We start from the raw sequence: 115,343 nt of genomic DNA, 5'->3' as shown, positions 1-115,343 counted from the left end.
ATACCGAGATTATTGCCGCCAGTGTCAGGAATCCACTTCATGTGACCGACTGTGCACTGGCCGGAGCCGATATTGCCACAGTTCCGTACAGTGTACTGGAGCAGATGACGAAACATCCTCTGACAGATGCCGGAATTGAAAAGTTTCAGGCTGATTACAGGGCTGTTTTTGGAGATTCTCTTTAATGCATCCCGGATACCGTAGCCGGAATCTGAAAAATAGAACAGTATGATCTTTAACGTACGCCCGTGGAGGACTTTCCCAGTTCCAGACGGGCGTGTTTTGATGTTTTTTCAGGATTGTGAAGGTGCATTTCTTCCTGTATAATAGAAGACAGGATCTGAATGGTTGAGCATTGGCAAAAGAGGTGGGACGTGAAAAAAACAGACACATCGGAGATGTTTTCAAGTGTGGAGGAGGCCAATGAATGGCTGGACGCTATTATCGAGCATTCCTTTGACGGTATCTACATAACAGACGGCAATGCAAATACAATAAAAGCAAACAGAGCGTATGAGACGATCACAGGCCTTAAGAAATCCGAGGTGATCGGCTGCAATATGGAGGAGCTGGTGCAGAAAGGGATTGTATCAGCCAGCGGCTCCCTGATCGCCATCAGGGAAAAGCGCCCCGTCACAATTCGCCAGGAATTTAAAACGGGTAAGAAGGCGCTGATTACAAGTTCCCCGATTTACAATGAAAAAGATGAAATTGTCATGGTGGTCACCAATGTCCGGGATCTGACCGAGCTGTACAGTCTGCGGGAAGAGGTGGAGAAGACAAAGCAGGAAGGACTGCGCCTGAAAAGGGAGCTGAGCCACGTCTATGAGCGGTTCAGCGTGGGCGATCAGATTGTTGCGGTGGACCGGAATTCTCTTCAGGCTTTTGTCCTGGCCGACAAGGTGGCTCCCCTGGACACGACGGTGATGCTTCTTGGGGAAACGGGAGTCGGGAAGGAAGTATTTGCAAAATATATCTATTCTGGCAGCGGGAGGAAGGAACAGAGCTTTATCAAGGTCAACTGCGGGGCAATCCCGGAAAACCTGATTGAGAGCGAACTGTTCGGATATGAAAAAGGCGCTTTTACCGGGGCGGAGCGGAATGGAAAGATAGGCCTTTTTGAGGCAGCCAATCATGGGACCATTTTCCTTGACGAGATAGGGGAGCTTCCAATGAAGATGCAGGTAAAACTACTGCGTGTCCTGCAGGAGAAGGAGACAACCAGGATTGGAAGTTCGAAGCCGGTGAAGGTAAACGTCCGGGTGATTGCGGCGACGAACCGGAACCTGGAGGAGATGGTGGAAAAAAAGATGTTCCGCGAGGATTTATACTACCGGCTGATGGTCTTTCCGATTACGATACCTCCGCTGCGTGAGCGCCGCGAGGATATTGTCCCATTGTCCACCCGCTTTCTGGAGGAGTTGAACGGAAAATATGGATTTAACAGGAGGTTCACCCGGGAGGCCTGCCGGCTCATGATCGAATATCACTGGCCCGGCAATATCAGGGAGCTCAGGAATATCGTTGAGAGGGCGGTAATTATAAGCGCCGGGGATGAGATTACTCCGGAGTGCCTGCCTATTTTCCCCCATGGACATCCGGTGCGGGAAGATGCAAGACAGAAGCCGGTTATGATTGGGCCGGTGGAAGATTTGAAAACGGCGATGGAAGAGCTGGAGCTTGAATACATCAATCATGCATATGAGAAATACGGCAACGTCAGGGACGCCGCCCGAAGCCTGGGGATGACGGCTTCCACGTTTGTCCGAAAAAGAAAGAAATATATGACAGGAGGATGAGAAATGGAACAATATCTGGGAAAAGAGATTCCAAAACTGGGGTTTGGCCTTATGAGGCTCCCGAAAAATGGAGACGCAATCGATGTGGAACAGACGAAAGAGATGGTTGATCTGTTTTTAGAGGCCGGATTTAATTATTTTGATACTTCCTGGGGCTATATCGGCTCCGAGGATGCGGCCAGAGAGGCTCTGGTAAAACGCCATCCGCGCGACAGCTATCTGCTGGCGACGAAATGTCCCGCCTGGGCGGCAAAATCCGAGGAGAAGGCAAAAAAGATGTTCTCCATGTCGCTGGAACGGACCGGAGCCGGATATTTTGATTTTTATCTGCTTCATAATCTGGGAGAGGGCCGGAGCCATTTTTTTGATGACTATGGAATCTGGGATTTCCTGGCGGAAAAGAAGGCGGAGGGCCTGATCCGGCATCTCGGTTTTTCGTTCCACGACAAGGCGGAGAAACTGGATCAGATTCTGACTGCGCATCCCGAGATGGAATTTGTACAGCTTCAGATTAATTATGCGGATTGGGAAGATCCGTATGTGGAGTCGGGCAAATGCTATGAGATAGCCAGAAAGCATGGAAAACCTGTTATTATTATGGAACCGGTAAAAGGCGGAACGCTGGCAGCCCTCCCGGAGGAGGCCGAGGCCATTTTAAAGGAGGCGGATCCCGAATCGTCACCTTCCTCTTGGGCCATCCGTTATGCCGCCTCCCTTGACGGCGTGATTACCGTCCTCTCGGGAATGTCGGACACGGCGCAGATGAAGGATAATATTTCTTTTATGAAAGATTTCAGACCGCTTACGGAAAAAGACTATGAAACCATTGCCCAGGTAAAAAAAGTTCTCGGTTCCAGCCATACGGTTCCCTGTACGGCCTGCGGTTACTGTATGGAGGGATGTCCGAAATCCATAGCCATCTACGGCACATTCCAGGCGGTCAATATTTATAACAGGTATCAGGATCTGAAGGGAGCCAGAGGCAAATACGTCTGGAACACCAACGGCCACGGATGGGCAAAGGCATCCGAATGTATCGGCTGCGGAGCCTGCGAGGAAGTATGTCCACAGCATATTTCCATCCGGGCTGAATTGTCGAAAGCGGCTGAGATCCTGGAGGAGTAGGGAAACAGGAGTACGAAAGAACAGGTTACGGGGAGATAATAGTATGGAAGAGACTGAAAACAGAGAAATCGATACGGATCCGGTGACGGGGGAGGAGCTTTACACGGTGAGGCCGGAATTTGTCATACCGAAGGAAGAACTCTGCCGCAAGTGCGGACAGCGGAGAATTGACAGGAGTAAAAGCCGTAACTCAATCCTCTGCCGTCAGTGCAGGGAAGAACAGATCCGGTATCCGTTTCCAAAGCTGATGATACCGATCGTGCTTGTGGCTCTTGCCGTGATTGCACTGGCTATGGCCCGGACGCCCAAAGTTATAAAATACTACAAGATTTACAGCCAGGCGGAACGCCAGGCCGCGGAGGGGGAAATTTATCCGGTTCTTCAGAATCTTATGGAGGTGATGGAGGCCTATCCAGGTTCGGTTCCGGTTGCCGAAGAAATGATTGATCTGGCCATGGAGTACGGCTACTACGATGCGGCGGCCTATTTTCTGAATGAATATCTGGTGGGGAAAGAGGTCAGCGACAATACGTATTCGAAAATCATGGGATATACGTACAAGCTGGAGCGTTTTTATAATACTTCGGATCAAATGGAGGTAATCGCAACGGAAGTCCTTTCTGAAAATCCGGACGCCCCTCCCTATGACGTGCTTAAAGAACGTTTATTTGAACTTTTAGAGGAAGACGACTATGATAAGACGCTGCTCTATTACTATCTGGCCAGTTTCACGGAGGATCAGAAGGAGGCCAGGGGATACCTGGAAGAGAGCGTCAAGGCAGACAGCCGTTTTAATGAGCCTCTCATTCTTCTGGGAACCAATATGAGAAGGAGCGGCGATTTTAGTGGCGCAAAGGAATGTTATGAGAAAGTTTATTCCAGGGATCACCACGATGCCGGTGCACTCCGTGCCCTGGGGATTCTCTGCCTGCTGGAGGGAGAGAAGGAGAGAGGGCTTGAACTGGTGAACCAGGCCTACGAGGAGAACCCGGAGCTGGCGTATGTGAAAGAAACACTGATCATCGCCTGCCTGGAAAATGGAGATAATTCCAAAGCGGAAGAGTATCAAGCTCAATTCGAGAATGAGGGGACGGAGTTTGACGAGGACTTCGACGACTATCTGAGCGGCAGAGTCAGTCTCCATGATTACTATGTAGATGCAGGGGAGGGAGAGCTATGATCATTATTCCAGGATTTTTGATTTCAATGCTGACATTTCCGGGCGTGATGGTCCATGAATTTGCGCATCAGCTATTTTGCCGCCTGTTCGGAGTGCCTGTCTATGATGTCGTCTATTTTCAGTTGAAAAACCCGAGCGGCTATGTGGCCCACGAACCCGCGGAGAATCCTCTGGCATCGTTCATGATTTCAGTAGGACCGTTCATCGTCAATACGATTGTGGGAATGCTGGTAGTCTTTCCGGCGGCGATTGAACTGTTTCAGTTTAAGGTATATCACAATCCGCTGGCGCTGTTCCTCGGCTGGCTGGGAATTTCCATTCTGATGCACTCTTTCCCAAGTACGGGAGATGCCAAGGTGATGGTGCACAACATATTAAAGAATCCGGATGTAAATCCGGCGGTCAAAATCATAACTGCACCCGTGATTGGTCTGATTTATCTGGGCGCGATAGGCTCCATGATGTGGCTGGATTTGATTTATGCTGTTTTTATGGCCATGGTCTTACCGAATCTGATAGTCTGGTAAATGAAAAAAAGCTTGACTTTGAGTTAACTCCAAGGTGTATGCTTTTAAAGGCAAAGGAAACGGACGACCAAAGGAGGTTTAAAATGGTATATAAAGATTTTCAGGGTTTGAAATTATCGGCTCTTGGATTTGGGGCGATGCGTCTGCCTGTCGCCGGGGATACGCCGGATTCACCGATTGATGAAGTGCGGACGGCGGAGATGGTGGACTATGCTGTCCGGCATGGCGTGAATTATTTTGATACCGCGTATGGCTACCATGACGGAAAGTCTGAGATTGTCATGGGTAAGGTGCTGAGCGCTTATCCCAGAGACAGTTATTATCTGGCTACAAAATTTCCAGGATATGATTTATCGAATATGGGAAAAGCCGAGGCGATATTTGAGGAGCAGCTTAAAAAATGCGGTGTGGATTATTTTGATTTTTATCTGTTCCACAATGTATATGAGAAAAATATCGACCCATACCTGGATCCCCAATACGGCATTATGGAATATCTGATGAAACAGAAGGAAAACGGGCGTATCCGGCATCTTGGTTTTTCCGCGCACGGCCGTTATGATACAATGAAACGTTTTCTGGATGCCTATGGTGACAGGATGGAATTCTGCCAGATCCAGCTTAATTATCTGGACTGGAAACTGCAGGATGCCGGGGCAAAGGCAGAGCTTCTGAATCAACATAACATTCCCATCTGGGTGATGGAGCCTCTGCGCGGCGGCAAACTGGCAGAGCTTTCTGAGGAGAATGAGGCAAAGCTGAAGGCTCTCCGGCCGGAAGAAGAGATACCTGCCTGGGCATTCCGGTTTCTTCAGACGGTACCGGGAGTAACGGTGACGCTCTCCGGCATGTCTACGATGGAGCAGCTTGAAAAAAATATTGAGACATATACCCAGGATAAACCGCTGAGCGAAGGGGAGATGGAGGCACTTTTTGAAATTGCCGGCAGTATGCTGGATATTCTTCCGTGTACCGCCTGCCGCTATTGTGTAACACACTGCCCGAAGGGGCTGGATATTCCGGTATTGTTATCCCTGTATAACGAAGCACGCTATGTAAACGGACTAATCACCCACATGGCCGTGGATGCCCTGCAGGAAGACAAACGGCCCGATGCATGTATCGGCTGTCGGAGCTGTGAGGCCGTCTGTCCGCAGCAGCTTGGAATAGCAGGGGCAATGAAAGATTTTGTAGTGAAATTAAACCAGCCTGCCGGATTGTAACTGTCAATAAATGAAACGCCACAAATATGCTTCGTATGAAGAGGAAGAAAAAGAGCGGATTGACGGGGAATCGGGTACCGCTTATACTTAAGGCAAACAGGCAGAACAGCTTTTACGGCAGCTCACAGGAAATGAGCGGACGGTGGATGGAGGGGATGGCAGATGATAGAAAAGTTTAAGAAAATGTTATTTTCAGAGAATGGAATGAGAATTGTAAACGTGCTGTTTTTTCTGTCTCTGTGCTTAAGAAGCAGGATTGTTGTCATATGTACATTCAGCATCTGGACGGCCTTTTTGCTGTATTCGAGAAAGAGGACGGAGTCGGGAATGATGAAAATATTTTATTTATTATTAATCATCCTGGCACTTGCCGTTGTAGCGGCAAATCTTTATTCTTTCATTCATTGAGTTCCTGAGTCTGTATCCAATATCGTGAAGAGCGGGATGGAAAATTCAACAAAAAAGCAGGGAATGTGAGAATCCTGCTTTTTTTGTTGAGTAGCAATAAATTTTTAATTGTAATAATGTACCAGTTGAAACACAATTATTAATCACAGTGAAACCGTTCTTCATACACCTTTCTTAAACCTTCCCTGAAATCAGGATGAGCCACCTCAATCAGGGCCAGGGCCCTCTGCCTCAGGGTTTTTCCCTTCAGCTTCGCAACCCCGTATTCCGTCACCACATAGTCGATATCATTTCTGGAAGTAGTGACGGCGGCGCCTTCGTCGAGCAGGGGAACAATCTTGGAGATTTTTCCTTTTGCTGCGGTGGAGGGGAAGGCGAGGATAGAACGGCCGTTTGCCGCCATGGCCGCGCCTCGTACAAAGTCGACCTGTCCGCCGACACCGCTGATCTGGGTGAGTCCAACGGACTCGGATGCGGCCTGGCCCATGAGATCGACCTGGACACAGGAGTTGATGGAAACGATATTATCTTCCTTCATGATTTCCACTGGATTATTGACGTAGTCGACCGGCAGCATGATGACATCGGGATTTTTGTCTACAAAATCGTAGAGCTTTTTGGTGCCCATCAGAAAGCTGGCCACATATTTGCCGGGATTCGTCTTTTTCAGGCGGTTTGTAATGACTCCCGCTTCGGCCAGTTCCACAACCCCGTCGGAAAACATCTCCGAGTGGATGCCCAAATCTTTTTTATCCCCCAGAAAACGGAGTACGGCGTCGGGAATGGCTCCGATTCCAAGCTGCAATGTGTCTCCATCCTGGATAAGCCCTGCACAGTTGGCGCCAATAGCAAGCTCCACATCTCCGATGACAGGGGGAGCCAGTGTGAGGAGAGGGGCGTCATGCTCGACAATGGCGGTAACTTCCGACAGATTGATTGTTGCGCCAAAGGTTGCAGGCATCTGCGGGTTTACCTGGACAATCAGGGCTTTTGCCGATTTTGCAGCCTGAAGCGTGTAATCGACGGAGACTCCCAGGCTCAAATTACCGTTCTCATCGGGAGGGGCGGCCTGAATCAGGGCGGCATCCACCGGAAGGCTGCCGTTTCTGAACAGACGCGGTATTTCAGAGAAAAAACAGGGGGTGAAATCGCCCCGTCCTTCCGCCACCGCTTTTCTGGTGGAGCCTCCGACAAACAGGGAATTGTGGCGGAAATGTTTTTCCATTCCGGGAGCGCAGTATCCGGCTCTTCCCATGGCTACCATGTGGACAATCTCCACATTTTCATACTGCCCGGCTTTTTTAACTAAAACATCTAAAAGATAGGACGGTTCTCCGCAGGCGTGTCCGACAACGACGCGATCTCCGGAGCAAATCAGGTTAAGTGCCTGATCCGCGTCCATTTTTTTACTCTGGTAAAGCTCTTCAAAAGACATAATCGGTAATTCCTCCTGTCTGATATTGTGCCGGATATTGGCTCAGAATCAATCCTGGCTGATTCCGGCGATCTCTTTAGCCAGCTTTTTCTTCATTCCGAGATTGCCCTGGCGCGCAATCATGATTCTCTGTGCCTGAGGGGAACCGGCTCCGTGCATGGATTCGGTACGGTAGCCGACCGCGGCCGAGCCGAGGGTCAGGTTTTCGATGAGGCGCATGATCCGCATTCTGTCTTCCGTCGGCACATCGTTCACACCGCGGAAATATTTGTCTATGTATTTTCCAAGTTTCGGGTCTCTTAAATCCTTCTCGGACGGGGCCGTAACCATCAGGCCGCCGGCAATATCCTCGGCCAGTCTTGCGATCTCATACGGAAATCTCGTAACGTTCTGTTTGCACACGTTGGCAAGGAGAAGATCGATGAGGTAGTTGCCCGATTTTGTCGGTGTGCCCTCGGCTGAACATGCGATGCCGCAGCAGTAGAGCGTTTCGTTTAAGTGCGTCATCTCGATCAGTTTATCTTTTACATGGGACGCCCTGGCTGCGCCGTTGTAATCGGCTGCGGTTGCGGCGGCCCCGATCAGGACGTCGCCGACGCCTACCTTACATCCGCCGTAGGACTGCCTGTGATAACCGGCAAAACGCTCCACTAATACGCCGGCAAACTCGGCCTCCCCATTGAGGAAAATGCGGTCATTGGGAATAAATACGTCGTCGAAAATGACAAGCGCTTCCATTCCGCCGAACCGGCTGTTGCCGACATCGATCTCGGAGTCCTCCAGTTTTCTTGTATCGCAGGACTGACGGCCTACAATCATGAAAATGCCTTCCGCGTCCGTAGGACATGCGAAGGATACGGCATAATCCCTGTCATCCGGTCCCATGGACTGTGTGGGCATAACAATTACTTCGTGGGAGTTTACAAAGCCGGTCTGGTGAGCCTTGGCGCCCCGCACTACAATGCCGTCGGGCCGTCTTTCCACAACGCGGAGGAAAAGGTCGGGATCCTTCTGGGCGTGCGGAGCCAGGGAGCGGTCACCCTTTGGATCCGTCATGGCTCCGTCCACGGTGAGATCATTTTCCTGTGTATAAAGAAGGAATTTCTTAAAATTTTCAAAATAATCCGTGCCATACTTTTCGTCGATTTCATAGGCGGTGCTGTAGACTGCGTTGAAGGCATCCATACCGACACAGCGCTGGAAACAGGCTGCCGTTTTTTGTCCGCAGAGGCGCTGCATTTTAACTTTTTTAATGAGATCCTGCGCGCTCAGATGAATATTTGTAAAGCGGTTAATCTTTTCCCCCGTCAGATTGGAGATGGCAGTCATTAAATCCTCATATTCCGGCATCTGAGCCAAATCATATGTCATTTTTACCGAGTTCAAAGACGGACGCAGAATCGGATCATCAACCGGATTCTCGATTTTCTCCCCAAACATGTAAACCTGAAGGTTTAATTTCCTCATACTTTCAACGTACTGTTCCCCTGTCATTAAAGCCATAATGATTCATCCTTTCCTGAAAAAAGTTAATAGTGTTTTATCTGACCAGATTAAGAGCAATTACCGTGCCAAAAAAATAATCGGCCACTCGCAAAATTGGAAAAAGCATCAAAGTTCGGATAAGAATCAGCGCCGGGGCAATCTGTATTCTCTGTAGGAGAAAAAAGATTCTTTTAAAGCGGCTGGAAAAATTTTGAAGGGATAAGAAAGTGTTGCGGAAATGCAACATCTGGATGAATGTTGCATTTCTGCAACACCAAATCTGCAACAAAGAGAGTGTATAAAACTTTCACAGAGGGAAAGAGAGGCGAAATGATGCGGATTATGTCTGGCATGGAAATTGCTTATTATACAGTCAGAATTAATGAAGATAAAGACAGGAGGCAGCAAAAAATGGCTGAGAAGATGATTGAACAAATAGAAAAAGTGCTGGAACAGGATATAAGACCCATACTGCTTTCGCATGAAGGAAATGTGCAGATTGTATCTTTCGATGAGGAAACCAGGACGCTCCGTGTCCGCCTGACAGGGCAGTGCTCGGGATGTCCATCGGCGCAGCTCACGACAGAGGAAGTAATTGAGAAAAAGATAAAAGAAAAACTTCCCCTGGTGGAGCAGGTTTTGCTGGTGAACGAGGTGAGCGGTGAACTGCTGGATTTGGCCCGTAAAATACTGAACCATGAATTGGGAGACGGCAGGGGCAAATCCGGCTTGAACCGGTAGGGAGGCATTTATGGTAATCGGAATCAAGTACTGCGGCGGCTGTAATCCGCGGTATCAGAGGGAGGCGCTCGTAAAAAAGCTCAAAGCCCGTTTTCCATCCCATACATACGTGACATTAAAGGAGCAAAAGAAATGCGATATCTGGCTTCTCGTCTGCGGCTGTCCGGCTGCCTGCGTTTCCGACGAGGGACTGATCGCGGTAAAACAGCGCTTCCTGTTGACAAGCATGAAGGAATTTGTAGGTGTAGAAGCTTATCTGGAAAAAGAGGAGCAGGAAGAGAAGGAGCAAAAACAGGAAAAGGACAGGAAGGAAGAGCTCCGGCGAGAAGAAAGCCGACGGAAAGATACCAGACAAGAAAAAAAGCAATATGAGGAAAACGGCATCCGGTACCTTCACTTAGGCGAAAGCGCATCCTTTACAAAGACCTTTTATAAAGAAGACGCAGACAAATTTGCCCTACTGACCGGGGACAGAAACCGCCTCCACACGGACAGGGAATTTGCCGGGAGACAGTGGTTTGCCCGCCCAGTGGTCCATGGCGTTCTGACGGCCAGTCTGATTTCCACGGTGATGGGGATGATACTGCCGGGGCATGGCACGATCCTGATGAGTGAGAATCTGGAATTTATAAATCCCGTCTATTTTGGAGATACCGTCGAGGCCACGGTGACTTTCACTTCCTTCCGGGAAACGAAAAAGTTTTACGTTGGTGAATTTTACGGCGAATGCAAAAACCAGAGGGGGGAGACGGTGGTCACCGGGACGGCAAGACAGATGATGATGAAAACACTATTCTGCGTGGAGAGAGAAGCGGAGGAAAAGCGCAGCGGAGCAGAAACTATATAAGTACGCAACGGATGCCAACTAAAAATAAGAAATGGAAAAGGAGATCGCAATGACCAATCTTGAGAGATACAACAAAATTTTTATGGATGTTTTCAGGAAAAAGGAGGAGGAGTTAAAGGGACTTAAATACAGAGGCTTTGATCTCTGGGATTCCATCGGCCATATGGATCTTGTGGCCGAGCTGGAAGAGGCGTTTGAAATCAGACTGGAGACGTCGGATATGCTGGATTTGACATCTTACGAAAAAGGTATGGAGGTACTGGCAGGATACGGCGTTGTTTTTGAGGGGGCCGAAAAAGCATGAATTATCAGGCAGTGCTCGACATGCCGCCGTTCGGGGTGGCACAGGCCGAAAAAGAGCGTAGGCTTCTGCCTTATTTGAGCCTTCTGACGGAGCGGCACAGGGAAAAGTGCCGGGAGTATGCAGGGATTCTGAACGTACTGGGATATGGCAGGGAAAAGGCCGGGGAGATTAAAAAACTGGAAGATCTTCCAATGATACCTGTCTCTGTATTCAAGGAAAGCGGGCTCAGAAGTATCTCCGACAGTGAGGTTTTCAGTACGCTCCGGTCCTCAGGAACTACAGGACAGCGGCCTTCCGTGATTTCGTTGGATCGCATGACCGCGTCGGATCAACAGAGAACTCTTTCGGCTGTTGTGGGAGACTTTGTGGGCAGCAGGCGGATGCCGATGCTGATCATTGATTCACCCGACGTACTGAAGGACAGGAATCTGTACTCGGCCAGAGGAGCTGGAATTGCGGGCTTTTCCGTTTTCGGGCTCGGGAGAAAGTATGCCCTGAACAGTGATATGAGCCTGAATCTGGAGACCATTGAAGCGTTTTTAGAGCAAAACAGGGGCGAAAGAATTCTTCTATTCGGATTTACCTATCTTGTATGGACCTGCTTCTGTCTGGCCCTGAGGGAAAGGGGGATCCGCCTCGACCTTAATAACGGCTGCCTGATCCATGGAGGCGGCTGGAAGAAGATGAAGGACAAAGCGGTGACGGAGCAGGAATTTCGGGAAACGCTGAGGCGGCAGACCGGTATCCGGCAGGTACACGATTACTATGGGATGGCGGAACAGACGGGGAGTATTTATATGGAGTGCAGGTGCGGCCATCTTCATGCCAGCAGTTACTCGGAGGTTATTACCCGCAGAAGTTATGATTTCTCACCCTGTGAGATTGGTGAGAAGGGAATTCTTCAGGTGATTTCCGCGGCAGCCCAGTCGTATCCGGGCCATTCTCTTCTGACGGAGGATGAGGGAATCATCCTGGGGATTGACGATTGTCCCTGCGGCAGGAAAGGAAAATATTTTAAGGTGACCGGCCGGATAGCCGAGTCGGAAATCAGGGGGTGCAGCGATACATATGAAGGATGAGAGGGAGGAAGGGATCATCAGTGGGAAAGCCGGAGAACAGGTGGAAATTCCATTTTCCAATCAGATCCTGGATTTCCTGGCCGGGCTGTCACGCCGTATCCGGGACGACCGGGAACTGGGAAAGGATGAGGAAATCCGGGCCTTCGGCTTCTGGTGCCGCAGAGCCAATCTGGAACGCTTAAAGGAAACGTACTCAGGAAATGGAGTCCGCCTGGGCAGAGGCCTGGTCTTTCATATCACACCGTCCAACATCCAGACGATGTTTGCCTGGTCCATGGCAATCGGGCTGCTGGCGGGCAATTCCAATATAATCCGTATATCTTCAAGGCTCTCCGGAAACGGGCTGAAGCTGAAGGCGCTGATAGAGGATGCACTGGCATCGTCCGCAGGGAGGGGGACGGTCGGCAATATGGTCCGCTTTGTATCTTACGACAGCCGGGACGGGGAGCAGACGTCATATTTTTCTTCCCGGTGTGATATGAGAATCATCTGGGGCGGGGACAGAACCGTGGAAGAGATACGGAAGTTTCCTCTGAAGGCCGGAGCCGGTGAAATCGCGTTTCCCGACCGTACCTCCATTCTTCTTCTGAATACCATCGAGATTTCGAAACTGGGAGAGGGAGAACTTGAAAACCTGGCCCACAGATTCTGCATGGACACCTATAACATGGATCAGAACGCCTGTTCCAGCCCATCCCTGGTCTTCTGGGAAGACGGGACACAGAAAAACGGCAGGGCGGAGCAGGTGAGGAAACGCTGGTGGCCGGCGGTGGAAAAGGCGGCGGCTGATTACGAGCTTACGGCACATAAAGTGGCCGGGAAGTTTGGCGCCTTATGCACGGCGGCCATGGCGCACAACAATCTGGGGGAGATGTCCCGGTATGGAAATCTCATCTGGGTGGTGCCGGTGAAAAGCATCACGGAAGAAGCATCAGGGCTGAAGGGGAAATTTGGCCTCTTCTATGAATATAGGATTGAAACGCTGGAGGAACTGATTCCTGCAATGACGGAAAAGATCCAGACCATGACTTTTTACGGATATCAGAAAGAGAGACTGCAACGTTTTATCCGGGATAAGCGGCTTCGGGGAATCGACCGCGTGGTTCCGGCAGGACAGGCGCTGGCCATGGATTTGATCTGGGACGGAATGAACCTGATAGAGAGGCTGTCCAGGGAAATCACATAGCCGGGCAGGGAAGGACAGGATGGTATAGTATGTTAGGCACATTTTATGAAGAAAGACAGGAATTAAAAGACAGGCCGATGCTGATGGACGATGAGGGAGGACGGGCATCGTACGGCGATTTAGATGATTTTTGCCGCAGGACGGCAGGCAGGATGAAACGCAGGAGCCTCCTCTTTATCTTATGCGAAAACAGCATTGGCTCCGTATTTTCTTATTTCGCCGCTCTGAGAAACAGCATCGTCCCTTTACTTTTAAACGGCCGTATCATGGATGATGAATCCCAGAGGGAGCTGCTTGAGGGGCTGCTAAAAGAGTACAGGCCGGAGTATTTTGCGCTATCAGATAAGGTTCTTAACAATAATAAAGACTTTTTTAAAGAGGCACAGCCGGTGTGGAGGGAGAGAGGGTATGTCTGCCTGAGCCTGCCGGTCAACAGGGAGCGGCAGGCCGGGGAGCCTCTGCATGAGGAACTGGCCCTGCTTCTGACCACGTCAGGCAGCACGGGGAGTCCGAAACTTGTCAGGCTGAGCTATAAGAATCTGAGTTCCAATGCGGCGTCCATCGCCAGTTATCTGGAACTGAGCCGGTCGGAGCGTCCCATTACCACGCTCCCGATGAATTATACCTATGGCCTGTCCGTAATCAACAGCCATGCATTGGCGGGCGCAACGGTGCTTTTGACGGATAAAACGCTGTTTGACAGGGAATTCTGGGAGTTTGCCGACCGGGAAAAGGCCACCTCGCTTTCCGGGGTTCCTTATACTTATGAGATACTGAAAAAACTCCATTTTACGGACAGTCCCCATCCCTATCTGAAGACAATGACGCAGGCGGGAGGAAAACTGCCGTATGAACTCCACCGCGAATTTGCAGAGTATGCGGCGGAAAACGGAAAAAAATTTATCGTAATGTACGGCCAGACGGAAGCCACGGCAAGAATGGGTTACCTTCCCTGGCAGGATGCGCTTAGCCGCTGCGGCAGTATGGGAATCGCCATTCCGGGCGGTAAATTCAGGCTGCTCGGGGCCGGTGGAAGGGAGATAGAAGAGGCCGGAGTGACGGGAGAGCTGGTTTACGAGGGGAAAAATGTCATGATGGGATATGCAAAGGACAGAAAAGACCTCTCGGAAGGAGATGACTGCGGCGGAATTCTGTTTACCGGCGATATGGCGAAGCGCGATGAAGAGGGATTTTACTATATTGAGGGGAGAAAAAAGCGGTTTTTAAAACTGTTCGGCAACCGGATCAGCCTGGACGGCACGGAACGTCTTTTAAAACAGAACTTCGGAGACTGCGGATTTGCCTGTACCGGGAATGATGAGGGCATGAACATTTTTATGGCTCCGGCCGGGGAAGAAAAACCAGAGAAAGAAGAAATCATTCTTTTTCTGGAGGGTAAAACAAAACTGCCCGGCAGATTATTCCGTGTGGTTATGGTGGAGGAAATACCCAAGAACGAGGCAGGGAAGGTACAGTATAAAAAGCTGGAAGAATTCCTTTAAATCAGGTATGATAGACAGTATAAACAGGCAGTACGGGATTCGGCCTCCACAGTTGTATTCCGGGGCTGGGTCCTGAAACGATGTACCGGAAAAGGAGTGATAAGAATGGATTACGCAGAACAGTTAAGAAAGACCAATGAGACCAATCATTTTATGATTCACAACAACATCACCGCCACCATGCTGACCGGGCAGGAGGCCCAGGTCACCGCGGCCATTACGCCGGTTTCCCTGAATGCGATGGAGAGCGTCCACGGCGGACTCATGTTTATTATGGCCGAGACAGCCGCCGGCCTGTTGACGAGAAACGACGGCCGCCGCCATGTCACGGTGAACAGCTCGTTCCAGTTCCTTAAGGGAACAAACCAGGCTGAAAAATTGATTGCGAAAGCAGTTGTAATGAACCGGGGGAGAAAGATCTGCGTCTGCCGTTCCAGTGTCATGGAACCCGGGCGCGATGTGGTTCTGGCGGAAGGGGAGTTTACGTTTTACTGCCTGGATAATAATTAGTCCGCTTTTGGTGAAAGATTTAAACCGTTGTTGGCAAATTACTGTTTTGAACCGTAGATTACTGTTCCGTTTTACACGATTATTCAGGAAAGTGGTAGAATTAGGGTATAGGAAAATGAGATCACCGTTCTGCCGGCAGAGCAGAGCCAAATTCATGAATGAAAGGTTGAGGGGGAGTTGTAATGAAGTACAGAAAATGGAAACTGTTATTGTCTACGGGGATTTTGTCGCTGTCATTAAACCAGGCGGCCCTCGCCGCGTATTACTGTACGCAGCCGGGGGATGAGTCAAACAGCCAATTGACCGGAGGTACGTTTACGGATACGGAACAGGGCCGCATGTTTACGGGCAGTGACGGACAGGTATACGTGAATCACTGGCTGTACTACGAAAAGACGCGCACCTGGTATTATTTTGACGGCAACGGCATTGCAGTTACCGGTTTTCAGACCGTGGATGGAAAACTCCGCTATTTTAACAAGTTCGGACAGCTCATCAAGAGCCGCATTATCGTCGACGGTAATGTCTATTTTGGGGACTCCAAGACGGGCGAGATCCTGACCAGCTTAAATGGAGGAAATGAGAAAAAGCGCAGTTACAATGGGAAGAAATATGTGTTTGATGAGCATGGTATTGCCCACGGGGAAGACGGCAATTATGATCATGATACGATGCGGAAACTGAATCCGGCGTGGAAGAAAGAGGATAAGAAATGGACCTATGTAGAAAACGGGCAGAAACTCCGTAACGCCTGGCATCAGGATAACGGCATGACGTTTTATTTTGATGAAAATGGGTATATGGTCTATAACACGGTAAAGCAGATCGATGGGAAAGAATACAAATTTACATCCGACGGCGCGCTTTTAACCGCAGGAAAACTGGATCATATAACCATAGACGGCGCCAGATACAGCCTGGGAAGCGACGGCGCCCTGACGCAGACGGAGGCGGCTCCGGTGAAGAGTGACTACGCACTAACCGAGGAACAGCAGACTGCGAACAACAGGACGAATCCCTATAATAATAACCAGACCGTGCAGTGGATCAATGCTACTTATGCAATTATGACCAAGAGCAACGGGGAAAATATCAGGATGTTCGGCGGCCGCGTCAAGCTCGGCGGAATCAAGGAATCGTACCGGGAGATAGACGACTACGACCGGGATAAGATGAGGGAAGGCCTGGTAACCTCCTGGGGCGTCACCGACCGTACGACAGCGGATTCGACGCTTTCCGCCCTGATAGAAAGCGGCAATGCATCCGGATCGGCCTGGGACTACAGCCGGGCGATGTCCAACATAGGCTTTTACTACCGGGCGGAATATTATACCGAAGCTGAGGCTCTCGATAAGTCTCTGGAGCTTGCAAAGGTGATCCAGACAAGATTTTCCTCCTGGGATCAGTTTGTTAACAGTTATCTGGAGGGATACGCAGCCTGGGCCGGGGCAAAGGAAGACAGACGCGCCATTTACGAAGGGTTGAAGTCAAGCGCATTTAATCCGTTTGCAATCGACTGGAACCTGAAACTGGAGAAATCCTGGTAAGAAAAACCCGGTAAGAGTGAGCACAACAAGGACAATCAGGGCATTGGCCGCCCGGTTTGCCGGGAGCGATAACAAAACAGGCGGATAGAAAAAGGGGTGTAAAGTCGGGAATGACAATACACCCTTTTTGTGGGGGCAAAAATAGAACAGACAGCCGGAACGGTGTAGTTACATCATTTCCCCGCGGTAAGCTTCTCTATGGCTTTTTCAAGCCGCCCGCAGCCCTCCACGATATTTTCATAGCTGTTTGCAAAGGACATACGGAGGTATCCTTCCCCTTCCGGTCCGAAGACATCTCCGGGGACAAATGCCAGTTTGGCCTCATTTAACAGATATTCGGCAATTTCGGCGGAGGATTTTCCAAGTTTCTTTATGTTGATAAAGATATAGAAAGCTCCCTTAGGGCGGCGGCAGCTGATCCCCTCGATTTTATTAATGGCATCCACGGCGTAGTCGCGGCGTCTCTGATACTCGCGGACCATCCCGCTCACCTCATCCTTCTCCCCGCGTAGAGCGGCGACGGCCGCCTTTTGTACAAAGGAAGTGGCGCAGGTGGTATTGTGCTGGTGAATCTTATTGAGGACGGCGATCAGGCTTTCCGGGGCGGCGGCATAACCCAGCCTCCAGCCTGTCATGGAATATGCCTTTGAAAAGCCGTTGAGGGTGATAGTGCGCTCCTTCATACCGGGCAGGGACGCGATGCTTATATGTTTTTCGTCATCAAAGATCAGGCGTTCGTAAACTTCATCGGCCAGAACGAGAAGATTGTTGCAGGACGCAATTTCGGCCAGCTCCTTTAACACCTTTTCGGAGAGGACACCGCCGGTGGGATTGTTGGGGCTGATGATGACCAGGGCCTTTGTTTTGGGCGTGATTGCGCCCCGGATTTCGTCCAGATCGATCTGATAGTCATTTTCTTCCCGCAGGTGATAAGACACGGGGACGGCGCCCAGAAGCTTTGGTACATTCATATAGTTGATCCAGACGGGATCCGGAATAAGAATTTCATCCCCCTCATTCAAAATGCTGCAGAGTACGTCGTAGACGGCCTCGGTCAGACCGACGCTCACAAGGATTTCCGAAGCGCTGCAGTCAATCCCGTTTTGGGTGCGGAGCTTTTCCGCGATGGCCTCCCTCAGTTCCGCGATGCCGAAGTTGGAGGTATAGAATACGTCACCTGCATTGATGCTGTCGATACAGGCCTTTTTAATATACTCCGGTGTGTCGAAGTCGGGCCGTCCAATCTCAAAATGGATTACCGGTTCGCCGGCCCGCTCCATGGCGAGCGCCTTTTCATTCATTTTACGGATGCCCGAGGGAGCCAGCCGGTTCATTCGTTCTGCAATCATTTCATTCATATCCATAATCAAATACCCCTTTCCTTTATAAGCGATTTCTGCAATGCCCGCCATACGGCAGGCCACCTGTTCTTCCTTTATTATACCGACAGTAACTCGGACAAATCCAATACAAAAATTTATATGGGTGCATAAGTAAACGGGTATAAAAACGTTTCAAAAAAGACTATGGACAGAAAAAACTATAAGAAAGACAATAAAAGAACGGCTATAAGAGAATGCTTATACATTTATACAAATTCAAGTCTTAGACAGGGATGCGCTCCCGGTGTTATGGTTAAAACAGAGAACGGAAAGAGAGAAAATACCACATCATAAGGAAATCAATTCATATCAGGAGGTAATGTTATGAGGCTTGTAACGATTAAAAAAGACGGCGCGGAAATGGCCGGGATTGTCACGGAACAGGGCGTATATCCAATCATGGAGCTCAATGCCATTCAGGGGACCGCGTGGGAATGCAAAATGTTCGATCTGATTCGGGAGCAGCAGATCCCTCTCCTGACCGCCTGGTACAACCGGGGAGGAAAGGAGAAACTTGAGAGCATGCCGGGCCTGGTTCCGTCCAAAGAGGTTGAATATGGCCCTCTGTACCGCAATCCCCAGCGCATATTCGGAATCGGGTTAAACTATGCGGAGCATGCCGGAGATTTGGGGGAGAATGCGCCGAAGGGGTTCCCGGGCAGCTTCTACAAACCGGCCTCCACAATCATCGGGCCGTATGACAATATCGAGATTCCGGCGCTCCCGGAAGCGGAGAAGACAACGGCGGAAGCCGAGCTGGGCATCATTCTTGGAAAAGACTGCAAATTTATCGAGGAGAGCGACTGGGAAAATTATATTGCCGGTTATACAACGGTTCTCGATATGACGGAGGAGTCCATCATCCGCCAGAATCCCCGGTTTCTCACGATATCCAAAGGATTTGACACCTTTTTCAGCTTTGGTCCCCAGCTCGTGACGCCCGACGAGGTGCCGGACGTGCTGAAACTGAGGGTGCAGACCGTACATAACGGCAGAGTCCACGCTGAAAATGTGGTAAACAACATGACCCACAAACCGTCCCGCCTCGTCTCACTGGTTTCCCATCTTCAGGGATGGAAGGCGGGAGACGTCCTTTCCACGGGAACCCCAAGGGCGGTCCAGATAGAAGACGGAGATGTGGCGGAATGCCGGATTGACGGTCCGGACGGCTTTGCCATGGAGCCGCTTAAAAATCCCGTAGTGGATTTAAAGAAAAAAACAGGAAGATAAACAGCACAGGATAAATGGAAAGGAGATAATATTATGGACTTGGGATTAAAAGATAAGGTGGCCATTGTCTGTGCATCCAGTTCGGGGCTGGGCAAGGCGATCGCCACGGAACTTTGCCATGAGGGCGCCAGAGTTATGCTGTTTTCCCCATTCGAGGAGCAGCTTAAAGAAGCTCAGGCGGAGATAGAAGAGAAGACCGGCAACAGGCCGGAGTATTTTACCGGAGATATTACAAAGGCGGAGGATATCAGGAAACTGGTGGAGACCACAACCGTAAAACTCGGCCCGGTTTACGCCCTGATGAACAACACCGGAGGCCCGGCCCCGGGGCCGTTTGACAAGTTCGGCGATGAAGACTGGCAGTATGCATTTGAACTGTGCCTTCTTTCCTATGTCCGTCTTGTGCGGGAGTGCCTGCCGATTATGAGGGCCAACGGCGGAGGAAGAATATTAAATTCCACTTCATCCTCCGTAAAAGCTGTGCTCGACAATCTGATTCTTTCCAACACCTTCCGGATGGGGGTAGTGGGGCTTGCAAAGACCCTGTCCCAGGAACTGGGAGGGGACGGCATCCTGGTCAATGTGATTGGGCCGGGAAGAATTGGTACGGCAAGGATTGATCAACTGGATCGGGTCCGGGCCGAAAAAGCCGGGAAGACCGTGAAAGAGATACAGGAGTCCGCATTTGCCAATATTCCCCTGAGCCGCTATGGGAAGCCGGAGGAATACGGCAAGCTGGCCGCTTTCCTTCTGGCGCCCTCCAATACTTACATTACAGGCCAGACTGTGCTTGTAGATGGCGGTCTTGTCAAGGCAATCTAAAATAAGAAACACGAAGCGCGTTACCATTCACAGTCCTGCTTAAAACGCAGTTCTATGAACAGTAGCACGCTGCGCGATGCACAGAAACGGCAAAAATCACCGTTTCGCGCTGCTATCCTCGGGTTTGACCCAAGGAGCCCACTGTCTGTGACTTCCGCGACGCTTCACTCACAAAAAACACCTCGCGGGATATCGGCTGTAAATAGTAACTGAAGCGCTTCTAATACTGGGCCGCCCGTCTCCGGGACAGCACCGTTCTTGTTCACGGTAACCTGTCGCGGGGACGGGCGGCTCAGCCAATTATAATTATTCCCTATCCTGCCTGCCGGTCTTACAGCGGCGTTCTCACGGATTCACCCCTTCCAGCATCACGAATTTCATAAAATCTTCCGTCAGCACGGACGGAGCGGGCAGTTTCTTAAACGACAGCCAGATTTCACGTTCCGCCATCTCGTCTCCCAGCTTATAATAGTTCAGCTTTCCACTCTCCTCCGTATAATCGAGAAGCGTATTCCGGAAAAATGTAATCCCCTGTCCGTTGTTTGCAATATTGTAGGCCGTCAGCATCTGGTCGAGGAAGAGGCTGGCCTTTGGCTCAAAACCGGCATGGCGGCACAGTTCCATGGCTCTCCTGTACATATCATGCTGCTTTTTCAGAAGGAGGAACGGTTCGTCCTTCAGCAGAGACAGGTCGGCGGCAGGAATGCTTTTATCTAGAAAACTCAGATCCCGTATCTGGGAACTGGTGATCCGGTACGGTTCCAGCTTTTTATTTACCTCAAAGAGGGCGGGTACGGCGAGAAGGATATATTCTTTGCCGAGGGAGACGGACTCAAAGGTCTGCTGATCCAGGGATTCCACATCCACAATCAGATCCAGTTCCCCCGATTTCAGCCTTTCCTCCATCTCCGTGATGCCTGTTTCAATCAGATTGATGGTACAGTCGGGATTGTGCCGCTGATAGCGTTTGATTATGCCGGGGAGGACATAGGTGCAGAAATAAGCGGAGCTTCCGAGATTCAGCGTGCCGCTCCTGATTCCCGCCTCTGAGGCGAAATACAGTTCAATCCGTTCTTCAATAGCTGCGATTTCTCCGGCGGCCGCGATATAAAATTCTCCGGCCGGAGTGAGGGTGACGGGAGTGACGCTTCGGTTAAACAGGGGAACGCCGTAAAGCTCGGACTCCAGTTTTTTAATCGAGGCGCTCAGGGCAGGCTGGGAAATAAAGAGCTTCTGGGCGGCCTTTGAAAAGCTGCCTTCCTGCCAGACCGTATAGACATATTCGTAGTTGCGGTTTTTCATGGGGCTACCTCCTGCCAGCTCGATTTCAAATCTGAGTTTTATTATAAAGTGAAATCGTCAAAAATGCAATCGGACAGAGGCAAAGGGAGGCCGGGACACGGTGTTTTTGTTACGGTCACAGGCAGAGAGACAGGCAAATCATAAGTGTCCGCTATTGGGGAGAAATCACAGTATCACAATCCCTTTATGCCATGATTTGCCTGGCTTCGGCCAGAGATTTTCCAAGGCGTATCATCTCCGTCATTTTCGCTTCCTTTGCTGCGATTTTTTTTGCGGCCTCAAGGACGGGCTTTAATTGTTCCGCCGGAACTGCAACGGCGCCGGTCCGATCGATCAGGATTAGGTCGCCAGGCATGATCTGTACATTCCCGATCGAGACAGGGACATTGACGCCGTCTGTCTCGATATCGTAAGCGCTTTTGACGGGAGAGGTTCCGCCGCAGAGAACGGGGAAGTTCAGTCCGGCGATCTCCTCGGCATCTCTCAGACAGCCGTTTGTAATCTCGCCGGTCACTCCGCGCATCTGTGCCCGCAGGGCCAGAATAGCCCCTCCGGTGCAAACGTCCGTGATATCTCCCATATCGATGACAAGCAGATCACCTGCCTGTGTCTGAGTGTCGATGACCGCTCCCTGGCGGGCCAGATTTTTACCGTCCCAGGGAGTGCGCCTGCGTATCTGCCGGATGGTAAAGGCAAAGCCCGCTGCCGGGGGCTGATTTGCATTCAAAGCGGAGAGTCCCAGAATGGCGCCTCTGGCGAGCCCGAGGCTGTCCATTGCATCGGAAATATTGCCGGTGGGAAATTGAATATAAGAGTCAATCCAGTATTTTTTTTCTTCTAATGTCATATAAAAGGTTCCTCCTTAAAGCAGGCTGCAAAGCACGTCCAGCCGGCCTGCCTTGTCAAGGTTCATGATTTCGCGGTGAATGGCCTCTGTCTTTTCGGAACCAAGTCTCGGATTCAGGATTTCTCCGTATTTTTCAAAGACCTCTTTTTCGGATTCGTCCAGATTCAGCTCATGGCCCAGCAGATAGGTGGAATTCGAGAATTTCCGCCCGTCCTTTAAAAGGATCGTGGCCCTGCCTCCCCGTGACGGTGTGAATTCATCATTGGGGATCATCTCCATCCGGTCGAGCAGATGCAAAACATCGGGATTTTGGACCGCCTCGTCGGTGAAGGTCTCCATCGTCACCCGGCCGAATACAATCTGGGCGGCTGCCGTGAACGGAATACTGAATTTGCCCTCCAAACCCGTCTTCGGATGGGTGATACCCACCAGGCGGATGGCGCGGGGGTACGGTTCAAAGATTATTTTCTCGATTTCTTCCGGTTTGCTCTGATGTTCCGCGACTATTTTTTTACAGTTGATAATGCCGCTGTGGGTTGGGGCTCCGCAGGGGTACCGTTTAAAGCGCAGCTCATGGATTCCCAAAGGCCCGGACAGCCGTTCCATCATTTTTTCCGCGGATGCATTGGCAGACAGACTGATTAAAAAATCGGTGTCGAAAAGGTCGGCCCTGCCGGTAAATCCCTTCTTTGCAAGCAGAGCCGCCATAAGGCCGTTCTTAGCCGCCATTCCGGCCGCCATCGGCTTTGCCATGGTGCCGAAGTTAAGCTGGATGCCGCTCATGAGGCCTGCCGAGATTCCGAAGGCATTGCACATCTGTTCCGGCGTCAGTTTAAGGATTGCGCCCGCGGCAGCGGCTGCGCCGAAGATTCCGATCGTGCCCGTGGCATGAAAACGTCCGATATTATAATGTTCCGGCATGATGGCGGCGGAGACAGCCACCATCATCTGCATCCCGTTTATGGAACCGTTTATCAGTTCCATCCCGGTGGCTCCGGTTATTTGTGCGGCCGCCAGAGCCGCAGGAAATACGGGGGATGACAAGTGGAGGGAAAGGAAATCATGGATATCGTCAAAGTCGATGGCATGGGACAGAGTTCCGTTGATCAGGGCGGCGTAAAGCGGGGAAGTCCGTTTATTCTGTCCAATCAGGATACAGTCTCCCGAGGCACGTTCCTCACCAGCCATATCCATCAGAAGACCGGCGGATTTTTCTTTGCAGCCGGAGACGGCGGCGGCCAGCCAGTCTAAGAAGGAGAGCTTTGTCATACGGACGTCCTTTTCAGTCAGCTGCGCGGTATGATCGCAGACGGCATATTCCGCCATCCGCAGAGTACAGAACTTGTCTTTTTCTATTTTTTCTTCCATTAAAAGACTCCTTTTATGGTAATGATGACGGTACTCCATGCAAAGGAAGGCACCGAATCGTTCAGTTACATTTATGAATACAGTCCCCGGTATATTTGAAGGACATGTCCATAATCAAGCGGCACAAAATTATTGTTCATCAGCCTGGTCTGTCCGGTGATTACCTCATCCGCCCAGCGTGCAAGCATATCGTGATCCGCTCCATATTCTTTCAGTGTTTTACAGCTTAAGATTCTGGAAAGCAGTTCGAACATTCTGTCAAATGCCTCCGAAGCCGGACAGTCGAGGATACGGCCGATTTCCTCCTCGAGAAGACGGATAGCCCCGTCGCGGCGGATGCTTAAGTATTCGCGGATAACCCCGGCAAAGACCGCATAATTGGCCTCGCCGTGGGGGACGTGGAAGGTGCCGCTTAATGGATAGCTCATGGCATGCACGGCGCCGCATCCGGCGGTTCCAAAGGCAAGCCCGGCAAAGCCCGAGGCGGTGAGAAAATCACCCAGCAGCGGAAGTCTTGCATCGGGACCCTCCTCTGCGATTTTCAGATATCCGTTCAGAATCATTTGAACCGCCCGGTATCCGAACAGTCTGGTGTAGTCCGTAGCCTTCGGGGACAGGCTGGATTCCACCGCATGGATCAGCGCGTCGACGGAACTGGTAGCAAAAACCTGATAGGGCAGTTTTTCCAGCAGTTCCGGAACCATTACCGCCTTGTCGGCATACAGCGCGTCGCCTGCAAGTCCGATTTTCGTATTTTTTTCCGGAAAGGCAAGAATGGAGATATTCGTCATTTCGGATCCGGTTCCACAGGTGGTGGGAACGAGGATCAGTTCCTTGTCCCTGACGACGGGCAGCTCCCCGGCGTAGAGTTTTTCGATGGGAGAGGTATGTTTGAGAGCCAGTATTTTGGAGATGTCGAGGACGGTGCCTCCGCCGATTCCAATTATTCGGCGTGGAGGCGTCATTTTCCGGATATCGGAGATCATGGCCTCCACCATCCCGTCGCTCGGCTCGCCGAAGCCGTATTTTTCCTGATAGATGACGTTACAGGGGAGCGCCAGCGCCCCCAAAAAAGGCTGATAGATAAATTCATTGGTGATAACCAGATCGCCCTCGCCAAGAGAAAATGTCTCCGCAAAAGAACGGACATTTTCAAAACGGTGAAGTTCCGGCTTAAAAATGATCTGCAGCATTGGTAAGGCTCCTTTCGTCAGATGATGTATCGCTGCCGTTTACACTGTGTGCAGCATTATTCCGTGTCTTTTTCCTGGAAAAATTCATCCAGCGTCAGCATGGCCATGCGGAATGACGGAAATCCGCCCATTGTGAGGACCTGCTCCACCGTAGCCAGGATTTCGCGTTTTGTCGCGCCGAACTGATGGGCCAGTCTGGCATGGGCCAGAATGACCGGCTCCTGTTTCAGGATGCATGCCATAGCCACGTTGATCAGTTCACGGTATTTGCGTTCCAGGGAAGCGTTGTCGTTTACGAGATAGGTGCGCCATTCCGTAATGCGGTTGTTGAGTTCAGGGTCCAGTTCCCCGAGGATGGTCCAGTGATTGCGGTTTGCCATGATAAAAACCTCCTTTAAATTCAGTATTTCTATTTTCTGATTGATGGTTCACCCGGGAAACCGGCGCTGTGACTGTCTGACGGTGAAACAGGCTCTCCGGAAAAAATCCAGGGAGCCTGTTTCACCGCGACTGTCCGCCCGTCTCTCCGTCTAAGGCCATTTTAAAGGAGTATACCGTGGTTGTAAAATATGGAATATTGATAAAACCATAGGAAATGCCTATATGAAATCAAATTGCCGAGCGTCATGCAGGCAAATTATCATCTTGTGGACTGGGCAAGGATTTCCTTAATCAGGGCATCCACGGCAATATCCGGCTTTCTCTTTCTGTTTGTCAGGACGCCGAAGTGGATTTCCGATGCATCTGTTATTTCCAGAGGGAAAATGGCTCCCGTTTTGACATAGATATCGCCCAGCAGCGAGATGTCGGGACCGAATCCCACCGCTTCCGTCTGCATGACAAAATGTTTGATGGATTCCGGATTGTGGGTGGTTGAAAGGATATTGGGGGCGCCGTACTGGCTGATCTGTTCCAGACAGTAGCGGTGCAGGGCAAAATCATTCCCATACAGGAACAACTGGAACGGCAGCAGCTCCTTGAATGTGATTTTCTTACGGCCGGCCAGCATGGACTGGGCGCCGACGTAGGCCATCAGCTTTCCGTCGAACAGGGACTGGAAAAGCAGCTGGTTTTCCTTTTCGAGATGTTTCTTTCCATGGAGAGCGATCAGACCCAGGTTTACTTCGCCTTTGAGGCAGTCTTTCACTGTCTTTTCCGTGCCCTGCTCACAGATGCGGATGGAGACATTGGGGAAGATACGGCGGTAGTCTGAAATGACCCGGGGCAGCAGGACCGAACTTAAGCTGGGAATCACGCCGATGGTGACCGTGGTGGTGAGCTGGCTGTAATCGCTGGCGGAAAGTTTTTCTATCTCACCGACTTCTTTAAGAACCTCCCTGGCATGGGCAATGACCTGAAGGCCGATCTGGGTCGGCACCGCCCCTGTCCTGTAACGGTTGAAAAGGGTGAGGTTCAGCTCCTTTTCCAGGGCGGTGACCGCCTGGCTGATGCTGGGCTGGGCGATAAAAAGACGCTCGCTGGCCAGCGTAAACGAACCCGTGTCCGCAATCTCTATAATGTACCTTAACTGTTCCAAACGCATTGTTGTTTTCCTCCTGAAGCAGGGAAAAAGTGGAAGAATTATCCACCATACCCCTCCTAAACCTGATCTATAATGTATCTGCAACGTAAAAACGTATTTCTAACATAAAACATATCCGTAACGTAAGAATGCATCTATCACGTAATAACCTAACTATAACGTATTGTGAAAGGAAAATGCAAGGAAAATTTAACTTTAAGATAGGCATTGCCTATATCTGTATATAAATTAGGTATTTTACACAATTAGGGTTAAGAGATATACTATAGTCAGTCAATGAGACGGTATTACCGAATATCCGGAGATTCGCATACCGCATTGGTAGGTATAAACTGAAAACGAGAGAAAGAAAAAAAGAATAACATCACGAAGGAGAAAACACTATGACTTCCCTTATCACAGCACCATCACTATGGGCACTTGTGCCTATGATACTTTTCCTGGTTCTGACACTGCGGGGTAAAAACTATACGCTCAGTGTCGGGATCGCAGCCATACTCGGCTGTATCCTGATGGGACAGGGGCCCGCGGAATTTGCAGGCATTCTGGTAGACAACCTGGGCGGGACCCTTGGCCAGGTCGGCCTCATCATCATGTTCGGCAGCGGTCTCGGCCTTGTCATGGATGCCGCCGGAATCAACGAGGTAATTGTAAACTTTGTAGTAAAGAAAATCGGTGTCAACAGCGAGCGAAAAGGAATGTTTGCCTGCTACCTGGTTTCTCTTATTATGGTGGTCCTGATTGGAACGCTGAACGGCGGGAATGCCGTGGTGGCGCCAATCATTCTTCCCATCGTGGCAGCAGCGGGGCTGACGCCGACAACCGTCTGCTTCCTGATGTTTAATGCCGGGCTTGTGGGGGTTACAATCGGACCGTTCTGTTCCGCAGTGGCGGCGGCGCTGGGCGTCAGCGGCCTGAGCTACCAGGACTACATGCTTTACTCGGCAATCCCCTATTCACTTGTATGGAGTCTCGTCAGCTTTGTCATTGCCATCAGAATCCAGAAGAAGACAAAGACGCAGGGAGAAAAATATGAGGCGGTGGAGATTCCGGCACAGTTCCACGCAACCGCCCGCCAGCGCAATGCCTGTATCGGTTTCCTCACCGCCTTCATTGTCTGCCTTATTTACGGATTGATTGCCGGCAGCACAATGAAATATGTCATGTTTGTCATTCTGTTCCTCAGCGCTGTCGTGGGCTGCTTTATTAAACAGCCGTATGATAAAACGATTGCACTGTTCGGCAGGGGCATGGGAAAGATGGGCGGCATGTTCCTTTCCTTCCTCCTGACCGGCGTCATGATTGATACAATCAGCCTGGGAGGAGGCTGGGAGGCGCTGTCCGGCCTGATTCTCCACATCATAGGCTCCAATGGCAAATACCTGTTGATGGTGATTGCATCCTTTGTAGGAGGATTCGGCGTGGAGGGCGCTGTGGTGACACAGATGCAGATTATCCAGAGCGCGTTCTGGGATATCGCTTCCAATATGGGTATTCCGATGACCGCATGGTCCATCGTACTGATTGCAGCCGTGCGCATTACCTCCATCGTTTATCCGTCGGCCAACTATGCGGCACATCTCGGCTTTGCCAGAAGTGAGAACATGAAAACCCTGCTGGTGGCGGGATGGATTACGGCGGCCATCATGATGGCATTCGTGCCTGTCTGGGGATTCGTAGTGATGAATTTCCTCTCATAACGGATATTACATAAGTCCCCTATTATTTTCTTAAAACAACGAAAAGCACGCTTCACGAACTTTTCATTGCCGCTCAATTAAAGAAGAGGCGGTGCATCTTTCCGGTGCACGGCCTCTTCCGGTATGTGTGGAAGTGGAATGAGACGGCCGGTATCGGGTTAACGGCCTGAAGCTGCGGCACCCAAAGCCAACTGGGATTTAAAAACGAGTCCGGCGATGACAGCGGCGAGGATATGGCTGATTAAAACGGCGGCCCATATTCCGGGAAGCCCGAACCCCGCATAGGAGAAAAACCATGACATCGGCATACGGACAATCATGTAATATAAGACCATGCATATCATGCTTTTTAAGGGTTTTCCCATTCCGTTGACGGCGCCTAAAAAGCAGTTTGTAACGGTATTTAAAACATAGCCAATCCCGACAATCATAAAATAGCCTCCGACGATCTCCGAAACGGAGGGGCTGTTGACAAACAGGGCCGACAGACTGCGTGAGAAACAGACAATAATCATGGATAGGACAACCAACAGCCCGCCGCCGAAGAAAAGTGCGGTTTTCAGATAATCTATTGCGCGGTCAGTGCGCCTGCCGCCGGTACATTGGCCGACAATCGTTGTTAAAACCATGTTGAGCGCCATAGCGGGATAGAAGAGAATCGTCTCCAGTTTGCCGGTAATGCCATAAGCTGCCAGCGCGGTGATGCCGTATCCGCTGACAAGCGTGGTTAAAAAGCCGGTGCTGAAGGCCGGGATGCTCTGTTGAAAAGCAGCCGGAATCCCTTTTGAAAAGTAGGGGGCAATATACTCTTTCCGAAACGCGGACAGGCGGAAGGCAAACAGCTTTTTGCGGAACAGGTAAACGAGCATTGCCAGCAGGCAGACGCTCTGCGACAGTATCGTCGCAATAGCTGCGCCTGAGAATCCCAGAAAATGGATGAAGATCGGATCGAGTATGGCATTCAGCACGGTGCAGAGCAGCATGGCCGCTGCCTGAAAAACTGAATTGCCGAAGCTCCTGAGTACGGCGGTGAAATAGCAGTACAGATAAACCGCCAGATAGCCCAGGAGATAGATTGCCAGATAATCATAGGCCATCTGAAACGTTTCCGCCGGAGTTTTTAAGAAGAGTAAGAGCGGTTTCAGGGACAGTTCGAGTCCGGCTGTGATAAACAGTGAAAGAAACACGGAGATAATGAGCGATGTGGCAATCATATTTTCCGTCTGTTCCTGTTCTTTGGCGCCGATTGAATGGGAGAGCAGAATCGCGGTTCCGTTTGTAATGCCCATTGCAAATGAATTTAAAATCAGGATAATGGGAGTTGAGTTGGTCAGCGCTGCATATGCCGTTTCTCCGAGAAGGTTTCCAATCCACAGGCTGTCGACCAGATTGTATGCCATGTTCAGAAACATTGCAGCCAGCATGGGAAGAGCCATTGCCAGTAAGCAGCGCCGTGTGCTGCCGCTAATAAAATCGATTTGTGTCTTCATATAGTGACTCCTTTCTTGGTAATGAATGAATATTATTCATTTAAACTGCTTTTTATATCCCCGCATCATGGCGGGGATATAAAAAGCAGTTTAAATGATTAGTCATTGGATGTAAATAAAATGTCATTAAAAAATTTTTTGATACGTTTGACGCGTTCTTCCCCCGGAATCTCCGTCTGCATCAGCATGCCGAGTTGGCCATATACGAAAAAAGAAGCGGCAGTCAGGGTGTCTTCAAGATGCACCTCACCGCACTCATTCGCCAGGTCGAACTGAGCCTGGACAATGGGAAGCAGTTTGGCACAGACGGCCATGGAAAGCTGGTTGTGTATCTTTTTTCCCTCCGGTCCGTGACAGAGTTTATAAGTATAATTGTCATTTTTCTCCGCATCCAGGAAGGTTGGCATCCTGGTAATCAATTCCTTAAGTGTTATTTCACCCTGGTTTAAAATGGAGGCCATCCGGTCTGCCAGAGTCTGTGCATACTGGTCGATAGCCGTGTCAAACAGTGCTTCCTTAGAGGGAAAGTAGCGGTAGCAGAGTCCCTGCGCCACATTCATCTCTTTTGCAATATCGGATATTGAAGTTTTTTCATATCCTTTTTCATAGAATAACCGGGTTGCAGTTTCTAATATCTCCTGCCTTCGTTCCTCTGGTTCCTTTGTGATACGAGGCATATATCCACCTCCTTTAAGCCCAGGTTAAGAATAGCACAAATGATACCGTCTGTCAATGAACCATATTCATTCAAACTTTATTTGAAACTGTGAGAGAGGCAATATCCCTTCGGAACCGCAGTGGACGGGGAGGAAAATATGTGCTAGAATTCGTATAAGGAATACTGGAAAATATAGTTACAACGGTGGGGCATGCCCGGGCCGGAAGTTGTGACGGGAGGTTTTTATGGATATTCAGTTAAGAAAATGGCGTCAGGATGATAAAGAAAGACTGATGGAAATATGCAATGGGACAGACAGGAGCTATCTGGCGGACCGGCTGCCCTGCCCATACACAGAGAAAGACGCCGACTGGTGGATTGGGATGGTCGGGGAGCAGGACGGCAGGACCGGAATATTCCGTGCCATTGTTGCAGACGGCGAGTACGTTGGAAATATAAGTATAGAGCAGAAGAGCGATGTCTACCGCCGTGATGGAGAGATAGGATACTTGCTTTTAACTGACTGCTGGTCCAGGGGAATTGCTACGGAGGCGGTCCGGCAGATTTGCCCGATTGCCTTTAAAGAACTGGATATCATCAGAATAACGGGAAAGATATACGAACCGAATGAGGCGTCCAAAAGGGTTCTTAAAAAGAATGGGTTTATTCATGAGGGTACGCTCAAAAATGCGGTGACGAAAGATGGACGGACTTATAACCTGTGTATATTTGGAAAATGCGTTCAGGAGCAGGAAAAAAATGAGGTAAAACGTTAAGAGGAGGGGAATCGATATGCTGATACGGACTGCGAAAAAGGAAGAATTGGAAAAGGTGGTTTTGCTTTATAATTCCATAATTGACGGAATGCAGAACGAAAAATATAAACCCGGATGGAAGAAAGGCATCTATCCGGATGAAAAATTTGTGAAAGAAGCGATTGAAAAGAATGAATTGTATGTCAGTATTTTAGACGGTGAGTTTGTCGGAGCTATGGTAGTGAACCATGAGGTTGCCGGAGCCTATGAAACTGTAGAATGGAAAGCTGCTGCAAAGCCCGGGGAAGTGACGGTCATACATGCCCTGGGAATATCACACCGGCATCAGAGACAGGGACTGGCAGGGGAGATGATAAGGGATGCCATTGCCCGCGCTGCGGAAAGTGGACAGAAAGCAGTCCGCCTCGATGTACTGTCAGGCAATGTTTCGGCACAGAAATTTTATCTGTCATTGGGATTTGAATACCGCGGTACGGTGCAACTGTTTTATGAGGATACGGGACTGACGGAGTTCCTGCTGTACGAATATGTAGTTTAGATAATGTCGGATACCGGGGATCACTCACGGCCTCTTTCTCTTTTCCAGCAGCCAGACAAGGAGACAGCCGGTGAAATAGCAGAGAATATCTCCGACATCGAAGGTGGAGCCAAGGATAATCATGGCTAATCGGTAATGCTCAAGCCCGAGCAGTCTGCCCAGGTGGAAATACTGGAGAATTTCTACGGCTACCGCGAAGAGGAATACATACCAGATCATGTTTTTCATTCCATAGGGGTGTACTGCCCTTAAAAAGGCGTAGATTAAAATTACAACCAGCATATCTCCGACATAGGGACGGATAAAGCGGTCATGGACGTAGATGCCGATAAACAGTTCGGTGCATAAAAGGACGAGAAAGGCGCCCAGGTAGTGCAGGCGAATGATGGCCGTGTTTTTTAAATTCATAAGTTACCTCCCTGAGTGCTCATAGTATACCTTTACACTAAATTCGAAAAAACCTCATTAAGTGCTCATAGTACACCTGCAGACTAGATTCGTGAGAGACCTCGTCAAGTATGCAGGTATGACTCGCACTAAATTTCGAAAAGACCTCATTAAGTGCTCATAGTATACCACGAATTTGGGTAGAATTATAGTTTTAGAATTATTTTCCATTTGACAGAAGCAGTTTAGTATGATATATTACGATAAAATAAATTATGATCGTGAGGTGTGTGTTTGTTAAGTGTGTTAATTGCAGGAAAAACAGCAAAATAGTTGCATAAAGAGCGGCAGTTTTTGGCGTCTTACGCTGAAAGTCTACCCTTTTATCGGCATGTCTGTGGCCGATGAAATCTGCATTTACCATCACTTCATACACAAACCTGAGGTTGAATTTGAAGGGAGCGGTAGCTCCTTTTTTTCGTTGTTCAAATAATGAAGTACTTTGGCCAGCCGGCGGAAGTATTCAGCCTAAACATCTCTATGGGGATAAGTCTGTGAACGTGGGTAAACGCGGCCATAGGCTTGTTTTTATTGATTACAGGAGGAAATACTTTGAACAGAGAATTTGAAATATTAGAATTTAATCATATATTAGAGCAATTAGGAGAGCTTGCATACACGGAAAAAAGCAAGGAAAAGATCAGGGAATTGAAACCATACCTGCGGGAGACCGATGTGAAAGTGGCTCTGCGGGAGACGACGGAAGCCAGGAAGATGCTGGATGCCCTGGGGAATCCGCCTCTGGTGTCACTGGATCAGGTGGAATCGCTTTTAAGTACAGCGGAAAAGGAAGGATGCCTGACGGCGGAACAGCTTGAATATATTGCGATCACACTGACCGCGGTGGAGAGACTGAAAGATTTCCTGTGCCGGGGAAAATATCTGGAATTGGGTCTGGCTTATTACGAGGCGGATCTTGATCCGATGACCGATATCAAAGAAGAGCTGACAGCGGCCGTCCGGAATAACCAGGTTTTGGACTATGCGAGCAAATTCCTGAAGGACACGAGAGAACTGATTGCAAGAACGGAAGAAAAGATGCGCACAAAGGCCGAATCCGTTCTGAAAGCCAATAAAGACGCCGTGTCGGAGCAGTTTATAACATCGCGGAACGGACGCATCTGCATTCCGGTCAAGAAGGACTGTAAATTCCGAATTCCGGGAATTGTGATTGATAAATCATCCACAGGCTCCACATTGTTTGTCGAACCGGTTTCCGTGGCAAAGTACGGAGAGGAGCTGCAGCTTTTAAAACTGGATGAAGAGAACGAGGTCAGAAGGATTCTCTATACCCTGACCGCGATGGTGGCGGACCAGAAAGAATTGTTTTACCAGAATATCAGAATTATTGAAAAACTGGACTATATTTTTGCCAAGGGAAAACTGAGCGCCCTTCAGGACGGCAGTGTGCCTGCCATAAATCTGGAGCGAAGAATACGAATCAGAAAAGGGCGCCATCCGCTTCTCGACAGAGAGGTCTGTGTGCCGCTGGATTTTGAGATAGGGGGAAAGACAAGGGGCGTCATCATTACGGGACCGAACACCGGCGGAAAGACGGTTGCCATCAAGACGGTGGGGCTTTACTGCCTGATGGCCCAGTGCGGCCTGCACCTTCCATGTGAGGAGGCGGATATCTGCATGAACAGCCAGGTACTCTGTGATATCGGAGACGGACAGAACATGACGGAAAACCTGTCCACATTTTCGGCCCATATTACAAATGCACTCGATATTTTGAGGAAAGTAAACCGGGACAGCCTGGTGGTAATGGATGAGCTGGGATCGGGAACCGATCCGGCCGAGGGAATGGGAATTGCCATCGCCATTCTGGAAGAACTCAGGAGAAGCGGCTGTCTGTACCTTGTCACAACTCATTACCCGGAGGTAAAACAATACGGTGAGACTGCGGAGGGCGTCTTAAATGCAAGGATGGCCTTTGACAGGGAAACCCTGAAACCCAAATACCGTCTGGAGATAGGCCGGGCCGGGGAAAGCTGCGCTTTTTATATCGCAAAAAGCCTCGGCATGCCGGACGATATGCTGCAGAGGGCAAGCCGGGCGGCTTATGGAAAAGAGCTTCAGATGGAAAACCGGGATCCGGGCCCGGAACACCTGACGCGTCAGTCCGCCCCTGTGCTCCAGAAAGAGAAAACCATCAAGAAAAAACAGGCGGATGCGGATTCCTTCAGGCTGGGTGACTGTGTCATGGTGTATCCGGACAAAAAAACAGGCATTGTGTGCTGTACCGCCAATGAGAAAGGCGTGCTCCAGGTCCAGATGAAAGATAAAAAAATCTGGATCAACCATAAACGCATCAAGCTTCACGTGGCGGCCGCAGAGCTTTATCCGCCGGATTACGACTTTTCAATTGTTTTCGATTCCGTGGAGGAGCGCAAGGCCAGACATCAGATGGAGCGGAAATACTGTGGGGACATGACGATTGAAAAAGAGGATTGACAGGGGGGAAAGGTATCATATCATGAAAAATATGGATTTAGTTGAGATGCGAGGACGCCTCTGTAAGACGGCGGACGGGGTAGTGGGAGGGTGTGGATGAGTCTTCAGTCCCGGTTTGTAGGTTGTGGTGAGGGGGAATCCGGAGAAAGACTTTCCTGCGGGGACACGCTCCCGCTTGTGAAGCGCACAGCGGATGCTAGGCTCGAAAGGACCTCGCCAAGCACCGGCGGGCTTCAAGGTCACCCTACGGAAAGTTTTTCTCCTCCTTCCCCCGGGCAGGTTGTCGACGGGACTGAAGACTCAGGGAAGGTGACTGCCCTGAACTGTCCCCTTTGTCAAGGACACTTTATGAAGTGGGGCGCCCAATTTTTAGACATCCTCTCTTCAGTGCAACCTTGATTATGGACACCAAAACAGAAGGCCTCCACTCGGTTGGACAATCGGCTCAAAAGGTATCCCGATTCTTAGACACACTCTCTCCCATGCCATGGTATTCTATTGGTTTGGGTGATTCTCTGTGCGGGAGGGGCCCGCACTGGCACCAAGTTCCTCCGGTTTCCGGGCAATCGCCGGAAGTGCCGGTACGTTTGAAATATCCAGTGGATATTCACCGGTGGTGATAAAATCGTAAAACTCATTTGGGGCAAGCTTTGCAAGTTGCCATTGATAACGCCGGTTATTGTAATACTCCATATAGTCATCAATGAGGGACTGTACTTCGCGAAAGGTCCCGCATTGGGCCAGTTTCGCCCGGATGTGATCTTTCATATGGCCAAAGAAACTTTCCTGTGGGGCATTGTCCCAGCAGTTTCCCCGGCGTGACATGGATTGGCGCAGCTTCTTGTCGGAAAGGATGCGGATGAATCGGTAGCTGGTATAATGGCAGCCCTGGTCACTGTGGAGAATGGTTTCCGCCTTAAGGGAAATCCCATGGTTTTTAACCAGCCGCTTCACCGTTTCAAGGACAAAATCCACTTCCAGGGATTCGCTCAGCACATACGAAAGGATCTGCCGGGTGAAGGCATCCAGGACCGTTGATAAATAAGCAGAGGTCCCGTTATAAGGCAGGTAAGTGATATCGGTTAACAGGACCATCCTGGGACCATAGCAGTCGAACTCCCGCTTTAGCAGGTTATCGGCGACATGGCTGGTTTTCAGGGCTCTTGCCATCCTTTTATAAGGGTTGGGGCCACGGTGTGGGCAGGAAAGCTGGAACTTATCCATCAGCCTCCGTATTTTTTTCAGGTTCATGACGGCCGGAGGGGTCATATGAAGCAGGGCCATATAGATGCCTTTGGCCCCTTTTGTATAACCATGGAGCCGGTAAGCCGCCAGGATCCGTTCAAAATCCGCACGGTCCTTCTGTTCCTGAAGCTCCCTGGCCGGGGCCGCCTTTAGCCAGGCATAGTAACCGCTCCTGGAAACACCGGCGGTGGAACAAAGTTCTTTCACCGAAAGGGCATTTGAGCTTTGCTGCAGGGTGTTACAGATGATTTCGAATACACAGGAAGAATCGTTCATAAGCCATGCCCCTACTTCCTTGTGGTCCGGATGGAGGAAATTTTTTTTAGAAAGGCAACTTCCTGTTTTAGGTAATCCACTTCGTGCCGGAGCTGTTTGAGTTCTTCTTTCTCCGATACCGGCATACCAGAGTCCGAAGAGGCGGGTTTGGCCCTGCTGAAAGGGACACTCCCTTCGTGGAAACCGCCATATTTGTTGTACTGCTCCCGGATATGGCCGGAAATGCCCCATACCCTCCGCTGACCGAGAATGGCGGGATCATAGCCGTATTTTGCCAGGATCTGCCGGGGAGGCGCCCCTGCCTGATACTCCGAATAAAAGAGCTCCTTGAATTCTTTGGTAAAAGCTAAGCGGGACTGGTCCACCCGGTAGGTGTAAGGGTTTTCACGCAGCATCAGAACCTGTTCAGCGGTAAAAAGATTTTTGATCATGGGATTCCTCCTGTTCTTGCTTAAGAATACCATAGGCGACCGAATGTGTCGAAGGGAAAGGGATGTTCTGGCCATAATCCCGGGCTGGATACGCCCCCAGTCCTTCCATAAGGTGTGTCCACGATATGGGAAACGGGGCGTGGGGGATGTCTAAAAGATGGGGCCCCCACTTCGTTTCGTGTCCACACTTATGGGTACATTATATCCCGAGCCCCGGCCTGCGGCCGCTGAATTGTTCTTATTCCTTCAAGGGGGGGAGGTACTGTCGCTGCCACTATGTTTCCTCGAATTCCAGAAGAGTGCCTTCTGTATGATATTCAATTGATGAATCTGAGCTTTGGCGCCTAACCTATCATTGAATAACCATTGGATTTTTTGATTCATCATTAAATATAGCATTGGATTTTTCTATGAATCCAGCCCGAAATACCTCCAAAAAGTAAATCGTTCACGACTACATAGTGGACGCGACAAGACCTCCCTCCGCACTTGACGAAAGAGACAATCAGCCCCTGAAGCCGGCGGACGGGGCAACAACCTTCGCTGAGTCTTCAGTCCCGTCGACAACCTGCCCGGGGGAAGGAGGAGAAAAACTTTCCGAAGGGTGACCTTGAAGCCCGCCGGTGCTTAGCGAGGTCCTTTCGAGCTTAGCATCCGCTGTGCGCTTCACAAGCGGGAGCGTGTCCCCGCAGGAAAGTCTTTCTCCTCCTTCCCCCTCACCACAACCAATAAACCGGGACTGAAGACTCATCCACACCCTCTCACCACCCCGTCCGCCGGCTTACAGAGGCGTCCTCGCATCTCAATTAAATCCTTCTTTTCCTTATCATAGTAAATAAATATATATTTGTAAAATGAATTATCCAGGTATATAATATTGATAAAATCGATATTATTACGGTTCACTTTGTGCCCGGTAACACAAAATTTAATTCAGAATAATGGAAGATACGGAGGAGGATATGAATCAGTCCGAAATTGATGCATTTCTGGCGATTATAGAGTCCGGCTCGCTGACCAAGGCGGCGGAACGGCTGTATCTGACCCAGTCGACGCTGAGCAGCCGTCTGGACAGCCTGGAGAGGGAGCTGGGGGCGCCGCTTCTGATAAGAAAGAAGGGGATCCGCAGGGTTAAACTGACCGAAGCGGGTAAACGCATGGTCCCGGTGGCGGAAAAATGGAAGAGGCTCTGGCAGGAGACCAGGGAAGCAATCTGGAGGGAGGAGCGGCAGACGATGTTCCTCTCAACGATCCAGAGTGTCCAGACGTACCTGATGGGGCCGGTGTACCGGGAGTTTTTAAACAGGGCGGACGACTGCGACATGTGTATTCTGGCTCTGGAGTCGAGGGATACTTATAAACTGATTGAATCGGGGGAACTGGAAGCCGGTCTGATTGCCAACCCCGGATATTCCAGGACGGTGGCGTCCATCCCCCTTTTTAAGGAACCGATGTGCTTTGTCTGCGGAAAAGGCAGTTCCTATGAGGGAACCGTCCATCCATCGGCGCTGTCCGTCAGAAATGAGATTTATCTGGAATGGCATCCGGAGTTTGTCATGTGGCACACCTACTGGTTCGGGGACGGAAGAAGAAGCCGGGTGGAGACCGATAATATGCAGCTTCTGGAGCAGCTCATCGAGCAGGATGAATACTGGACCGTCCTACCCAAATCGGCGGCTCTCAGCATGGAGGGCAGAATGGCGGTGAAACTGCTCCCGATGGAGGACGGCCCGGAGGACCGGGTGGTCTATATGCTGCTTAAAAATAAGAAAGAATGCCCGGAGCCGGTGAGAATCCTGATCCAGATGCTGAAGGAATATCTGGATCAGCTTGGTATACAGTGGATAGCGGCGGAAAATATAAATGAGGTGACGGATGGAGATGAATACGGACAGAAAGAGGATATTATTTGCTGACGATGATCCCGAGATCAGGGAGGTGGTACGCATTCTTTTAGAGCACGAAGGCTTTGAAGTGATCGAGGCCGGCAACGGAAAAGAGGCGGTGGAAAAAGCGGACCGGACCGTGGATTTGATTATCCTGGACGTGATGATGCCTGGAAAATCGGGGATTCTGGCGTGCCTGGATATACGGAAGAAACTGACGGTTCCCATCCTGTTCCTCACGGCCAGGACACAGGACTCGGACAAGGCGCTGGGGTTCAGCGCGGGCGGTGACGACTACCTGGCAAAACCCTTTTCCTACACGGAGCTGGTGGCCAGGGTCAAGGCAATGCTCAGAAGATGCTATGTATACCAGGGCGGTTCCGGAAGCGGCGAGAAAACGGCCGTAATCCGGATTAAAGATCTGTCTGTCGACAAGGACAGCCGGGCAGTCCGTCTGGAGGAGGAAGAGATCCTTTTAACCGATTTGGAATACAGGATTTTACTGCTCATGGCGGAAAACAGGGGCAAAATCTTTACAATACAGAATATTTATGAGAGCGTATGGGAGGAGCCTTACTACTACACCTCCAATAACACGGTCATGGTACATATCCGGAACCTGAGGAAAAAACTGGAGAAGGATCCGAAGAATCCCAAATATCTGGTAAATGTATGGGGAAAGGGGTATCGGATCGAATGAGGGGGAAGTATCGCAGCAGATTGTGGATAAAATTAATTCTGTCGGTTGCCTTTGCCGCCGCCTGCGCTTTTTTTATCTTAGTCCGGATCATGGATCTGGGCTATTATATCCTGGACCACAATTATATGCCGGCCGTCATTGCCGGGAAGGAAAATGAATACATCCGCCAATTCCAGGCATTTATCACGGAAAATAAGATTTCCATGAACGACGGGGATAAAATAATGGGATTTACGGATCAGGACAGGAAGATGATTATGACGCTGTATCACGGTGACAGAGCCATATTCAGCAGCGACGGCCGTATTGTGGCAACCATCCCGGACAGCAATTACGGCATGATGACGGATTATAGAATGGACACGGAGTCGTTCCCGGGAACAGACGGGGAGGCGGACGCAAATCCGGGCATGGAGGCCGATAGGGAGGCGGACAACCGGCCTGCCGGATATACCGTGACCTTTTCAGACGGCGCCGCGTCGGCGGTACTGTTTTATATAGGAAGTGAAGAGGATGAAATTGTATATGCGCTCTCCACTGTTTTAAGCGGTCTTTGTTTTGTCCTGATTCTATATCTGCTGATCCGGAAAAAAGTAAAATATATTGAACTTCTCGGGAAAGAAATGGAGATACTTAAAAGCGGGGAGCTGAATTATCAGGTTACGGTGAAGGGTAACGACGAGCTTTCTTCGCTGGCGCGGGAACTGGATTCTATGCGGAGGGCGATTCTTTCAAGACAGGAGGAGGAGGAACTTCTGCGGATTGCCAACCGCGACATGGTCACGGCCATGTCACACGATCTGAGGACGCCCCTGACGTCCCTGATGGGATATCTGGATATCCTCGCCATGGAGAAGGATGTGGAAAAACAGACGAAATATCTGTCCGTCTGCCGCGACAAGGCAGCCCGGATAAAGAGCCTGTCCGACAAACTGTTTGAGTATTTTCTCGTATACAGCAGGGCTCAGGACGAACTGCACCGCGACGAGGTATATGGGGCGGAATTCGTGGGGCAGATCGTGGAGGAGAGCCTGTTCGATCTGGAGAGCGAAGGCCTTCAGGTGATACGCAAAACGGGTGAAATCACCTGCAGCCTTTCCGTGGATGTGGAACTGATGCGCAGAGTATTTGGGAATCTGTTTTCAAATATTCTCAAATATGCGGATCGTGGGCAGCCGGTGGAAGCGGAATACCGAGAGACGGAAAAAGAACTGATTATCTGTCTTAAAAACAGTATGGCAGCCGATGAATCGGAGCGCGAGAGCACCAATATTGGACTTAAAACATGTGAGACGATACTGGAACGTCACGGAGGAACCTTCCGCTGCGGGAAGAAAGGGAGGCTTTTTAAGGCAGAAGTGCGGATCCCGTGTTTGAAGATAGGAGAGAAAGATGGAAATACAGGAACTGAAACTTTTTAACGGGCTTACGGAGGAGGAACTTCAGAGAAGCCTTGTCTGTTCCCGGTCCGGGATCGTGGAATATGAAAAAGAGGAGTACATTTTTACACAGGGAGAAAAACCGAAGTGGATCTATATGATCCTGTCGGGGGAGATTCTCCTTGAGCAGGCCAATCTTTCGGGGCGCCAGACCTATGCGGAATGCCTGGGGGCGAGACAGCAGTTCGGCGTCGTGGATCTCTTCTTAGAGAGGGAACAGTACTCCTACTCTGCGAAGGCGAGAAACCACGTAAAACTGCTTCGGATTTCCAGCCATTTTTTCTACGGCACCTGTGAGAAGAACTGTGTCCATCACAGCAAAATCCTGTTTAACATGATGGGGGTGTTTGCGGAGGAGGCGGAAAAGAATTCAAAGAAAATCCAGCTTTTGACCTGCGGGAGCCTGAGACAGAGAATCGCCCTCTACCTGCTCCAGAACAGCGGAGGAAATAAGCGGGTGGAACTTGCAATGAACAGGGAGGAACTGGCCGCAAGCTTGAATGCAGCCAGGCCTTCTCTGTCCAGGGAATTGTCGCAGATGCAGGAGGAGGGGATAATTAAAATGGAGGGGCGTAAATCCATTGCAATCCTTGACTATTCCCGGCTTCAGGAAGACCTGGCCGATTTTGTAGGTTAAATTTTGTAGTTAAATAGAGAGGGGTTATTATTTAGTACAATCAGTCTTCGGGAACGAAAACGTCTTTGCCAAGGCCGCAGAGAGGGCATACCCAGTCGTCGGGGATATCCTCAAATGCAGTTCCCGGAGCAATTCCGTTATCCGGATCTCCGACCTCAGGGTCATACTCATAGCCACACGGTTCACATACATATTTTTTCATTGTCGATTACCTCCGAAATAATTTAAACTTTACCTGTCCGTCCCGCCGGAGTCCGGCTTTATCGGAAACAGACGTTACTTTCCGGCCTTCCAGAGACCGTGAAGGTTGCAGTACTCATAGGCTGCAATAAATTCATCGCCGTCCTTTAAAAGGAAAACGGCTTTTGGCTCTTCGCCCGGTTTCAGGGAAGCGAACTGGCCGCCGGATGTTGTTTCAATATAAATACCTGTGATATAGTGCTCTTCCAGCATGGGATGGGCAACGGAGCCAATGGCTACTTCCACGGTATTTCCATTGATGGAGACAACGGGTACATGTTTTTCAGCCGCGCCGTCTGAGGTGTTGGCCTTAAGGGCCTCCAGGGCAATCCCTTTTTCTCCTCCGTCTAAAGATACCAGGTTTAATAAGATATTTTTCTTGTCGTCACTTCTGTAAAATTTATTCATAGCAGACCTCCTGTATTATCGCTTTTTTAATTTGTTTTGTTGTTCTGTAGATAAGATACCATAGAAACTCATGAAAGTCCGTAACAAATGTTACGTAACTAAAAAAATGTAAAAGAATGGAAGTCTGGAATATTTGTACTGGATTTCCATGTTCTTTCTGTTATAATGGGGAAAGCATGGCCTGGAGCGTGTTGACGGCACCGGTTGAAGCAGGTACATTTATAAAAACAAGTATCCCCGTGCATTCTTTTCCTATGCATTTTTCATGGCAGTTCTTTTTTGCGGCATGCGCCCTTTGCGGCAAAACCGCCTTCAATTCTGTTGAAAAATAAGGAAAAGCTTAAGTTTTTATAACAATTTTGTACGAGTTGCAAAAAACGGTGGAAATTCCACCGGGGGACGTGCTATATTATAGGCAGGCCGTCTGACGGCCAAATGAAAAACAGATAGAGGTTGAAAGAATGAGAAAAAGAAAGGTCTTAAGAACTCTGGGAGCAGTGTCACTTCTGACGCTTGCGTTCAGCTTTACTACTCTGGCAGATGACGCGTCACGTTTTGTGACGGGGACAGACGTGAACGGTATTGTGATAGGAGGACTTACAGAAGCGGAAGCAAAGGCCAAAATCGAACAGTCCTACGCTTCAAGCTACAACCTGACAATTATTGAGAAGGACGGAAAGAAAGAGAATATTAACGGAACAGAGATTGGATACCGGGTTACGGTCCCCAGCAATCTGCAGGAAATCCTGAGCCAGCAGAACGACACGGGACGCCAGTCCGGCCCTTCCTCCGATAACTCCCATACACTGGAGCTGCAGGCCAGCTATGACGACGCGCTTCTCACGGCCCGTATCAGGAGCCTGGAATGCATCAGCGGAGGAAATATCGTTACAACGGCGGATGCCCGCATCTCCCCATATCAGGAGGGACAGCCGTTCACCATTATTCCCGAAGTCCAGGGCAACAACGTGGACGCCGCGAAGACGGAGGCCGTTATCAAGGGCGCCGCGGTCACGGGACAGAGCCAGGTGGATCTGGCGGCAAACGGATGTTACTACACAGTTCAGGTGACAAAGGACAGCGGGGAGCTGAAGGCGCTCTGCGATAAGATGAACCAGAGCAGGGACATGGTCATCACCTATACATACGGCGACAACACGGAAGAGCTCACCGGAGCAGTATTTACAAGCTGGTTTACCGGTTCTGCCGACGGCCAGATTCAGGTGGACAGAACCGCGGCGGCGGCATACATTGCCTCACTGGCTGCCAAATACGACACGGCAGGCACGGCCAGGGTATTCCACACCGCAACGGGCAAGGATGTGACGCTGACAGGCCCTTACGGATGGAAACTCAATCAGGCCGTGGAAGTGGAAGCTCTGATTGCGATGATACAGACGGGCCAGAGCCAGACATGGGCTCCGCAGTATTCCGCAACAGCCGCCAGCAGAACGGCGCCCGACTGGGGAAATACCTATGTGGAGGTTGATCTGGGAGGCCAGCATGTCTATATGTTTAAGGACGGCGCCCTTGTCTGGGATGCCCCGACCGTAACCGGCAACGTTTCAAAGAACTATACAACGCCGGAGGGAATCTACAGCCTCAACTACAAACAGACGGACCGAATCTTAAGAGGTGCAAAACAGGCCGACGGCTCTTATGAATACGAGAGCCATGTGGATTACTGGATGCCGTTCAACGGAGGAATCGGTCTGCATGACGCCAACTGGAGAAGCAAGTTCGGCGGTACGATTTACCAGTATGGCGGAAGCCACGGATGTATCAACCTTCCTCCGGCCAAGGCCAAGCTGCTGTACGATCTCGTATACCAGGGAATTCCGGTCATCTGCCATAATTAAGAATGCGAACATGTAAATTTTGGTTCGTTTAAAATCAAAAAGATGCAAACGCCATGCCTGAAGGGCAGAACGTCTGCATCTTTTTTAATATCACAGGAAAGTGCTCTTATGCTATTTTTCGGCTGTTAGGATAAAGGACAGCGGATAACCTTTCCCGTCGTAAATCTCGGACAGGCCGACATCATAGTCGTATTCTTTCAGCCCCGTGATCCGAAGGCCCGCCTTGCAGGCGGCATTGATAATACCGGCCATCGTATGTGAAAAGCTGATGAATGTTTTGGAATCATATGTTTCGGACATATAACCCATTCCCTCGTTCTCAACCCACGGCTCTTTTCTGAAATAAGAGTAGGCCACACCGTATATCTTCTGCTCATCGTATTCAGGGGCTCCGGGCAGAGCCAGCATGTTCATGATGGGATGGAAATCCTGGATATACATGATTCCGCCCGGTCTTAAGCAGTCGGCCGCCTTTTGGAATAAGGGCTCCAGGTTTTCAAACCAGGTGATGGCCCCGATGGTAAACATGACGAGATCAAAAGAATTATGGTATTCTTCAGGAATATCCAGAATATTGGCCGCCACAAAGTTACAGTTTGTAATACCGGCTTTTTCGGCCGTTATCCTTGCCTGTTCCAGGATATTTTCCGCGATATCAAAGCCGACGCCGGAGTTCGCCCCGTTTTTTACGAGCGACAAAAGCTCACGCCCGTTATTGCAGCAGAACTGTGCAATATCCTTTCCGGCAAAATGGATCTTTTGCAGTTCTTCGGCGGCGTTTTCATCAAAAAAAGGAAGTTTTTCATTCAGCAGCCGTATGTAATTTTCATCGCCCCAGTTGGGTTGTCTGTGTTCAAATGCCTCTTCCCAGGCCTCTTTGTTGCCTTCTATATAACTCATACGATAATCTCCTTAATGCCTCAGGAGGTTATGTTATGCTGCTACCGTCCACTCCGTGAATGGTAACATTATGCTCTCATAATACCTCCTGTTTTGGCTGTGACTGTGTTAAATGTTGTTGTTTTCATTGTTTGCCCTCCTTTCTGTGTTTATTTATCATAACGCATCAGCGGTATAACCATTGTCTTTTGTTACGTCTTTACCTGTTTCCGATCATCTCCCTGAGCTGGCGGAGCAGTTCCACATCGGAAGGAGTCAGCTTCAGGTTGGACTCCAGATTTCTTCCGTCCGTTGTTTTAACCGAAAGTTCGATAATATTGCCCTCCGCCAGGCCGCTGTTGTAAACGGCGTTTAAAAACTGCGGAAATTTTGGGTGATTTTTCACAAATGTATCGCAGGAATTTTTAATCTGTAAAAGTTCCATTGGGTTCATGGCATATGCCTCCTGTCTGTAATATGAATCGGCAGCCGCAGGTAGGGTTTATGTTGAGGAATGAGAACGCCGCCGGGACGGTCGGGGGGCGGGATGGTGAGGTTGTGAGTCTTCAGTCCCGGTTTGCAGGTTGTCGCGGGTGGGGAATCCGGGCAGAAAAAGTTCCTGCGGGAAACGCTCGCGCTCTTTGGAGTACATAGCGGACACTAACCTCGAAAAAACCTCGGTAAGTGCCGATGGACTCCCAGGTTCCGTGCGGAATCTTTTTCTCCCGGATTCCCCACGGGAAGGTTATGACCGGGACTGAAGACGCGAAGGTTTTCGCCATCCCGTACCCCGGCCTGCGGCCGCTGATTTGTTCTTATTCTTTCAAAGGGGGGAGGTATTGTCGCTGCCACTACATTTCCTCGAATTACAGGAGAATGCATCCTGTATGTTATTCAATTGATGAGTCTAAGCTTTAGCTCTTGACCTATCCTTGATTAACCATTGAATTTTTTGATTCATCATTAAATTTAGCTTTGGATTTTTCTCTGAATCCAGCCTGAAATACCTTCACAAGATAAAAGGTTCACGACTACCTAGTGGCCGCGACAAGACCTCCCTCCGCACTTGACGAAAGAGACAATCAGCCCCTGAAGCCGGCAGACGGGGCAGTCACCTTCGCTGAGTCTTCAGTCCCGTCGACAACCTGCTCGGGGAAGGGAGGAGAAAACTTTCCGAAGGGGACATTGGAGCCCGCCGGTGCTTAGACGGCGTTCTTTGACGTCTTAGCATCCGCTGTGCGCTCCACAAGCGGGAGCGAGTCCCCGTAGGAATTTTTTCTCCTGGATTCCCCCCTCACCACAACCTATAAAACGGGACTGAAGACTCATCCATCCAACCCACCACCCCGTCCGCCGTCTTACAGAGGCGTCCTCGCCCCTCAATTAAATCCTCAAATTACCGCGGTACTGCCTTTTATTATAAGGGGACGGAACCTTCCTGTCAAATCTACGGACAGACAAATTCCAATAAGAAACCAGTATATTGCGAAACGGCAGGAAGATACTACAAAATTAAAAGAAAAAAGAATGTGACATAATCACAGTTAAGACATAAAGTTGCTGTTATAATAGCAACATAAAAAGTAATGCTAAAAATCAATGCGAAAGGCGGATATAGATATGGAAAAAAACAGAAAGAGAAGAACGCTTATCATAGGCGGAGTGGCGGGAGGAGCCACCGCGGCGGCCAGGCTCAGGAGAAGAGACAACGACAGGGAGATTATCGTATTTGAGCGCGGTGACTATATTTCCTATGCAAACTGCGGGCTGCCGTATTACATTGGCGGTGTAATCCAGGACAGGAATGCGCTGCTCTTAATGAATCCCGGGACCATGAAGGCCCGTTTTGACGTAGATGTACGGACCGGCAGCGAGGTGACGGCAATTCACAGGGAAGATAAGACGATTTCGGTGCTGGATAGGAAAACGGGAAAAATGTATGAAGAGCCTTACGACGATCTGGTGATTGCGACTGGTTCCTCCCCGATGGTCCCTCCGATACCGGGCATAGACGGGGAGGGAATCTATACGCTCTGGACCGTGCCTGATACCGACCGGATTAAGAAGATAATTAAAGAGAAGAAACCGGCCGCGGCGGCCGTGATCGGAGGCGGATTTATTGGCCTTGAAATGGCCGAGAACCTGAAGAAAGCCGGAATCGAAGTGAGCGTAATCGAGATGCAGAACCAGGTAATGGCTCCACTCGACTATGAACTTGCAGAACTGCTCCACGAAAATATGACGGCGAATGGCGTGAACCTGATTCTGGGCGACGGAGTATCCTCGTTTGAGGCGTTAGAGGGCGGCGGTACCCTGATTACGCTGAGCAGCGGGAAAACCGTCCGCGCCGACATGGTGCTTCTCTCTATTGGAGTAAAACCAAACAGCGGGCTTGCCAGGGAGGCGGGGCTTAAGCTGAATGCCCGGGGCGGCATTGTAACGGACTCTTATATGAAGACATCGGATGATAATATATATGCCGTGGGCGATGTGGTCGAGGTGGAGAATTTCGTCCTGGAAACACCGGCGATGATACCGCTTGCAGGACCGGCCAACCGGCAGGCCAGAATCTGCGCCGACAATCTGGCCGGGGACAGAAAAGAGTACCATGGAACAATGGGAACGTCGGTTGCCAAGGTCTTTGACTACTCGGCAGCCGTTACCGGAGTCAATGAGAAGACGCTCCGGGCCATGGGAAAAGAGAAGGATAAAGATTATTTTTCCATCCTCATCAGCCAGAGATCCCATGCGGGATATTATCCAGGTTCCACGGTGCTTCATCTTAAAATGCTGTTTGACCGTGACGGCCGTCTGTTCGGCGCCCAGGCCGTGGGTCCGGAGGGAGCGGATAAACGGATTGACGTGATCGCGTCGGTCATGCGCGGCCACGGTACGATCTACGATTTGGAGGAACTGGAGCTGGCGTATGCCCCACCTTTCTCATCGGCAAAGGATCCGGTCAATATGCTGGGATTTGTAGCGGAGAACGTGCTGGATGGTCTGGTGGCGTTTATCAGCTGCGCCGGACTGGATGAAATGGCGGCGGATAAAGAGGCGGCAAAGAATATGACGATCCTGGATGTAAGGGAGGATGTCGAATTTGCCGAATACCACATTCCCGGCTCCGTGCATATTCCTCTTGGCAAACTGAGGGAGCGTCTTGGAGAGCTTGACAAGAATAAGATGACGGCCGTTATCTGCGCGGCAGGAATCAGAGCATACAACGGGGCGCGTATCCTGATGCAGAACGGTTTCTCACGCGTGCAGGTAATGGAGGGAGGAATCAATTTCTATAAAACGCAGCATCACAGAGATTTTGAGAATGAAAGCAACAGGAATATTCCTGCCGAAATCCCGGGCTGCCCGTTGGATCAGGGGAAATAGGGACGGAATCATATAGAAGTCAGAAGCGAAATATGGCAGAATTTCCCGGTATATCTTCCAGTTTTATTGTGTTATTATAGTTTTGTAACAAAAATGTAATAATTTTGAAACATATAGGAGGATTTACCATGATGAAATTACGTTTACTTTCCGCAGCAGCCCTGACCGCATTTATGGTTGCAGCAGCACCGGCAATGACATCCCAGGCTGCTATGTTCACAACCTGTGTTCCGGGGAACAGCTCCGGTTCTATATTTAACTCAGGAATGTTTTCAGGAAACTTCGGCCAGAGAGGCGGCCAGGGATTCTGCGGCGATTTTAGCTGCGGCGACTGTCTGACGGGAGGAAACTGCCAGAACGGTACTGACTGTCTGGGTGGTGGAAACTGCCAGAACGGCGAAAGCTGCCAGACAGGAAACTGCCAGACTGGCGGAAGCTGCCAGGGCGGCAATACTGGCGCCGGATGGCAGACCGGAATCCAGACAATTCCGTCCTTCGGCGGCAGACCGGCAGCATCCATGCTGAATTCCTGCAGATAATCAAATAAAGTAAATTACGAATGGGAGGACTGTTTTACATCCTCCCGTTTTGCATATTCGCTGAGAAAACGGCAGAAGTCTTCCAGTACCTTCTCATTTTCCTCGGTGGAGCGGCGGGTCAGGATGATATCGCGTTTACAGACGGGATATTCAATGGGAAGCAGGGCAACCTTTGGCGTCGATAAGAGTCCCCACGAGTATTCAGGCCAGAAACCGATGCCAAGGCCTGCCGCAATCAGGTTGCGTACGGATTCGGGGTTGTCGCTTTCACAGATGATATGCGGCGTAAATCCGGATTCCAGACAGAAACGGTCGCAGATGCGCCGCATCGGCCTGTTATTGGACAGGCTGATGAAACCTTCCCCCTGCAGCTCTTCCAGGCGGATGGAAGGGCGTCCTGCGTAAGACGAGCAGGAGGGAACGGCCATAAAGAACGCCTCTTTTAAAATAATGCTTCCATTTCCCTTCAGCTCTTCTCCAGGGAAAGCGGTAGAGATGCATAAATCTTCATTTTCCACGTCGGGGTTCTGCCAGAGCCGGAAATTAACGTCAGGGTGGAGCTGTTTATATTCAATAATACAGTCGGTGACCAGCCTTGACGCGGCCAGCAGATTCAGGTGTATGGTGTGGACCGACTGGCTGGCCCTTTCCTGCAGCGCGGCCGGCAGCTCTTCTAAGGAGGCCAGGATGGGAATTAACTGTTTTTCCAGAAAACGTCCTGTGTCGTTGAGGCGGATATTTCTTTTTTCGCGGTCGAAGAGTGTGACACCCAGTTCGTTTTCCAGACGTTTAATGGATTGGGAGAGGGCGGGCTGGGCAATCTGAAGCGCCTCGGCCGCTTTTGTCATATGCTGGTATTTTGCCGCTACGAGGAAGTAGCGGAGCTGTAAGAGTTCCATAATGGTTCCTTTCTTTTGTTCTGTATATCTGGAAATCCTGTTTTCTGAACCGTGACAGGATATATTTATATTATAATTACTAAATGCCGGAAACACAACAAAATAAGAGAATATCATAACATGAAAGTTATGAAAAGATAAAAAATAAGTATTAGATATCGTTAAAAAAATAACGTATAATAGGGATATAAAGAACGGGGGACACCCAATCAGGAGGAACGGATATGACGAACAGGACAGTATGTATTGAGAGAGAATATGGAAGCAACGGGAAAAAAATTGCGGAGTGGCTCTCCAAAAGCACGGGAATTCACTGCTACGGCAAGAATGAACTGTTAGAGGCTGCTGAGAAGTACGGACTGGTTCAGGAGAACGGGGAAGACGCAGAAGAGAACGAATATAAGACCTACTGTGAAACCATTAAATTTCTGGCGGACAAGGGTTCCTGTATCTTCGTAGGCACATGCGCTTCAGCAGTTCTTCAGGGAAGACCGAGGAATTTCAACGTATTTATCAAGGCCGACATGGAGAGCAAGATTTTCTGGGCCATGGAGAGTGAAAAAGTGGAGCGCGATAAGGCAGAGGAAATCATCGCCCAGATGGACGATAAACGCAAAGAAACGAGAAAGCATTTCGCGATAACTGCAGACGGAAAACCGGTGGAATATGATTTGGTAGTCACAAGCTCCAAATTCGGTATCGAAGGAACGGCGGAAATCATTAAAAACTGCCTGTCCAGAATTTAATAGACAAAGTAACGATAACATTGAGACAGTCACGTAAAACAAAGAGAATTGATAGTGAAATAAATATCACAAACTATAGCTTATAAAATATGAATTTGTGACTTATAAAAAATAAACCGTATCAGAGTTAGCCTGGAAACTGCTGCTGTACGGTTTGTTTTTTATTTTAAAGAGTGTCGGGGTTATATTTTTTAAAGAGGGGGCCTTCCTCACCGTAACCATCACGGATAAAGCCGCAGCCCTGCAGCACCCCTTGTGATGCTTTGTTATCCGGTTCGGTCTGGGCGGTGACGCATCTGACACCCTTCCGCCCAAATGCCCATTTGGATATGCCTTTTACGGCCTCTGCCGCATAGCCGTTCCGTCTGAACTCCTCACCGATCCCGTAGCCGAGCTCCACGATTCCTTCCGCATCGGGAGCGCCCTTAAAGCCAATTTCACCGACCTGCGTCCCGCCGGACAGAGTGATTTTCCAGTTGGAGCCCCATTCTTCCCGGCCTGGCAGGCTTTGCATGGTTTCGATCATTTCATGGTAGGCCTGTTTCATTGCACTGTCTTTTTCGCTGTGATATAGAGCATTCATTTCTTCGATATTCTGCGGCGCGAGGTAAAGCCGTTCCGTTTCAATTAAAATCTTTTTCATAGTCATCCAATTTCCTTTTATTTTCCTGTACTGCGTTTTTTTACCGCGTTTATCCGGAGGATGAGGCCTGATTCCATCCGGTTATCTTCAGTCTAGTATCAGCCGGCGAAATTGTCAAATCATTCAGGAAATATTCGCGGAGCATTCCACGTGAACAGCTGTAAGATGCTTTATAAATGGTTTTTTAAAATGCCTTTATCAAGGCTTTTTCAGGTGCCTTTCTTTAATTGACAGACATCTCTAACTATAATACAATAGAGAAGGTGCGGCCGCCGCCCCGCATCACGGTAACCGGAAGGATAAAAGAACTATTGAAGGACAAACCGATACTTTAGAAAAAATATTTAGAGCAGATACTTAAAACCGATACTTAAAACCGATACGTATAATACACACGTAATGAATTTCAGATTCATAAGGAGATAATAATGAACTATCAGGATATTAATTCAAAAACAATTGACCAATGGGTGAAGGATGGCTGGGTATGGGGAACCCCCATATCACACGAAGAATTTGAGCGCGCCCTCCGCGGTGACTGGAAAGTCGTGCTGACGCCGAATAAAACAGTACCGGTGGAATGGTTCGGCGATCTGCGCGGGAAGAAGGTGCTGGGACTTGCAAGCGGCGGAGGACAGCAGATGCCGCTCTTTACGGCGGCCGGAGCGCAGTGTACCGTGCTTGATTACTCAGAGAAACAACTGGCCCAGGAAAAAATGGTGGCAGAGCGCGAGGGCTACGACATTACAATTATCAGAGCCGATATGACGAAAACACTTCCATTTGAAGACGGGAGCTTTGATTTGATCTTCCATCCCGTTTCCAATTGCTATGTGGAGGAAGTAAAACCGATTTTCAGGGAGTGCTACCGGGTCCTGAAGGACGGAGGAATCCTGCTTGCGGGACTCGACAACGGCATAAACTATATTTTTGACGATGACGAGAAGGAGCTCTTGAACTCCCTGCCTTTTAATCCGCTGAAAAATGAGGATCATATGAAGCAGCTGGAGGCCGATGACAGCGGAGTACAGTTTTCCCATACAATGGAGGAGCAGATTGGCGGTCAGCTTGAGGCGGGATTCATCCTGACTCATATAATGGAAGACATTAACGGTGAAGGTAATTTAAAAGAGCACAATATCCCCTGTTTTGTCGCGACACGCGCAGTGAAAAGAAACGATCTGCAGCCGTGCAAACTTATCTGATATGGGACATAAGTGCCATTTGTGGGGACGGGCCTGCAACTGGGTACATAAATACGAAGAAGAGATGTAAAATGTTACGTTAAACTTAAAAAGAGGGGCCGGAAGTGTAATTCTTCCTGTCCCTCTTTTTATACAATATTCACTTTCCAATTATTTACCGTCTGCGATGATGATCTCCTGTGCATACGGCAATGTCTGAATCCAGTCACAGAATGTGTGCCACTCGGTCAGCTTATGATCTTTTCTCGCATAGTAGATATTGATCAGAGTCTCATAGTTAAAGGAGCATGTCCGAAGCTGGTTGTAGCTGGTAGGAAGGAGCTGGATCATATCATACCAGTCGTCCTTGCTCTTTGTCTCCAGATATCTGAGGCGGATTTCCTCCATCTTATCGACAACGCCCTGCATAAATTCTTTCGTTGCAGGCGTCATGTGATCACAGCTGAAGTCCTCTAACGTGAACGGCTTGCTTGCAATTTTGTGCATCGTACTGCAGGAATTGGCAACAGTTGCAATTTTATATGTATCATATTCTTTCCACCAGTAGAGCGGAGCTGTAATGTCAACAGATACGAGGATCTGACGGACATATTTGCGGTGATCGCTTCCGGCCATGCGCAGCTTCTTCGCCAGATTCAAATCGTTCGGACCGAGGATATAGTTGCCCTTCTCATCATAAAAGCTGTCCGTACGGTTCCAGCTGTTAAGGGGATTTCTTGCGCCACGGAGAGCATTCTCCATATTCATTACGCTGGTTCTTTCTAATGTAATCATGGTGATTCCTTTCATCGATTCCCTGTTTTCCTGTTTTCGTGGTACTAAAATTATTATACCAGAAGAAGATAAAAAATCAATTGTAAGATTGGAGGAGAAATGAGAACGCCGCCGGGGCGGCCGGGGGGCGGGATGGTGAGAGGGAGGGTGTGAGTCTTCAGTCCCGGGCTGTAAGTTGTCGCGGGTGGGGAATACGGGCAGAAAAAGTTCCTTCGGGAAACGCTTGCGCTCTTCGAAGTACATAACGGAACTAACCTCGAAAATACCTCGGTAAGTGCCGATGAACTTCCAGGTTCCCTGCGGAATCTTTTTCTCCCGGATTCCCCACGGGAAGGTTATGGACCGGGACTGAAGACGCGAAGGTTGTCGCCATCCCAAACCCCGGCCTGCGGCCGCTGAATTGTTTTTATTTCTTCAAAGGGGGGAGGTATTGTCGCTGCCACTACATTTCCTCGAATTCCGGGAGAATGCCTTCTGCATGGTATTCAATTGATGAATCAGAGCTTTAGCGCCTGACCTATCCTTGAATAACCGTTGAATTTTTAGATCAATCGTAAAATTTAACTTTGGATTTTTTTCTGAATCCAGCCCCAAATACCTACATAAGGTAAAAAATTCACGACTCCATAGTGGCCGCGACAATACCTCCCTCCCCACTTGACGAAAGAGACAATCAGCCCTGAAGCCGGCGGACGGGGCAACAACCTCCCCTGAGTCTTCAGTCCCGTCGACAACCTTCCCCCTTCGCCACCCCCTACAAACCGGGACTGAAGACTCATCCATCCAACCCACTCCCCCGTCCGCCATCTTTCAGAGGCGTCCTCGCATCTCAACTAATCTCAACTGCTCAGAGTAGAGCTTGTATTTACAGTAAAAATATAGTAGAATACGTAACAGTCCAGATACAGGGAAAATTTATGGGAGCATACTCCCTAAAACCTGTAATAGAGGAAAATGTGAGTTTTAATTAAGGAGAATAAAATGAGAGTAATAGATGTATCCGGAGTTGGAGCGGCAGCCGTCTTCCTGATAAAGGGAAAATCGAATATCCTGTTTGAGGCGGGGATGGCCTATGCGGCTGATTTGATGGTTGAGAAAATCAGGCGTGAGCTGGATGGCGGGAAGTTGGACGCGGTTCTTTTGTCCCACTCCCATTATGACCATGTGGCAGGTCTTCCGGCTGTGCGGAAAGCCTGGCCGGAGGTGAAGGTGTATGCCTCGGAGCGGGCGAAGGAGATTCTTACGAAGCCGTCGGCGCTTTCCACCATCCGGAACTTAAGCAGTATTGCGGCCGGGGCGGCCGGCATGGGCTGGAACAAGGACTACCGGGATGAGGATTTGAGGGTCGACATGGTGCTCAATGACGGGGAAACGGTCCAGCTTGGGGATCACAAGGTATTTGCGTTTGAAACATTGGGACATACAAAATGTTCTCTTTCCTATATTGTGGACAATGAACTGATGCTGTGCAGCGAATCAGTCGGCGTGCTCGGGCCGTCCGGCGGTTATATGCCTGCATTTCTGGTGGATTATAAGGGAGCCAGGGAGTCCATTATCAAGTCCAGGAATTACCATGTGAAAGACATTATCTTAAACCACTACGGATTTGTAAGGGAAGAAGATAAACCGCGCATCTGGGATATTATGTTGGAAAAACTGGAGAGCAGTAAGAACAGGATGATCCGGATTATGAAGGAATGCGGTTCGGATGAGGAGGCCCTCAAAAAGATGGAGAGCGTCTTCCATGAGAAGGTTGATAAGAAAGAGCAGCCGGATGAGGCATTTGATATCAATGCGCTGAGCATGATGAAAACGCTGCGGCGTCAGTTTCCGGAAGAATTTGAGGGGTAATGTTGTATTTATTTGAGGAGTAATGCTGTATTTAATAGAAGAAACGCAGAAACAGGGAATATCGGAAAGGCAGGTGCGGTATGCAGTTAATAGCGGCGGTAGACAAAAACTGGGCCATCGGGCAGAGAGGACAGATGCTGGTTACCATACCGGCGGATCAGAAGCTGTTCCGTCAGGAGACAATGGGAAAGATTATTGTAATGGGAAGAAAAACCTTCCTCACGCTTCCGGGAGAGCGCCCGTTAGACGGAAGAATCAACCTGATTCTGACGACGGACAGGAACTTTAAGATGAAGGGAGCCGATGTCTGCTACAGTATGGATGAGGCGATGGAAAAACTTGAATGGTATAAAAAAGAACGGGGATTCACGGATCAGGACATTTATATCATCGGAGGCCAGAGCATTTATGAGCAGTTCCTGCCATACTGCGATACGGCCCACATCACATACATCGACTATATATATCAGGCCGATACCTATCTTGTGAATCTGGAAAAAGAGGGATGGATTGTGACCGAGGAAAGCGACGAACAGACCTACTTTGATCTCTGTTATGAGTTCAGAAAATACAGAAGGCCATAGGGGTGATTGTCTGTACAACTCTAAACCGCTTTTCTTATTATAACAGTATTTTTAAAGGGGAAGACATGTTTTTGCTTGTCTTTATAGAGGTGAAGTGGTAAAATGTAGGCAATCTTTTGCATATTTATGTCATTTTCTGCAGAACAGCCCCCAAAACAGCAGAGTTTTACAGGTAATGTTCCAGCAAGGCACAGCAGTATATTTATAAAGTATGCAAAGGCAAAAATACATCGAATAGAACAGAGGAAACAGGAGGAAAAGCATGTACCAGATTTTAAAAGCGGAAAAGCTGGCTGATAAAATTTATCTGATGGTCGTGGAAGCCCCAAGAGTCGCACGTTCCTGCGAACCGGGGGAGTTTGTGATTGTCAAGATAGATGAAGAAGGGGAGAGGGTTCCTCTGACCATTTGTGATTATGACCGGGAGAAGGGAACCGTGACGATTGTCTTCCAGACGGTCGGCGCATCCACGGAACGGATGAGCGGGCTGAAGGCCGGGGACGCCTTCCGCGATTTTGTCGGCCCCCTTGGAAACCCGTCCGAGTTTGTAAAAGAAGACCCGGAGACACTGAAAAAGAAGAAAATCCTTTTTGTCGCCGGAGGAGTCGGCGCCGCCCCTGTGTACCCGCAGGTGAAATGGATGAAGGAGCACGGCATGGACGTGGACGTCATCGTGGGCTCCAAGACAAAGGACCTCCTGATCCTGACGGAAGAGATGGAAAAACAGGCGGGGAACCTTTACATAACGACCGATGACGGAAGCTTTGGCTATAAGGGGATGGTGACGGAGGTCATCACGGACCTGGTGGAGAACCAGGGGAAGAAATACGACACCTGTGTGGCAATCGGCCCGATGATTATGATGAAATTCGTCTGTCTGCTGACAAAGAAGCTGGAAATTCCAACGGTGGTCAGCTTGAACCCGATTATGGTGGACGGGACCGGGATGTGCGGGGCCTGCCGCGTGACGGTGGGTGACAAGGTGAAATTCGCCTGCGTGGACGGCCCGGAATTCGACGGCCATCTGGTAAACTTTGACGAAGCCATGAAACGCCAGCAATTGTACCGCACCCAGGAGGGCCGGGCAATGCTCAGACTTCAGGAGGGGGATACCCACCACGGCGGATGCGGACATTGCGGAGGTGAAGAATAGATGGAAGCAAAGAGAGATATGACGGTAAAGGTCCCGGTAAGGGAACAGGATCCAAAGGTGCGCGCCGCCAACTTTGAGGAGGTATGCCTGGGCTATAACCAGGCGGAGGCCATGGCGGAGGCGGAGCGCTGCTTAAACTGCAAAAATGCAAAGTGCATCGCAGGCTGCCCGGTGTCCATCGACATCCCGGCGTTTATCCAGGAAGTGAAGAACGGGGAGATCGAGGAAGCGGCCAGGGTGATTGCCAAAGCGTCGGCCCTCCCGGCCGTCTGCGGCCGTGTCTGCCCGCAGGAGACGCAGTGTGAAGGCCTCTGCATCAGGGGAATCAAAGGGGAGCCGGTCTCCATCGGCAAACTGGAGCGGTTTGTGGCGGACTGGTCGAGGGAACACGGCTTTGTGCCGGAGGCCCCGGAGAAGACCAACGGGAAAAAGGTGGCCGTGATCGGCTCCGGCCCCTGCGGCCTGACCTGCGCCGGTGACCTGGCAAAGCTGGGATATGAAGTGACCATTTTCGAGGCCCTCCATGAGGCGGGCGGAGTGCTTACTTACGGAATCCCGGAGTTCCGTCTGCCGAAGGCGGATGTGGTCCAGCCGGAGATTGACAACGTAAAGAAGCTGGGCGTCAGGATCGAGACAAACGTGGTAATCGGAAAGTCGGTTACCATCGATGAACTGATGGAAGAGGAAGGGTTCCAGGCCGTATTTATCGGTTCCGGAGCGGGACTTCCGAAATTCATGGGGATCCCGGGGGAGAATGCCAACGGGGTGTTCTCTGCCAACGAGTATCTGACCAGGAGTAACCTGATGAAGGCGTTCCGCGACGATTATGACACACCGCTGATGATCGGGAAAAAAGTGGTGGTAGTCGGCGGCGGAAACGTGGCCATGGATGCGGCCAGGACGGCGCTGCGCCTTGGGGCCGAGGTACATATCGTATACAGGAGAAGTGAGAAGGAGCTGCCGGCCAGGGCAGAGGAAGTCCACCATGCAAAGGAGGAGGGGATTAAGTTCGACCTCCTGACCAACCCGGTGGAGATCCTGACGGATGATAACGGCTGGGTGAGCGGCATCATCTGCCGGAGAATGGAGCTTGGCGAGCCGGATGAATCGGGAAGGAGAAGGCCGGTGGAGCAGGCGGGATCGGATTTTCGGATCGACGCCGACACGGTGATTATGGCGCTTGGAACGTCCCCGAACCCGCTGATCTCCGCCACGACGGAGGGCCTGTCCGTAAACCGCTGGAAATGCATTATCGCCGATGAGAAGGATGGAAAGACGACGAAAGAGGGCGTCTATGCAGGCGGAGATGCCGTGACCGGGGCGGCGACCGTCATCCTTGCCATGGAGGCGGGGCGTGCCGGGGCGCGCGGAATTCACGAGTACCTTTCAGGTAAATAATGATGCGGTTTGCGAAAGCTTTGGCACAACAGCTTGCGCAGCCGGCATTTGTATAAAGTGCAGCCCTGGCCGGAGCTTATTTGTGATGGCCGGGGCTGTTTTGTAATGGTGGAAATAATCGTAACAGCTCAGATAGGTCTGCGCATTTACTGCGCTGACCGTACAAAAAGGTAGTGGCAGCAAGCATTCGGCTCATCGCGTAGCGATTTCATTAGCCGAATGCCGTAATAGTTCATGCTGTCTGAACTGTTACAAATAATCAATTTAGAGGGAAAAAAGATGAATAAAAAGGTAGATTTACTCCATGAGCCGATTCTGCCGGCTCTGACGCGGCTGGCAGTGCCGATTATGGCCACGTCACTGGTTCAGATGGCCTATAATCTGACGGATATGGCATGGATTGGCAGACTGGGAGCCGGCGCGGTGACGGCCGTGGGAACCGCCGGAATGTACAGCTGGCTTTCACAGGGGATTGTGGATCTGGCTAAAATTGGCGGTCAGGTTAAGGTGGCTCACGCGCTGGGCGCCGGCAATGACAGGGAAGCGGCACAGTATGCAAAAGGCGCCATCCAGATGGGGCTTTTGTTTGCTGTGATTTTTGGAATGATTTCACTGTTTGGGGCCAGGCATCTGATTGGTTTTTTCGGGCTTAAGGATCCGGTAATCATAGCAAATTCGGAGAATTACCTGCGCATTGTCTGCGGCCTGATTATTTTTCCCTATATCAACTCGGTGCTGACCGGTATCCTGACGGCCACCGGCGACAGCAAAACGCCGTTTAAGGCCAATGTCATCGGTCTGGCGGCTAATATGGTTCTCGACCCGGTCCTGATCTTTGGAATCGGTCCGTTTCCTGTTCTCGGAGTGGTCGGAGCCGCCATCGCGACGGTGACGGCGCAGATCACGGTTTCCGTCATTTTTATCCTGGCGGTCAGCCGGGATACGGCGCTTTTCAAACAGTTCAGGCTGTTTTCCAGGACGCCAATCCGGTATATAAAGGAGATCGTGACCATCGGATTCCCGGCATCGATACAGAACCTGATCTATGCGGGAATATCGATGATTTTGACGAGACTGGTGACGAGCTGGGGAGATACGGCGGTGGCGATCCAGAGAGTGGGCGGTCAGGTGGAATCCGTCTCCTGGATGGTCGGAGAAGGTTTTGCAGCAGCAGTCAATTCATTTACAGGACAGAATTTCGGCGCAGGAATGTTTAACCGTGTTAAAAAAGGTTATTCAGCAGCAGTAAAAATGATGGGAATATGGGGAATGATGACTACCGCCCTGCTGATTTTCATGGCGAGGCCGATTTTTGGAATATTCATCCATGAACCGGAAGTGCTTCAGGCCGGAGTGGAATATCTTCAAATCCTTGGGCTTTCCCAGTTCTTTATGCTGATAGAGGTGACGTCGGTCGGCGCCTTTGCCGGCCTTGGAAAGACTTCCATCCCATCGGTGTTAAGCATTACGCTGACCTCGGCCAGAATTCCGCTGGCGATTCTGTTTTCCGCCATGGGCCTGGGACTAAACGGCATCTGGTGGGCGCTCACCGTATCCAGCGTGGCAAAGGGAATCATTTTCTACATCGCCTATAAAATAACATTGAAAAAAATGGAAAAAAGGATGGGGATCCCATTACAAAAAACGACGTAAAACTTCAAGAAACGGCCGGTGTTTTTGTGAAAAGTTTTCTGGAAAAAACTATAGACGAATTAAAAGATACGTGAGATAATAAGAACAAGTATGATGTGATAAAATTAACAAAGTACTAACACATTCATTTTGAAAGGAGTCTTAAAATGATCTATTCACACGAAGTTGAAAGTATGTGTCCAGTAGCGCAGGGCGTTAATCACGGTTGTGCTCCGATTCCGGAAGAAGCAAAATGGGTAAAATCCAGAGAGGTGAAAGATATCTCCGGTTTAACCCACGGCGTGGGCTGGTGTGCTCCGCAGCAGGGCGCCTGTAAGCTGACTCTGAATGTAAAAGAGGGAATCATTCAGGAAGCTTTAGTAGAGACAATCGGATGTTCAGGTATGACACACTCCGCAGCCATGGCAGCAGAAATTCTCCCGGGAAGAACCGTTCTGGAGGCGCTGAACACCGACCTTGTCTGTGATGCAATTAATACGGCAATGAGAGAGCTTTTCCTTCAGATCGCATACGGAAGAACACAGAGTGCATTCTCAGAGGATGGTCTTCCAATCGGTGCAGGTCTTGAGGATTTGGGCAAGGGACTTCGTTCTCAGGTTGGTACAATGTATGGAACATTAAAGAAAGGTCCGCGTTACCTGGAGATGGCGGAAGGCTATGTAACAGGAATCGCTCTGGATGACGAGAATCAGATCATCGGTTACCAGTTCGTAAACTTTGGCAAGATGACGGATTTCATTAAGAAGGGCGACGATCCGGCTACTGCATATGAGAAATCCAAAGGCCAGTACGGCCGTGTGGACGACGCTGTGAAGATTATCGATCCGAGACAGGAATAATCGGCGGTTATCACGTGCAGTGAAGGTATTACATAGACAAAGGCTTAACAGCAGGTAAAAATATTCTTATTATTCACAGCCGTTATACCCGGTAAGACGGGGAGCGCTGTTCCGCGAGGTGTGTTACTGTCCGCAGTATTGCCGCATCTTCGGGACTGTGGATAGTGACAAAATATTAAGGAGGATCATAGAGTTATGGCATTATTTGAATCATATGAGAGACGAATTGACAAAATCAATTCCGTATTAAACAGCTATGGCATCGCTTCCATTGAAGAGGCCGAGAAAATCACGAAAGATGCTGGACTGAACGTATATGACCAGGTGAAGAAAATTCAGCCTATCTGCTTTGAGAACGCAGGCTGGGCTTACACAGTAGGCGCTGCCATTGCCATCAAGAAAGGATGCAGAAGAGCGGCGGACGCAGCGGCGGCAATCGGTGAGGGACTTCAGTCCTTCTGTATCCCGGGCTCCGTTGCCGACCAGCGTAAAGTAGGTTTAGGCCACGGCAACCTTGGCAAGATGCTTCTGGAAGAAGAGACCGACTGTTTCTGTTTCCTGGCAGGCCATGAGTCCTTTGCAGCCGCAGAGGGCGCCATCGGTATTGCCGAGAAGGCCAATAAAGTACGTCAGAAACCGCTCCGTGTTATCTTAAACGGACTTGGCAAAGACGCAGCCCAGATCATTTCCCGTATCAACGGCTTTACCTATGTTGAGACGGAGATGGACTACTATACGGGCGAAGTGAAAGAGCTGTGGAGAAAATCCTACTCCGAAGGCTTAAGGGCGAAAGTGAACTGCTACGGCGCAAACGACGTAACAGAAGGCGTTGCCATCATGTGGAAAGAGGGTGTAGACGTTTCCATCACCGGAAACTCCACCAACCCGACAAGATTCCAGCATCCGGTGGCAGGTACTTACAAGAAAGAATGTATTGAAAAAGGCAAGAAGTACTTTTCCGTTGCATCCGGCGGCGGTACAGGCCGTACCCTTCATCCCGACAACATGGCGGCAGGTCCTGCTTCCTACGGTATGACGGATACACTGGGCCGTATGCACTCCGACGCCCAGTTCGCAGGTTCCTCCTCTGTTCCGGCTCACGTTGAGATGATGGGTCTGATCGGCGCAGGCAATAACCCGATGGTCGGAATGACGGTAGCCGTTGCGGTCAGCGTGCAGGAAGCTGCTGAGGCTGGAAAGTTCTAATAAAATTGTAGATTAATGAGATTTCAAAAGACCGCACTAACCTTTAATGGTTGGTGCGGTCTTTTGAAATTGTGGATATATGAATTTCAAAATAGTGATTTTCCATAAATTTTGTACTATACTATCAAGATAAAGGTGGTGGGCAAAATGGACTTATTTATTCCAAAAGAAACCTTAGATATATTATCTTGATGTGCTTGGATTTAGACTTAGGTTTGAGCAATATCCAGAAGAATTTCCAGATTATTTTAGAGTAGTTGATTTGCGAAAAGGAAAAAAGGCTGACGACGGTTATCGCGCCATTCATTTATATTATCAAAGAGATAATCTAGCATATCCGATTGAAATTCAGTTGTGGTGTGGAGAAGATTACTTGTTTAATATTTGGAGTCATAGATATATCTATAAATATAAAGATGCTGAAATGGGAAAGTTACTCTATGAGGAATATGCTGCAAAGATAATTTGCAGTGAACAGGATTTTGTGGAGCGTCTGAAATTTTTGGAAGGTAAAAAGGTTAAATAAAGAGATATTTAACCTCCCTGATTGGAACGCCCGCCAAAGTGGGCAGAAGGGAGCATGAACGGGAGATAAAAAATTTATATTGTGGCAAAAATCTTCGATAAGCAGGGGTGTTTGGCGTATCAATGTAAGACTGTGAATGAGGCACGATGTTTGCCAGGCACACTGGAAGCATTGCGGGCGGATGGTGTGCAGATTGTTATACTTGATAGTCCAGAGATATATTCAGAATATGCCCCTTATTCTTATGTGGAGGATATGAAAAAATTCATAGACATGGTTAGTCAAATGAATCGTGTGGCTTAGGACATAGAAAAGCATTATAAAGTTGTCAATAGTGCCCAGTAGCACACTCATAGCGCACAACTACCCCTAAAATCCTTGAAAATCCAGCCCTCACCGCTTCTATTGAGGAAGCCTCTAAAGCTGGTAAATTTTAAGAAAATGCTGATAGAATAAGATGTTTTGGGTGTGTTTGGTGGTTGGAATAAAAAATTGATAATTACTAAACTATTGATATTTTTCTATTTCTTGACGTAACATGATGTTAGCAGAGAAAAGCGGTTGTGTCCACTGGACGCAAAGCGAAACCCCAAGGAGTTGCACCTCCTTGGTTTTTTTTTAACCGGAAAAACCGTTAAAGGCCTCCTGAACCTTGCTTAAGAACCGCTCTGCGGCTCCCGAAAAAAGCTGGTATTTCTTCCATACAAGATTCAGATGCGATTCCATGCGCGGTTCCAGCGGCCGGAAACAGAGGCGGCTTTCCTCAGATGTGTTGACCAGCTTGTCAAGGCAAATGGCATAGCCCATCCCTTCGTCTACCATGAGAGACGCATTATAGACCAGGTTATAGGTAGCCACAATGTTCAGCTTTTCGTATTCGGTTCCCAGCCATCCGGAAAACAGATTGCTTGTCAGCGTCTGACGTGAGGTGATAATGGGCAGACCGTGCAAATCCTCTGCCCGGATGGCGGCGCGGGCCGCCAGGGGGCAGTCTTTCGGCATCAGGAGGCCCCAGGTATCTGTGGCGGGAAGCTTGATATAGTCATATTTTTTCATATCGGCCGGTTCTATGATGACGCCGAAATCCAACAGTCCCTTATCCAGACGTTCCGTTACATCGTCCGCATTGCCGCTGAACAGGTGGTATCGGATCTGAGGGCAGGATCTCTGCAAATCCGTGGCAATCCTGGCAATATGGCGCATGGCGTCCGTCTCTCCGCCGCCAATATAGATATCTCCGCCGACGGTTTCTCCCGGCGCCATTAACTCAGACTCCGTCTTCTCCACCAGCTCCAAAATTTCAGTTGCCCGCTTGCGTAAGAGCATTCCTTCCTCCGTCAGGGTAATCCTTCTGCTTCCGCGGATTAACAGCTTCTTTCCAATCTCTTCCTCTAAATCCATCAACTGCCGCGACAGGGTGGGCTGTGTCATATGGAGTGATTCTGCCGCCCCGGAGATGCTCTCTTCTCTGGTCACGGCCAGAAAGTAACGTAAAACACGGATATCCATTCTGATTCCTCCTTGATCCCTGCTTGTTTTAACCAGATTATAGCCTGGGAATATATGCCTGTCAAGCATGGAAAAGTATTTAATATAAGCATTTGCTATTATATATGCGGTGAATTATAATCATGCTGAGAGAGGTGATGATATGGCGGACTATATGAGAGATACCGGGGCAGTCATACAAAACTTAAAAGATGCCGGATGTGATAAAGCAGTGGTCGAGGAGTTTTTGGAGTTTGCAAAAGCCGGAGAGAGACAGAAGCAGTTTACCCTTCTGGAAAAGCATAGGAAATCACTGCTGGATAAAGTTCACGGTAAAGAAAAGCAGATTGACTGTCTCGATTTTCTGGCTTTTCAGATGAGAAAAGAGGAGCAGAATCAAGAGGTTAAAAAGGAAAGGAGACGGCTATGAAGTATATGAAAGGAATTTGGGGATTTCTTTACCTGATGGCGCTGGTTTTATCCGTTGCAGGGTGTGCAAAAGCTGCAATGGGGACAACGGCAGAGCCCGAAGAACCTTATACATCGGCCGATTTGAATTATGGCGATGCCGCCAGCTGCGCCACCGCAGAGCAGAAGGACGAAGATGCGGCCGCTCTAATTGCTGCGCCAGACGGCAGTACCGATCCAGTCACGGAAGAAAATAAAAAACAGCAGATCCGTGTTTCGGCAGGTGAGAAAACCGTTGTTTTTGAATTAAATGAAAGTGCGGCGGCTAAAAGCCTGTGCCAGCAGCTTCCATTAACCACAGAGGTGGAAAATTACGGTCAAAATGAGAAAATTTTTTATCTCCCGGAAAATCTCGATATAACAGATACCCCGCAGGCAGCTTCAGGAGCGGGGACGCTGGCCTATTATGCCCCCTGGGGAGATGTGGTCATGTTCTACGGTGACTACAGCCCGAACGGCAAGCTGTATGAACTGGGGCAGGCGGTATCAGGAAGCGGGGAGATCAGCAGTCTTTCAGGAACTTTGCAAATTGAAAAGGCCGGGTAAACAGAAACGGGCTTTAGCAGAACCGTGGATGATTCCTGGGTAAAGGAGAAAAGGAAAATGAGTAAAAAAATATTAGTTATTTCTACCAGCCCACGTATGGGCGGTAATTCGGAGATACTGGCAGATGAGTTTATCAGAGGGGCAAAGGAGGCCGGCCATGAGACGGAGAAAGTCTGTCTTTATGATAAGACGGTTAAGTTCTGTACGGGATGCCTGGCCTGCCAGCATACGGGAAAATGTGTGATTCATGATGACGCGGCCATGATTGTGGAGCGCATGCGCCGGGCCGACGTGCTCGTATTCGCAACACCGGTCTATTTTTACGAAATGTCCGGACAGATGAAAACACTGCTGGACCGGACAAATCCACTTTTCCCGGGAGAATATGTTTTTCGTGATATCTACCTGATGTCAGCCTCTGCCGATGAGGCGGCAGGTTCCATGGACGGTGCGGTGAAAGGTCTGGAAGGTTGGCTCAGCTGTTTTGAGCTCTCACGCCTGGCCGGAGTAGTACGTGGTACGGGAGCCGATAAAAAGGGGGATATTAAGGACCGGCCGGAGGCGTTGGCGGCAGCCTATGAGATGGGAAAGAACGCTTAAGTATTTGAAAATAATCTGGAAGTGTATTCAGGATGATAAAAAAACAAAGTGGTTTATGAAAAGCCCACAGCAGCCATATCAGAAAGGAATCAATTATGATGAAAGAGATCAAACAGGAGTTTTTAACGGGAGAGAGAGCCCTGTTCCACGGAAAAAACTTAAAAATCACCGACACGACCTTTGACGACGGGGAATCTCCGTTAAAAGAAAGCAGTAACATAGAACTGTACCGCAGCATGTTTAAATGGAAATACCCTCTGTGGTACAGCCGGGATATTAAACTGGAAGACTGTGTTATCTTTGAGATGGGGCGCGCAGGAATCTGGTATACGGCAAATATCTCGATGAAAAACTGTATGATTGAGGCTCCAAAGAATTTCCGGCGCACAACCGGGATAAACCTGGAGCAGGTGACCATGCCGAATGCAGGTGAAACCCTGTGGAACTGTGATCAGGTTAAGATGAAGCAGGTGTCGGCAAAGGGAGATTACTTTGCCATGAATAGTAAAAACCTCTATATTGACGGATTTGAACTGGCAGGCAATTATTCCTTTGACGGGGTGAAAAACGTGGAAATCCACCATGCCAGACTGCTCTCCAAGGATGCCTTCTGGAACAGTGAGAATGTGACCGTATACGATTCCTTCATTTCCGGCGAATACCTGGGCTGGAACGCAAAGAACCTGACTCTTATTAACTGTACCGTCGAAAGTAACCAGGGCATGTGCTATATTGAAAATCTGGTAATGAAAAACTGCAGGCTGTTAAATACGACGCTGGCCTTTGAATACTCTACCGTGGACGCAGAAGTGGTGAATACGATTGACAGCGTATTAAATCCCTCGGGAGGAAGAATCCAGGCAGAGGATATCAAAGAGCTGATTATGGACGCTTCCAGGGTCGATGTGACAAAGACGGCTGTCCGGACGGCGGCATTAAAGGAGGCTGTATAATTGGTATACAATTTTGATGTTGTGACCGACCGGCGCGGAACCAATTCCGTAAAATGGGACGTCACGGCACGGGAACTGCCGATGTGGATAGCGGATATGGATTTTGAAACGGCTCCGGAAATCAGGGAAGCGATGAGAAAACGGGTAGAGCATGGAATTTTTGGTTATACCGCGGTGCCGGATGCCTGGCGGGAGGCGGTTGCCGGCTGGTGGGAGCGCCGTCATGGGTTCCGGATGGAAAAGGACTGGATTGTATTCTGTACCGGTGTAGTCCCGGCTATTTCAAGCACGGTCAGGAAGCTAACGGCAGTTGGGGAAAATGTCCTGGTACAGACGCCGGTTTACAACATCTTTTTTAATTCCATCCGGAACAATGGCAGAGGTGTGATTGAAAACAGGCTCTCTTATGACGGAACAAATTACCGGATTGACTGGGAGGACCTGGAGAAGAAGCTGTCGGATCCACAGACAACCCTGATGCTCCTCTGCAATCCCCAGAATCCTGCCGGCTGTATCTGGACCAGGGAAGAGCTTGGCCGTATTGGAACACTCTGCGTGCAGAACCATGTACGTGTGATATCCGATGAGATTCACTGCGATCTGACGGAACCGGGATATGATTATACCCCCTTTGCCTCGGTATCGGAAGAAAATGCGCAGAACAGCATTACCTGTATTGCCCCAACCAAGACATTCAATCTGGCCGGGCTGCAGACCGCCGCGGTGGTGGCTCCGAATGCCGATTTGAGACATAAGACAGAGAGGGCGTTAAATACGGACGAAGTGGCTGAGCCAAATTCCTTTGCAATCGATGCGGCGATTGCGGCCTTTACACGGGGAGATGGCTGGCTGGATGCGCTGCGGGCTTATCTGGCAGAAAACCGCCGGACCGTTGTAACGTTCCTGAAGGATGAGATTGGAGATATAACCCTGGTCCCCTCCCATGCCACTTATTTACTCTGGCTGGACTGCAGCAGGATAGCCGGGGATGCATCGGAACTATGCCGCTATCTGCATCGCGAAACAGGCCTTTATCTGTCAGACGGCATTACATACGGCGGCAATGGAAATCAATTTCTGCGCATGAATATTGCTTGTCCAAAAGGACGCGTCATAGATGGATTAGAGCGTCTGAAAAAGGGGGTAATGGCCTACGAAGCTATACGGAACCATCCAAAAATCCAGCTTGACAAAACGGCATCATTATGCAACAATAGTTACATAACAAGCGTATCATGATGGAATTTTTAAAGAGAGGTGAATCCATATGCCGCCAACAGCCAAAATAACAAAAGATATGATTTTAAACACGGTTTTAGAAATAACAAGAGAAACCGGGTTTGAAACCGTCAATGCGAGGAGTATTGCGGGTAAACTGAACTGTTCTACACGCCCTATTTTCACCTGCTATGAGAATATGGAAGAACTGAAACAGGAATTCCTCGATTATGCGTATGAATTTTACAGTCGGTATGTCATTCATTACAGTAATTCTGTGGATGTCAGTCCCATTTTAGTTCTGCCCCTTTCCTATATTGAATTTGCACGTGAGGAGACGCATTTATTTAAGCTTCTTTTTATAAACGATATGGATTTAAAAATGGAGAAGGCGAAGGATTTCTACGACGAGACTGATAATGAAAAAAGGGCGGCAGTTTTCTCAGAACAGATTGGGATAGAGTTGGAGCGGGGAAAGGTAATCTTTCTGGATTTGTTTCTCTATACCCATGGCATAGCCGTTTTAACGGCGACGAAAAAAATGTTATTGGATCGGAACAGCGCCGAAAAAATGCTGGTAAACGTATTGTCGGCTGTTATCGGGCAGGAAAAGCCGGATTGGAATATCATATGAGAACGAATCAATATGTAATTGACTTTTACAATCACTACGATGAGGACAGGCGGCTTAAGCTGAAGCATGGGACCGTCGAATTTCTTACAACGATGCGTTATATAGAGAAATATATAAAACCGGGTGACCGCGTCCTTGAAATCGGTGCGGGTACCGGCCGGTATTCCCATGCGCTGGCACGGCGGGGATATGATGTCGATGCGGTGGAGCTGGTTGAACATAATATAGAGGTTTTCCGCCAAAATACCATGCCGGACGAAAACATATCGGTAATCCAGGGGAATGCCCTTGATTTATCTGCCTTCCCGGATAACAGATATGACATTACACTGTTATTAGGCCCGCTGTATCATCTCTATAAAAGAGAAGATAAGCTGCAGGCGCTTCGCGAGGCAGTCCGGGTCACAAAGCAGGGAGGCATTATTTTTGCCGCCTATGTGATATCCGACGGCTGTCTTCTTGATGAAGGATTCAACCGGGGCAATATCAGCGTTGCCGATTATATCAAAAGAGGATTGCTGGATTCCCGGACCTTTGCCGCAAAGTCGGAACCCAGGGACTTGTTTGAGCTTGTCCGCAAAGAAGAGATCGATGATTTGATGGCTGAATTGCCGGTAACAAGGCTTCATTACGTTGCGGCCGACGGCTGCGCCTTATTGATGCGTGAAGCGGTGGATGCGATGGATGACGACGCATTCCGGTTATATTTGAATTACCATTTCACCACCTGTGAACGCGATGACATGGTGGGTATTACGAGCCATGCGGTTGACGTGTTACGCAAATAGGCATGTTTATGACGAGGTATTTCGTCGGAAAAAGCTCCGGGGAGATTTGACTTCCGGGAGCTTTTTGAATGCATTTGACAGAAACGGTGTGACAGGAGGAGGGAAAATCCGTGGCAGTTTTCCGACCTGATTATTTTTCGGTACCAGGGGCCGATAAAATCCTCTTATCGAGTTTCGACCTGAAATACCACCCTGTAAATATCATCAGGAGCCCTGTGATAGTAACGACGGTTCTTCCCAGACCATTGGCAGACGACAGGGCGGACAGAAGCAGACCGGTTCCGCCGCCGCTTAAAAAATCACTTATTCTTTTTTCCTTCAACATCTGGGCTTCCCTGTTTAAAACGGAGATGACATTGTTGTCGGCATGCTCCCGGAACGCTTCACTGCTGAGCCGTTCCCCGCTTATAAATTCATTTACACCGATGTCCAGTTCCGTACACAAGGACTGGATTGTCGATAAGTCAGGCATATAATTGCCTGTTTCCCACCGGGAGACGGTCTTATTGGTAACGCCGAGTTTTTCTGCGAGTTCTGCCTGGGTCATTCCTTTTTCCCTGCGGACCTCCGATATAAAACTTCCGATTTTCTTCTGGTTCATTCAAATCACCACCCTGTTTTTAATAAGAGAATACCATAGAAACGCTGTTTTGTCTTCCCCATGAAAAGCGAATGGACATGAAAGGCGCTGCATTGTTACCGTTTACGCGGTATTTGGTAAACTAGCAGAGCACGTTGATGCACCAGATGATTCATCCGCTTTCAGAGGGAATTTTAGCCTTTTTGTCCTTTTCGTATTAACCATGACATGACGTTGTCATGGTTAGTACAATATAATAAACTTGTGGGAGCAGAAACCGGTAAGTGGGAATGACTTGTGAAAACAGGGGAATTGGGTGAGGCGGAAAGCGTCAGGAACCGATGGGATGCAAAGGCAGATAAACTGCCGGGAACTACAGGAGGTGTAAGTTTGCAGGAGAGCAGACTGTTTCAAATACTGTATTACCTGCTGGAGCGGGGACATGCGACGGCGCCCGAATTAGCGGAAAAATTCGATGTGTCCGTCCGGAGTCTGTGCGCCGCAGGCTGACAGAGCGGTGTGAAGCCGCGCTGAATCACCACAAAGGAGTGAAACGATGAATATTAAAAAAGAACTGGAAATAACAGTCGGGATAACGGATGGCCTATATCTCAATGACATCGAGATTGATCCGTCGGCGGTGAAAGCGATGATGATCAATGAGGTGGTCCCGGCGGACCCGCTTCAGGACTTTTACGGACCTGCGGATGCCGATTACATGAAAACCACAATTCCCCTTTTTCAGGATGCGGGGGCGGCGGTAACGTCCATTCAGGATATCTTGCAGAAGGGGATTTATATAACGAATGCGGTTAAAATCCCTAAGACGGAGTATGCCGTAGAGAAAAGCAGCATTGAAAAAAGCCTGCCCTGTCTGGAAAAGGAGATTGCCCTGTTTCCCAACCTTATGGTCATCATGCTGATGGGGGATGTGGCGAAGAAAGCTTTTAATGCGATTACAAAAAAAGCGGCAAAGAAGAACGCAGTTCCGGCTGTCTCCACGTACAAGTTAAGAAATACCGAGCTTTATTACGGTAATATCAGGATATTGCCGTCTTACATCATGACGGGAGGCAATATCCTGATTGAAAAGTCAAAAGCGCAGATGGCTGCCGAGGACATAGCGACTATGTTAAAGATTATCTCATAATCTGATTTCCCTATTCACTGCAGCCGCCCATCTCATAGAGAAGGGCAATCATATGTTTGATGGATTCTTTATAATCCAGGAGGCGTATGTTTTCATCCGGGGCATGGTGGTTTCCGTCGGTATTTCCGGGGCCTGCCCCAACGATGGGCATCTGGGGCCATGCACGGTGGAAATAGATGGCTGGGCCTCCGCCGAGCTGTGTCGGTTCAATGACCATGGGCTCCCGGTATACCTTCGCGGCCGCACGGATGAGCTGATCTTTGAATGGAATATCGACCGGCGTTCGGACCGGAGTGTTTACTCCGCGGGCTGATATCATGATATCGGAGAAGCCGCGGCGGTCCAGGTGCTCCCGGAACTGGCGCTCCACCTTTTTGGGATCCTGGTTGGCGACAAGGTAAAAGGAGACCCTGGCCGAGGCTTTGTGCGGTACAATCCCGCGGACTCCGTTGTACATTTCCCCGGCCTCCAGGCCGCATATGGAAATGGAGGGCTCCATATAAATCTGTTTTTTTAACTGAAGGCCCGTGGCGTCCCTGAGAAAGGACCCGAGCTTCATCTTGTTCTTCAAATCCTCCTCATCGTAGGGAAATGATTCCAGAATTTTTTCGTCGTCCCCGGTAACAGGGAGCACGTCGTCGTAGAAACCGTCGATGGCTATCCGCTCGTCCTCGTTTTTGAGGCTTGCGAGAGCCCAGACAAGACGCCAGGAGGCGCTGGGGATTACGGTTCCCATTCTGGCATGGACATCCTTTGCCGATGTCTCCACGGACAGGTCGAAACTGATGCTGCCGCGCACGCCGAAGCGGGCCCACGGACGTCCTTTGCTGTCTTTGCGTCCGTTTTCCCACAGGCAGGCGTCGGCTTTCGTGAGTTCACGAAAAAGTTCCGGCTGCCGGGCTGCAAATTTACCCAGGGAAGGGCTGCTGGTTTCTTCATCTCCCTCGAAAAAGAATTTTACATTGACCGGAAGCTCCCCCGTGACCGCAAGAACGGCCTGAATGGCCTGGATGCGGGACAGAAGAGGCCCTTTATTGTCGGAAACTCCCCTGGCGTACATGACCTCGTCACGGATTTCAGGAATAAAGGGAGAGGAACTCCAAAGTTCCTTTTTTCCTTCCTGGACAACGTCATAATGGTTATAAAAGAGCAGAGTGGGAAGCGGATTCTCAGAGGTGTTGATTTGCGGTGAGCTTCCCGTCTGCGGTATTTCCCGTATTTTTCGTGATATTCCGGCCATACCGGCGGATATGACGGCGTTTCCGCCTTCAACCGGATGACATCGGTGAGGAATGTTTAAGCGGCCTAATTTGTTTAAAATCCATTCCCTTGTCTGCAAAAGACCCTGCTCGTCCCCGGCGGCGCTGCGGTAGGAACAGAGTTCTACAAGTTCTTCCACCATCTCTCCAAAATGTTGATCAACATAGTCAAAAATTTCCTGCAACACGTTTTCCATAACGACCTCCATAAAACCTTCCTGTACTGGATATAATAACAGTACTGTTCACTTTCACTGCGCCCCATTATAGTAAATAAACGGCCTGTGATCGACAGGATTCATTACAGTGTAACAAAAGTTACACGGATGTCGCAGAAATTTTAATGAAGAAGCGGTGGAAACCGGAGAAATCATAAAAACCGCAGAGGCGGCAAAAAACGGAAAAGTCATAGAGACTGAAGAACCGCAGAACTAAAGTAACCGCAGAAACGCCGCCGGACCAGGAGGGCGTCCGGCGGCGTTCAGCAGTCTGTTATATGGTCTTTACTAATCTGTATCCTCTTATTAACCACCCGGAGAAATCCTTCCTGGGCGAGTTCACTTACGAAGCGGCTGACCGTCACACGGTTGCTTCCGATGATGGAGGCAATGTCTCTATGGTAATAATCATGGGACAGGGGATACCATTCGCCGTCCGCGCTGGAGGACGGATCGGACAGCATGATAAACAGTTTTTTGAGGCGGTCTTTGGTGCGTTCCAGGATGACGCTTTCCAGTTCCCTCTGCAGATATGCCCTCTTGGCGCTGATGCTGTTAATCAGGGCGTTGCGGAACACGGGCTTTTCGATCAGGGTCCGGTAGACGTTCCGGTCAATCCGGTACAGGGTCAGCGGCGTCCTGGCCCAGGAGTAACGCTCTGCGATTCTTATATCGGCGCCGTCACTGAACAGGCCTTCCGCGAGAAACCAGCCGTCCGTCAATATGTAGGAAAGCTTTTCCTGCCCGTCCCCGTTGAACATCGTATGGGCGCTCTGGCCTGTATACAGATAGGAGATTTCCCGGAGGATGTCGCCCGGTTTTACATAGTAGGTCCCCTGCGGGATATCCTCGCGTCGGGCATACCGTTCTATCAGGAGCTTTAGTTCTTCATTTTCCCGGGGTTCAAAATTTACACAATATTCTCTATCCACACCTTCACCTCGAAATTCGTCTGTCTGCGGTCTCTGCCGGTTCAAATCTGTCGTTTGTACTACTGGAAAATTCTATCATTGAATGGACTGCCCGTCAAGAAACGGCTTGGGGAAGTGGTGTAACAAAAGTTACACTGTTACAAATTTTGTTGAGATGCCCCGGGCGTATCTGATATAGTTTTCGCTATCAAAAGCAAAGGAGAAGAGGGGAAGATGAGTAACGAGTCGAAAAAGAAAATCCAAATCCCGCATGTATTTGTCATCCTGGTGATGCTTGTGGTAATCGTGACGGCAATGACGTATTTTGTGCCGGCAGGAGAGTATGCCAGGATTGAAAACGCCGCTACGGGAAAGAAGATGGTGGATCCGGGATCATTTGCCTGGGTAGCGCAGAATCCAATCAGTTTCTTAAAGATACCCAACTATATTGTGAAGGCGCTGTCGGGCTCCAGTCTGATTTGGATGACCATTTTCAGCGCGGCCTCAATTGAAGTGCTGCTGGCTACGGGGGCATTTGACGCGGCTATCAACAGGATGATCCACAAATACAAAAACAGCGAAAGAATGCTTTTAATCGTCACGATTGTTGTATTCGGGATTTACGGGATGAGGCAGAATCCGGTCGGCATGGTGGGATTTATACCGATTCTTGTGCTGTTCTGCCGTATGTGCGGCTATGATGCGATTGTGGCGTCCGCCATCATCATCCTGGCGGCGGGAGGCAGCCAGAGCATCGGCCCCGTGGCCCCGGCGACGACGGCAATTGCCCAGGGATTTGCAGACCTCCCGATCTTTTCGGGAATTGGATACCGTCTTGTACTGTGTGCGGTGCTCCTCGTGGTCAACGGGTATTTCATCGTGTCATATGCCATGAAGGTCAAGAAAAATCCGAAGGACAGCATCATATTCGAGATAGAGGAGGAAGCCAGAAAGGGCGGATACGACTTAAGCATCGACAAAGAACAGACGGTTTCCAGGCGCCAAATCGCGGTGCTTCTTGTGTTTCTGGCAAGCACGGCGCTCCAGGTATACGGCGGAATCAAGCTCGGATGGGGCAATACGGAGACTGCGGTGCAGTTTGTATGGCTCGCGGTAATCGGCGGCCTCGCCGGAGGATTGTCCCCCAGCGATATTTCAAAGAGATTCAGTAAAGGCGCGGCTAAAATGATGACTGCGGCCATCATGATCGGCATTGCAACGGCAATCTCCAGTATCCTGACGGAGGGTAAAATCATCGATACGATTGTCAATGCGATTGCGGGAGTGCTGATGGCATGCCCGGCATTCCTTCAGGGTCCGCTGATGTTCTTTGCCAACCTGATTATCAATGTGTTTATTCCGTCCGGTTCGGGACAGGCGGCGGCCGTGATGCCTTTAATGACCCCGGTGGCGGATCTGATTGGCATGACGAGGCAGTCCGTTGTACTGGCATTTAATTTCGGTGACGGCCTGGGGAATTATATCCTGCCGATGTCGTCCGCACTGATGGCCAATCTGATGGCTGCGGGAGTTCCTTACGACAAATGGATGAAATTCATGGGCAGGATTTTTGCCTCCTGGATCGTCATATCATGTGTGGGTATGGTGATCGCCCAGGTAATCCACTACGGTCCATTCTGATGGAGTGTGTAAGATGAAACAGACAGAGACAGAACTGTTAAATGAAATCAGCAGAGAAAATCTGCTGGAAACGGTGGAACGGTTTAATGGGCTGTTCCGTTACAGCGGCACGGAAGATGGAGAAAAAGCGGCTGGATACCTGAAAGAGAAGCTGGACTGCTATGGTGTTCCGTATGAGCTTTGTGAATATGAGGGATTCTTCAGTAATCCCGTGTCCGCAGAGGTGACGGTGGAGGGAAAACAATACCGTCTTGTCGGAGATGTTTACAGTGAGGAAGCCGACGGACTATCCGGAGAGCTGTATTACGACTTTCCGTGCAGGGAGAAAAAACAGCCGCAAAGGCAGGAACATGAACGTTTCGGTGCATTTTCCGGCAAAATCGTCCTGACCTGGGATGGAAAGGGGGATTTCGCAAGAAAAGCCCTGGATGCCGGAGCGCTGGCGGTTCTACATATCTGCAGCACGAAGGGCGGCTATATCCATCACAGCAATATCGGAAGTGTCTGGGGGACGTCTGGGCTTGACGAAGCCGTTTATATGCGTTTTCTTCCGTCGGCCGGAATCAGCCGGGAGGACGGGGAGGAGTTAATCGGACTTCTGGCAAAAGGTAAACGGGAAGCCGTGCTTTCGATTAAGATGGACACCGGAATCAGGAAAAGTACGATGGTTATCGCCGACATACCCGGAACAAGTGAAAACTTTGTCCTGGTGTCAGGGCACTATGATTCCTGGTATGAGGGAATTACCGATAATGCCGTCAGCGATGCGATTCTTCTGGAGTATGCACGGATTCTGAATCAACGCCGCGGCCTCCTGCGCCGCGGAATCAGGATTGCCTGGTGGTCGGGCCATTCCGACGGACGTTTTTCCGGTTCGGCCTGGTACTGCGACAGCCATTACAGGCAGCTTAAAAAGCACTGTGTAGCCCATATCAACCTGGATTTGACGGGATGCAGAAATGCGGAGCGGATCGTGGCGCGCACCGCCGGTACGGAGGGACTTGATTTTACCGGAAAACTGATTGAGAAATACACGGGAAAACGGCCCGACGCCTACGTTCCGATGATACGCGGCGCGGACCAGTCCTTCTGGGGAACCGATATCCCCATCACCATTATGTTAAAGTATGAGCCGGAAAAGGACAGGCGTCTGTCGGACTGTCCCAGCGGAGGCCCATGGTGGCACACGCCGGAGGACACGCTCGACAAGCTGGATGAGACAATCATGATGCGTGATGCCGGGATCAATCTGGAACTGATCAAAGCCATTGAGGGGGCTGAGATCCTGCCGGTCAACATCCCGGAATTTACCCGCGATATGGACGAACGGCTGAACCGGATTCTGGCTTCATTAACAAAAGACTTTGACGGCTGTGAAATCAGAGAAGTATGGCAGAGAGCCAAAGAGAGCCTGACTGCATTTGAGGGAATGACAGAAAAGGGTCTGGCAGAAGATTTAGATATAAAGGCGGTTGTGGGAAAGGCGCTCCACCTGTTTTACTGCAGGAAAGACGCCTATACCCACGACTGCGGATGCCCGTTCGGGGTATTTGCCGACATAGCGCAGTTTGGAGGAATTACCAGGGATAACACAGAGAGAGAATATTATCTGATGGCCCAAACTGACTTTATGCGGTACAAAAACCGGCTGTGCAATGGATTGGAAGAGATGATAACATATATAGAAGGCATGACCCTGCGCAGATAGAGGCGCGCCGGAACTGCCTTCAGACAGGGAACTTTGCCGCAGCAGGAGTAGGATTCTGCTGCGGCAAAGTTCCCTTTTTGGGTTTGGGTGAGATGAGAGGACGCCTCTGAAAGACGGCGGACGGGGTAGTGGGTTGGATGGATGAGTCTTCAGTCCCGGTTTATAGGTTGTGGTGAGGGGGAATCCGGAGAAAGACTTTCCTGCGGGGACACGCTCCCGCTTGTGAAGCGCACAGCGGATGCTAGGCTCGAAAGGACCTCGCCAAGCACCGGCGGGCTTCAAGGTCACCCTTCGGAAAGTTTTTCTCCTCCTTCCCCCGGGCAGGTTATCGACGGGACTGAAGACTCAGCGAAGGCTGTTGCCCCGTCCGCCGGCTTCAGGGCTGATTGTCTCTTTCGTCAAGTAAGGGGGAGGTATTGTCGCGGCCACTATGTAGTCGTGAATCTTTTACCTTATGAAGGTATTTCGGGCTGGATTCAGAGAAAAATCCAAAGCTATATTTAATGATGAATCAAAAAATTCAATAGTTATTAAAGGATAGGTCAGGCACTAAAACTCAGACTCATCAATTGAATACCATATAGAAGTATTCTCCCGGGATTCGGGGAAACGTAGTGGCAGCGACAATCCCTCCCCCCTTTGAAGGAATAAGAACAATTCAGCGGCCGCAGGCCGGAGTCCGGGGTGGCGAAAACCTTCGCGTCTTCAGTCCCGGGCCATAACCTTCCCGTGGGGAATCCGGGAGAAAAAGATTCCGCAGGGAACCTGAAGTTCATCGGCACTTACCGAGGTTTTTTCGAGGTTAGTACCGTTATGCACTTCGAAGAGCGCAAGCGTTTCCCGAAGGAACTTTTTCTGCCCGGATTCCCCACCCGCGACAACCTTCATCCCGGGACTGAAGACTCACAACCTCCCCTCACCATCCCGAACCCCGACCTAACGGCGGCGTTCTCATTTTCACCCACCATCACGTCATATCATCCCGCAGCGCATCAATAATATTCTCCTTCCGAATCTTCCCCGTAGCATACAGCATGGTAATAAATATCACAAAGAATACGCCGAGCACGCAGACCGCGATACTGCCCCAGGGAAAAATATACCTGATTTCCCCGCCCCCGAGTACCATCCCCCTGTAAATCAGCCAGGACAAAACACCCGAGATTGGCAGTCCGAACAGCAGTGTCCTTATACCGTAAAGAGCGCACTCAAAACGCATCATCCGGTTGAAAGAGCGGTCGGACAGTCCCACGGAGCGGAGCATGGCCAGTTCCCGTCTTCTCAGCCTGATGTTGGTGGAAATCGTATTGAACACATTGGCCGTTCCAATCAGCGAGATCATGATGACAAACACAACGGTGAACAGATTTACAATAAATAGAATATTGCGGTTTTCCTCCAGCACGGCATGGAGGTTGAACAGGTTGTAGCTGGAAGTAAGGCCGGCTCCGTCGATCATGGCCTGCATCTGTGCGGCAGACAGGCCGGGAGTCTTGGACCAGAAGGTGAAGGCCTGCCGTTCTGGCGCACCCAGAAGGTCAAACTGCGGTTTCGCCGTGTAAGGGGCAACAACCATTAAAACGTAGTCCCTTTTTACAGGCGGATCGAGAGGCGGTGGATCCAGCGGGTAGGTGTCGGCAAAAAGCGTATGGATTGTCCGGGCCGCTTCCCCGGATTCGCTGCGGATCGTGAAATCCATGGTTTTGTTTTTGAAAATATCAATATTGCCCGGCTTTTTTCCAACAATGATCATGGCTTCATTCTGTCCGCTGGAATTTGATGCGGGCAGGCCGAGACTCTCAAGAAAGTCTCCATAGATGTCCTCCTCGATAAACTGGACATCCATTGACAGGTTTACCGTTTTACAGTTCGCGTCTAATCCCTGGGATTCCAGGTAAGAGTCCCGGAATTCCGTTGTAAAATCACCCGTATCCACCTCGCAGGTATAGGTTGAGACGGCCTGATGGGTACTTCTGTAGACACCGGCGGCGGTTTCCATTTCGCCGTATAGACGGAGCAGTTCATTTTCATCCGTATCCTTTGTATAGAACACGACATCCCCGTCCATTTCCACGGCCGACTGATTGGCAATCCCGTTTAAATTCATTGCAAAGGAACTTGTCGATACAAACAGTACGACGCTTAAGGTGAGTGACAGGACAATACTGCGGTAACGTCTCTTGTTCCGCTTGAAATTTTTCAGTGCAAGAGTTCCTTCAAGACCGTATAAGTTTCCCGCGAATTTTGATGTCTTCACGGCTCCCGGTTCGACCTTTATCTCGTTGGTCTGGCAGATGCATTCCATCACGGGAGTGCGGGCGGCTTTCCTTGCCGGAATATAAGCGGATATCAGAATCGTAATCATGCTGATGACCGCGGCGGCGCAGATTGCGGGCAGGGATATACACAGGGTCAGGGGAACGCTGTCATACATAACGGCCCCAAAATTACCGGCCACCAGGGAAATCACAAACTGGATGCTGGGTATCCCGATCAGGATGCCGAGCGGTATCCCGATTGCGCCGATTACCAGTCCCTCAAATAAAACGGAGCTGCGAAGCTGTTTTTCCGTGGCTCCCACCGACATGAGAATTCCAAACTGGTGTGTGCGCTCATTGAGAGAGATATTAAATGAATTATAAATGAGAAATACGGAGCCTGTCATAACCAGGGCGATTAAAATGGCGCCGGTTGAATAGAGCAGCGTATTAAACAGTGTGTCATCCGAGATTCCCATAAACCGGAGCACGTCGTCATTGAGCACGTAGGACAGCCCTCCGGCTGTGCCGTCTGCATAGGCGCGGACACTGTGCGGATTTTTCAGCGTGATAAAGGCGCTCAGGCAATTCCCGGGAGCGGCTGAATCCGCTATTGTTATCAGCGTATATCCGGGGGCGGAGCGCTCCTCAAACGCGGGCCTCTGGAAGATTCCGACGACCTTATAGGTCCGGACTGCCTCAGGGTTCAGCGTTTCCTCCCCGGGACGGTAGGGATCGTGCTGGCTGAGTGTGAGATTTCCCATCTGCCGTGTTCCGACCGGCACGATAAGGGTGTCGCCGATCGAAATCTTTACGCCTCCGTTGGCCGCAACGTGCGCCGGGACCAGGATTTCGCCGCTGTTTTCCGGCAGTCTTCCCGAGAGAAGATGGACCGGAAGCATATCAAAGGTTTCACGGTTGAAACCCGCGATAAATAAATACGGTTTGTCGGGATTGATCCCGCCTTCCAGCGAAGCGTAGCCGATATTTTCAAAGAAGGAAGCGTTTTTAATCCTGTCGTCTGCGGCCTGTTCCTGTACGAAAGAGGAGTCAGCGCCGTAAAACTCAACGTGCCAGTCCCCGGTTTTTTCGATGGCCCCATTAATCAGATAAGTCTGCAGTGACACGGAAAAGGTAGCGACCGCCGTAATCAGGGCGGCCGACAGCGCCACTCCTGCTATGGTCACAAGCGTCCTGGCACGGTTCTTCCTTAGTCCCTGCAGGGCTACTTTATCAAAAATATTCATGAATTTTCCACCTGCCTCTCATCCCGGACCACCCTGCCGTCGGCGATGGTGATAATGCGGTCCGCCTGCAGGGCGATATTTTCATCGTGGGTGACGATAATCAGTGTCTGATGGTATTTTTTGTGGCTCTCCTTCAGCAGATGGATGATTTCCTTGCCGTTGCGGCTGTCCAGGCTGCCCGTCGGCTCATCCGCCAGCATGACGGCCGGTGCGTTCATCAGGGCGCGGCCGATGGCGACACGCTGCTGCTGGCCGCCGGAAAGCTGGTTGGGCAGATGGGTTTTCCGCTCCTGAAGCCCCAGAAGATCAAGCAGGTCATTTAGCCGTTCCTCATTCACCTTTCTCCGATCCATCAGAATGGGAAGGGTAATATTTTCCACCACATTCAGGGTAGGGATGAGATTATGGAACTGGTAAATCAGTCCGACCTGCCTCCGGCGGAACACGGCGAGTTTTTCATTGCTTTTGGCATAGACGTCCTGTCCATCCAGAAATATTTTACCGTCCGTCGGCACATCCACACCGGCAATCGCGTGAAGAAGCGTGGATTTACCGGAACCGGAGGAGCCGATGATGGCGGTGAATTCTCCTTTATCAATCGTAAGGTTTACATGGTCGAGGGCGGTTACCTGGTTTTCCCCTCTGCCGTAAACCTTGCATAAATTTTCTATTTTTAAAAATTCCATTTTGTGTCCCTCCTTTTCTTTATCTGTATTATAGAACATCCTGATTACTTTTGCGTGACTTTCAGGTGAGAGATCCGTCACTTTACGGCGGGGATTCACCGTCTGCCGTCCAACCGCACGGTTGAAGAGGGTTCATCTGTTCCCACGCCCGGCAGCAAGCTGTATGGTGCGCGGAAACAGAATCCCACATTTGAACCGGAAAAAATGGAGCGATTTTTCATCCGGAATCTGTATAATATGATATAATATTTGAAAAAGAATATGGTAAAATTGTTAAGAATGTATCAAATACAATCGGAAATCCAGATTTGACATTTTGCTAAAGGTAGAAAAAATAAGACTTGTACCAATGTAATATTATGCAATATGCACAAGTTGGAATATGCGGATTTTTGCGGATTTTCAACATCTTCCACACACTGAATAAAGGAGAAGTATTTATGCTAAAAAACGAACGCCTTAAATTTATTGTTAACAAGATTCGCGAGCAGCAGAACGTACGTGTCAAAGATTTGAAAGAATATTTCCAGGTTTCCGATGAAACCATCCGGAGGGACCTGATGGAGCTTGAAAAACAGGGGCTGCTGCGCTGTGTCCACGGCGGCGCGGTGTATGATTCCTTTACGGCCAATGAATACGAGGTGGAGGTGCGCATCAATAATAACCCGATGGAGAAAGAGGCGATCTGCAGGGAGGCGGCGGAGCTTGTCCAGGACGGCCAGTCCCTGGCGATTCTGGCCTCCACGACGACTCTGCCGCTCGGGAAGTATCTGGCGGCCAAAAACAACCTGACCGTTGTGACGAATTCCATCCAGCTTGGAAACCAGATATCTTCCAATATGAGCAACCACGTCATTCTCACCGCCGGCAATATCTGGCATAAGCAGCAGAAGACGATGGGGGATCTGACGGCGTACTGCTTCCGCAGATACCGGGTGGACAAGGCGTTTTTCAGCGTCTCCGGAGTCTCGCCGTCCGACGGCCTCACGGAGTATACGGAGGAGGAGAGTGAACTTCTGCGGGCGGCGATTGAGATGAGCCGGGAGAGGATTCTCCTGAATGATTCCACGAAATTCGGAGTCGTTGCCTTCTGCCGGTTTGCCGGAATTGAGGCCGTGCACCAGATGATCACGGACTGGCATATTACAAAAAAAGAGCTGTCTTATTATACATCCATGGGAATCAAGGTTTACTGCGCGGCAAAATGATCGGGAATATGGTGTTCCATCTCCGTGAACAGGAACCCGTCCCCGTTTGGAATTTTGTGGTTTTATTGGAATATGGCCACACAATAGAAAGAAAATAGTCTGAAATATCCCGTCTGTTAAAACATTTACATGAGTTGACAGACGGTTTTCTTTGTGCTAATTTAAGCCTGTGAACAGGACAGACAACGTGTCCTTGGAGAAAAGATACATGGAAGATATGAGGAGGGGATGAAATAATGCAGGCGGATGTTGTGATTATTGGTGCAGGCGCGACGGGTTCTGCCATCGCAAGGGAGCTGTCCCGCTATGAGTTAAATGTCATTCTGGTTGAGCGGAATGAGGATGTGGGCGGGTACGCATCGAAGTGTAACAGCGCGACACTGTGCAGCGGACACGATGCGGAGCCGGGTTCCCTGGAGGCGAGGCTTACATCGGCTTCCAACCGGGCATACGACCAGGTCTGTAACGATCTGGATGTGGAGATGAAACGGCTGGGCATGATTTATGTGGCCCATGATGAAAAAGAGCTGGAGCAGCTTAAGTTAATCAGGAAGAAAGCCATCCTGAACGGCGAGTACAATGTGGAAATGCTTTCGGGAGAAAGGGTCCATCAGATGGAGCCTTCCCTGAACCCGGATATTGTCGGAGGCCTGCTGGTGCCGAACGAGGCGATTGTGGATGTGATGGAGTTACTGTTTGCCTTTATCGAGAATGCGATGGACAACGGGGTTAAGGTGATGCTCGGCACGACCGTTTCCCGGATTAACGTGGACCCGGAAACACATGCCGTGAAATCGGTTGTCACCGATAAGGGCGAGATTGAATGCCGTTTTGCAATTAATGCCGCGGCCATCTATGCGGATAAGCTGGCACAGTCGGTCGGTTTCTGCGATTATTACAATTATCCCCGCACCGGACAGTTTTTCGTTCTTGATAAGAATTTACCATATAAACCGGAGCATATTATTGTTCCCCTCCCCACACCGGTGAGCCGCGGACGCCTTCTGACGCCTACCATACACGGAAACCTCCTGGTAGGCCCGTCGGCGGATAACAGGAGTGACCGGGAGTGCACCAAGACGGATAAAGAGACCATGGACAGCATCGTCTCGGACTGCCGGAAGATGATACCGGCCGTGAGCCCATTTGACTCCGTGACACAGTTCTGCGGCGTGCGCCCTGCGATTTACCCGAAAAAAGACTGGAGAATCCGTACGGTAGACGGTTGTAAGGGATACATAGAAGCGGTCGGAATCAACCAGGGGATCAGCGCGGCGCCTGGAGTAGCCAAATATGTGGCCGAACTGCTGGACGATGAAGGTCTTGAGTTGAGGGAGAAAGAGAATTGGATCTCCAAAAGAAAGGCAATCAAACGTTTTGCCTCGATGACCGAGGAGGAACGCGACGAGGCAATCCGGAAGAATCCCAGTTATGGAAATATTATCTGCCGCTGTGAGACGGTCACGGAGGGAGAGATTGTGGAGGCTATCCATAAAGGACCGGGAGCGAGGAGCGTGGATGCCATTAAGCGCAGGCTGCGCGCCGGGATGGGACGCTGCCAGGGCGGTTTCTGCGGCCCGCGTGTCGTGGAAATTCTTGCGCGTGAGCTTTCGGTAACCGAAGAAGAAATCTGTAAGAATGAGCCGGGTTCTGAAATGCTGGTTCGCGTAAACAGAAAGTGAGGATGACAGGATGAATGAGAGATATGTGGACGTAGCTGTCATTGGAGCGGGACCCGCGGGACTGGCGGCAGCGGCGGCAGCAAAAAAAGAAGGCGCAGAGAAAGTAGTTCTGATAGAACGCGATTTCCGTCCGGGCGGAATCCTGGAGCAGTGCATCCATACCGGATTCGGACTTAAATATTTCGGTGAAGAGCTGGCAGGACCTGAATATGCGGAGCGATTTATAAAAGTCTGTGATGAGCTCGGCATTGAGATGATGTTAAACACGATGGTGTTAAGCATCGACGGTCAAAACCATCTGATCCATGCAGCGAATAAATCGGGGGCTGTACTGGTGGAGGCGGGGGCGATTATCCTCTCCATGGGCTGCCGGGAGCGCACGAGGGCACAGATTGTAATTCCCGGTTCCCGTCCCGCAGGCGTTTATACAGCGGGAACGGCACAGCGCTTCTGCAATGTGCAGAACCATATTGTGGGCAATGAAATCGTGATTGTCGGTTCCGGTGATATCGGAATGATTATGGCCCGCAGGATGACGTTAGAGGGCGCGAAGGTGAAGGCGGTGATTGAAGTGATGCCTTACCTGGCGGGACTTACAAGAAACCGGGTGCAGTGCCTGGATGATTTCGGAATCCCGCTCTATTTAAGCCATACCATCATCGATATCGACGGAAAGCGCCGTGTAAAGAGCGTGACGGTGGCAAAGGTGGATGAAAAGAAACAGCCGGTACCCGGAACGGAGTTTAAGATTGACTGTGATACCGTACTTCTGTCCGTCGGGCTGATACCGGAGAACGAGGTGTCGAAGACGGCCGGCGTAGTGCTTGACCGCGTGACAAACGGCCCGGTAGTAGATAACACGATGATGACGAATATACCCGGAATCTTTGCCTGCGGTAATGTGGTCCACGTCAATGATCTGGTGGACAATGTGTCCACGGAGAGTGAACTGGCCGGTACTTATGCGGCCCGCTATGCGGCCGGGCAGGGCGGAGAAGGCGGGACGGAGATACCTGTCAAACCGGGCAGTCTGGTGCGGTACATGGTTCCGCAGTCCGTCAAACCGGATAAGACGGAGAAGGAAGTAAAGATGTATTTCCGTGTGCTGGCGCCGACGAAGCAGGTTACGATCGAGGCGTCCTGCGGGGATAGGGTTCTCTATAAGGCCAGAAAAGCATTTGTAAATCCGGGAGAAATTGAGCAGATCAGGATACCGGCCGAAAAACTTTCCGGTTTGACGCAGGGAGAAATTGTTGTGAACGTCACAAAAGAGGAGGTGAAGGCATGATCGAAAAAGAAGTAATCTGTGTCATCTGCCCGTCCAGCTGCCATGTCACCGTAAAAGGCGACGGGAAAACGGTCAGCGAGATAAGCGGTTACACCTGTAAGCGCGGGAAGGACTACGCGGAGGCGGAATATATCTCGCCGATGCGGACTCTGGCCACCACCGTGAAGGCGGAGGGGTACAGCTGCCCGATCATCGCGGTACGCTCCAATAGGCCGATGCCGAAGGAAAAGATATTCGATGCAATGGCCGAGATTCAGAAAGCGGTGGCAACCCCGCCGTTCTATGTGGGGAAAACGGTAATTGAAAACATTCTGGACACAGGGGTGGACATCGTACTGTCCAATCAGTAAAAACGCCCGGGATTTAAAGCGGAAAATGAGATTAAAGGTTATGGTTCACAGCGCAATGCGGTGTGAACAGTAACGAAATGAGAAGGTATGAAACACGAAAAAGAAAGGGTGTGCGCCAATATGAGACAGGCAGCGGAATTTGTGCAGAGTTTACTGCAGGAAAATTATGATTTGGGGGAAATCACAAAAGTAGAGCCGATTAAGGCGGGGGATACGAACAACAGCTTTTTTGCCATTGCAAAAAAGGACGGGGAAGAGAAAAAATGGTATGTGCGCCAGTACAACACGGCCGAGCAGGAGCGGGATATTATTTACGAACATGCATTTGAGAAATATTATTCAGCCAATGTAAACGGCGCGATGCAGACGATGACCCCGGTGGTAAACCGCACCGGTAAAACGTGGCTGGTGGCGGAGTTTGAGGGCCAGAGCAACTTCTATGCGGTATTCAACACCATCAGCGGACTGGAGCCGTATTCCTGGGAGTACAATGAGATGCCGCAGGAAGCCAGGGATTCCTGCGCGGAGATATGCGCCAGGTTCCAGTCATGGGCATACGGTTATGTGGGACCGGAGGGCAGCGGAAGAAGGGAACCGGAGTTAGAGGAGTTGTTTAAAGTATGGAAACAGGATCTTCCGGCCGCACAGGAGGAGAAGAAACAGAACCCGAAGGTATTTAAACGTTTTACGGATTATTTTGAAAAAGAGATACCGTATCTCATCGATACCATTGATTTCTGTGACAGCGAGCTTGCTAAGTGCAGGGAACAGCTTAAAAAGTGCATCTGCCATAAGGATCTGAATCCCGGCAACGTCATGTTTGACGAAAATGACAAAATCATTGCGGTGTTCGATCTGGACTGGGTTAACACGGATTACAGGCTTTATGATCTGGGATGGATGAGTTATCAGGCTCTGGCGTCCTGGGATACGGCAACCTGGGGAGATGTGGCTGTGGAGAAAATCGGCAGATTCATTTCCATCTACAACCAGACCATGAAAGAGACGGGCTGCGAGCTCGGAGAACTGAACGACGCGGAGCGGATGTTCTATCCGGTCATGATGATTATCGGGGCGGTCAAGGTTATTATGGACTTCACCTGCTATGAGAACCACGAGTCGGAAGTGCACAGAATGTTCGTCAACACATGGAGATTTGTGGAGAGCGTCCATTTTATGCGGGAGCATCTGGACGAGATCCGGGCGGCCATTGCAGATTAATGATTCACGCGTTTAACCAACAATAGGGTATGGAAATCAGGAGGAAAGAAGAATGGATATCAGGGCAATTCATGAAGTATTAACTATTGCAAAGAGACTGGATGACAAGGGACTGTGCAATGCATTTGAAGGAAATGTATCGGTAAAAAGAGACGGATACCTCTATATTACGCCGTCGGGCAAGAATAAAGCGACGCTTACGGAAGAAATGATTGCCGTATTCGACGAGGAGGGAAACCAGGTGTCCGGCATTTTTCCGGCCTCTTCGGAGCTTAAGATGCACCGCGCCGTATACGGGATGAGGGACAACATCGGAGGCGTGGTCCATGCGCATACTCCGTTTTTAACCGCCTATGCGCTCTGTGCAAAACCGTTTGAATCCTTTGCCCATGCCGAGATGCTCTGGGATCACAAAAAAGTGGAGGTAGTTCCATATGGAAGACCGGGATCCGACGATATTTATAAAGGAGCGGAAACGATTTTCCAGAAAGGGAGAGACATCTGCCTGCTGGCTAACCACGGTGTGCTGTCCGTCGGAACCACGGTATTCGATGCGATGAACAAGCTGGAATCGGTAGAGAATGCATGTAAAATCTGTACCCTGGCCAAATTGATCGGGGAACCGGCGGATCTCCCGAAAGAGGAGATTGAAACGCTGTTAAGCCTGTAACCAGGAAGGTACGGAATCGTCAGGAGAAGGAAATGAATTCAGCATTAATGTTTGGAATCTGCCTTGCGGCGGCCCTCTTTCTGCAGACATGGGGAAGTCTGGTGCAGTACAGACGGGTCACCAGGGACTATCAGGAAATCAGAAAACGCAACGCGGTTGTTTCTGTGGGCAAGAGTACATACAGGGGCATGAACAGAACGGCTGTGCTTGGCTTTAATTCCTCGGGGATTCTTAACGAGGCGTATATTTTATCCGGCATAACGGTTTTTGCAAAGCTTAAGCCGTTATCCGGCCATGACGGGGAGCATTACTCCGCCGTCAAAGACTACTATAGCAAAGACAAACGGATGGCCTGCGTCGTACAGGCTGTCCGGTATATGGAGGGGTCATATGATTGAAAAATTAGCTGCCGGGGCGGCAAGCTTCATCGGGATATTTAATGCCGGAGGCTCTTATTTTCTGGATCTGGTTGCGGGAATTATTCCCACCCTGTTGGTCCTTTTAACATTTATCAACCTTTTAATCCGCCTGGTCGGAGAGGAGCGTATCACAAACTTCCTGAGAAAATGTACGAAATACGCGATTACAAGATATACCATTTACCCGCTGCTGGCCCAGATTTTCCTGACGGATCCCATGTGCCATACCATGAACCGGTTTGTGGAGGAAAAATACAAGATTGCGCTGTATGATTGTGAGATGACGATTCTCCATCCTCTGACCGGCCTGTTTCCTCATGTATGTCCGGCTGAACTGTTTATCTTTATGGGAATTGCAAGCGGTATTACGGAGCTGGGGTTTGACAAGAATGTCCTGGCGATCTGGTATCTGGCCGTCGGCATCGTACTGTGTCTTATCAGGGGCATTGTCACGGAAAAGATGTTTGCCGTGATGCAGGGAAGGAAGAGTAAGAAGGGAGGCCAGGTCCATGAATAAATTATTGGATATCATTGCGAATATAGGCGCCGCAGTAGGAAGCGTCGTTGAGAAAATTATGGATTCTGCCAAGGACGCCGTGAAAATGGTGCTTGAGACGGTGCTCCCGTTTATGGTATTTATCAGTCTGATTGTCGGTATCGTAAATTATACGGGCGTTGGAAACTGGCTGGCCGGACTGATTGCTCCGGTTATGTCCAACCTTCCAAGCATGATGGTTATGAGCTTTGTCTGCGTTCTGCCGTTCCTGGCTCCGATTCTTGCGCCGGCCGCCGCGGTTGGCCAGGTTGCCAGTATTCTGATCGGCACACAGATCGCAGCAGGGGCAATTTCTCCGGTCTATGCGCTTCCGGCCCTGTTTGCAATCAACGCACACGTTGGCTCGGACTTTATTCCGGTCGGCCTGTCGCTTGCCGAGGCAAAGGACGAGACGGTGGAAATGGCGGTTCCTGCCTTTCTGTTCAGCCGTATGATTACCGGGCCGATTTCCGTTTTACTCGCATACTTTGTCAGTGTTTCGGTCGGAATGTTCGGATGACGGCTTTGCGCGGCATGTGCATCCTTGCGGAGCGTTGTAGATTCACAGGATGTAATTTTCTATGAAATAAAAATAGTTTGGCCGTAACTTCGGCCCTGATACAGGAGAGTGAATGATGTTTACAGTAAATAATTACACCCCAACGAGGGTAATCTTTGGCGCAGGCAGGTTAAAGGAGCTGGCAGAGGTGGAACTGCCGGGGAAAAAGGCGCTGATCTGCGTGACGGAAGACGGTCTGATGGAAAAGCTGGGAATTCAGCAGAAGGTGCTTGAACTTCTCGCAAAGAACCATACCGAGGCCGTAGTATTTGATAAGGTGACGCCCAACCCGACCAAGGACAGCGTGGAGGCCGCGACGGCCCTTGCCAAAGCGGAAGGCTGCGATTTCCTCATCGGCCTCGGCGGCGGCAGCAGCGTGGATACGGCAAAGGCAGCGGCAATTATGATGGCCAATGAGGGGGATCTCTGGGATTATGCCTACACGGGAACGGGAGGCAGGAAGGAGATTAAGGTTGCGGCTCCGGTTGTAACCATCTCGACTACGGCAGGTACCGGCACCGAGACCGATCCCTACTGCGTCATCACAAGAACCGATACGAATGAAAAGCTTGATTTCGCAGTGGATGCGATTTTCCCGGTGATTTCCGTCATTGACCCGGAACTGATGGTAACGCTGCCGAAAAACCTGACGCTGTATCAGGGGTTTGACGCGCTGTTCCATTTATCGGAATGTTTTATTACCAATAACCATGAAAACAGGCTGGTGGATATTTATTCCGAGGACGGAATCAGGGCGGTGGCAAAATGGCTTCCGGTGGTGGCGGAAGACGGCTCGAATCTGGAAGGACGCGTCAATATGTCCTATGCGGCCAATATTCTGGCCGGTTATACACAGTCTCTCATCAACTGTACCTCCCATCATATCACGGGCCAGACCATGGGCGGTTTATTCCCCAATGTTGCCCACGGTGCCAGCCTGATCCTGATAGCGGAGGAGTATTACAAACGCGTCTGCCGGTATTTCCCGGAACTGTTTGACGAGCTGGGGGAATTCATGGGAGTGAAGGCGGATCCGGAGCATCCCGGTGCAGGCTTTGTCACGGCGCTTACCGGACTGCTGCACGTAACCGGAATGGACTGCCTGACCATGAGTGAATTCGGAATCAGGAAGGAAGACTGCAAAAAGATCGCGGATATGACCGTCAATAATACCGGCATCGCCGATATGGACCGGTATCCGGAGGCTCTGACGGCGGAGGATATCGAAGGGATTCTGGAGCGATCTTATAAGTAAAAATGTCAGGCAGTAAAAAGGATATGCGGTACAAATGTTTTAATCATTTTGATAATCAAGTATTTTAAGAAAAGAAACGGAGCCTACGGAAAGAGATTTCCCGTGGACTCCGTTTTTGGCAGTATTTGCAGTATTGAAAGTAATTGCGGCACTGAGCGTTTTTTGAAGCGGAAAGAAAGGAACTATACCGGGCCTTCCATTGACACCGGGAGCGGCCGGTGATAAGATAACTCATACCAACAGAGGTGTAAAAGTGTTTTAACGGCTTACCAAAACGGCAGCCGGATGAAAGAACGAAACGGGAGGTGGCGCAGAAGTGATGAATTTCGGACGTTTTCTGGAACGGACAGAGGTGGATAAGGACCCCACCGCCGCCAATTTCCCAAGGCAGGTATGGGAGGCGAAAGAGGTGCTGCCGGAGTACCGGAGGTATCTGGAACCGTGGTTTCGGAGAGGAATCGCTCCGGAGCATGTGCTTTTTGTGCCGCGTCCCTGGTATCAGCCCGGAATCAATGAGTACATGCTGGCGTATCTGGAAGAAGAGCTGATGGTACTGGAACGCCGGGAGGATGGACGGATTGACAAGTCCGTCATTAAACGGGACGACGTGCCCTGCTTTTGCAGCACCGAGGATTTGCTGAAGGGATGTATCACCATTTACCGGCCTGTTCGGGGAGTAAACAAAAAGACGGAGCTTTATTATAACCGCGTGGCGAAAGCGCTGTTCCTTCCGTTCCTGAACTGGCTGGCCTGCCGTCCCGACGGATTTGACTGTCACAGAGCGGCGGAGGGGGATGCGATGCCGCGCCGTCTGAAGCAGGAAGAGCTGGCCCTGTATAATTACGGCAAGGATGCATACCGGTTCGGAAACTACGGCTTAAGATGGGAGTGGCGCAGTTTCCGGCCTTCCGGATTCCTGAAAAAGAAAAAGGCGGTAAAGCCGTCCTGCCTGTTATGTGAGATGGAGAAGGGAAAGGTACTGGTCCTGCTGGCGGGCAGCCGCGCCGATATCTGGTACCTGTTTAACGGAAGGGCCTTCGCATCCTTAGAGGATAATGACAGGATGTGCCGAATTCAAATCAGTGCGGGAAACGAAGTGATTGAGGACAGGACATACCGGTCCGGAGGTGAAATCGGAAGACAATAAAAAGGGATGAAATCATTCGGCTGATTTCATCCCTTTTTATTGTGAACGTCATAAGGAACGCAGAGCGCGCCTTATATCGTCTTTGCATCATGCAGAAATTAGTTGTTAACTGTAACGTTAACTGCCTGTAATCCACGAGCACCTTCAGTAACTTCGAAGGATACGGACTGGCCGTCTTCTAATGTTTTGTAACCGTCCATTGCAAGTCCGGAAAAGTGAACGAAAATATCGTTGCCCTGCTCATCGCTGATGAAGCCATATCCCTTCTGAGAGTTAAACCATTTTACTGTACCTTTATTCATGAAAGATACCTCCTGTTAAAATATTATATTTCTTTATAAAACAAAATTCACATATCCTTGTAAATCAACAAACCGATTTACAACAAATATGTGAAATCTAAGCTTTATGAAAAATACTCATTCAATATAGCACGCAAAATCGAGTTTGTCAAGATTTATAAGCGGTTCAAAATACTTTTTATTTAATTTTTTTCAGTTTTAATGAAAACAGGCCGGAAAGCCCCGCGGAAGGAGGGATTTATGCCGCTGAAGCGGTCCTCCTCAGGCGGGTAATTCCACTTGGGAGATATCACAATATTCTGATAAAGTCAACGATGTTAAATAAATGGTAACTGTTCAGAAGGCAGTATTCCGCGAGGTGTTTTCATGCATTTTTGCATAAAAATCCCGAGTTTTGTCAGCGCGAAACGGCATTTGGGGCCGTTTCTGTGCATCGCGAAGCGGTAACTATGAAGGTACTGAATAGTTACAATAAATGATAAAATTGCACAATTGTATTTTTTAGTGTACAATAGAGGAAACGCAACTGTTGATTTAAGAAAACAAAATAGGGGGAAGTGTTTATGGCAAATGAAAAGAAAAAGTTACCGCTGGCTTTCTGGATTTTCACAGGTCTTCTGTTAGGTATTTTAGCGGGTATCGGGTTGATGAAGACGCCCGAGATTGCGGTGAAATACATTAAGCCCTTTGGTACGCTGTTCCTGAATCTTGTCAAATTTATTGTCGTTCCGATTGTCCTTTTCTCCATCATGTCCGGCGTGATTTCCATGAAAGACATACGCAAAGTGGGCAGCATTGGAGTCAAGACGATCGTCTATTACATGTGCACGACGGCAGTTGCGGTAGTGATTGGCCTGGTGCTTGCCAACCTGTTCAAGGGAAGCTTTAAAGCGCTTTCCGTGACAGAGCTTGAGTATACCGCGAAAGAGGCGCCAAGCTTCATCGAAACCCTGGTCAATATTTTCCCCAGCAATATCATAGGGCCCATGTCGGAGGCAAACATGCTTCAGGTCATTGTGATTGCCCTGTTCTTTGGTTTCGGCGTCATCTCGGTGGGGGAAAAGGGAAAACCGTTTGCCGATTTTGTGGAGAGTGCCAATACCGTTTCGATGGTGATTATGGAAACGATTATCAAATTCAGCCCCATCGGCGTATTCTGCCTGATCACGCCTGTGGTGGCGGAGAACGGCCCCAACATACTGGGAAACCTGCTGGCTGTCCTTCTGGTGGCCTATGCCGGATATATTATCCATATGGTGGTGGTTTACTCCGCAACGGTGAGTATGCTCGGTAAAATGAGTCCGATCCGCTTTTTCAGCGGCATGGCGCCCGCAATGATTATGGCTTTTTCAAGCGCCTCCTCAGTAGGGACGCTGCCTCTGAATCTGGAATGTGTGGAGAAGATGGGAGGAAGGAGAGATGTGGCCAGCTTTGTGCTTCCGTTAGGCGCTACGATAAACATGGACGGAACCGCGATTTACCAGGGGGTATGCGCAATCTTTATCGCAGCCTGTTTTAAGGTGGATCTGACGCTGGGACAGCAGCTTACGATTATCCTGACCGCCACGCTGGCGTCAATCGGCACCGCGGGAGTTCCGGGCGCCGGTATGATAATGCTGGCAATGGTGCTTCAGAGCGTTAACCTCCCGATCGAGGGAATTGCCCTTGTGGCCGGTATCGACCGGATTTTTGACATGGGCAGGACAACCGTCAATATTACGGGCGACGCGGCCTGTGCCCTGATTGTATCCAGACTGGAAGAGAAGAAGGAAGCGCGCAGGGCGGGATGAAATCAATTGGAAGGATGAGAAGTCTTTTTCTCTGCCGCGGCAAAACAGACCGGCGCGGGGGCTCCGTCCAGCACGGCGTGCTCCGTCACGGTAAATCCGTGTCCTGACAGGAACTTTATGAATTCCTGTTCATCCCACTTGTGGTAAGACTGGAAACCGGTCATATTTACCAGATGCATCCCGAAGCGGGAACGCGTTTTCCCGCCGTGAATGAAGGTGGGGGCAAAGAGCAGCCCGCCCGGCTTCAGCACGCGGTGTATCTCGGAGAGAGCCCGTTCCGGGTATGGCATGATATGGAGGGCGTTGGAGATGACGGCAGCGTCGAATGTCTGGGGCGCATAGGGCAGAGAATTTGCATCCTGTACGGTAAAGTGCAGGCGGGAAGAACCCGCCTGCTTTTTTGCGCGCTCAATCATCTGCTCCGAGAAGTCGGTGGCCTCCCAAAGGCGCACGCGGCAGGAGAGCGGAAAGGAGAGCTGGCCCGTGCCGCAGGCCACCTCCAGTACGTTCATATCCTTTGTCAGGTAGGGAGCGATGCGGCTGCAGATACTCCGGTACAGCGCGGAATGGCTCCTTGCGAAAAAGGTGTAGAACCGCGACATGTTTTTCCAGTACTGTTTATTGTTGTGATGTTTCATCGGTATGCCTCCTGCCGGATAGTCTGGCAAAACGATATTCCGTATGCGCGGCGTAGCGCGCTGCGTCGGTTACCGTCGTGAATTTAAGAGTTAGTTTCTACTAACAAAAATCATAGCATAAGACGCCATGAATTACAAGGCTGCAGCGATATAAGGAAATATATGGCGCAGTTGTCAGAAGCAATCGCCCATGTTAGAATAAATGATATACCGTCCGTGTCGTTTAGGAAGAGGAGGATATCTATGCCGTTATCAGAAAAGAGCAGCACCCCGATACAAAAACCGCTTGCTTTCGTCTGGTTTGGGCACAGGACGCCTCTGCTCCGCAAGCTGCAGGGGCTGGATATGCAGTATCAGTATAATAAAATCACGAACTTAAAGCTGGCTTCGGAAAAGATTAACGGAATTGTGATTCACCCCGGCGAAGTATTCAGCTACTGGAAACTGATAGGGAAACCCACGCGTAAAAAGGGATATCTGGATGGCATGATCCTGAAAAACGGCCAGGTGGCGGCCGGGACGGGGGGAGGCCTGTGCCAGCTCTCCAATCTGATTTTCTGGATGGCGCTCCATTCCCCCCTGACCATCGTAGAGCGGCACCGCCACGGATACGACGTATTTCCCGATTCCAACAGGAAGCAGCCGTTCGGAAGCGGAGCCACCTGCTCCTATCCCCATATTGATCTGATGATAAGAAATGACACCGGGCAGGATATTCAGTTCCGGACGTGGCTGGACGGCGAATATCTGTACGGAGAGCTAAGGGCCGGTGTCCCGTCCGCGCTGCGGTATGAAATTGTGGAGAGAAACCACCTGATGAAAAGCGAATTCTGGGGCGGATACAGCCGCCATAACGAACTGTGCCGCTTTACATTTGAGGAAGATAACCTGATAGGGGAAGAATTTATTTTGAGCAATCATGCCATTATGATGTACGCCCCTTTTATCGGAGAAGGAAATGACGGTGAAGAACCGGAAAGCAGAGGAGAATTTAACAGATGAAATCATTAGTAATAGCAGAGAAACCGTCGGTGGCCCGCGACATAGCACGGGTGCTGAAATGCGGAAAAGCGCTTAACGGGGCCATCGAAGGCCAGGAATATATCGTAACATGGGGACTGGGCCATCTTGTCACGCTGGCCGATCCGGAGGACTACAGTCCCAAGTATAAGGAATGGAAGATGGAAGATCTGCCGATGCTGCCGGATACCTTTAAGCTGGAGGTCATAAAGCAGACGGCGAAACAGTACAACGCGGTGAAAACGCAGCTTTACAGGAATGATGTGGGAGACGTCATCATAGCCACGGATGCGGGGCGGGAGGGAGAACTCGTGGCCCGTCTGATCCTTAAAAAGGCCGGCAGCAGGAAACCCGTAAGGAGGCTGTGGATTTCATCGGTCACGGATAAGGCGATCCGGGAGGGATTTGCCCATCTGAAGGACGGAAGGGAATACGACAACCTCTACGATGCAGCCATGTGCCGCGCCGAGGCGGACTGGATGGTGGGAATCAACGCGACAAGGGCGCTGACCTGCAAATACAACGCCCAGTTATCCTGCGGCCGCGTACAGACTCCGACCCTTGCCATGATTGCAGCGCGCGAGGAGGAGATAAAGAAATTTGTCCCACAGCCCTATTTCGGCATCCGTGCAAAGTGCCAGGAACCTTCCCTGACCCTGATGTGGCAGGATGGGAAATCGGGAAGCGCCCGCTCCTTCGACAAAAACAGGATGGAAGGGATTCTCTCCTCCCTGCAGGGGGAAGCGGGAAGAGTGGAGGAGGTAAAGCGCACGCCGAAGAAGACATTGGCGCCGCTTCTCTACGATCTCACGGAACTTCAGCGGGATGCGAACAAACGGTTTAATTATTCGGCCAAGGAGACGTTAAACATTATGCAGCGGCTGTATGAAAACCATAAGGTCCTGACGTATCCGAGAACGGATTCCAGATATTTGAGCGCCGACATTGTGCCGACCCTGAAAGAACGGTTAAAGGCCTGCGGCACCGGGCCTTATAAGACGCTGGCCGGCCGCCTTCAGGGGCGCGCCCTGCCGGAGAAGCTGTTTTTCGTGGATAACGGCAAGGTATCGGATCACCACGCCATTATCCCGACCGAGCAATACGTGCAGCTGGATCATATGACCGTGGATGAACGGCGTATCTATGATCTGGTAGTCCGCCGTTTCCTGGCCGTTCTGTATCCCCCTTTTGAATATGAACAGACTTCCCTGACCGTAAAGGCGGGCGGGGAGCGGTTTGCGGCCAGGGGAGAGATTGTGAAGACACCGGGCTGGCATGAGGTCTATGAGAATGAGAAGCAGGAAGAAGATCCGGATGAGGACGGGCAGGAGATCAAATCCCAGAAACTGCCGGATATCAGGAAGGGCGATGTACTGAGCGGCCTTACATTCCAACTGACGGAAGGAAAGACGAAAGCTCCTGCACCGTTCAATGAGGCCACCCTGCTCTCGGCCATGGAAAATCCGGCGGCCTATATGGAATCAAAGGACCGTGAGATGGTGAAGACACTGGGCGAGACGGGCGGACTGGGGACGGTCGCGACACGGGCCGATATCATAGAAAAACTCTTTTCAAGCTTTCTTCTGGAAAAACGCGGGAAAGATATTTATCTCACCTCCAAGGCCAGGCAGCTTCTGAATCTGGTTCCGGAGGATTTAAAGAAACCGGAACTGACGGCCGAATGGGAGATGAAGCTTTCAAAGATGGCGAAGGGCAGTTTAAAGCGCGATGCGTTTATGAGGGAAATCCGGGAGTATTCGGGTGAGTTGATTGCACAGATTAAGGCCGGGGAGGGAAATTTCCGCCACGACAACCTGACGAATACAAAGTGCCCCGTATGCGGAAAAAGGATGCTCTCGGTAAAAGGAAAGAACAGTGAAATGTTAGTCTGCCAGGACCGTGAGTGCGGCCACAGGGAGACCGTTTCCCGGACCTCCAATGCCCGCTGCCCGGTCTGCCATAAGAAACTGGAACTGCGCGGAAAAGGGGAGGGGCAGATTTTTGTCTGCCGCTGCGGATATAAAGAGAAATTGTCCGCCTTCCAGGAACGCAGGAAAAAAGAGGGAGCCGGAGTATCGAAAAAAGACGTGGCAAGATACCTGAACCAGCAGAAAAAAGAGGCGGCCGCTCCGCTCAACAATGCGTTTGCGGAGGCTTTTAAGGGACTTAAGCTGGACGATTGATGATAAGCGGCGGGAACATAAAATTACGACGGATACAGGGGGAGAGATGGAGAAAAACAAGATCCTCATTATAGAAGATGAGGCCGCAATCAGGGAACTGCTCTGCATGAACCTGGAAGCGGTCGGGTATGAGACGGAGACGGCCTGCGACGGCACGGAGGCGGAGCGGAAAATCCGGGAAGATCGGGGAGAATACGACCTGGCGCTGGTGGATGTGATGCTGCCAGGACCGGACGGCTTTGATCTGATGGAAGGGCTGAACGGAAAGGAGATTCCCTGCATTTTCCTGACGGCAAAAGCAGACGTGGCGTCGAAGGTCAAGGGGCTGCGTCTGGGTGCGGAGGACTATATCGTCAAACCGTTTGAAATGATGGAATTATTCGCCAGGGTGGAGAATGTCCTGAAGCGGAGGAGAAAATTGAAAAGCACGGTAGAGCTTGACGGCTGCCGGATCGATCTGACGGGACACAAGGTTTATGAAGACGGGGAGGAAATCCAGTTAAAGCCGATGGAATATGATCTGTTCCTGTTTCTCTGCCGCAACCGGAATGTCGCCTTTACAAGAAACCAGCTGCTCGATAAGATATGGGGCGGCGGCTATGGGGGAGAGACAAGGACCGTGGACGTCCATGTCGCCAGTTTAAGAAAGAAACTGAAGGCGGCGTCGAGAATACAGACCATACCGAAGCTGGGATACCGCCTGGAGGTTTAACTGCCATATGAAACTAACGAAAAAACTGATTGTGATTCTTTCCGCCAGTCTGGCGGCGGCTTTTCTGGCCGTCAGCCTTCTGGCGTTCTGGCAGATGCGCTCCCAGAGCATTTCCGTGGCCGTGGACAACTACGACAGGCAGATGGACTCCATTTCCTATGCCTTTTCGGAAATAGGGACCAGGGAGGATTTTGAGGCCATGGGCGACATTGCCGCGGAGGCATATCTGAAATACCAGTTCAGGAAATGTTATAAGAACGGGTATGCCCTTTTAAAGGGGGAGGAGTGTATTGTAAATCTGACCGATTTTGAGATTCTGGATCCGGGAGCCCTGGAAGGGCCATACAAAATCCAGCGCCTGGGGAAAAAGGCGGTGCTCCTGATGAAGCGTGAGATCAGCCAGTTTCCGGGCTATGATGTGCTGATGGCACAGAATATCACCCCCTATTATCAGGAGATAGAACGCCGGGGAATCATTCTGGCGCTGTTGTGCGCAGGAGTCTGGGCGCTGACGGCCGCCGCGGCTCTTTTCATGACCCATAAGGCGCTGAAACCGCTTAAAGAGCTGACGAGAGCCGCCGTCAAGATTGGCAACGGCAGCCTTGGCGAGCGGGTGCCGGTGAACAGCCGGGATGAAATCGGAGAATTTGCCGGGGCATTTAACCAGATGACGGAAAAGGTGGAGAAGCAGGTTGAAGATCTGGAGCTGCTTCTGGGGGCGCTGGCCCATGAGATTAAGACGCCGATGACGGCGGTGATAGGGTACTCGGAGAGCCTGCTGCACGTCAAACTGTCCGAGGAGCAAAAGAAACGCTCCCTGGAACAGATCCATGACGCAGGCCTGCGCCTGGAACGCCTTTCCTCCAAGATGCTGAGCCTTCTGGGCAGATATGAAAATGAGGAAGTGCGTTTTGAAACGCTGCGGGTATGGGAGCTGATTGACGCTGCGGTAAAGGAGACGGAACCGCTCTGGAGCGCCAAAAAGGTTGTAATAGAGAAAAAACCTGTGATAGAGAAAAAGCTTATGATAGAGAAGAGGAAGGCGCAGGAGACGGAACTATGGATTCAGGCGGACAGGGAACTGTTTTTGTCCCTTCTCTTTAACCTCATCCACAATGCGGTGAAGGCATCAAAGCCGGGAGGAAAAATCAGAATTGAAGCCGGAGAAGACCGAATTGTCATCACGGATGAGGGCTGCGGGATTCCGGCCCGGGATCTGCCCCATGTGACGGAAGCGTTTTATATGGCGGATAAGTCCAGAAGCCGGAATGAGGGTGGATCCGGGCTGGGGCTGGCTCTCTGTGAAAAGATTGCCTCACTGCACGGCGTGAGGATAGAAATTAAGAGCCGGCACAAGGCGGACGGATTTTTGGAGGAAGAATGCGGAACGCAGGTCATCCTCCACTGCAATTTACGGTCCGGCGGTAAGCCGCAGAGCTGAGGAACGCATTTACAAAACGTTTACATTTTGATGAGGACTTTGCCTGCATAAAAAGGTAGAATCTCTATATCAAACGGTAGTGAGACGTCCGACGGACGTTTGATTCACTGTTTACAGGTGATGATTTACCGTTACAAGTGATAAGGAGAGAAGATAAAGTGAAAAGAAAAAAAATATCCTGTCTGCTCCTGTTAACGGCTGCCGCCTGCGCTCTGGCCACCGGCTGCGGCACGGGAGGGGATAAGCAGGTAATCGGAGAAAAAACGGAGTCCTCCGCCGTGGAGCAGAGCGCGGATGGCGAGAGCGGAGGGGCAAAAGACGGGACCGCCGGAAATCATGAACTTAGCGTGCCGGAACAGGTGCAGGCGCCGGAACATTATAAGACGGAAGTAAAAGAAAAGGGTATGATACTCTCGGCCGACGCCCCGGTTACGGTTCCGGATCTCAAACAAGCTGTGATCAAAAGCGCAAAATCCGTCAATTATACAAAAGAGGAGTATGAGCAGGTAAAAAAGACGCTGGCAAAAACGCTGGGAGTTACCTGGGAGGAGGAGACGGTCAACACGCTGTACTTTTACGAAGGTGAAGAGGAGACCTCAGTCGGCATAGAGAACAGTGCGGCGGCTGACGGCAATGTGTCTGCTGCCGCATCGGACGAAACGCCTCTGAAAAACGGAGACGTATATGGAGAAAGTACAAATACCTGGGGAGAGAATGAAGCGGGAGCGGTTTACCAGCTCACCTACCGGACGGGAACAGAAGACTTTCGCCCGCCCATTTCCCTGATCTGGCTGACCGAGATATATAATGACGGCCGCCATATGGAAAAGCCGTCGGCTGTCTATGAGAATGACGATGCGGCAGCCGTTTCACGGGCGGGAAAGGCCAGGGAGTTTGAAAAAAGGGCGGAAGAGCTGCTCAAACAATTCGGCATAAAGGGATATAAGATTTACGACACGAGATGGAGGGAAGCGTTTTACACAATAGACGGCGAGAGCGTATCGGATTTTAAATACCGTATCACATTCACCCCTTCCATTGACGGTGTCGGAGTAACCTGCCCAAGTCTCAACCTGCCTGCCAATTCAAGCCTGGAGGGACCCTATATCGATGTGATATACAGTGAAGACGGAACCCTGACTCATCTCAAACTGATTGATAAAGAAGAACTGGAGGTCAGTGCAAATGACGGAACCTTCCTGCTTCCCTTCAAGGCAATCCATGAGTTATTCGAACAGTACTGCAAAGATTCCTATGGCAGGAACAGCGAGAGCGGGCTGCAGTCCTACCAGAAAGACGAAAAGGCGCCTGCCGGATGGACGGAGCCTGTGACCATGGTGAATGTCAGTAAAGTAAAGATGGAATATGCCTTTATTGGCCGTGAAAACAGCAAAAAGGTGACGGAGCAGGAACTGATTCCTGTATGGAATTTTTACGGAAATGTCTCACGCGGCCGGGAAACGTCGGAGGAGGCGGAGCTGATAGAGAGCGTCAGCGGAGAGATGGCGCAGCAGGATGGAATTATTCTCTCGATCCGGGCGGATGATGGGCGGATTCTCTGGGAGTGAGGTGAAAGAATGGGAAACGTGCCGGAGAGGCCGTGGCGGAATGGTGAGGCGAGGAGGTGAGTCTTCAGTCCCGATGGAAGGTTATCGCCCACCATTCCGGCCTCTTCGCTGTGGCGCGGAGTTTTTGTTGAGTGGCAATGAAAAGTTCACGAAGCGTGCTTTTCGCTGTTGAGCGGCAATGAAAAGTTCGCAAAGCGTACTTTTCGTTGTTTGGAACGCGGTATTCGGTCTGAACGGCGCGGCATGCAGGAACACTTTTTTAGACTGGTTGATATCTGGCTGTTTTAATGGGAAAAAACTGTGATTTAACTATACTGGAAGAATATGGTTTGTGTTATAATATGATATTGCTTATTGCAAGTCGGAGGAATGAATATGAAATTAAGAGACAGTTTTCACCCTTATGCAGCAGTTACAATTTTCTTCTGGTCGCTGGCCTATGTGCTGACGCGGCTTACGCTTCAGTATTTTACCGCTTTTTCACTGGGATTTTTAAGGTATTTGATTGCCTCCTGCGCCCTCATTGCGGTTGCCGTCCTGACAAAGATGAAGCTGCCGGGCAGGGCCGATCTGCCGTGGTTTCTGGCTGCGGGCGGGATTGGTTTCTTTTTGTATATGATTGCCTTCAACCAGGGGCAGGCCACGGTCACAGCCGCCACAGGCAGTGTCGTAATCGCTTCAGTGCCTGTGTTTACCGCGCTTTTGGCCCGTTTTATCTATCGGGAAAAACTGCGTGCATTCCAGTGGGCGGCAATTCTGGTTGAGTTTATCGGCGTTGCCGTATTGACATTGATGAACGGCGTCTTTTCCATCAATGCGGGGCTTTTCTGGCTGTTTCTTGCGGCGCTGGCATTGAGCGGTTATAATCTGTTACAGCGGAAACTGACGAAAACCTGCACCGCGTTGCAGACCTCTACATACAGCATTTTTGTCGGGACAATCCTGCTGGCGGTCTTTGCGCCGGCCGCCATCGGTGAGGTTTCCCATGCGCCTGCGATCCAGTATCTTTATCTTGCGGTTTTGGGCATCGGTTCCAGCGCCATTGCCTATGTTTCATGGGCCATGGCGTTTGCCAGGGCAAAGCAGATATCACAGGTCAGCAACTATATGTTTATCACGCCCTTTTTGACGAGCATTCTGGGTTTCCTGCTTGCAGATGAAGTCCCCGATTCCGCAACACTGATTGGCGGCGGAATGATCCTTTTGGGCGTACTGATTTTCAATTTTGGAGGGAGATTCCGGGGGCAGGAGGAACGCGCCTGACGAATAGGAAGAGAGGGCCACACGTTCCTCAGTGGAACTTCCCGTAATAATCACGTTAAGAAATACCGTCCATGCTTCAACTGTCCGTTAACCTTCTGCTAACCTATCTTTCATATTTCTTTATTTTATTTAAAGACAGTGAAAGGATCATTAAAACACCGCAAAGGAATGCCCAAATCTCTTTCCTTTTTTCAAAACACGAATAGAATGGAGGTAGGTAGAGAAGGAGGGACAATATATGAATCTGGTTGCGATTTTACTTATTATTGTTTACGCGGTGATTGGAGGGCTTTCCACCGCTGTTTTAACAATAAGCCTGCCGGCGCTGATTATCTGGAAGTTTTACAGAAAAATCAAGTACAAAAAAGCATGGACTGATTAGGAGTAGTCAGAATAATGAATAAATGCAGGAAAACCACAAAAAAATGAGTTGCCCGCTGCCGGGATATCCGGGCGGTGGACAACTCATTTTTTTGTGGTGCAAAGCAGGGGAATGTGAGAGGGGCATGCGGGCTACCGGGGGCGGCGTGTACAGTGACGCATTCGCAGGACTGCCGGACGGCCTGTGGAGATCTCCGATTGATATGGGCACTTGGCGAGAACTTTCCGAAACCGGTTCTTTGTATTGCCAGCCTGTCCGCAGCGATGCTATAATGACTTTAAAAAGAGAACGGGACACTGTGGATATACGACTGGTTCAGAAGAAAAACGGAGACGATTATGGATATAGATTTGATAAGGCTGTTTGCGACGCGCCGGCCCTATGACGGAGGAAAAAACAGAATACGTTTCTTCCGTGCAATGAAACGGAAGACAGCCTGTTTTCTGAAGCGTTCCCCGGAATACCGTGCCATCTGCGCCGATGCCGGTTTTACCCTGCGGGACTTAAGAAACGTGGGAGATCTGGGGAAACTTCCCATCATACCTACCCTGTATTTTAAGAGAAATCATATAGGAATCAGGCGCGGCCCGGCCGTGTTAGTGACTTCCTCCGGCACGGGAGGTTCCGTCAGCCGGATTCGGTACACGCCAGGGGAACTGTGCCTTCTGGCGGCAATGGCGGCCAATCTGGGGCGGGTGCACCGCCTTTTTTCTCTGAGGCCGGTTCATTATATTATGCTGGGATATCAGCCGGTGAGGGAGAATAAGGCGGTAATCTCCAAAACAGCCTATCTTTCAACCTGGTATGCACCTGGCCTAGACCGGACGTATGCCCTGGAATACAGAAGAGGGAGAAGTGGCGCCGATGGAGGATACAGGCTGAATCTGAAAGGAATACTCGATAAGCTGGTAACGTTCTCTTCGGGAAGGAATCCGGTCAGGATTGTGGGATTTCCCTCCTATACCTGTTTTTTGCTCAGAAAAATGAAGGAGGAGCGGATAAGCTGTAAACTTCCTGCCGGATCCAGGGTGATGCTGGGCGGAGGATGGAAACAGTTTGCAGGGGATGAGATTCCAAAGGAGGAGCTGTATTCCCTGATATGGGAGGTGCTCGGCATCGGGGAGAACCATGTCCATGAATTTTTTGGTGCAGCCGAACATCCGGTGCTTTACTGTAGCTGCCGGAACCATCATTTTCATATACCGGCGTATGCCAATGTGCTGATCCGGGACGCGGGAAACCTGAAGATCCTGCCGAGGGGCCGGGCGGGCCTGGTAAATCTGATGACTCCCATTGGTTCGGATCTCCCCCTGATGAGTGTAATGACCGATGATATCGGTGTTTTGTATGATGGAAAAGACTGTGGCTGCGGTATAGAAGGCGCATATCTCAAGCTGCTTGGGCGGACCGGGGCGAAAGGCGTTAAAACGTGTGCCGCCGGAGCTGCGGAGTACTGGTGGCAGGGGGAGTGACGGTGCAACCAATACGGCCATATGGGAAACAGCACGGGCATGCAGGAAACAGCGCGGCCATGTGGTTGACAACGCCGATATGATAAACGGTGCGGCACCGGTTGAAAAAAGAGAGAAAAAAACCGGTACAAGCGGCATTTCCGGCCGGATCCGTATAAAATAGAAGTAAAGCCACCAAAGGATATAGATATGAAAAAGAGAATTCCGCTGGAAAAGGCGGCCCTGCAGGTCTGCATCGACAATTCAAAACCGCCCCTGATTTTTCAACTGCCGCCGTGGCAGGGCAGGATGAAGCTGGATGAGGCTCAGGATGCTCCCGTTTACATGTACCCGGCCTCCGTCTGCATGACGAATTTTAATACAGGAAGATGGGGCGTGATCCGCGTTTACATTGTGAGGCCGGAAAACGGTTCCCCGGACGCCGGCACGATTCTTTACATCCACGGCGCGGGCTGGGTATTCGGAAATTTCCACACCCATGAGAAGCTGGTCAGAGAGCTGGCGGCGCGCACGGGTTCCGTTGTCGTCTTTCCGGAGTACAGCTTGTCGCCCGAGGCAAAGTATCCCACAGCTATTGAGCAGTGTTACAGCCTGCTGTGCGCCCTTCCTGCGTTTAACCGGGAGACGGGAGGACCGTTTAACATGGAGGGTTTAAGCGTTGCGGGAGACAGCGTCGGAGGTAACATGGCGATCGCCATGACGCTGATGGCTAAGTTCCGCTGCGGTCCCGGAATTGCGAGACAGCTTCTTTTTTATCCGGTTACCAATGCCTGCTTTGATACCTGCACTTACTGCGAATTTGCAACGGATTATTATTTGTACCGGGAGGGAATGATCTGGTTCTGGAACCAGTATACCCGGTGCGAAGCCGACCGGGCCCAGATCACGGCGTCACCGCTGAGGGCCGGACTCGAACAGCTTGCCGGACTTCCCCCGGCCCTGATTATCAACGGGGAGGCGGATGTGCTGCGCGACGACGGGGAGGCCTATGCATCAAAGCTTTTGCAGGCCGGGGTCGATGTGACGTCGGTGCGCATCAGGGCGACGATCCATGATTTTGTGATGCTGAACGCACTGGATCAGACTAATGCATGCAGGGCGGCCATGGATTTGGCCGTTAGCTGGTTTCTGAGAAAAGGATAACAATAACGAGAGGGTACGATATGATTTTTATGAACGGAAAAATATCAGATTCCGTGAATTACAGAATGGCAATCAGGCTGATGGACAAACGGATTACAAGAACCCTCTCCGGGGAGAAGCTTGACCCGGAGAGAGTGATAAACGCGGCCGGAAAGATGGCGGAGGATGCTGTGGCGGGGAAATTTGACCGGGAATTTGCTCGGTATCTGCAGATCGGCGGCAGACAACCGGGGAAGGAACCTTTGAACTTTCACGACGGCCTGTCTGTCTCCATGGCGGGACTGTTCCGTGCGGACGCTCTGAGAAAGAAGTTTCAACTGGAATTGTCAGGGATCCCGGACAGCAGCGCGGAAGGAAAACGTTTCCGCCGCCTTCCGATTGGCGTGCTTCTCCATATCGCAGCGGGAAATGCGGAGGGTCTGCCTGCATACAGCGTATTGGAAGGCCTTTTGGCCGGCAATATTAATGTTCTGAAGCTCCCGGCCGGGGACGACGGACTGTCACTTTTTATACTGAAAAAGCTGACGGAATATGAACCGGTCCTGAAAGAGTACATTTACGTGATGGACACGCCCTCCGGGGATGAAGAGACGATGAAAATGATGATGAGGCTGGCCGGAGGCATCGCCGTCTGGGGCTCCGACGAGACGATCCTGGCGGTGAGAAGGAGCGCACCCGCCAATGTAAAGCTGATAGAATGGGGGCACCGCCTCAGTTTCGCCTACATTGACGACCTTGACGCACCGGAGGAGAAACTCGGTGCGCTGGCAAGCCACATTTTCGGCACAAAACAGCTGCTCTGCAGTTCCTGTCAGGTGATTTATCTGAATACGGATGATTTTGAGGAAGTAAAGCGGTTTGGAAGACGTTTTGCAAAGATAATGAAACGGGAAGAGGGGATGGAGGGAAACTCACCTTTTATTCAGGGAAAAGTCACGGTGGAGCTGATGACCAGAAGACTGGAACGGGTGAGCGGAACAAGATGCCGGGCGGCAGGGAAGGTGCCGTTATGCCGTGTGTACAGGGCCGGAAGCGGCAGCGTCACCTGCATGGATGATAATAAGCTGGAGGTCTCCGGCCAGTTCGGCAACGTCCTTGTCAAACCCCTGCCGAGAGAACAGATCATTACCGCCCTCCATTCGTCCAAACGTCATCTCCAAACGGTGGGAATGTATCCGGAGAGCCGGGAACTGGGCCAGCTGTTCGAACAGTGCGGCCTGACCAATCTGTGCGGCCTGGAAAATATGAGTGAATTTGAAATTACAGGTTCCCATGATGGAACCTTTGCGCTCAGGGAGTATACGAGAATTGCAGAGTATAAAGGTAAAATAACAGAAACCGGGCCGGATGCAGGTGCCATAGACTGAAGTGACAAAGACAAAGCCGCAGATTGATCAAACTTTGCGGCTTTGTCAATTACCGGTATTATGAATCCGGATATAAATCTTGAATTCGTTTTTCTGCCCGTTTTGTTACTCGATCCTCCAGATCCTCCGGCTCATCCTGTTCCTGCCTGCGGGCAGATTCAAGATACTCCTGCGCCTTTTCTTTTGAAAGAGTTTCTATCCGTGTAATCCGGTTGGAGGAGTCCCGCACGACGGATAAATCGACCGTCCCGGCCTCGTCGGTCCAGAACGTATAAAAGAAACCGTCTTTTTTTCTTTCATCTACAAGCATTCTTACACGCCGGCCGTTGAAATGGATACTATCTTTTTCTGCATCCAAGGTAATGCCATAGGGCAGATATTCGTCATATTTCGTTCCGTTTGTCCCGGCTTCATTCCTTATGCCGCCGCTCAATCCGTTTGTAATGTCGTCATTCTTTGCGTCAAAGTCGAAAAATGCGTCACGGTACTTTTCTGCATCTTTCTTCGATATCGTGTTTACGCCGGTAATCTTACCGGATGAATTGCGTGAGGCCGACAGATAGGCGGTGCCGTCTTCATCATAGTAGAAGGCCTCGGTATCAGAATCCGGGTCCATGAAAAGCTTTACTTTCTGCCCATTGTAAAGCAGTGTATTTCCATCGTCCGAGATGGAAATACCATAGGAGGAATACTTTGCATAGAGGTCGGGAGCAGGCAGAAATTTGTAGGCATAGGAGTAATCGGGGGACAAAACAATATGTTCTTTTGTGAAAACCGGATCATATGCTTCATTCTCCACAGCGGCGGAAGTGGCAAACGTACTTCCAACAGTGGCTACAACGGCAAAAGCAATAATCATGGTAAATGTTGAAATTTTTTTAATTTTCATAATTGCCTCGATTCTTTCTTCGATCGCATTTTTACTAAAATGGCTGCATAGCGGAGTCAGTCCGCTTCTTTGTTCCTCCATGTCGATCAGCGTGAGCGCATAGGCGGATTTTACGGTTTCTCCAAACATCCGGACCACTTTTTCATCACAGGACAGTTCGAGATCCCGGTTTGCTAAACAATACATTACCCAGACCAGGGGATTGAACCAGTGAATGCACAGGGCGGCGGTCAGCAGAAGTTTTGTTCCCCCGTCAAAGCGCCGGATATGTACGTATTCATGGGCAAGAATATACTGTAGTTTTTTTGTGTCGGCCCAATCCGTTTGTTCCGGCATCAAGATAACGGGGCGGAACAGTCCATAGGTAAGCGGGGCCGTAATGCTGCCTGACCGGCGGATTGAGAGCGGCCGGTTACAACGATGGGATGCCAGCCATTCCACGGTAAAATCGTTTTCTGCCGGGAGGGAAGCCATAAAACTGCGGCGGCATCTGATGTAGGCAAGTGCAAAATAGAAAGCGCACAAAGCCGTTCCAGCGATCCAGAGCCATCCCCACAGTGTAATTCCGGCGGCAGAGGCGGTAGCCGGCATGGCGGGGGCTGTTGGTATAAGCGGCGGAATACCTGCCGCCGGTGCGCCGGTCATGCCTGCTGCCGGAATAATGGGAATATGTACGGCTTCCGGGCGGTTGGCAAGGGAATAGACGCTCAGCGGCGAAGGCAGCGAGAATGGAACCAGCAGCCGTATCAGCGCAATCCCCCACAGGGCAATGAACGTCGCCTTTGGCAGGCGGTTGATGAAAAGAGCCCGGATAACCGTAATAATCAAAATCATAACAGCAGCAGTAAAACTCATTTGCAGCAGGTTCATGATTCATCACCCCCTAACTCCTCGACCATCTGTCTCAGCTTTCCAATCTGCTCTGCAGACAGATTTTTTCTGCCCAGCAGAGAAGCAAATAATTTATCAACAGAGCCGTCGAACACCTTGTGCAGCAGTTCTTCGGTTTCCTGTTCCTGTACCTGTTCCTGAGGAATAAGCGCATGGCATACAAAGTTTGGTTCGATCCGTTCCACGGCTCCCTTTTTGATACACCGCTTCAGCAGGGTATAGGTGGTATTGACATTCCAGCCGTACCTCCCATTCATCACGTCGGCAACGTGCTTTGCCATCGTGTCGCCCTCTTTCCAGAGAACATCCATAACTTTAATTTCGCTGTCCACCAGTTTAATATCCATTTGATTCACCTCGTTTCATTTATAAGACTGTAGTAGTACCTCATACTCATATACTACTCCAGTCTTAAAAAAATGTCAATACTACATTTGTCTTATTTTAAAATATTGAAAGGATTCGCGTTACGGTTCACAGGCAATGTCCCGCGAGGCGTTTTCCGATTCTTGCCTTTTAAGGTTTCAGAAGGTATAATGAAACAGTCAGCGGGTCGGGTAGAGACTTGCTGTTTTCATTTCACATGCTGGTAAACGGGATGTCGGAAAAGAAATGCAAGAAAGAGATACGACAAAAAAATATAACAAAGAGACATGATAACGAGATACATCGGAAAGGAATGGAAGAATCGATGATAACAGCCATAAACAACAGACGCAGCATCCGAAGATACAAAAACCAGAATGTGCCGAGGCAGATGATAGAAGAGATTATAGAGGCGGGAATACTTGCCCCCTCTTCCAAAAACAGGCAGCCCTGGAAATTTATTGTGACGTCTGGGGCAGCAAAAAAAGAGGCGCTTGCCGCCATGGAGAGAGGACTTCATAGAGAAAAAGAAACCCCGCTCCTTCCCGGCTGCACCCAGTATATTGGCGGAGCGGAAAATACACTCCGGATCATGGAGCAGGCTCCCATCGTTATTTTCATCGTCAACACGCTCGGCCTCGCCATCCACTCCGTACTGACTCCGGAGGAGCGTATCTACGAGATGTGTAACGCCCAGTCCATCGGGGCGGCCATTGAGAACATGTGCCTGGCAGCGGAAGAGCAGGGACTGGGCAGCCTGTGGATTTGTGACACCTGCTTTGCCTACGAAGAGCTGAACCACTGGCTGGGATCCGAAGGAGAACTGTTCGCGGCCCTGGCGCTGGGCTATGCGGATGAGCAGCCTGCCGCGCGGCCGAGGAAAGGGATAGAGGAAGTAACCGAGTGGAGAGTTGATTGAGACAGGAGACGCCGCCGGGACGGCCGGGGGGAATGGTGAGAGGGAGGATGGTGAGTCTTCGGTCCCGGATTGCAGGTTGTTGTGGGTGGGGATTACGGAAGAAAGAAATCTCCTGCGGGGACCGCTCCCGCTGATGAAGTGCGCAGCGCTTCTAAGCTCGTAAGAAACCTCGCTAAGAAGCGGCGGACTTCAACGTCCCCTCCGGAGATTTTTTCTTCCTCCACCCCCACCGGAGAGGTTCCGACCGGGACCGAAGACGCGAAGGTTTTCGCCATTCCGCACGGACTGCGGAGGCTAATCTGTCCCCTTTCTTCAAGGGGGAAAGTATGGCTGTAGCCACTGCATAAAGATGATTTTTTGGGGTTCTGTGACAGCTTTTACATTCTTAATCAGTGATGATAAAGTAATAATCAGAAAGAACGGAAACCGGTATCTTTTCAGCTATTAATTCTCCCAGAACAAAAAAAGACTGAACAATATCAGCACCATGTATCAGCCTGCGCATCAGTATTACATAGTGGCAGCACCCCCCATCCCCTTTGAAAAATGCAGACAAATAAGCGGCCGCAGGCAGCGGGGGCGGGATGGCGAAAAAACTACGCGTCTTCAGTCCCGGGCCATAACCTGCCTGTGGGGAAGGAGGAAGAAAAAATCTGCGGAGGGGACGTTGGAATCCGCCGGTGCTTGGGCGCCGTAATATGGCGCCTTAGCATCCGCTGCGCATTCCATAAGCGGAAGCGGTCCCCGCAGCAGATTTCTTTCTTCCGTATTCCCCACCCGCCAAAACCTCCCCCGGGACTGAAGACCCACACTCTCCCCATCCCGCGTCTTCATTTTTCAACAATCCCGAACATTCAAATCCCCCCTTCATATTATAAAGAAGGAGGGATTGATTATGTCTGATCGTTCATACACACCCAGAGACACTTTTGCAGATATTCTCGAAGATAACGAACCGCAGGCGATTGCCTGGGTAAGGGGCGATTCCGCCCATGCGGCTCTCAGCGGGCTGGTGAAATTTTATGCGACGCCTTATGGGGGCGTTCTTGTAGAAGCCGAAGTATTCGGCCTTCCGGATCAGGAACGGCCGTCCCCCAGCAACTTTTATGCAATGCATATACATGAAAATGGAAACTGCACCGGTACGCCGGCGAAGCCGTTTGCCAATGCCGGGTCCCATTTTAATCCGGGAAATGCAATGCATCCGTTCCATGCGGGAGACTTCCCGTCCCTTCTCAGCAATCAGGGATATGCATGGCTCTCGTTCTACGACAGAAGATTCACGATCCAGGATATCATGGGAAGGTCCGTGATTATCCACGGTGAGCCGGATGATTACAGGACCCAGCCGTCCGGCAATTCCGGCCCCATGATTGGCTGTGGGGAGATTATGAAACGGTAACGGTATCACACATGTTCTGCGTTCCGGGCAGCGTTGCGAACCGGCGTTACCGGCCCGCGGAATCCTGCTGCCCGGAAGACGAGATCCGGGCCAGCAGGATCCTGGTTAAAATCACCGTTGTGACGGTATAATAGATTTCCAGCGCACTGCTGACGATGCCCACCAGGATCAGAAGAAAAGCCGAGCCTGCGACGATGGCGGCCCATGCATACAGACAGGAGCCATAGCGTTCCGGCTCGATCAGATACTGATGCCAGATAATGATAATCAGGCAGACAAGCAGCAGGACGGCAGCTAAAAAGGCAAATATAATATGAAGAAACGACTTAAGCGGAAGTTCCTCGGGAAGGTAAGGCGTTGTAATGGCACAGAAAAGAAGGACAAGGGATACCGTGATGAGCGGAGTCCGCTTTGTCCGGCGTCTGTGGGGCATCCCGGGCGAGGGTACGTCCTCAACTGTTTTATCCATATGCCTTACAATGGAGCGGAGGGCATAGAAAAAATAACTTCCCACCATGAGGCCCCACAGGACAAAAGCATCCCTCCTGTGGATATAGTTCCCGATCACGGAGAAATTCGTGGTAAACCATCCGTAGCCCTTTACAAAAAGGAGCGTGTAAGCGGGGATAATGAAATAAGCAAACAGATTAAGCATCATAGCAGAGACCTCCCAAACGGTGAAACGCCCATCCGGCATAAAGACACCGCCCTTATTTTTTAGCACGAAACAGTAGTATATCAGAAGATGGAAATTCAAGGGTAAAAATTTTATAGTATTTTTGTTAAATTTCTATAATCTCTATTCTGCCCCAAAATGTCACAGTCTGTCCCGGAATGTCATAAACTAAAAGAAAAGGGCTTTTATTTTATGATTGTGAAGAGTGTCAATACGAGAGAACTGACAAAGACCGAGATAGAAAAACTGGAAAACAAAATCAAAGAAATGACGGTTATGGAGCTCAGAAAATTCAGGGAGAGTTTTGATGCGGATGAAATGGGCTTTTCCGGCAGAAAGGAGGGGGTCTGATATGGAGATAAACCGTCTGCTCACCCCTTACAACTACAGCAACGGCACAGAGAGCCGTATTAAATACATTGTGATTCATTACGTGGGGGCTACGGGAGGCGCAAAGGCCAACTGCGAATACTACGCAAGTAAGTATATCGGAGCCAGCGCCCATTACTTCGTCGGCTTTTCGGGCGAAATATGGCAGTCGGTGGAGGAGCGCAATATTGCCTGGCACTGCGGCGCAAATGCTTACAAACATCCGCTGTGCCGGAACTCCAACAGCCTGGGGATTGAATTGTGCGTAAGGACCAAGGGCAGCCAGGCCGCCACCAGCCGCGACTGGTATTTTGAGGATGCCACCGTGCGGTCGGCCATTGCCCTGACAAGACAGCTGATGAAGAAATATAATATCACGCCCGACCGGGTGGTGCGCCACTATGACGTCACAGGAAAAATCTGCCCCAACCCCTTTGTCTACAACCATACGGACCACACATGGGACGATTTCAAGGCGGCGCTCACGGATAATGAACTCACGCCCGGATGGGAAAAAAATACGGCCGGACAGTACCGCTACGTGGAGGCGGATGGAACTTACGCGGTCAATAAATGGCTGCTGATCAACCATCACTGGTATCTGTTCGGAAAAGACGGGTATATGCTGATTAACTGGCAGAGATGGAATGGAAGCAGCGTAATCGGGCCGAATGACCCGGGAGACTGGTATTTCCTTGACAATACGGCCGGTGGGCCTCTGGAGGGGGCATGCTGGCACACACTCGATAACGGTGCACAGGTGATATGGTACGTAGAATAAAAAATTGAGCCGGACAGAGTGAGAGATGACGGCAGCGGACGGCGGCCACGGCGAAAAACGTGGAGGAAATCCGTACAGACAGTAAAAGAAAGGAGGCATCCGAAGTCCCGGTGTATCGTTACATCGGAATTTCGAATGTCTCCTTTCTTCGTTCAATGAAAATTAATCCAGGATGTAAACTTCCGCCATCTGAGACCCGAACTGCTTGGTCTGCGCGTGGGAATCAAAGAAAATATCCACATGTTTTCCCTTGACGCCTCCCCCCACATCCTCTGCGGTGTAGACGGTTCCGTTGATTAAAAGCTTGCTGCCAATCGGCACGACTCTCGGATCCACGGCCACCGTGTGGTTGGATACGGCGATTGCTCCGGAACTGGTGTGGCGTCCCCAGCCCTCGGAACAGATACGGCAGGGACAGTAAGCTGTCAGGCGGAACGAACCCAGAAGGTGTGCGGATTTTCCATCGGCCGTTGTGGCGCCCTGTCCTTTTGTATAATAGACGGAGTCGGTGAATTTCTGGCCGTCTTTATAGGCGGCTGCGGAGTAGGTTCCGTCAGCCAGTCCGCTCATGTCCACGGAGGCGGTAAAAGCCGGGGTGCTGTCCTGACCAACGCGTGAAACGAGGTCGTTTCTGGTAGAGTCCGGTTTTGCCGGTATCTCACTTACCGTCTCGCCCGTCAGGGCATTCGTGACCTTCAGCACGATATCCGGTGAGGAGAGCGGTGAGGCGGCCTCGTAAGCCCAGCCGGCAATCTGTGTTCCGTTAAAAACATCAACGCTTCCGACAATGGTGCCTGAGGAGGCAAAGGCAGGGGTTGTATAAAGGATGGTGAGACTTATCATCAGTATAATTGACTTGAGAATAAACGTTTTTTTCATAACAGATAAACGCTCCTTTCTGTTACCCGATTACATAAATTAAAATTCGTAACATGATTTAACAGAAATGTAATAATTAGGTAACAGTATTGTATTATACACGTTTTCCAGAATTTGTCAAGCCGCGTGCCAATCCCCCGAATTCCCGGACTGTTTTTTCGGCAGGAACCAGTGTGTCGGAATATTGAGAAAAGGTTGTTTTCAAACCCCATATTGTCGATAAAAAAAGCGTTCGCACGGCAACAATGCCGCGGGACGCTTTTTTTATCGACAAATTAGGAAGGAGCCGGAACGGAGAAGTATCCGTAGAGCGGCAGATTTTTACAGATTAACGAATGGAAACTCCTGCCTTTGCCAGCTTTTGCAAGGCACGTTTCGTAGCAGCGGTATTTTTCCCGATAATGCCGTCCTGAATCACAGTAACATGGAAGCCGCGGTTGACCGCCCCCAACGACGTTTTGTAAACACAGGCAGAAGCATCCAGCCCGACAACGGTGACCGCATTAATCCGGTTGTCGTTCAGGTAGCCGGCAAATCTGCGGGAGGTAAAGGCATCCTGTTCATGCTTTACAAAGACAGCATCATCTGCAATCTCTAAATCCGGACAGAGAGAAGCGCCCGTTGTGCCCTGCAGAAGGCGCCCGCCGAATGCGAGAAAACAGAAAGCAGAATCGAGACGGTGAAATTCCTGGCAGACGTACACGATTTTCTGATTTTGCCTCCGGGCATCCAGTATGATTTGATTGACCTTTTCCACAAATTCCTCTTTTTCAGGATAAATTCCACTCCGGCCGCACATGGCTTCCTGCATGTCAATCACAATTAAGGCCTGCCCGGAATTTTGAAAACTCTGTATGGCTGCACCCTTTGCAGGCCGCAGAAAGATAATCACTCTGATTAGTAAAAGTATTAAAAGCGTATTGGAAATAACCGGGGAAGCCAGAAGGCACAGTGCTGTAAACAGCCCGATTGTGCATACCTGGATCAGAGCATATGTATTTTTTTTCACGGAGGCTCCTTTCGCTATTCTTTTTTTTGATGTTTCAAAAACGAGTGAAATGCGGTGACAAGCAGCTCCTTCTCTTCCTCTTTTGTAAGGGCAAGGCTGCCGTTATAAGCGAGGCAGGCAAGACCGTGAGCGTAAATCCAGATATGAAACAGCAGCTCCTTCGCTTCTTCAAAATTAAGATTGCACTCATCGGCTAAACAATTCACTACAAAATCAGGCAGAACGGATTTCTGTTCCTTCAGGCCGGAGCGGCGGGGCTGCATCACGGTTTCAAACAGGTGCGGGTATTCCCGGGCGAAGTGGATGTAGGCGAGCCCATACGTTAAAAACGACGATTCCTCAGGAGGATATTCTTTCAGGTATTGGGAATGGAAGAAACTGATTTTTTCTACTGCCGCCGTCCGCAGCTCCTCAACGGTCCGAAATTCCCGAAACAATGGGGCAACGGACATACCTAATACGGATGACACGCTTTGGGCGGTGATGGCTGAAAGTCCTTCGTCCTTTGCAACTTTCAATGCGGCGTTTAAAATAGAATCACGATCTGCTTTCACTTTGGGCGGCATAAAATGGCTCCTTTAAATAATAATTGTTATGTAACAATTGTTATTTTACGCCTTTTGCACAGTGTTGTCAAGAGAGAAGCTGTCCGTCCGCTGGCGCATAGAGCGGACGCATAGTGGATTATGACATCTTCGCGAGGGTATGCACTCTGTCCGGAGGATTTTTAATATCATAGGAGAACTTTTCTATGATATTAAAAGAAGTCTATGATATTAAAAAAGAAGCGCCGCGACAAATCACATTGTCACGGCGCTTCTTTCTATGCCAGATAAAAATCAGTTATGTATTACGGTGCTTATTCAGTTGTAGTAAAGCCTCTTAGTCTACCGCATACACGTCAACAGTTTTCAGTCCGTAGTCCAAAGCCTGCTGGTGTGTGTCAAAGTAGATGTCAAGTTTGTTGTCGACCACGTTAGTTCCAATGTCCTCCACCGTGTAGACGGTATCTCCAATCATCAGCTTTGTGCCGATGGGATAACGGTTGATGTCTGCCGAGATAGTATGGTTTGCCGTCGGGACGGTTCCCGAATAGGTCAGCTTGTGGCCTCCCGAGCAGCACTGGGAACAGTTGCAATATGC

The 115,343-nt window shown here is 50.1% G+C and carries 111 protein-coding genes and 1 pseudogene (2 of these 112 only partly in view); 76 read left to right on the top strand and 36 right to left on the bottom strand.

Features of this window, described 5'->3' with window-relative positions; all coding sequences use genetic code 11:
* The 7 genes from fsa to V3C10_15975 form a co-directional block, all read left to right on the top strand.
* Positions 1 to 185: the final stretch of a fructose-6-phosphate aldolase gene (fsa, locus tag V3C10_16005; GenBank protein WVP60807.1), read on the top strand. The gene continues 478 nt to the left of window position 1, outside the view; only the last 185 of its 663 coding nucleotides appear in the window; the start codon falls outside the window, past its left edge; its stop codon occupies positions 183 to 185.
* Between the two features lie 189 nt (positions 186 to 374).
* Complete coding sequence (locus V3C10_16000) at positions 375 to 1,799, top strand: sigma 54-interacting transcriptional regulator (protein ID WVP60806.1); 1,425 nt, start codon at positions 375 to 377, stop codon at positions 1,797 to 1,799.
* 3 nt (positions 1,800 to 1,802) lie between these two features.
* Entirely contained in the window at positions 1,803 to 2,924 is a 1,122-nt protein-coding gene (locus V3C10_15995; protein ID WVP60805.1) for an aldo/keto reductase, read from the top strand.
* A 43-nt stretch (positions 2,925 to 2,967) separates the two neighbouring features.
* On the top strand, positions 2,968 to 4,104 hold the full coding sequence (locus tag V3C10_15990; protein WVP60804.1) for a hypothetical protein: 1,137 nt from the start codon (positions 2,968 to 2,970) through the stop codon (positions 4,102 to 4,104).
* Complete coding sequence (locus V3C10_15985; GenBank protein WVP60803.1) at positions 4,101 to 4,631, top strand: metalloprotease family protein; 531 nt, start codon at positions 4,101 to 4,103, stop codon at positions 4,629 to 4,631. The genes V3C10_15990 and V3C10_15985 overlap by 4 nt, the downstream gene beginning before the upstream one ends.
* Before the next feature lie 83 nt (positions 4,632 to 4,714).
* Positions 4,715 to 5,854 (top strand): aldo/keto reductase, encoded by a 1,140-nt coding sequence (locus V3C10_15980; GenBank protein ID WVP60802.1) that lies wholly within the window; start codon positions 4,715 to 4,717, stop codon positions 5,852 to 5,854.
* A gap of 162 nt (positions 5,855 to 6,016) precedes the next feature.
* Positions 6,017 to 6,262, top strand: coding sequence for a hypothetical protein (locus V3C10_15975; GenBank protein ID WVP60801.1), 246 nt, complete (start codon positions 6,017 to 6,019; stop codon positions 6,260 to 6,262).
* 139 nt (positions 6,263 to 6,401) lie between these two features.
* On the opposite strand, the gene V3C10_15970 is transcribed toward V3C10_15975, so the two are convergent.
* On the bottom strand, positions 6,402 to 7,697 hold the full coding sequence (locus V3C10_15970; GenBank protein ID WVP60800.1) for an acetyl-CoA hydrolase/transferase C-terminal domain-containing protein: 1,296 nt from the start codon (positions 7,695 to 7,697) through the stop codon (positions 6,402 to 6,404).
* Positions 7,698 to 7,745: 48 nt separating this feature from the next.
* Positions 7,746 to 9,200 carry a 4-hydroxyphenylacetate 3-hydroxylase family protein gene (locus V3C10_15965; GenBank protein WVP60799.1) on the bottom strand — a complete coding sequence of 485 codons (1,455 nt, stop codon included), beginning with the start codon at positions 9,198 to 9,200 and terminating at the stop codon, positions 7,746 to 7,748.
* Between the two features lie 393 nt (positions 9,201 to 9,593).
* Between V3C10_15965 and V3C10_15960 the strand changes: the two genes are divergently transcribed.
* The 8 genes from V3C10_15960 to V3C10_15925 all read left to right on the top strand — a co-directional run bounded on the left by V3C10_15960 (position 9,594) and on the right by V3C10_15925 (position 16,898).
* On the top strand, positions 9,594 to 9,923 hold the full coding sequence (locus tag V3C10_15960; GenBank protein ID WVP60798.1) for a NifU family protein: 330 nt from the start codon (positions 9,594 to 9,596) through the stop codon (positions 9,921 to 9,923).
* Between the two features lie 10 nt (positions 9,924 to 9,933).
* Positions 9,934 to 10,770, top strand: a complete 837-nt coding sequence (locus V3C10_15955) for a MaoC family dehydratase (protein ID WVP60797.1) — start codon at positions 9,934 to 9,936, stop codon at positions 10,768 to 10,770.
* A 49-nt stretch (positions 10,771 to 10,819) separates the two neighbouring features.
* Complete coding sequence (locus V3C10_15950; GenBank protein WVP60796.1) at positions 10,820 to 11,074, top strand: acyl carrier protein; 255 nt, start codon at positions 10,820 to 10,822, stop codon at positions 11,072 to 11,074.
* Positions 11,071 to 12,153 (top strand): acyl-protein synthetase, encoded by a 1,083-nt coding sequence (locus V3C10_15945; GenBank protein ID WVP60795.1) that lies wholly within the window; start codon positions 11,071 to 11,073, stop codon positions 12,151 to 12,153. The genes V3C10_15950 and V3C10_15945 overlap by 4 nt, the downstream gene beginning before the upstream one ends.
* On the top strand, positions 12,143 to 13,339 hold the full coding sequence (locus V3C10_15940) for an acyl-CoA reductase (protein ID WVP60794.1): 1,197 nt from the start codon (positions 12,143 to 12,145) through the stop codon (positions 13,337 to 13,339). The genes V3C10_15945 and V3C10_15940 overlap by 11 nt, the downstream gene beginning before the upstream one ends.
* Before the next feature lie 29 nt (positions 13,340 to 13,368).
* Entirely contained in the window at positions 13,369 to 14,841 is a 1,473-nt protein-coding gene (locus V3C10_15935) for an AMP-binding protein (protein WVP60793.1), read from the top strand.
* 105 nt (positions 14,842 to 14,946) lie between these two features.
* Positions 14,947 to 15,351, top strand: a complete 405-nt coding sequence (locus V3C10_15930; protein ID WVP60792.1) for a PaaI family thioesterase — start codon at positions 14,947 to 14,949, stop codon at positions 15,349 to 15,351.
* A 182-nt stretch (positions 15,352 to 15,533) separates the two neighbouring features.
* Entirely contained in the window at positions 15,534 to 16,898 is a 1,365-nt protein-coding gene (locus tag V3C10_15925; protein WVP60791.1) for a DUF1266 domain-containing protein, read from the top strand.
* A gap of 173 nt (positions 16,899 to 17,071) precedes the next feature.
* Here V3C10_15925 and V3C10_15920 read toward each other — a convergent pair whose 3' ends face one another.
* Positions 17,072 to 18,256 carry a pyridoxal phosphate-dependent aminotransferase gene (locus V3C10_15920; protein ID WVP64641.1) on the bottom strand — a complete coding sequence of 395 codons (1,185 nt, stop codon included), beginning with the start codon at positions 18,254 to 18,256 and terminating at the stop codon, positions 17,072 to 17,074.
* Between the two features lie 348 nt (positions 18,257 to 18,604).
* On the opposite strand from V3C10_15920, the gene V3C10_15915 reads away from it, so the two are divergent.
* The gene (locus V3C10_15915; GenBank protein ID WVP60790.1) at positions 18,605 to 19,510 is read left to right on the top strand and encodes a fumarylacetoacetate hydrolase family protein; all 906 of its coding nucleotides are present in this window, start codon (positions 18,605 to 18,607) and stop codon (positions 19,508 to 19,510) included.
* Between the two features lie 33 nt (positions 19,511 to 19,543).
* Positions 19,544 to 20,332, top strand: a complete 789-nt coding sequence (locus V3C10_15910; protein WVP60789.1) for an SDR family oxidoreductase — start codon at positions 19,544 to 19,546, stop codon at positions 20,330 to 20,332.
* 345 nt (positions 20,333 to 20,677) lie between these two features.
* Here the strand turns inward: V3C10_15910 and V3C10_15905 are convergent, their stop codons facing one another.
* From V3C10_15905 to V3C10_15880, 6 genes are all read right to left on the bottom strand, one after another.
* Complete coding sequence (locus V3C10_15905; GenBank protein ID WVP60788.1) at positions 20,678 to 21,634, bottom strand: LysR family transcriptional regulator; 957 nt, start codon at positions 21,632 to 21,634, stop codon at positions 20,678 to 20,680.
* A gap of 184 nt (positions 21,635 to 21,818) precedes the next feature.
* Positions 21,819 to 22,481 carry an RraA family protein gene (locus V3C10_15900; GenBank protein WVP60787.1) on the bottom strand — a complete coding sequence of 221 codons (663 nt, stop codon included), beginning with the start codon at positions 22,479 to 22,481 and terminating at the stop codon, positions 21,819 to 21,821.
* 15 nt (positions 22,482 to 22,496) lie between these two features.
* The gene (locus V3C10_15895) at positions 22,497 to 23,849 is read right to left on the bottom strand and encodes an MmgE/PrpD family protein (GenBank protein WVP60786.1); all 1,353 of its coding nucleotides are present in this window, start codon (positions 23,847 to 23,849) and stop codon (positions 22,497 to 22,499) included.
* A gap of 71 nt (positions 23,850 to 23,920) precedes the next feature.
* Complete coding sequence (locus V3C10_15890) at positions 23,921 to 25,042, bottom strand: 4-hydroxybutyrate dehydrogenase (GenBank protein ID WVP60785.1); 1,122 nt, start codon at positions 25,040 to 25,042, stop codon at positions 23,921 to 23,923.
* Between the two features lie 56 nt (positions 25,043 to 25,098).
* Positions 25,099 to 25,422, bottom strand: a complete 324-nt coding sequence (locus V3C10_15885) for a carboxymuconolactone decarboxylase family protein (protein WVP60784.1) — start codon at positions 25,420 to 25,422, stop codon at positions 25,099 to 25,101.
* A 260-nt stretch (positions 25,423 to 25,682) separates the two neighbouring features.
* Entirely contained in the window at positions 25,683 to 26,585 is a 903-nt protein-coding gene (locus V3C10_15880) for a LysR family transcriptional regulator (GenBank protein ID WVP60783.1), read from the bottom strand.
* 383 nt (positions 26,586 to 26,968) lie between these two features.
* Here V3C10_15880 and V3C10_15875 point away from each other — a divergent pair, with 383 nt between their 5' ends.
* Positions 26,969 to 28,285 carry a hypothetical protein gene (locus tag V3C10_15875; protein WVP60782.1) on the top strand — a complete coding sequence of 439 codons (1,317 nt, stop codon included), beginning with the start codon at positions 26,969 to 26,971 and terminating at the stop codon, positions 28,283 to 28,285.
* Between the two features lie 158 nt (positions 28,286 to 28,443).
* On the opposite strand, the gene V3C10_15870 is transcribed toward V3C10_15875, so the two are convergent.
* Positions 28,444 to 29,775, bottom strand: coding sequence for an MATE family efflux transporter (locus tag V3C10_15870; GenBank protein WVP60781.1), 1,332 nt, complete (start codon positions 29,773 to 29,775; stop codon positions 28,444 to 28,446).
* Positions 29,776 to 29,873: 98 nt separating this feature from the next.
* Positions 29,874 to 30,452 (bottom strand): TetR/AcrR family transcriptional regulator, encoded by a 579-nt coding sequence (locus V3C10_15865; protein ID WVP60780.1) that lies wholly within the window; start codon positions 30,450 to 30,452, stop codon positions 29,874 to 29,876.
* Between the two features lie 226 nt (positions 30,453 to 30,678).
* On the opposite strand from V3C10_15865, the gene V3C10_15860 reads away from it, so the two are divergent.
* Both V3C10_15860 and V3C10_15855 read left to right on the top strand, forming a co-directional pair.
* A complete protein-coding gene (locus V3C10_15860; protein ID WVP60779.1) occupies positions 30,679 to 31,209 on the top strand; it encodes a GNAT family protein in 531 nt (176 codons plus the stop codon).
* Between the two features lie 16 nt (positions 31,210 to 31,225).
* Positions 31,226 to 31,747 (top strand): GNAT family N-acetyltransferase, encoded by a 522-nt coding sequence (locus V3C10_15855; protein WVP60778.1) that lies wholly within the window; start codon positions 31,226 to 31,228, stop codon positions 31,745 to 31,747.
* Between the two features lie 24 nt (positions 31,748 to 31,771).
* Here V3C10_15855 and V3C10_15850 read toward each other — a convergent pair whose 3' ends face one another.
* The gene (locus V3C10_15850) at positions 31,772 to 32,155 is read right to left on the bottom strand and encodes a DUF2809 domain-containing protein (protein ID WVP60777.1); all 384 of its coding nucleotides are present in this window, start codon (positions 32,153 to 32,155) and stop codon (positions 31,772 to 31,774) included.
* Between the two features lie 591 nt (positions 32,156 to 32,746).
* Between V3C10_15850 and V3C10_15845 the strand changes: the two genes are divergently transcribed.
* Positions 32,747 to 34,651: a DNA mismatch repair protein MutS gene (locus V3C10_15845; protein WVP60776.1), complete on the top strand. Its 1,905-nt coding sequence runs from the start codon at positions 32,747 to 32,749 to the stop codon at positions 34,649 to 34,651.
* Between the two features lie 495 nt (positions 34,652 to 35,146).
* On the opposite strand, the gene V3C10_15840 is transcribed toward V3C10_15845, so the two are convergent.
* Together V3C10_15840 and V3C10_15835 are read right to left on the bottom strand one after the other, a co-directional pair.
* Entirely contained in the window at positions 35,147 to 36,172 is a 1,026-nt protein-coding gene (locus V3C10_15840; protein ID WVP60775.1) for an IS3 family transposase, read from the bottom strand.
* An 11-nt stretch (positions 36,173 to 36,183) separates the two neighbouring features.
* Entirely contained in the window at positions 36,184 to 36,603 is a 420-nt protein-coding gene (locus tag V3C10_15835; GenBank protein ID WVP60774.1) for an HTH domain-containing protein, read from the bottom strand.
* 962 nt (positions 36,604 to 37,565) lie between these two features.
* Here V3C10_15835 and V3C10_15830 point away from each other — a divergent pair.
* Genes V3C10_15830 through V3C10_15815 form a run of 4 tightly spaced genes read left to right on the top strand, consistent with a single transcriptional unit; the run spans position 37,566 to position 41,265 of the window.
* Entirely contained in the window at positions 37,566 to 38,519 is a 954-nt protein-coding gene (locus V3C10_15830) for a LysR family transcriptional regulator (protein ID WVP60773.1), read from the top strand.
* On the top strand, positions 38,479 to 39,189 hold the full coding sequence (locus V3C10_15825; GenBank protein ID WVP60772.1) for a response regulator transcription factor: 711 nt from the start codon (positions 38,479 to 38,481) through the stop codon (positions 39,187 to 39,189). The genes V3C10_15830 and V3C10_15825 overlap by 41 nt, the downstream gene beginning before the upstream one ends.
* Positions 39,190 to 39,209: 20 nt before the next feature.
* A complete protein-coding gene (locus tag V3C10_15820) occupies positions 39,210 to 40,610 on the top strand; it encodes a HAMP domain-containing sensor histidine kinase (GenBank protein ID WVP60771.1) in 1,401 nt (466 codons plus the stop codon).
* A complete protein-coding gene (locus tag V3C10_15815) occupies positions 40,582 to 41,265 on the top strand; it encodes a Crp/Fnr family transcriptional regulator (GenBank protein ID WVP60770.1) in 684 nt (227 codons plus the stop codon). The genes V3C10_15820 and V3C10_15815 overlap by 29 nt, the downstream gene beginning before the upstream one ends.
* A gap of 40 nt (positions 41,266 to 41,305) precedes the next feature.
* Here the strand turns inward: V3C10_15815 and V3C10_15810 are convergent, their stop codons facing one another.
* Both V3C10_15810 and V3C10_15805 read right to left on the bottom strand, forming a co-directional pair.
* A complete protein-coding gene (locus V3C10_15810; protein ID WVP60769.1) occupies positions 41,306 to 41,467 on the bottom strand; it encodes a rubredoxin in 162 nt (53 codons plus the stop codon).
* Between the two features lie 74 nt (positions 41,468 to 41,541).
* On the bottom strand, positions 41,542 to 41,913 hold the full coding sequence (locus tag V3C10_15805; GenBank protein ID WVP60768.1) for a desulfoferrodoxin family protein: 372 nt from the start codon (positions 41,911 to 41,913) through the stop codon (positions 41,542 to 41,544).
* Positions 41,914 to 42,374: 461 nt separating this feature from the next.
* Here V3C10_15805 and V3C10_15800 point away from each other — a divergent pair, with 461 nt between their 5' ends.
* Positions 42,375 to 43,772, top strand: a complete 1,398-nt coding sequence (locus V3C10_15800) for a L,D-transpeptidase (GenBank protein WVP60767.1) — start codon at positions 42,375 to 42,377, stop codon at positions 43,770 to 43,772.
* 111 nt (positions 43,773 to 43,883) lie between these two features.
* Here V3C10_15800 and V3C10_15795 read toward each other — a convergent pair whose 3' ends face one another.
* Both V3C10_15795 and V3C10_15790 read right to left on the bottom strand, forming a co-directional pair.
* Entirely contained in the window at positions 43,884 to 44,672 is a 789-nt protein-coding gene (locus V3C10_15795; GenBank protein WVP60766.1) for a class I SAM-dependent methyltransferase, read from the bottom strand.
* A gap of 199 nt (positions 44,673 to 44,871) precedes the next feature.
* The gene (locus V3C10_15790) at positions 44,872 to 45,105 is read right to left on the bottom strand and encodes a hypothetical protein (protein WVP60765.1); all 234 of its coding nucleotides are present in this window, start codon (positions 45,103 to 45,105) and stop codon (positions 44,872 to 44,874) included.
* Between the two features lie 1,166 nt (positions 45,106 to 46,271).
* Here V3C10_15790 and V3C10_15785 point away from each other — a divergent pair.
* Both V3C10_15785 and V3C10_15780 read left to right on the top strand, forming a co-directional pair.
* Positions 46,272 to 48,035 (top strand): FAD-dependent oxidoreductase, encoded by a 1,764-nt coding sequence (locus tag V3C10_15785; GenBank protein ID WVP60764.1) that lies wholly within the window; start codon positions 46,272 to 46,274, stop codon positions 48,033 to 48,035.
* Positions 48,036 to 48,163: 128 nt separating this feature from the next.
* Positions 48,164 to 48,574: a hypothetical protein gene (locus V3C10_15780; GenBank protein ID WVP60763.1), complete on the top strand. Its 411-nt coding sequence runs from the start codon at positions 48,164 to 48,166 to the stop codon at positions 48,572 to 48,574.
* A gap of 14 nt (positions 48,575 to 48,588) precedes the next feature.
* Here V3C10_15780 and V3C10_15775 read toward each other — a convergent pair whose 3' ends face one another.
* Complete coding sequence (locus V3C10_15775) at positions 48,589 to 49,473, bottom strand: LysR family transcriptional regulator (GenBank protein ID WVP60762.1); 885 nt, start codon at positions 49,471 to 49,473, stop codon at positions 48,589 to 48,591.
* 224 nt (positions 49,474 to 49,697) lie between these two features.
* On the opposite strand from V3C10_15775, the gene V3C10_15770 reads away from it, so the two are divergent.
* A complete protein-coding gene (locus V3C10_15770) occupies positions 49,698 to 50,219 on the top strand; it encodes a cytidylate kinase-like family protein (GenBank protein WVP60761.1) in 522 nt (173 codons plus the stop codon).
* Between the two features lie 166 nt (positions 50,220 to 50,385).
* On the opposite strand, the gene V3C10_15765 is transcribed toward V3C10_15770, so the two are convergent.
* Complete coding sequence (locus V3C10_15765) at positions 50,386 to 50,862, bottom strand: GNAT family N-acetyltransferase (GenBank protein ID WVP60760.1); 477 nt, start codon at positions 50,860 to 50,862, stop codon at positions 50,386 to 50,388.
* A gap of 428 nt (positions 50,863 to 51,290) precedes the next feature.
* Here V3C10_15765 and V3C10_15760 point away from each other — a divergent pair, with 428 nt between their 5' ends.
* The gene (locus tag V3C10_15760) at positions 51,291 to 52,067 is read left to right on the top strand and encodes a class I SAM-dependent methyltransferase (GenBank protein WVP60759.1); all 777 of its coding nucleotides are present in this window, start codon (positions 51,291 to 51,293) and stop codon (positions 52,065 to 52,067) included.
* A gap of 150 nt (positions 52,068 to 52,217) precedes the next feature.
* Here V3C10_15760 and V3C10_15755 read toward each other — a convergent pair whose 3' ends face one another.
* On the bottom strand, positions 52,218 to 52,841 hold the full coding sequence (locus tag V3C10_15755) for a hypothetical protein (protein ID WVP60758.1): 624 nt from the start codon (positions 52,839 to 52,841) through the stop codon (positions 52,218 to 52,220).
* Positions 52,842 to 53,822: 981 nt separating this feature from the next.
* On the opposite strand from V3C10_15755, the gene V3C10_15750 reads away from it, so the two are divergent.
* The 9 genes from V3C10_15750 (at position 53,823) to V3C10_15710 (ending at position 62,354) form a co-directional block, all read left to right on the top strand.
* The gene (locus tag V3C10_15750) at positions 53,823 to 54,692 is read left to right on the top strand and encodes an MBL fold metallo-hydrolase (protein ID WVP60757.1); all 870 of its coding nucleotides are present in this window, start codon (positions 53,823 to 53,825) and stop codon (positions 54,690 to 54,692) included.
* A gap of 80 nt (positions 54,693 to 54,772) precedes the next feature.
* Positions 54,773 to 55,276 carry a dihydrofolate reductase gene (locus V3C10_15745; protein ID WVP60756.1) on the top strand — a complete coding sequence of 168 codons (504 nt, stop codon included), beginning with the start codon at positions 54,773 to 54,775 and terminating at the stop codon, positions 55,274 to 55,276.
* Between the two features lie 262 nt (positions 55,277 to 55,538).
* Positions 55,539 to 56,429 carry a sulfide/dihydroorotate dehydrogenase-like FAD/NAD-binding protein gene (locus V3C10_15740; protein ID WVP60755.1) on the top strand — a complete coding sequence of 297 codons (891 nt, stop codon included), beginning with the start codon at positions 55,539 to 55,541 and terminating at the stop codon, positions 56,427 to 56,429.
* Positions 56,430 to 57,827 carry an NADPH-dependent glutamate synthase gene (gene gltA / locus V3C10_15735; protein ID WVP60754.1) on the top strand — a complete coding sequence of 466 codons (1,398 nt, stop codon included), beginning with the start codon at positions 56,430 to 56,432 and terminating at the stop codon, positions 57,825 to 57,827.
* A gap of 279 nt (positions 57,828 to 58,106) precedes the next feature.
* The gene (locus tag V3C10_15730; protein ID WVP60753.1) at positions 58,107 to 59,480 is read left to right on the top strand and encodes an MATE family efflux transporter; all 1,374 of its coding nucleotides are present in this window, start codon (positions 58,107 to 58,109) and stop codon (positions 59,478 to 59,480) included.
* A 146-nt stretch (positions 59,481 to 59,626) separates the two neighbouring features.
* Positions 59,627 to 60,319 (top strand): hypothetical protein, encoded by a 693-nt coding sequence (locus V3C10_15725; protein WVP60752.1) that lies wholly within the window; start codon positions 59,627 to 59,629, stop codon positions 60,317 to 60,319.
* A gap of 195 nt (positions 60,320 to 60,514) precedes the next feature.
* Positions 60,515 to 61,525: a GGGtGRT protein gene (locus tag V3C10_15720; GenBank protein WVP60751.1), complete on the top strand. Its 1,011-nt coding sequence runs from the start codon at positions 60,515 to 60,517 to the stop codon at positions 61,523 to 61,525.
* A 193-nt stretch (positions 61,526 to 61,718) separates the two neighbouring features.
* A complete protein-coding gene (locus tag V3C10_15715; protein WVP60750.1) occupies positions 61,719 to 62,051 on the top strand; it encodes a hypothetical protein in 333 nt (110 codons plus the stop codon).
* Positions 62,052 to 62,132: 81 nt separating this feature from the next.
* Positions 62,133 to 62,354, top strand: a complete 222-nt coding sequence (locus V3C10_15710) for a DUF6718 family protein (GenBank protein ID WVP60749.1) — start codon at positions 62,133 to 62,135, stop codon at positions 62,352 to 62,354.
* Between the two features lie 315 nt (positions 62,355 to 62,669).
* Here V3C10_15710 and V3C10_15705 read toward each other — a convergent pair whose 3' ends face one another.
* Positions 62,670 to 63,560, bottom strand: coding sequence for a LysR family transcriptional regulator (locus tag V3C10_15705; GenBank protein WVP60748.1), 891 nt, complete (start codon positions 63,558 to 63,560; stop codon positions 62,670 to 62,672).
* Between the two features lie 142 nt (positions 63,561 to 63,702).
* On the opposite strand from V3C10_15705, the gene V3C10_15700 reads away from it, so the two are divergent.
* The 7 genes from V3C10_15700 to V3C10_15670 all read left to right on the top strand — a co-directional run bounded on the left by V3C10_15700 (position 63,703) and on the right by V3C10_15670 (position 68,746).
* Entirely contained in the window at positions 63,703 to 63,969 is a 267-nt protein-coding gene (locus V3C10_15700) for a hypothetical protein (GenBank protein ID WVP60747.1), read from the top strand.
* Positions 63,966 to 64,553, top strand: coding sequence for a cyclophilin-like fold protein (locus V3C10_15695; GenBank protein ID WVP60746.1), 588 nt, complete (start codon positions 63,966 to 63,968; stop codon positions 64,551 to 64,553). Before V3C10_15700 ends, V3C10_15695 begins: the two co-directional genes overlap by 4 nt.
* A 57-nt stretch (positions 64,554 to 64,610) precedes the next feature.
* The gene (locus V3C10_15690; protein WVP60745.1) at positions 64,611 to 65,153 is read left to right on the top strand and encodes a flavodoxin family protein; all 543 of its coding nucleotides are present in this window, start codon (positions 64,611 to 64,613) and stop codon (positions 65,151 to 65,153) included.
* A gap of 98 nt (positions 65,154 to 65,251) precedes the next feature.
* Entirely contained in the window at positions 65,252 to 66,106 is an 855-nt protein-coding gene (locus tag V3C10_15685; GenBank protein WVP64640.1) for a DUF3737 family protein, read from the top strand.
* Positions 66,107 to 67,345, top strand: a complete 1,239-nt coding sequence (locus V3C10_15680) for a MalY/PatB family protein (protein ID WVP60744.1) — start codon at positions 66,107 to 66,109, stop codon at positions 67,343 to 67,345.
* A 28-nt stretch (positions 67,346 to 67,373) separates the two neighbouring features.
* Positions 67,374 to 67,958: a TetR/AcrR family transcriptional regulator gene (locus V3C10_15675; GenBank protein WVP60743.1), complete on the top strand. Its 585-nt coding sequence runs from the start codon at positions 67,374 to 67,376 to the stop codon at positions 67,956 to 67,958.
* Positions 67,955 to 68,746 (top strand): class I SAM-dependent methyltransferase, encoded by a 792-nt coding sequence (locus V3C10_15670; GenBank protein ID WVP60742.1) that lies wholly within the window; start codon positions 67,955 to 67,957, stop codon positions 68,744 to 68,746. The genes V3C10_15675 and V3C10_15670 overlap by 4 nt, the downstream gene beginning before the upstream one ends.
* Positions 68,747 to 68,876: 130 nt before the next feature.
* Here the strand turns inward: V3C10_15670 and V3C10_15665 are convergent, their stop codons facing one another.
* The gene (locus V3C10_15665; protein WVP60741.1) at positions 68,877 to 69,347 is read right to left on the bottom strand and encodes a helix-turn-helix transcriptional regulator; all 471 of its coding nucleotides are present in this window, start codon (positions 69,345 to 69,347) and stop codon (positions 68,877 to 68,879) included.
* 369 nt (positions 69,348 to 69,716) lie between these two features.
* On the opposite strand from V3C10_15665, the pseudogene V3C10_15660 reads away from it, so the two are divergent.
* Together V3C10_15660 and V3C10_15655 are read left to right on the top strand one after the other, a co-directional pair.
* Positions 69,717 to 69,821 (top strand): annotated as a pseudogene (locus V3C10_15660) (HTH domain-containing protein).
* Positions 69,822 to 69,882: 61 nt separating this feature from the next.
* Positions 69,883 to 70,476: a uracil-DNA glycosylase family protein gene (locus tag V3C10_15655; GenBank protein ID WVP60740.1), complete on the top strand. Its 594-nt coding sequence runs from the start codon at positions 69,883 to 69,885 to the stop codon at positions 70,474 to 70,476.
* 10 nt (positions 70,477 to 70,486) lie between these two features.
* Here V3C10_15655 and V3C10_15650 read toward each other — a convergent pair whose 3' ends face one another.
* Together V3C10_15650 and V3C10_15645 are read right to left on the bottom strand one after the other, a co-directional pair.
* Positions 70,487 to 71,932: a M20/M25/M40 family metallo-hydrolase gene (locus tag V3C10_15650; protein WVP60739.1), complete on the bottom strand. Its 1,446-nt coding sequence runs from the start codon at positions 71,930 to 71,932 to the stop codon at positions 70,487 to 70,489.
* A gap of 284 nt (positions 71,933 to 72,216) precedes the next feature.
* Complete coding sequence (locus tag V3C10_15645; GenBank protein ID WVP60738.1) at positions 72,217 to 72,885, bottom strand: Crp/Fnr family transcriptional regulator; 669 nt, start codon at positions 72,883 to 72,885, stop codon at positions 72,217 to 72,219.
* A 213-nt stretch (positions 72,886 to 73,098) separates the two neighbouring features.
* Between V3C10_15645 and V3C10_15640 the strand changes: the two genes are divergently transcribed.
* Together V3C10_15640 and V3C10_15635 are read left to right on the top strand one after the other, a co-directional pair.
* Positions 73,099 to 74,505 carry a TIGR00366 family protein gene (locus V3C10_15640; protein WVP60737.1) on the top strand — a complete coding sequence of 469 codons (1,407 nt, stop codon included), beginning with the start codon at positions 73,099 to 73,101 and terminating at the stop codon, positions 74,503 to 74,505.
* 13 nt (positions 74,506 to 74,518) lie between these two features.
* The gene (locus tag V3C10_15635; protein ID WVP60736.1) at positions 74,519 to 76,213 is read left to right on the top strand and encodes a M28 family peptidase; all 1,695 of its coding nucleotides are present in this window, start codon (positions 74,519 to 74,521) and stop codon (positions 76,211 to 76,213) included.
* A gap of 967 nt (positions 76,214 to 77,180) precedes the next feature.
* Here the strand turns inward: V3C10_15635 and V3C10_15630 are convergent.
* Both V3C10_15630 and V3C10_15625 read right to left on the bottom strand, forming a co-directional pair.
* Entirely contained in the window at positions 77,181 to 79,718 is a 2,538-nt protein-coding gene (locus V3C10_15630) for an FtsX-like permease family protein (protein WVP60735.1), read from the bottom strand.
* The gene (locus V3C10_15625) at positions 79,715 to 80,404 is read right to left on the bottom strand and encodes an ABC transporter ATP-binding protein (protein ID WVP60734.1); all 690 of its coding nucleotides are present in this window, start codon (positions 80,402 to 80,404) and stop codon (positions 79,715 to 79,717) included. The genes V3C10_15630 and V3C10_15625 overlap by 4 nt, the downstream gene beginning before the upstream one ends.
* A 440-nt stretch (positions 80,405 to 80,844) precedes the next feature.
* Between V3C10_15625 and V3C10_15620 the strand changes: the two genes are divergently transcribed.
* The 11 genes from V3C10_15620 (at position 80,845) to V3C10_15570 (ending at position 90,738) form a co-directional block, all read left to right on the top strand.
* On the top strand, positions 80,845 to 81,612 hold the full coding sequence (locus V3C10_15620) for a DeoR/GlpR family DNA-binding transcription regulator (GenBank protein ID WVP60733.1): 768 nt from the start codon (positions 80,845 to 80,847) through the stop codon (positions 81,610 to 81,612).
* Positions 81,613 to 81,848: 236 nt separating this feature from the next.
* Positions 81,849 to 83,294, top strand: a complete 1,446-nt coding sequence (locus tag V3C10_15615; protein WVP60732.1) for an NAD(P)/FAD-dependent oxidoreductase — start codon at positions 81,849 to 81,851, stop codon at positions 83,292 to 83,294.
* 10 nt (positions 83,295 to 83,304) lie between these two features.
* A complete protein-coding gene (locus tag V3C10_15610; protein ID WVP60731.1) occupies positions 83,305 to 84,582 on the top strand; it encodes an FAD-dependent oxidoreductase in 1,278 nt (425 codons plus the stop codon).
* Positions 84,579 to 84,932, top strand: a complete 354-nt coding sequence (locus V3C10_15605; GenBank protein ID WVP60730.1) for a DUF1667 domain-containing protein — start codon at positions 84,579 to 84,581, stop codon at positions 84,930 to 84,932. The genes V3C10_15610 and V3C10_15605 overlap by 4 nt, the downstream gene beginning before the upstream one ends.
* An 87-nt stretch (positions 84,933 to 85,019) precedes the next feature.
* Positions 85,020 to 86,153, top strand: a complete 1,134-nt coding sequence (locus V3C10_15600; protein WVP60729.1) for an aminoglycoside phosphotransferase family protein — start codon at positions 85,020 to 85,022, stop codon at positions 86,151 to 86,153.
* 52 nt (positions 86,154 to 86,205) lie between these two features.
* Positions 86,206 to 86,823, top strand: coding sequence for a class II aldolase/adducin family protein (locus V3C10_15595; protein WVP60728.1), 618 nt, complete (start codon positions 86,206 to 86,208; stop codon positions 86,821 to 86,823).
* A gap of 32 nt (positions 86,824 to 86,855) precedes the next feature.
* Positions 86,856 to 87,221, top strand: coding sequence for a transcriptional regulator GutM (locus V3C10_15590; protein WVP60727.1), 366 nt, complete (start codon positions 86,856 to 86,858; stop codon positions 87,219 to 87,221).
* Positions 87,214 to 87,759 (top strand): PTS glucitol/sorbitol transporter subunit IIC, encoded by a 546-nt coding sequence (locus tag V3C10_15585; GenBank protein WVP60726.1) that lies wholly within the window; start codon positions 87,214 to 87,216, stop codon positions 87,757 to 87,759. The genes V3C10_15590 and V3C10_15585 overlap by 8 nt, the downstream gene beginning before the upstream one ends.
* Complete coding sequence (locus V3C10_15580; protein WVP60725.1) at positions 87,752 to 88,297, top strand: hypothetical protein; 546 nt, start codon at positions 87,752 to 87,754, stop codon at positions 88,295 to 88,297. Before V3C10_15585 ends, V3C10_15580 begins: the two co-directional genes overlap by 8 nt.
* A 112-nt stretch (positions 88,298 to 88,409) precedes the next feature.
* Entirely contained in the window at positions 88,410 to 89,591 is a 1,182-nt protein-coding gene (locus V3C10_15575; GenBank protein ID WVP60724.1) for an iron-containing alcohol dehydrogenase, read from the top strand.
* Positions 89,592 to 89,907: 316 nt separating this feature from the next.
* The gene (locus V3C10_15570) at positions 89,908 to 90,738 is read left to right on the top strand and encodes a hypothetical protein (protein WVP60723.1); all 831 of its coding nucleotides are present in this window, start codon (positions 89,908 to 89,910) and stop codon (positions 90,736 to 90,738) included.
* Between the two features lie 98 nt (positions 90,739 to 90,836).
* Here the strand turns inward: V3C10_15570 and V3C10_15565 are convergent, their stop codons facing one another.
* Entirely contained in the window at positions 90,837 to 91,040 is a 204-nt protein-coding gene (locus V3C10_15565; GenBank protein WVP60722.1) for a cold-shock protein, read from the bottom strand.
* 563 nt (positions 91,041 to 91,603) lie between these two features.
* On the opposite strand from V3C10_15565, the gene V3C10_15560 reads away from it, so the two are divergent.
* Complete coding sequence (locus tag V3C10_15560; GenBank protein WVP60721.1) at positions 91,604 to 92,830, top strand: dicarboxylate/amino acid:cation symporter; 1,227 nt, start codon at positions 91,604 to 91,606, stop codon at positions 92,828 to 92,830.
* Positions 92,831 to 92,832: 2 nt separating this feature from the next.
* Here V3C10_15560 and V3C10_15555 read toward each other — a convergent pair whose 3' ends face one another.
* A complete protein-coding gene (locus V3C10_15555; protein ID WVP60720.1) occupies positions 92,833 to 93,468 on the bottom strand; it encodes a class I SAM-dependent methyltransferase in 636 nt (211 codons plus the stop codon).
* 243 nt (positions 93,469 to 93,711) lie between these two features.
* Here V3C10_15555 and V3C10_15550 point away from each other — a divergent pair, with 243 nt between their 5' ends.
* The 10 genes from V3C10_15550 (at position 93,712) to V3C10_15505 (ending at position 106,019) form a co-directional block, all read left to right on the top strand.
* Positions 93,712 to 94,470, top strand: coding sequence for a VanW family protein (locus tag V3C10_15550; protein WVP60719.1), 759 nt, complete (start codon positions 93,712 to 93,714; stop codon positions 94,468 to 94,470).
* On the top strand, positions 94,467 to 96,671 hold the full coding sequence (locus tag V3C10_15545; protein WVP60718.1) for a DNA topoisomerase III: 2,205 nt from the start codon (positions 94,467 to 94,469) through the stop codon (positions 96,669 to 96,671). Before V3C10_15550 ends, V3C10_15545 begins: the two co-directional genes overlap by 4 nt.
* 46 nt (positions 96,672 to 96,717) lie before the next feature.
* Positions 96,718 to 97,383, top strand: coding sequence for a response regulator transcription factor (locus V3C10_15540; protein WVP60717.1), 666 nt, complete (start codon positions 96,718 to 96,720; stop codon positions 97,381 to 97,383).
* A gap of 7 nt (positions 97,384 to 97,390) precedes the next feature.
* Complete coding sequence (locus V3C10_15535; GenBank protein ID WVP60716.1) at positions 97,391 to 98,824, top strand: HAMP domain-containing sensor histidine kinase; 1,434 nt, start codon at positions 97,391 to 97,393, stop codon at positions 98,822 to 98,824.
* Positions 98,825 to 98,982: 158 nt separating this feature from the next.
* Entirely contained in the window at positions 98,983 to 100,392 is a 1,410-nt protein-coding gene (locus V3C10_15530; protein ID WVP60715.1) for a DUF6034 family protein, read from the top strand.
* Positions 100,393 to 100,767: 375 nt separating this feature from the next.
* Positions 100,768 to 101,655 carry a DMT family transporter gene (locus V3C10_15525; GenBank protein WVP60714.1) on the top strand — a complete coding sequence of 296 codons (888 nt, stop codon included), beginning with the start codon at positions 100,768 to 100,770 and terminating at the stop codon, positions 101,653 to 101,655.
* 238 nt (positions 101,656 to 101,893) lie between these two features.
* The gene (locus V3C10_15520; protein WVP60713.1) at positions 101,894 to 102,037 is read left to right on the top strand and encodes a hypothetical protein; all 144 of its coding nucleotides are present in this window, start codon (positions 101,894 to 101,896) and stop codon (positions 102,035 to 102,037) included.
* Between the two features lie 338 nt (positions 102,038 to 102,375).
* The gene (locus tag V3C10_15515; GenBank protein ID WVP60712.1) at positions 102,376 to 103,509 is read left to right on the top strand and encodes a hypothetical protein; all 1,134 of its coding nucleotides are present in this window, start codon (positions 102,376 to 102,378) and stop codon (positions 103,507 to 103,509) included.
* A gap of 189 nt (positions 103,510 to 103,698) precedes the next feature.
* Positions 103,699 to 104,652 carry an alpha/beta hydrolase gene (locus V3C10_15510; protein WVP60711.1) on the top strand — a complete coding sequence of 318 codons (954 nt, stop codon included), beginning with the start codon at positions 103,699 to 103,701 and terminating at the stop codon, positions 104,650 to 104,652.
* Between the two features lie 20 nt (positions 104,653 to 104,672).
* Entirely contained in the window at positions 104,673 to 106,019 is a 1,347-nt protein-coding gene (locus V3C10_15505) for an acyl-CoA reductase (protein ID WVP60710.1), read from the top strand.
* A 58-nt stretch (positions 106,020 to 106,077) separates the two neighbouring features.
* Here the strand turns inward: V3C10_15505 and V3C10_15500 are convergent, their stop codons facing one another.
* Positions 106,078 to 107,778: a M56 family metallopeptidase gene (locus tag V3C10_15500; protein WVP60709.1), complete on the bottom strand. Its 1,701-nt coding sequence runs from the start codon at positions 107,776 to 107,778 to the stop codon at positions 106,078 to 106,080.
* Complete coding sequence (locus V3C10_15495) at positions 107,775 to 108,146, bottom strand: BlaI/MecI/CopY family transcriptional regulator (protein WVP60708.1); 372 nt, start codon at positions 108,144 to 108,146, stop codon at positions 107,775 to 107,777. Before V3C10_15495 ends, V3C10_15500 begins: the two co-directional genes overlap by 4 nt.
* 344 nt (positions 108,147 to 108,490) lie before the next feature.
* Between V3C10_15495 and V3C10_15490 the strand changes: the two genes are divergently transcribed.
* Both V3C10_15490 and V3C10_15485 read left to right on the top strand, forming a co-directional pair.
* On the top strand, positions 108,491 to 109,084 hold the full coding sequence (locus tag V3C10_15490; protein WVP60707.1) for a nitroreductase family protein: 594 nt from the start codon (positions 108,491 to 108,493) through the stop codon (positions 109,082 to 109,084).
* A gap of 895 nt (positions 109,085 to 109,979) precedes the next feature.
* Positions 109,980 to 110,486, top strand: coding sequence for a superoxide dismutase family protein (locus tag V3C10_15485; GenBank protein ID WVP60706.1), 507 nt, complete (start codon positions 109,980 to 109,982; stop codon positions 110,484 to 110,486).
* Between the two features lie 46 nt (positions 110,487 to 110,532).
* On the opposite strand, the gene V3C10_15480 is transcribed toward V3C10_15485, so the two are convergent.
* On the bottom strand, positions 110,533 to 111,144 hold the full coding sequence (locus V3C10_15480) for a hypothetical protein (protein ID WVP60705.1): 612 nt from the start codon (positions 111,142 to 111,144) through the stop codon (positions 110,533 to 110,535).
* Positions 111,145 to 111,354: 210 nt separating this feature from the next.
* On the opposite strand from V3C10_15480, the gene V3C10_15475 reads away from it, so the two are divergent.
* Together V3C10_15475 and V3C10_15470 are read left to right on the top strand one after the other, a co-directional pair.
* Positions 111,355 to 111,513, top strand: coding sequence for a hypothetical protein (locus tag V3C10_15475; GenBank protein ID WVP60704.1), 159 nt, complete (start codon positions 111,355 to 111,357; stop codon positions 111,511 to 111,513).
* Position 111,514: 1 nt separating this feature from the next.
* Positions 111,515 to 112,312, top strand: a complete 798-nt coding sequence (locus V3C10_15470) for an N-acetylmuramoyl-L-alanine amidase (protein ID WVP60703.1) — start codon at positions 111,515 to 111,517, stop codon at positions 112,310 to 112,312.
* 162 nt (positions 112,313 to 112,474) lie between these two features.
* Here the strand turns inward: V3C10_15470 and V3C10_15465 are convergent, their stop codons facing one another.
* The 4 genes from V3C10_15465 to V3C10_15450 form a co-directional block, all read right to left on the bottom strand.
* Positions 112,475 to 113,191, bottom strand: a complete 717-nt coding sequence (locus tag V3C10_15465) for a 3D domain-containing protein (GenBank protein WVP60702.1) — start codon at positions 113,189 to 113,191, stop codon at positions 112,475 to 112,477.
* A 328-nt stretch (positions 113,192 to 113,519) separates the two neighbouring features.
* Positions 113,520 to 114,200, bottom strand: a complete 681-nt coding sequence (locus tag V3C10_15460; protein ID WVP60701.1) for an isochorismatase family cysteine hydrolase — start codon at positions 114,198 to 114,200, stop codon at positions 113,520 to 113,522.
* A 14-nt stretch (positions 114,201 to 114,214) separates the two neighbouring features.
* Positions 114,215 to 114,766: a TetR/AcrR family transcriptional regulator gene (locus V3C10_15455; GenBank protein ID WVP60700.1), complete on the bottom strand. Its 552-nt coding sequence runs from the start codon at positions 114,764 to 114,766 to the stop codon at positions 114,215 to 114,217.
* A 316-nt stretch (positions 114,767 to 115,082) separates the two neighbouring features.
* Positions 115,083 to 115,343: the end of a 3D domain-containing protein gene (locus tag V3C10_15450; protein ID WVP60699.1), read on the bottom strand. Its footprint extends 528 nt past the window's final position; 261 of the gene's 789 nt are visible here — the last part of the coding sequence; its start codon lies beyond the right edge, outside the window — the gene reads right to left on this strand; it ends in the stop codon at positions 115,083 to 115,085.

The organism is [Clostridium] symbiosum, assembly GCA_036419695.1.
In the GTDB taxonomy this organism is placed as follows: Bacteria; Bacillota; Clostridia; order Lachnospirales; family Lachnospiraceae; genus Otoolea; species Otoolea symbiosa_A.
Note: the sequence above shows the minus strand (reverse complement) of the source record. Positions and strands in the feature narration are given on the sequence as shown.

Excerpts from the sequence above, each read along its gene's own strand:
- V3C10_15865 (WVP60780.1), bottom strand. The coding sequence starts at position 30,452 with ATGCCTCGTATCACAAAGGAACCAGAGGAACGAAGGCAGGAGATATTA.
- V3C10_15850 (WVP60777.1), bottom strand. The coding sequence starts at position 32,155 with ATGAATTTAAAAAACACGGCCATCATTCGCCTGCACTACCTGGGCGCC.
- V3C10_15555 (WVP60720.1), bottom strand. The coding sequence starts at position 93,468 with ATGAAACATCACAACAATAAACAGTACTGGAAAAACATGTCGCGGTTC.
- V3C10_15585 (WVP60726.1), top strand. The coding sequence starts at position 87,214 with ATGATTGAAAAATTAGCTGCCGGGGCGGCAAGCTTCATCGGGATATTT.
- V3C10_15535 (WVP60716.1), top strand. The coding sequence starts at position 97,391 with ATGAAACTAACGAAAAAACTGATTGTGATTCTTTCCGCCAGTCTGGCG.
- V3C10_15880 (WVP60783.1), bottom strand. The coding sequence starts at position 26,585 with ATGCGTTTGGAACAGTTAAGGTACATTATAGAGATTGCGGACACGGGT.
- V3C10_15915 (WVP60790.1), top strand. The coding sequence starts at position 18,605 with ATGAGGCTTGTAACGATTAAAAAAGACGGCGCGGAAATGGCCGGGATT.
- V3C10_15895 (WVP60786.1), bottom strand. The coding sequence starts at position 23,849 with ATGGAAGAAAAAATAGAAAAAGACAAGTTCTGTACTCTGCGGATGGCG.
- V3C10_15625 (WVP60734.1), bottom strand. The coding sequence starts at position 80,404 with ATGGAATTTTTAAAAATAGAAAATTTATGCAAGGTTTACGGCAGAGGG.
- V3C10_15780 (WVP60763.1), top strand. The coding sequence starts at position 48,164 with ATGATGAAATTACGTTTACTTTCCGCAGCAGCCCTGACCGCATTTATG.
- V3C10_15905 (WVP60788.1), bottom strand. The coding sequence starts at position 21,634 with ATGAAAAACCGCAACTACGAATATGTCTATACGGTCTGGCAGGAAGGC.
- V3C10_15485 (WVP60706.1), top strand. The coding sequence starts at position 109,980 with ATGTCTGATCGTTCATACACACCCAGAGACACTTTTGCAGATATTCTC.
- V3C10_15675 (WVP60743.1), top strand. The coding sequence starts at position 67,374 with ATGCCGCCAACAGCCAAAATAACAAAAGATATGATTTTAAACACGGTT.
- V3C10_15790 (WVP60765.1), bottom strand. The coding sequence starts at position 45,105 with ATGAACCCAATGGAACTTTTACAGATTAAAAATTCCTGCGATACATTT.
- V3C10_15560 (WVP60721.1), top strand. The coding sequence starts at position 91,604 with ATGGCAAATGAAAAGAAAAAGTTACCGCTGGCTTTCTGGATTTTCACA.
- V3C10_15545 (WVP60718.1), top strand. The coding sequence starts at position 94,467 with ATGAAATCATTAGTAATAGCAGAGAAACCGTCGGTGGCCCGCGACATA.
- V3C10_15970 (WVP60800.1), bottom strand. The coding sequence starts at position 7,697 with ATGTCTTTTGAAGAGCTTTACCAGAGTAAAAAAATGGACGCGGATCAG.
- gltA (WVP60754.1), top strand. The coding sequence starts at position 56,430 with ATGGAAGCAAAGAGAGATATGACGGTAAAGGTCCCGGTAAGGGAACAG.
- V3C10_15855 (WVP60778.1), top strand. The coding sequence starts at position 31,226 with ATGCTGATACGGACTGCGAAAAAGGAAGAATTGGAAAAGGTGGTTTTG.
- V3C10_15565 (WVP60722.1), bottom strand. The coding sequence starts at position 91,040 with ATGAATAAAGGTACAGTAAAATGGTTTAACTCTCAGAAGGGATATGGC.
- V3C10_15940 (WVP60794.1), top strand. The coding sequence starts at position 12,143 with ATGAAGGATGAGAGGGAGGAAGGGATCATCAGTGGGAAAGCCGGAGAA.
- V3C10_15785 (WVP60764.1), top strand. The coding sequence starts at position 46,272 with ATGGAAAAAAACAGAAAGAGAAGAACGCTTATCATAGGCGGAGTGGCG.
- V3C10_15580 (WVP60725.1), top strand. The coding sequence starts at position 87,752 with ATGAATAAATTATTGGATATCATTGCGAATATAGGCGCCGCAGTAGGA.
- V3C10_15515 (WVP60712.1), top strand. The coding sequence starts at position 102,376 with ATGGATATAGATTTGATAAGGCTGTTTGCGACGCGCCGGCCCTATGAC.
- V3C10_15505 (WVP60710.1), top strand. The coding sequence starts at position 104,673 with ATGATTTTTATGAACGGAAAAATATCAGATTCCGTGAATTACAGAATG.
- V3C10_15950 (WVP60796.1), top strand. The coding sequence starts at position 10,820 with ATGACCAATCTTGAGAGATACAACAAAATTTTTATGGATGTTTTCAGG.
- V3C10_15750 (WVP60757.1), top strand. The coding sequence starts at position 53,823 with ATGAGAGTAATAGATGTATCCGGAGTTGGAGCGGCAGCCGTCTTCCTG.
- V3C10_15595 (WVP60728.1), top strand. The coding sequence starts at position 86,206 with ATGGATATCAGGGCAATTCATGAAGTATTAACTATTGCAAAGAGACTG.
- V3C10_15965 (WVP60799.1), bottom strand. The coding sequence starts at position 9,200 with ATGGCTTTAATGACAGGGGAACAGTACGTTGAAAGTATGAGGAAATTA.
- V3C10_15885 (WVP60784.1), bottom strand. The coding sequence starts at position 25,422 with ATGGCAAACCGCAATCACTGGACCATCCTCGGGGAACTGGACCCTGAA.
- V3C10_15470 (WVP60703.1), top strand. The coding sequence starts at position 111,515 with ATGGAGATAAACCGTCTGCTCACCCCTTACAACTACAGCAACGGCACA.
- V3C10_15765 (WVP60760.1), bottom strand. The coding sequence starts at position 50,862 with ATGAAAAAGATTTTAATTGAAACGGAACGGCTTTACCTCGCGCCGCAG.
- V3C10_15640 (WVP60737.1), top strand. The coding sequence starts at position 73,099 with ATGAGTAACGAGTCGAAAAAGAAAATCCAAATCCCGCATGTATTTGTC.
- V3C10_15835 (WVP60774.1), bottom strand. The coding sequence starts at position 36,603 with ATGATCAAAAATCTTTTTACCGCTGAACAGGTTCTGATGCTGCGTGAA.
- V3C10_15830 (WVP60773.1), top strand. The coding sequence starts at position 37,566 with ATGAATCAGTCCGAAATTGATGCATTTCTGGCGATTATAGAGTCCGGC.
- V3C10_15935 (WVP60793.1), top strand. The coding sequence starts at position 13,369 with ATGTTAGGCACATTTTATGAAGAAAGACAGGAATTAAAAGACAGGCCG.
- V3C10_15695 (WVP60746.1), top strand. The coding sequence starts at position 63,966 with ATGAAGTATATGAAAGGAATTTGGGGATTTCTTTACCTGATGGCGCTG.
- V3C10_15525 (WVP60714.1), top strand. The coding sequence starts at position 100,768 with ATGAAATTAAGAGACAGTTTTCACCCTTATGCAGCAGTTACAATTTTC.
- V3C10_15960 (WVP60798.1), top strand. The coding sequence starts at position 9,594 with ATGGCTGAGAAGATGATTGAACAAATAGAAAAAGTGCTGGAACAGGAT.
- V3C10_15575 (WVP60724.1), top strand. The coding sequence starts at position 88,410 with ATGATGTTTACAGTAAATAATTACACCCCAACGAGGGTAATCTTTGGC.
- V3C10_15930 (WVP60792.1), top strand. The coding sequence starts at position 14,947 with ATGGATTACGCAGAACAGTTAAGAAAGACCAATGAGACCAATCATTTT.
- V3C10_15665 (WVP60741.1), bottom strand. The coding sequence starts at position 69,347 with ATGAACCAGAAGAAAATCGGAAGTTTTATATCGGAGGTCCGCAGGGAA.
- V3C10_15990 (WVP60804.1), top strand. The coding sequence starts at position 2,968 with ATGGAAGAGACTGAAAACAGAGAAATCGATACGGATCCGGTGACGGGG.
- V3C10_15615 (WVP60732.1), top strand. The coding sequence starts at position 81,849 with ATGCAGGCGGATGTTGTGATTATTGGTGCAGGCGCGACGGGTTCTGCC.
- V3C10_15945 (WVP60795.1), top strand. The coding sequence starts at position 11,071 with ATGAATTATCAGGCAGTGCTCGACATGCCGCCGTTCGGGGTGGCACAG.
- V3C10_15690 (WVP60745.1), top strand. The coding sequence starts at position 64,611 with ATGAGTAAAAAAATATTAGTTATTTCTACCAGCCCACGTATGGGCGGT.
- V3C10_15770 (WVP60761.1), top strand. The coding sequence starts at position 49,698 with ATGACGAACAGGACAGTATGTATTGAGAGAGAATATGGAAGCAACGGG.
- V3C10_15600 (WVP60729.1), top strand. The coding sequence starts at position 85,020 with ATGAAACACGAAAAAGAAAGGGTGTGCGCCAATATGAGACAGGCAGCG.
- V3C10_15510 (WVP60711.1), top strand. The coding sequence starts at position 103,699 with ATGAAAAAGAGAATTCCGCTGGAAAAGGCGGCCCTGCAGGTCTGCATC.
- V3C10_15805 (WVP60768.1), bottom strand. The coding sequence starts at position 41,913 with ATGAATAAATTTTACAGAAGTGACGACAAGAAAAATATCTTATTAAAC.
- V3C10_15655 (WVP60740.1), top strand. The coding sequence starts at position 69,883 with ATGAATATTAAAAAAGAACTGGAAATAACAGTCGGGATAACGGATGGC.
- V3C10_15900 (WVP60787.1), bottom strand. The coding sequence starts at position 22,481 with ATGACATTAGAAGAAAAAAAATACTGGATTGACTCTTATATTCAATTT.
- V3C10_15875 (WVP60782.1), top strand. The coding sequence starts at position 26,969 with ATGACTTCCCTTATCACAGCACCATCACTATGGGCACTTGTGCCTATG.
- V3C10_15920 (WVP64641.1), bottom strand. The coding sequence starts at position 18,256 with ATGAATGAAATGATTGCAGAACGAATGAACCGGCTGGCTCCCTCGGGC.
- V3C10_15550 (WVP60719.1), top strand. The coding sequence starts at position 93,712 with ATGCCGTTATCAGAAAAGAGCAGCACCCCGATACAAAAACCGCTTGCT.
- V3C10_15870 (WVP60781.1), bottom strand. The coding sequence starts at position 29,775 with ATGAAGACACAAATCGATTTTATTAGCGGCAGCACACGGCGCTGCTTA.
- V3C10_15975 (WVP60801.1), top strand. The coding sequence starts at position 6,017 with ATGATAGAAAAGTTTAAGAAAATGTTATTTTCAGAGAATGGAATGAGA.
- V3C10_15860 (WVP60779.1), top strand. The coding sequence starts at position 30,679 with ATGGATATTCAGTTAAGAAAATGGCGTCAGGATGATAAAGAAAGACTG.
- V3C10_15730 (WVP60753.1), top strand. The coding sequence starts at position 58,107 with ATGAATAAAAAGGTAGATTTACTCCATGAGCCGATTCTGCCGGCTCTG.
- V3C10_15760 (WVP60759.1), top strand. The coding sequence starts at position 51,291 with ATGAACTATCAGGATATTAATTCAAAAACAATTGACCAATGGGTGAAG.
- V3C10_15635 (WVP60736.1), top strand. The coding sequence starts at position 74,519 with ATGAAACAGACAGAGACAGAACTGTTAAATGAAATCAGCAGAGAAAAT.
- V3C10_15490 (WVP60707.1), top strand. The coding sequence starts at position 108,491 with ATGATAACAGCCATAAACAACAGACGCAGCATCCGAAGATACAAAAAC.
- V3C10_15650 (WVP60739.1), bottom strand. The coding sequence starts at position 71,932 with ATGGAAAACGTGTTGCAGGAAATTTTTGACTATGTTGATCAACATTTT.
- V3C10_15670 (WVP60742.1), top strand. The coding sequence starts at position 67,955 with ATGAGAACGAATCAATATGTAATTGACTTTTACAATCACTACGATGAG.
- V3C10_15620 (WVP60733.1), top strand. The coding sequence starts at position 80,845 with ATGCTAAAAAACGAACGCCTTAAATTTATTGTTAACAAGATTCGCGAG.
- V3C10_15890 (WVP60785.1), bottom strand. The coding sequence starts at position 25,042 with ATGCTGCAGATCATTTTTAAGCCGGAACTTCACCGTTTTGAAAATGTC.
- V3C10_15955 (WVP60797.1), top strand. The coding sequence starts at position 9,934 with ATGGTAATCGGAATCAAGTACTGCGGCGGCTGTAATCCGCGGTATCAG.
- V3C10_15605 (WVP60730.1), top strand. The coding sequence starts at position 84,579 with ATGATCGAAAAAGAAGTAATCTGTGTCATCTGCCCGTCCAGCTGCCAT.
- V3C10_15800 (WVP60767.1), top strand. The coding sequence starts at position 42,375 with ATGAGAAAAAGAAAGGTCTTAAGAACTCTGGGAGCAGTGTCACTTCTG.
- V3C10_15815 (WVP60770.1), top strand. The coding sequence starts at position 40,582 with ATGGAAATACAGGAACTGAAACTTTTTAACGGGCTTACGGAGGAGGAA.
- V3C10_15745 (WVP60756.1), top strand. The coding sequence starts at position 54,773 with ATGCAGTTAATAGCGGCGGTAGACAAAAACTGGGCCATCGGGCAGAGA.
- V3C10_15540 (WVP60717.1), top strand. The coding sequence starts at position 96,718 with ATGGAGAAAAACAAGATCCTCATTATAGAAGATGAGGCCGCAATCAGG.
- V3C10_15685 (WVP64640.1), top strand. The coding sequence starts at position 65,252 with ATGAAAGAGATCAAACAGGAGTTTTTAACGGGAGAGAGAGCCCTGTTC.
- V3C10_15995 (WVP60805.1), top strand. The coding sequence starts at position 1,803 with ATGGAACAATATCTGGGAAAAGAGATTCCAAAACTGGGGTTTGGCCTT.
- V3C10_15590 (WVP60727.1), top strand. The coding sequence starts at position 86,856 with ATGAATTCAGCATTAATGTTTGGAATCTGCCTTGCGGCGGCCCTCTTT.
- V3C10_15910 (WVP60789.1), top strand. The coding sequence starts at position 19,544 with ATGGACTTGGGATTAAAAGATAAGGTGGCCATTGTCTGTGCATCCAGT.
- V3C10_15740 (WVP60755.1), top strand. The coding sequence starts at position 55,539 with ATGTACCAGATTTTAAAAGCGGAAAAGCTGGCTGATAAAATTTATCTG.
- V3C10_15840 (WVP60775.1), bottom strand. The coding sequence starts at position 36,172 with ATGAACGATTCTTCCTGTGTATTCGAAATCATCTGTAACACCCTGCAG.
- V3C10_15475 (WVP60704.1), top strand. The coding sequence starts at position 111,355 with ATGATTGTGAAGAGTGTCAATACGAGAGAACTGACAAAGACCGAGATA.
- V3C10_15610 (WVP60731.1), top strand. The coding sequence starts at position 83,305 with ATGAATGAGAGATATGTGGACGTAGCTGTCATTGGAGCGGGACCCGCG.
- V3C10_15825 (WVP60772.1), top strand. The coding sequence starts at position 38,479 with ATGGAGATGAATACGGACAGAAAGAGGATATTATTTGCTGACGATGAT.
- V3C10_15985 (WVP60803.1), top strand. The coding sequence starts at position 4,101 with ATGATCATTATTCCAGGATTTTTGATTTCAATGCTGACATTTCCGGGC.
- V3C10_15925 (WVP60791.1), top strand. The coding sequence starts at position 15,534 with ATGAAGTACAGAAAATGGAAACTGTTATTGTCTACGGGGATTTTGTCG.
- V3C10_15630 (WVP60735.1), bottom strand. The coding sequence starts at position 79,718 with ATGAATATTTTTGATAAAGTAGCCCTGCAGGGACTAAGGAAGAACCGT.
- V3C10_15455 (WVP60700.1), bottom strand. The coding sequence starts at position 114,766 with ATGCCGCCCAAAGTGAAAGCAGATCGTGATTCTATTTTAAACGCCGCA.
- V3C10_15775 (WVP60762.1), bottom strand. The coding sequence starts at position 49,473 with ATGGAACTCTTACAGCTCCGCTACTTCCTCGTAGCGGCAAAATACCAG.
- V3C10_15495 (WVP60708.1), bottom strand. The coding sequence starts at position 108,146 with ATGGATATTAAACTGGTGGACAGCGAAATTAAAGTTATGGATGTTCTC.
- V3C10_15810 (WVP60769.1), bottom strand. The coding sequence starts at position 41,467 with ATGAAAAAATATGTATGTGAACCGTGTGGCTATGAGTATGACCCTGAG.
- V3C10_15520 (WVP60713.1), top strand. The coding sequence starts at position 101,894 with ATGAATCTGGTTGCGATTTTACTTATTATTGTTTACGCGGTGATTGGA.
- V3C10_15755 (WVP60758.1), bottom strand. The coding sequence starts at position 52,841 with ATGATTACATTAGAAAGAACCAGCGTAATGAATATGGAGAATGCTCTC.
- V3C10_15465 (WVP60702.1), bottom strand. The coding sequence starts at position 113,191 with ATGAAAAAAACGTTTATTCTCAAGTCAATTATACTGATGATAAGTCTC.
- V3C10_15700 (WVP60747.1), top strand. The coding sequence starts at position 63,703 with ATGGCGGACTATATGAGAGATACCGGGGCAGTCATACAAAACTTAAAA.
- V3C10_15795 (WVP60766.1), bottom strand. The coding sequence starts at position 44,672 with ATGAGTTATATAGAAGGCAACAAAGAGGCCTGGGAAGAGGCATTTGAA.
- V3C10_15480 (WVP60705.1), bottom strand. The coding sequence starts at position 111,144 with ATGATGCTTAATCTGTTTGCTTATTTCATTATCCCCGCTTACACGCTC.
- V3C10_15720 (WVP60751.1), top strand. The coding sequence starts at position 60,515 with ATGGCATTATTTGAATCATATGAGAGACGAATTGACAAAATCAATTCC.
- V3C10_15500 (WVP60709.1), bottom strand. The coding sequence starts at position 107,778 with ATGAACCTGCTGCAAATGAGTTTTACTGCTGCTGTTATGATTTTGATT.
- V3C10_15705 (WVP60748.1), bottom strand. The coding sequence starts at position 63,560 with ATGGATATCCGTGTTTTACGTTACTTTCTGGCCGTGACCAGAGAAGAG.
- V3C10_15725 (WVP60752.1), top strand. The coding sequence starts at position 59,627 with ATGATCTATTCACACGAAGTTGAAAGTATGTGTCCAGTAGCGCAGGGC.
- V3C10_15980 (WVP60802.1), top strand. The coding sequence starts at position 4,715 with ATGGTATATAAAGATTTTCAGGGTTTGAAATTATCGGCTCTTGGATTT.